Here is a 106,132-nt window from a genome sequence, read left to right as displayed (position 1 = left end):
CCGGCCTGCGCCGCGCGGGCCGGCGGCGCTGCGGCTGTCCTACCTGGCGGGCAACTGGCCGCCGCGCGAATAAGGACGCCGTGCCGGCTGTATGCACATACAGTATAATTCTGGCATGACGCATCCCGCACAAACCGGCTTCATCCTGACTCGCCACTGGCGCGACACGCCCAGTGGCACGGAGATCGATTTCTGGCTGGCCACCGACGACGGTCCGCGCAAGGTGCGGCTGACCGGACAGACCTCGGTGGCCTTCGCCGAGGCGGCGGTGCAGGACGCCATCAGCGCCCAGATCGGCCCGCAGGCCGGCATCGCGCTGCGCGAACTGCCGCTGAAGACCTTCCAGCAGCAGCCGGTAGTGGGCGTCTACGCGGCGCGCTACAAGCAGCTGACCGCGCTGGAGCGCACGCTGCGCGAGCATGGCATCAAACTGTACGAAGCCGACATCCGCCCGCCCGAGCGCTACCTGATGGAACGCTTCATCACCGCCGGCGTGCAGACCGAGGGCGGCCACGCCAGCGGCAGCGTGATCCACAATTGCAAACTGAAGCCGGCGCCCGACTACCGGCCGGCGCTCAAGATGGTGTCGCTGGACATCGAAACCAGCGCCTATGAAGACCTGTACTCGATCGCGCTGGAAGGCTGCGGCCAGCGCCAGGTGTACATGCTGGGCGAGCCGGCGGCCGCCGATGCCAATGCCGACGACGCTGCCGCCACGCCCACCATCGACTTCGACCTCGAATACTGCGCCACGCCGCGCCAGCTGATCGAACGCCTGAACGGCTGGATGGCGCTGCACGACCCCGACGTCATCATCGGCTGGAACGTGGTGCAGTTCGACCTGCGCGTGCTGCAAAAAAACGCCGACAAGTACAAGGTGGCGCTGGCGCTGGGGCGCGAAGGCAAGGGCATCGAATGGCGCGAGCATCCGGGCAAGCAGGGCTACCTGTTCGCGCCGCTGCCGGGCCGCATCATCCTCGACGGCATCGACGCGCTGAAGGCCGCCTCCTGGATGTTCCCCTCGTACAGCCTGCAAAACGTCTCGCAATCGATGCTGGGCGAAGGCAAGGACATCGGCGACGACTACGACAAGATGGCGGAAATCGAGCGCCGTTTCCACAACGACAAGCCGGCGCTGGCGCTGTACAACCTCAAGGACTGCGAGCTGGTCACGCGCATCTTCGCCAAGGCCAACCTGCTGGCCTTCATGATCGAGCGCGCCACCGTCACCGGGCTGCCGGCCGACCACCTGGGCGGCTCGATCGCCGCCTTCAACCACCACTACCTGCCGCGCATGCACCGCGAAGGCTATGTGGCGCCGAACGTGGGCGACGTCAGCGGTGGCGCCTCGCCGGGCGGCTTCGTGCTGGACTCCAAGCCGGGGCTATACGACTCGGTGGTGGTGCTGGACTACAAAAGCCTGTACCCGTCGATCATCCGCACCTTTCTGGTCGACCCAGTCGGCCTCGTTGAAGGCGAAATCGCGGCCGATCCGGCCAGCGTGGTGGAGGGCGTCAACGGCACCGTGTTCTCGCGCGACAAGCACTGCCTGCCGGCCATCACCACCGATATCTGGAAACAGCGCGACGCCGCCAAGCGCGCCAGGAACGAACCGCTGTCGACCGCGCTGAAGCTGCTGATGAATTCCTTCTGCGGCGTGCTGGGCGCCACCGAATGCCGCTTCTTCAATCCGCGCCTGGTGTCGTCGGTGACGCTGCGCGGCCACCAGATGCTGAAGCAGACCCGCAAGCTGGTTGAAGCCGAAGGCTACGACGTCATCTACGGCGACACCGACTCGATCTTCATCTGGCTGAAAAAAGAACACCCGAACGCCGAAGCGCTGGCCATCGGCCAGCGGCTGGCCGACCAGATCAACCTGTGGTGGCGCACCATGCTGAAGGAACAGCACGGCCTCGACTGCCACCTCGAAATCGAGTTCGACACCCACTACCAGAAATTCTTCATGCCGACGATTCGCGGCACCGAGCTCGGCAGCAAGAAGCGCTACGCCGGGCTGGCCGTCAACGCCAAGGGCGAAGAAGAAGTCATCTACCGCGGCCTGGAAGTGGCGCGCAGCGACTGGACGCCGCTGGCGCAGCAATTCCAGCAAGGGCTGTTCACCCGCATCTTCAAGGACCAGCCCTACCAGGACTACGTGCGCGACTACACCGAGCGGACGCTGGCCGGCGACCACGACGACCTGCTGGTGTACCGCAAGCGCTTGCGCCAGCCGCTCGACGAATATAAAGTCAACGTGCCGCCGCAAGTGCGCGCCGCGCGCCTGGCTGACGAATACAACCAGTCGCAGCGCCGCCCGCTGCGTTACCAGAACGGCGGATGGATCAGCTACGTGATGACCACCGGCGGCCCCGAGCCGCTGGAAGCGATGCGCTCGCACATCGACTACGAGCATTACCTGACCAAGCAACTGCAACCGATTGCCGACGCCATCCTGCAGCCAATGCACGACAGCTTCACCAGTCTGACCACGGCGCAAGCCAGCCTTTTCTAACGGAGACTTTATGAGCGTATTCAAGCAACTGCACGACGGCCGCCAACTGCTACACCTGCCCAACGCCTGGGACGCCGGCAGCGCGCGCCTGTTTGAAAGCCTGGGCGCGGCCGCCATCGCCACCACCAGCGCCGGCGTGGCGTGGGCGCAAGGCTATGCCGACAACGACCACCTGCCGGTCGACAGCGCCATCGCGGTGGCCGCCAACATCGCCCGCGTGATCACGGTGCCGCTGTCTGTGGATTTTGAAAATGGTTATGCGGCCGACCCGGAGCAGGTGGCGCGCAATGTGCTGCGGCTGATCCATGTCGGCGTGGCCGGCATCAACCTGGAAGACGGCAACGACGCGCCGGCGCTGCTGGCCGACAAGATCCGCGCCATCAAGGCGCTGGCCGCGCAGGCGGAGATCTTCATCAACGTCCGCACCGATGTGTATCTGAAAGGGCTGGCGCCGGAAGGCCAGCGCGTGGCCGAAGTGCTAAAGCGCGCCGCGCTGTACAAGGCCGCCGGCGCCGACGGCCTGTTCGTGCCCGGCATCTGCCTGCCGGACGAAATCAAGGCTGTCGTCGCCGATGCCGGCTTGCCGCTCAACGTGATGGACTGGCCGGGCCTGCCGCCCGCCGCCGAATTGCTGCAACTGGGGGCAGTGCGCCTGAGCGCCGGTTCCGGCATTCCCCAGGCGCTGTGGTCGGTCGCGGCCGGCATGGCCAAAGGCTTCCTGGACACCGGCAGCGCCGGCCCGCTGATCGCCAAGGCCATGCCGTACGGCGACCTGCAGGCATTGTTCCTTAAGCCTTGACCTTGTTGCCGTAAAACGCCACGATCTGCAACAAGCCGCCGGCCATGGCGAAGTTCTTCAGCAGATTGATCAGCTGATTCTGGTCGGCCAGATTGTTGTGGAAGGCCAGCGCGGTGACGATCGAGAACGCAGCCAGAATGGCGGCCACGATGCGGGTCTGGAAGCCGAACACCAGCGCCAGGCCGCCGCCCAGTTCCACCGCCACCGCGATGGCAAAGCCCAGCGTCGCAAACGGCAGTCCGGACGAGGCGATGTAGCCGATGGTGGCGGCCGGCGCCATGATCTTGCCGATGCCGCTGAAGACGAAAATGGTGGCCAGCAGCACGCGGCCGATGATCGAAATGGTATTGCTGTTCATGATAGTGATTCCTGTCTGATTAAATTAAGTTTGCTGCGCGCAGCTGTTTGCCGATGCGCTGGATTTCCTGCTCGCCCTGCGCCAGCGCTGCCGCATTGGTATGCACCGAGTAATAGCCGGTCACCAGATCGTGCGGATGCTTGACCGCCGAGCCGAGCACGAACTCGGTCGCGCCTTCCGCCACAAACTCCAGCGCCGCTTCGCCTTCCTCGAACACCGCCAGCTCGCGGCCGATGGTGGTGCGGCCACTGCGCAGCGCTCCATTCGCGACCGCTACCCAGGCCACCGTATGGCCGGCCGGCGGTGTGTAAGTCCAGCGTTCGCCGTCGGCCAGCTTGACGTGCAGATAGCTGAGCGACGCGCGCGGCTGGATCGGGCTGGCCGCATCGCCATGGCGACCGAGGATTATGCGGGCTGGCCCCACGCTTGGCACCTGATCAGAAGACAGGTAGCGGCTGTCGCAAGGACCGTTTTCATCTTCCGGCGGCAGCGCCAGCCACAGCTGGAAACCCAGCGCGCTTTCGCCCTCGGCCGGACCGCCGTCATGCCAGACGCCGTTGCCGGCGCTCATCCACTCGACGCCGCCGGTGTGCAGCACGCCTTCCGCGCCGGTGGTCTCGCGGTACTCGATGGCGCCGTCCAACAGCACCGTGATGGTGGCGATGCCCGAATGCGGGTGCATGCCCATCTTGCCGCCGTCGCCGGCCGGCAGGTGGAAGCGGTCGAGGAAGACGAAGGGCTTGATCAGCTCACCGGCATCGCCGGGACTGGCCAGGCGCGTGATCGGGCCACGGGTATGGCCGGCGGTGCGGAAAGCGACGTTACGTTGATTCATGATTGGCTCCTGATGTTGCATGATGAGTTGCATCTTAGGTCGGCGGCATCCATCTGAATAGCCTATATAATTCGATGGATTATATCCAAGGAGTAGATAGATGCTGGACGCCATGTCGCTTGACCAATTGCGCACCTTTATCGCCGCCGCCGACGAAGGCAGTTTTTCCGCCGCCGGGCGCAAGCTGCGGCGCGCGCAATCGGTGGTCAGCACCACGCTGGCCAACCTGGAGGCGCAGGTCGGCTTCGCGCTGTTCGAACGCACCGGCCGCTATCCGCGCCTGACCGAAGCCGGCGCCGCGCTGCTGGAACAGGCGCGCGCGGCGGTCGACGGCATGAACGCCTTCAAGGCCAAGGCGCGCACGCTGGCCGAAGGGCTGGAGCCGGAACTGGCGGTGGCGGTGGACGTCATGTTTCCGATCGCCGGGCTGACGGCGGCGGTGCAGGCGTTCCAGCAGCAGTTTCCCGCCACGCCGCTGCGGCTGTATGTGGAAGCGCTGGGCGCGGTGGTGCAGCCGCTGCTGGACAGCCACTGCCGGGTCGCCATCATCGGTTCGCTGCCGGAGATTCCGGCCGGCTGTGCCTCGGAATTTTTGCTCAGCGTGGCGGCGGTGGCGGTGGTGGCGCCGACCCATCCGCTGGCCGCGCTCCAGGGGCCGATCCCGCACGAGGAAGCCGGCAAGCATGTGCAGCTGGTGCTGACCGATCGCTCGACGCTGACGGCCGGGCGCAACTTCGGCGTCATGTCGACCCAGACCTGGCGCCTGGCCGACCTCGGCGCCAAGCACGCCTTCCTCAAGGCTGGCTTAGGCTGGGGCTATATGCCGCTGCACATGGTCGAGGACGACCTGCGCAGCGGCAAGCTGGTGCGCATCAACATCGAGCTGCACGCGCGGCTGGGGCCGGGCTTCTCGATGCACGCGATTCATATGAAGGATCACCCGCCGGGACCGGCGGGGCGGTGGTTCGTCAACCACCTGAAGCAGAACTAGCGCAGCAGGCCGGTCAGGCCGTCGAGATGGGACTGCGCCGCTTGCTGCGCCGCCGTCTCCATCTGTCGGAACTGCGCCAGCACGGCGAGGCCGGTCTCGGTCAGCTGGGCGCCGCCGCCGTGCGAACCGCCGGCCGCGCTCAGCACCAGCGGTTCGCGGAAGCAGCGGTTCATCACATCGACCAGCAGCCAGGCGCGCCGGTAGGACATCTTCATGCACCGCGCCGCGCCGCTGATCGAGCCGGTGTCGGCAATCGCCGCCAGCAGATCGGCCTTGCCGGGGCCGAAGGCCACCTCATCGTTGTGGAGTACGCGGAGTTTCAGATTCAGTTCGACAGCCATGACAGACGAGCGCAGTAGGGATGCGCCAGTATGCCTTAAAAATTCCGCCGGCAGGGCGCGTGCTCGCGCCGCACTAACGGCACGATCATCGGCTTGCAGCGGCAGCCGGACAGCGTGGCGATCCAGCCGGCCAAAAATTGCGTGGCGGCCGTCTGCGCCTGCTGCCCGTGTAGGGCCGTGTCGGCGCGCAGTTGTTGCAGCGTTACGTCCGGCGTCGAGGCGATCTCCAGCGCATGGCCGATCAGCCACTGCTCCAGCCGGTGCGGCTCGAATTCAGGATGGAATTGCAGCGCCAGGCAATGCGCGCCCCAGGCAAAGGCCTGGTTCTCGTACAGCGCGCTGGAGGCCAGATGACGCGCGCCGGACGGCAGGGCGTAAGTGTCGCCGTGCCAGTGCAGCACGGCCGGCGTTTGCGCCAGATAGTCGGCCATGCCGGCGAAATCGTCGCCCTCGCGGCCCAGCGTCAGCGGCGCCCAGCCGATTTCCTTGCGCTCGCCGGCCACCACCTTGGCGTTCAGCGCCGCCGCCATCAGCTGCGCGCCGAGGCAGATGCCGAGGGTAGGGCGGTCTTCCAGCAGGCGCTGGCGCAGCCAGTTGATTTCTTCCAGCAGCCACGGATAGTCGGCGCTGTCGTAGACCGAAATCGGCCCGCCCAGCACCACCACCAGATCGGCCGCCAGCGGTGGGTGCCCGGCCAGCGCATCGACGCCCGCCTCCAGGTAGCGGATGGCGTAGCCGGCGCGCTCCAGCACCGGCTTTAGCAGGCCCAGGTCTTCAAACGCCAGATGGCGCAGTATCAGCGCGGTCTTCATTCGACGATCTGCCGCACTTCCACCGTTTGCAGCCACTTCACATGGCGCGGGCCGGTGCGGATATCCTTGCCCGAAATCAGCGCCAGCGGTCCCTCGGCCGGCGCCAGCGGCTTGCCGTCGCGCTCGAACAGCACCAGCACCGAGTCGCCCAGCTCGCTGTTAAACAGTTCGCTCCACGAAAACACCACCTTGTAGCCGTCGCTGGCGCTGGCGATCACGGCCAGCTTCTTGACCGTGTTGTGGTCGGCCGTTTTGACTTGCGCGCGCTCCAGCACCGCCCGCAGCCGCACGCCGCGCAGCACGCTGGGCGGCGCACCGGCGTCGCGACCGGGCAGGCGCAATTCGACGATCTGATCGGCAGGAAACTGGCGCAGCGCCGCTACGTCCAGCGTCAGCGGCTGCGTCACCGTTCCGCCGATAGCCAATTGGCCAGCCGGCGCGGCCGGTGACGGCGCATCGTGGGCCCAGGCCGGCAAGGCGGCCGCCAGACAGGCAGCCAAAACCAGCCGCCGCGACAAATCGGACATCGGTGCTCCTTCAAAAAGCGTTATATAGGAAATTATACAGCGCTTATGGTGTGCAGCTCGCTAATGCGCTATATTCCAATGTATACAGCGTTTTCCACGGTCCTCCCATGCCCTTCCTGCCCGCCCAACCTGCGCCGCCGAACTTCATCCACCGCCTGCTGAACGTGCCGGCCGATGCCTGCTGCGCGCCAGAAACCACGCCGTTCCTGGCCGCCCCGGCGCCGGCGCCCCGCCGCGCCAAGCTGGCCGAGCTGGACTCCAACCTGCATTGCTCGGTCATAGGCACCTGTCTGACTACCGGCGAACTGCGCAAGCTGGTGCCGCGCTACGCAACGCAGATCGACCGCAAGACCTCCAGCGACCTCGACATCCACCACACGGCGGTCGAACTGTCGATGCAGGGCGAAGCCGCCGCCAAGGAATTGCACAAGGCGCTGGACACTCGCCACGCGCTGGCCATCAAACGCTTCAAGTCGGCCGACCACGAAGGGCTGGCGCAATTGTGGGCCGATGCCCTGGCGCAAGGCGATGTGCCGGGTGCCTACTGGGCATTGCTGACCCATCCGCTGTGCAGCTACGAGCTGCGGCGTCAGGCCTTCGGCGACGTCCACATGCTGTCGCACCTGGTGGGCGCCTCCAACCGCGCCGACCTGCGCCGCCTGAGCGCGCTGGAAGAGGAGTGCGCGCGCTTGCGCGAACAGAACGCCGCACTGCAAACCCGTGCGCAGGAACAGGCGGCGCAGCACCAGCAGGCGGTCGAAGTGGTGTCGCAGCAGGCGATGGAGCTGACGCGGCTGCGCGAACGCCACGCCGGCCTGGCCAACTCGTCTGCCGCCGATCAGCTGGCGCAACTGCGCGACCTGATCGCCGCGCGCGACGAGCAATTGGCGCAGCAAACCGCCCGCTGCGCCGAACTGGAAGCGCGGCTGGCGTCCAGCGATGCCGCCGCCGAACTGACCCGCAACGCCGCGCGCCAGCTGGGCGCCGACGCCGAGCAGGCGCGCGTCGAAGTGCAGGCGCTGGAACAGGCGTTGCTGCAAACACTGGACAACGAAGACGATAGCGCCACGCTGCCGTCGCTGCACGGCCGGCGCGTGATGTACGTCGGCGGCCGGCCGCAATCGAACCAGCTGCTGGCGCGGCTGGTGGCCGCCGCCGGCGGCGAATTGTTGACGCACGACGGCGGCATCGAAGACCGCAAGGGCATGCTGGCCTCGCTGCTGCCGCGCGCCGACATGGTGGTGTTCCCGGTCGACTGCATCAGCCACAACGCCATGCACGTCACCCGCCAGCTGGCCGCGCGCGCCGGCATCCCGTGCCACCCGGTGCGCAACGCCGGCATCGCCAGCTTTGTCGAACTGATGCAGCGGCACGCCGTTCAGTGAGACAGCGAACGTACTAAACCGCGTCCGGCGCGCATGATGGAGCGACATCCCACGTCAAGGAGCCCAGCATGCCACGAGGAGCCAGTCCCAAGCGCGAGCACGAGTATCAGAAGCTGGAACGCCAGTTCAAGAAGGACGGCCGCTATAAAGGCCGTGAGGAAGAAGTCGCCGCGCGCATCGTCAACAAGCAGCGCGCCGAAAGCGGCGAGACGGAAAAGTACCATCACAAGCCGGTGCGCCGTTCGGCCTCGCGCCGCAAGCATCGTGCTGCACGCCGCAGCTAGCACCTATACCTTGGTATGACAGATTTGCGGCTGGTCCGGCTATATACTCAGGAATATAGCGATCACAAGGACTCCGTATGAAAGCAAATCTGACTCGGCGCGCCATACTGGCTGCGCTGCTGGCCGCCGGCGCAATGAATGTGTACGCAGCCGAGCCGCTGCGCATTACCTACGCCGGCTCGATGGGCGTGGTGATGGACAAATTCCTCGGCCCGGCCTTCGCCGCGCGCGAACAGGTCGAGTACCAAGGCCAAGGGCAGGGCGCCTACGGCATGGCGCGCTTGCTGGCATCCAGGAAAATCGTCGCCGACGTATTCGTCTCGGTCAATCCGGGGCCGATGGACATCCTCAAGCAGGCCGGCCTGGTCGACACGGCGGTGCCGGTGGCCAGCACCCGCATGGTGATCGCCTACAACCCACGCAGCGCCTTTGCCGCCCAACTGAAAAGCGGCGACTGGTGGAAGGTGCTGCAAACGCCGGGCCTGCGCTTCGGCCGCACCGACCCGGCGGTCGATCCGCAGGGGCAGAACATCATCTTCACGCTGATGCTGGCAGAGAAGTATTACCAGCAGCCGGGCCTGGCCAACGCCGTGCTGGGGCCGGTGGAAAATCCGCAGCAGGTGTTTGCCGAGGGCAGCTTGCTGACGCGCTTGCAGGCCGGCCAGCTGGACGCCGCGTCCGGCTACGAAAGCGCCACCATCTCCGCCAAGCTGCCGTATGTGGCGCTGCCGGACCAGATCAATCTGAGCAACCCGACCTATGCGCATGACTGGTACGACAGCGTCAGCTTCGCCATCCGCAATCGCGCCGGCGGCAGCGAAACGCTGCATCCGCAAGCGCTGGTGTTTTATGCGGCGGTGCTGAAGAACGCCCAGTCGCTGGCCGTGGCGCAGCGCTTCGTCGACTTCCTGCAAAGCGCCGACGGCCAAGCCCTGCTGCGCCAGAACGGCTACGGCCAGCCCAAAGGTGAAGCGCTGTACCGCTAGGCGCGCGCCGCCGTGACGCGCCATTCCTTCCGCCCGTTCCGGCGCAGCGCCTCGGCGGCCCTGAGCTGCCTTCGCCTCCGCTTGCGCTGGCTCAGCGCCCCGGCGTGTCTGCTGCTGGCCGCGCCTTTCCTGGCGCTGTTGCAGCAAACCCCGTGGCGCAGCTTTAGCATCGCGCCGGCCGACCTGTCCTCGGTGCGGGTCTCGCTTGGCCTTGGGCTGGCGGCGCTGTTGCTGATCGCCGCATTGGGCACGCCCCTGGCCCTGTGGCTGGCGCGCAGCCGCAGCCGCTTGCGCGGCCTGGTGCAGACGCTGGTGCTGGCCTCGCTGATGACGCCACCGCTGGCGATGGGCATCCTGCTGGTCTCCGCCTACGGCCCCTACAGCACGCTGGGCGGACCGCTGGCCGCCGCCGGCTACCTGATCTCCAACAATGTCGGCGCCTTCCTGCTGGCGCAGCTGTATGGCGGGCTGGCCTACTTCGTCATCAGCGCCCGCAGCGCGTTTGAAGGCGTGCCGCGCAGCGCCGAGGAAGCAGCCGATACCCTCGGCGCCACCAGCTGGCAAGTATTCCGCCTGGTGACGCTGCCACTGGCCGCGCGCGGCGTGCTGGCCGGGCTGGCGCTGGCCTGGGTGCGCGTGATCGGCGAGTTCGGCATCGTCATGACCTTCGCCTACTTCCCGCAGGGCATGCCGGTGCAGCTCTACATCAACCTGCAGAACGACGGCCTCGACAGTGTCTACTCGCTGGTGTGGCTGCTGCTGGCCGCCAGCCTGCCGCTACCGCTATGGATACTGGCACGCCGCGCATCGCCATCGCCAGCCCCCTGACGCCGGAATCGATTGCGCTAGCCGGCAAAGTACGCGATGATCTTCTGAAAACGGTTTCAAAATAACAGAGGAGACATATGCGACAGATCATCACCTTGCTGGCGCTGGCCGGCGCTGGCATCACCGCCACGGCAGCCGACGGCATCAAACTCAACCAGCTCGGCTTCCTGCCGGGCGCGGACAAGGTCGCGGTGGTGCCCGATGGCGCCGCGCGCGACTTCAGCATTGTGCGAGCCGGCAGCGACACCGTGGTGCAATCCGGTACGCTGGGCCCGGCCACCAACGCCCCCGAGTCCGGCGACACGGTACGACTGGCGCACTTCGCCAGCCTGCAAACGCCGGGCCGTTACCAATTGCGCGTGGCCGGCTTGCCCGACTCGCCGCCATTCGAGATCAGCGCCAGCGCCTATCAAGCCGTCAACGCCGCCGCCCTCAAAGCCTACTACTTCAACCGCGCGGGCGTCGCGCTGGACGCCGCCCACGCCGGCATCTACGCCCGCGCCGCCGGCCACCCGGACACGCAAGTGCTGATCCACGCCTCGGCCGCTTCGCCGGCGCGGCCGGCCGGCAGCGTCATCTCCAGCCCGAAAGGCTGGTATGACGCCGGCGACTACAACAAATACATCGTCAACTCCGGTATCTCCACCTACACGCTGCTGGCCGCGTACGAAGACTTCCCGGCCTACTTCCAGGCCCAGCGCCTCAACATCCCGGAAAGCGGCAACGGCGTGCCGGACATCCTCAACGAAGCGCGCTGGAACATCGACTGGATGCTGACCATGCAAGACCCGGCCGACGGCGGCGTCTACCACAAGCTGACCAACCTGCGCTTCGACGGCATGGTGATGCCGGCGCAAGCCACCGCGCCGCGCTACGTGGTGCAGAAGACCACCGCCGCCGCGCTCGACTTCGCCGCCGTCATGGCCACCGCCAGCCGCGTCTACGCGCCGTACGACGCCGCGCTGGCAACGCGCATGCGCACGGCCGCGCAGCAGGCATGGCGCTGGGCGCAAGCCCATCCGCGCGACTACTACCGCCAGCCAGCCGACGTCGCCACCGGCGAATACGCCGATAACGACGTCAGCGACGAACAGGCCTGGGCCGCCGCCGAGCTGTACATCACCACCGGCGACAACGCTTACTACCAGGCGCTGCACGCGCCCGAGCAGGCCATGACCGTGGCCGCGTGGAGCGATGTGCGCGGCCTGGCCTGGCTGTCGCTGGCGCGCCACCGCAAGACGCTGGGCGCCGCCGCCGACCAGGCGTTGATCGCCAGCCGCGTCGACGGCCTGGCGCAGCAGCTGGCCGCCGCGTGGCAGCAATCGCCATACGGCATCACGCTGCAAAAAAAGGATTATGTGTGGGGCAGTAACGCCGTGGTGCTGAACCAGGCCATGGTGCTGCTGCACGCCTACCGCCTGAACGGCAAGCGCGCCTACCTGGACGCTGCCCAGTCCGGGCTGGATTATGTGCTGGGCCGGAATGCCGTCGAGCTGTCCTTCGTCACCGGTTACGGCACGCGTTCGGCGCTGCATCCGCACCATCGGCCGTCGGTCGCCGACGGCATCGACGCGCCGGTGCCGGGCTGGCTGGTGGGCGGTCCGCAGCCGGGCCAGCAGGACAAGCAGGGCTGTCCGCAGCCGTATCCGTCGGCGCTGCCGGCGCGCTCGTACCTGGACCATGCCTGCTCCTACGCCAGCAACGAAATCGCCATCAACTGGAACGCGCCGCTGGTGTACGTGTCGGCCGGTTTGCAGGCGCTGACGCCGGCCGCACCGTAATGTCCGCGCCAGCGCCAGGTTCCTGTTGGCGGAGTTCTGATGACTTTTTGGCAAAACTCAGTATGATGAAGGCTGCATCGGCATTCGAACCTGGGAAAAGGACATCGCATGGATTGGACTTCTGGCTACGTTTCGGACATTGAATACACCTCGGGCTTTTACCGCGAACAAAGCCCCGCCTGGCTCAACTTTGTATGCCTGCTGAACGGCATCGAGCCGGTCGATTTGCAGCAGCCATTCACCTATTTTGAACTGGGCTTCGGCCGCGGCCTGACCGCCCAGCTGGTGGCCGCCAGCCATCCCAACGGCCAGTTCTACGCCGCCGACTTCAACCCGGCCCACGTGGCCGGCGCCAGCGCGCTGGCAAAACAGGCGCAGCTGACCAACCTGACGCTGCTGGAAAACAGCTTCGAAGAACTGGCCCACGGCCAGGCCAAGGCCGAACTGCCGCAGTTCGACTTCATCACGCTGCATGGCATCTACAGCTGGGTGACGGCGGAGAACCGCCAGCACATCGTCGACTTCATCGGCCGCTACCTGAAGCCGGGCGGCGTGGTCTACCTCAGTTACAACGCCATGCCGGGCTGGGCGCCGGCCTTGCCCTTGCAGCGGCTGCTGGTGGAATATGCCGACGCCTTCCCCAACCGCAGCGATGTGCAGATCAAGGGCGCGACCGAATTCATGGGCCAACTGGAGGCGGTCAAGGCCGGCTATCTGACCGTCAATCCCGGCCTCAAGGTACGGTTGGACAGCCTGAAAACCGCCAGCCCGCACTATCTGGTGCACGAGTATCTGCACAAGCACTGGCAGCCGCTGTTCCACGCCGACGTCGCACGCGACCTGGCGGCCGCCAAGATGACGTTTGCCGGCCCGGCCGACCTGGCCTACGCCTATCCGCTGGTGTTTCTCAACAACGAGCAGCGGCAACTGATCGAGCGCCTGCCGCATCCGGAAATGCGCGAAACGCTGAAGGACTATCTGCTTAACACCAGCTTCCGCAAGGACGTCTTTGTGCGCGGCGCCCAGCACATCGGCGCGCGCCGGCAAAGCGAACTGCTGGAGCAGGTCGGGCTGGCGCTGACTGTCCCGCGCGCGGCCCTATCGGCCAAGATGAAATTGACGCTCGGCGAAGTGAATGGCCACGATGAGCTGTACAGCGTGGTATTCGACACGCTGGCGCAACGCCCGCACACGCTGGCCGAGCTCCAGCAACTGCCGGCGCTGGCGGGGCAGAATCTGCACGCGCTGGTGCAGGTGGCGGCCTTGCTGGCGGCCTCCGGCCAGGCGGCGTTTTACTTCCCCGCACCGGACGGCGCCGACCACACCGCCGCCGCGCGGCTGAACGCCACGCTGGCGGCGCAGACCCGCTATGGCGACGAACACCAGGCGCTGTGCGCGCCGCTGCTGAGCAATGGCATCGCGGCCAATTTCCTGGAGCGGCTGTTCCTGGCGGCGATCCATCAGCAGGCCGAGCTGACGCCGGAAGGCCTGGCGCGCGTGGCCTGGCAGATCATGGGGCCAAGCGGGCGGCGTTTGCAAAGAGACGGTGTTGCACTGCAATCGGCGGAGGAAAATCTGGCGCTGCTGGAGATCCACGCCAAGGGCTTCCTCACGATCGGCCTGCCGTTGTGGCGCACGCTGCAAGTGCTATGAAGCGGGGCCGCGGCACTGCTTTACTCGCCCTGTGCGTAGCCTTTGTAGCGTTGCCTGTCCGTGCCGGCGAGCCGACCGCACCGCTGAAAATCAGCGGCGGCGCCATCGCCGGCAGCCGCGCCGATGGGCTGCAAACCTATCTTGGCATACCCTACGCGGCGCCACCGGTCGGTGCGCTGCGCTGGCGCGCGCCGCAGCCGGTCGCACCGTGGCAGGGCGTGAAGGACGCCAGCCACTACGCGGCGGCCTGCGCACAAACCGCCGAATGGATCACCAATCCCAAGAGCGAAGACTGCCTGTATCTGAACGTCTGGGCGCCGGCAAAGATGGCCAGGGCGGCCAGGCTGCCGGTCATCGTCTGGATACATGGCGGCGGTTATTACGGCGGCACGGCGGCGCAGCCGCTCTACAACGGCAGCCGTCTGGCGAGGCATGGCGCGGTCGTGGTGACGGTGAACTATCGGCTTGGCATCTTCGGCTTCTTCGCCCATCCGGAACTGAGCGCGGAATCGCCGGACCACGCTTCCGGCAACCAGGGCATCCTCGACCAGATCGCCGCGCTGCGCTGGGTCAAGGCCAACATCGCCCGCTTCGGTGGCGACCCGCAACGCGTGACCATCGTCGGCGAATCGGCCGGCGGCGAATCGGTCGCGCTGCTGGTGGCCTCGCCGCTGGCCAAAGGCCTGTTCCAGCGCGCCATCGCCGAAAGCGGCAACGATGCGCTGCCGCTGGATGCCAGTGAAAGCCAGCGCTTCACCCGCAAGGCCGCCGAGGCCGAAGGCGCCGCCGTCGGCAAGCTGGCAGACCTGCGCGCGCAAGACACCGCCGCCTTGCAGAAGCAGGCCTGGATGCCGCGCACCTTCGTCGACGGCCACCTGCTGCGCGAAGACCTGACCACCCTGTACCGCAATCACCGCCAGAACGACGTGCCGCTGCTGGTCGGCTGGAACGCGGAAGAGGGCAAGGACCTGGCGCCGGAAATCCTCGGCACCGGCGACTTCACCGCCGCCAATCACAACGGGCTGGTGGCCAAGCTGCTTGGCCGCACGCCATCCCCCGCCGTGCTGGCGGCCTATCCCGGCGCCACCGATGTGCAGGCCAAGGCCTCGCTCAACCAGCTGACCAACGACTGGTGGGGCTGGCGCATGGCGCATTGGGCGGGATTGCAAGCGCAGCATGGACGCGCGCCTGCCTACGTCTACTTCTTTGCGCATCGCCCCGCGCCGCCGGCCAGTCCTTGCGGCTACGGTTGCGGCGCCGGCCATGGCGCCGAGATCCAGTACGTGTTCGATAACCTCGCCCTGGACCAGCGCGCGTGGAGTCCGGCCGACCGCCAACTGGCCGAGCGCATGGCGGCCACCTGGGTCAATTTTGCCCGCAGCGGTAATCCGAACGGCAGCGGCCTGCCGCAGTGGCCAGCCTACGACGGCACCAACGCCACTGTGCTACGCATCGGCGACGAGAACGATGCGCTGCCGGACTTCTCGCTATTCCGTTGACGGTCGCGCGCCACGCGTCCACGCGAAGGCATACAGTGCCAGGGTCAGCGACACCATGCCGACGCCCAGCAATTCCAGCCCGTCCTCGGCCGCTTGGCAGCTGGCGCAGACCTTGGACATCAACAGCTGCACGCCGCTGACGGTGCACAGCACGATAATCGGCCAGCCGATGCGGCGGCGGAATTGCTGCATCGCCTGCTGGCCCGCAGTGACCGAGATGCGCGCGGTGGCGTAACCATCCAGCGCATCGGTGAACGCCATCCCCAGCACAAACGCGCCGGCCACCTGCAATGCGCTCCAGCTGCTGCCGCCCAGCCGGGTGGCGGCGTAACCCCAGGCCAGCGACTGCAAGATACTCTCCACGCCCAGCGCAAACAGCATGCCGATGCCGAATGCGGTCAGCGGCCGCACCGCCGTCAGTGGCGCCAGCAAGCGCGCGCCGATGGAGTTGACGCTGCGCGCCTGCATGGGCCGCAGCAGGGTGCGCGCATTCAGCGCCGCCAGGGCCAATAATAAAATCCCCGGCAGCCATTCCAGCCAGTCCATCGCGTGCAGAAAACTGGAATCCGGTTGCAGCCAGGCCGACGCCATATCGGCCAGCGCCACAATCAGCAGCACGGTCAGACCGTGGCCCAGCGCGAACAGACCGCCCATCCACGGCGCGCTGGCCGGCTGCGCGCGCATGGTCAAGCCGTCGATGGCGGCCAGGTGATCGGGCGCCAGGCCATGGCGCAAACCAAGCAGCAAGGCCAGTTCGATTGTCGGAAGTGCTTCGTTCATATACAATCCTTAATGCAAGTTAGTTGCGTTAATTATAGAGCTGATCCGGTCCTGGTGCTTGGATGCCATGACAACGGTAGGGGCATTCGGGTAGAATTCGGCTTCATACGTGAATGGTGCCCTGCATGCTTGTCAGCTGCGGGGTGAAACGGGAAGCCGGTGACGCGCGCGATTTACATCGCGCGCCAGTCCGGCGCAGCCCCCGCTGCTGTAAGCCTGACGACGTTGACCGAACGCCACTGCGCATTGCGCGGGAAGGCAAGGACAGCGAAGGATGAAGGCCAGCCAGAAGACCGGCCAGTCACGATTAATGCGCAAGGCCCGGGGTGTGGCTTTGCCTGTTAGATGTTCGTCGCTCTCCGTATGCATCACTGTCATCGCACGCTTTGCCGCGTGTGTGTTTGTGCGCGCCTGCGTCTGCGCGACGGATTCCGCCAACCATTCATCATAGAGATGTTGTCATGACCGATTCCAAGCACTCCCGTAGCATTGCCGTTATTGTTTCCCTGCTGTGCGCCTCCGGCGCTTTTGCCCAACAGGCCGACGATATGCAGACCGTCACCGTGCAGGGCACGTCCACCAATCCCGGACTGGGGCTGACCCGCCAGAGCGGCACCGCCAGCCGCCTCAATCTGACGGCGCAGGAACTGCCGGCCAGCGTGGACATCCTCAGCGCCGACACCATGCAGGCGCGCGGCGACTTGCTGGTGAAAGATGCGGTCACTCGCAGCACCGGTCTGACCGACATCAGCTCACCCGGCAACGGCGTGGCCTATTCGGCGCGCGGCTTCACCGGCAACGGCTCGATCGCCTTGCTGGAAAACGGCCAGCGCCCACAAGTCGGTTCCGGTACCGCCACCTATCCGGCCGACCCATGGGGCTATGACTACATCGAAGTGCTGCGCGGTCCGGGCTCGGTGGTGTATGGCAGCGGCACTACCGGCGCCACCATCAACGCGGTGCGCAAGGCGCCGAGCCGTACCAGTTCGTTTGAAGCGATGGCCGGCATCGGCGGCGGCGAAGCGGTACGCGCTGGCGTCGGCGGCACCGGCGCGCTGGGCGAACATGGCGCCTTCCGCATCGACGCGTATGCGGACCACAGCGACGGCTTTATCGACCGTGGCGACTCGCGTCACGGCAAGGTGCTGACCAGCGTGCATTACGCGCTGACGCCCGATCTGGACCTGGATATGCAGCTCGACCATCTGGAACAAAAGCCGCAACGCTACTTCGGCACGCCGCTGGTGAATGGCGGCCTGTCGCGCGCGCTGCGAAACCAGAACTACGATGTCAGCGACGCCGATATCCACTTTGTCGACGACAAGGCCCTGGCGCGTCTGAACTGGCGCTATTCGCCGGCGCTCATCATCAGCAACGAGCTGGCGTACATGAAGGCGCGCCGCAACTGGCGCAACGCCGAGTATTACCACTACGACGCCACCGCCAATGTGGTCGAGCGCAGCGACTACATCGCCATCCATCACGATCAGGAGCAGACCGGCAACCGCCTGGAAGCGCGCTGGAACGACGGCGCCAATCGCGTGGCGGCCGGCTGGGAAGCGGCTGTGATCAACTTCCTGCACACGAATAACTCGCCGTATGGCGGTTCGTCCACCGTGGCGCCGACCGGCTTCGATCCCGGCGTATTCGATAGCCCGGACCCGATGCTGCCGAACTTCTCGACCCACACCGTCACCAACGCCTTCTATGTGGAAGACGCTTACAGCATCAACGACAGCCTGCTGTTGCTGGCCGGCCTGCGCCACGACCGTTACAAGGTCGATCGTGTCAGCCTGCTCGGCGCGGCGGGTTTCAGTTCGACGCTGCAATCAAACGCTGCGCGCCTCGGCCTGACGTGGAAGCTGGCGGCTGACACCTCGCTGTATGGCCAGGTGAGCACCGGCAGTGATCCGGTTACCAGCCTGCTGTCGCTGAATCTGGCCAATAGCCGCTACAAGCTGACTTCCGCGCGCCAGGTGGAGGCGGGCGTCAAGCAGTCGCTGGCTGGCGGCAAGGCCGAATGGACGGCGGCGCTGTACCACATCAGCAAGGACGACATCATCACGCGCGATCCATCCAACCCGGCGCTGTCGGTGCAGGGCGGTTCGCAAACCTCGCGCGGCGCGGAAGTGACGGCCAGCGTGGCGCTGGCGCAGGCTTGGCGCCTGGAAGCGAATGCGGCTTACACCGATGCGCAGTTCGACCAGTTGATTGAAAGCGGCAACCAGTCGCGCGCCGGCAATCGTCCGTCCGATGTGCCGAAGGTGTCGGCTAACTTGTGGCTTAACTATCGCGACACCGGATGGCGCGCATCGGCCGGCGCGCGGTATGTCGGCGAACGTTTCATTGACAACGCCAACAGCCAGACGATACCTGCCTACACGACGTTCGATGCGTCGCTGGGCTGGAACTACAGCCGCAATGTGCTGGTGCAGCTTAACTTGCGCAACCTGACCGACAAGCTGTATGCCAGCACGTCGTACAGCGACAGCCAGTATCTGCTGGGAGATCGTCGCCATGCCGAGTTGACCGTGCAGTGGCGCTACTGATCGTGGGTTCCTGGAAGCGTCAGCTGCACCTTTGGCATCGCTGGCTGGGCATCGTGCTTGGCTTGCTGGTGCTGCTGTGGTTCGGTTCCGGCATCGTCATGATGTATGTGCCGTATCCGTCGCTGACGGAGCAGGAGCGCATGGCGTGGCTGGCGACTATCGACGCGCGCCAGGTGCGGTTGAACGCGTGGGATGCGTGGCAGGCCGCCCCGCATCCCAATCGCGCCGATCCCGCCGCGCTGCCGGTTGAAGTGCGCATGACCACTGTCGCTGGCCGCCCGGCCTACCACTTCAAGGCCGACGGCTATTGGCTGTCCGTCTGGGCCGACACTGGCCAGCCGGTGCAGGTAACGCCGGAACTGGCGATGGCCAGCGCCCGCAGCGCCGCAGCAGGCGCGCAAGCACTGTCGGCGGAGCTGATGGACATCGACCAATGGAGTTTCGGCCGCCTGCAAAATCACCGCCCGCTGTACCGCGTGCAAGCCGACGACGCGGCGGGCAGCCTGCTGTACATCTCCAGCCGCACCGGCGAACTGGTACGCGACACTACCCGTAGCGAGCGTGCCTGGAACTGGGCCGGATCGGTGATCCACTGGATCTACTTCACGCCCTTGCGCACGCACGGCCAGCCTTGGCGACAGGTGGTGATGTGGACCTCTGGTGCGGCCCTGCTGCTGGTGATGCTCGGCATGGTGCTGGGTATCCAGCGCCTGCGCCTACGCCGCCGTTACGCCGGCGGCCGACGCTCGCCATATCGCGGCTGGCAAGCGTGGCACCACTGGCTGGGACTAAGCGTGGGCACGTTGATGATGACATGGCTGTTCAGCGGCTGGCTGTCGGTGACGCCGTTCGACTGGCTGTCATCGCCGGGCATCACGGCGCAAGACCGGCTGGCATTCGCCGGCGGCCCCCTGAACCGCGACGATTTGTTGATTGCAGTAGCAGACATCGTGCAGAAGCATCCCGGCTTACTGGAACTGGAATGGCGGCGCATCGACGGTCAGCTATATCTGAGCGCGATGGATCGCACGCACCGCCAAGTGCTGGATGCACACACCGGCGCACCAGCCGGCCCGCTGCCAGAAGCAGGCCTGCTGCACGCCATCCAGGCCATGCGTCCCGACGCGCAACTGAAAGCGGTGCAAACGCTGACCAGCGAAGACAGCTACCACTACAGCCATCACAACACCGCCGTGCTGCCCGTACTGCGCGCGCAATTCGCGCTGGCCGACGACACCACGTTCTACATCGACCCCGCCCAAGGCCAACTGGTTGGCTACGCCGACCGCAACAGCCAATGGAACCGCTGGCTGTTCAACGGCCTGCACCAACTGGACTTTGCCGCCGTCATCCGCGCGCGGCCGTTGTGGGACGTGCTGGTCATCGTACTCTGTCTGCTGGGTGGGACGGCCACGCTGGCCGGCGTGGTGCTCGGTTGGAGGCGCCTGAGAAAACGCTAGATTAATTCGGCCCTCAGATGATTAATGCAATATAATTGCATTAAATATTGACGCCGAATACCTGATCTGGCATGCCACTACATCTTGCAAAACCTAGCACCAACCTGGTCCGCCTGCCGGCGGTCCGGGTAGTGCTTTGGCTGTTGATGTTGCTGCTGTCGTGGCAACTGGTCGCCAGCACGCGGCACCACCACGACCTCGCGCAGCAGGCCGACGATTGCGCCAGCTGCGTCATCGTCAGCGATCTGCCGTCCGACTTGCCGCAGTTGGCCGTGGCGTTGCAGCCGGCGACTGCGGGTCACTATATCTACCATCTCACCAGCACTGCCGCCGACGCACCGCAAGCGCCGCGCCGCTTCCTGATTCCCTACGCCCAAGCGCCGCCCGCAATACCTCTCTTCGCCTGATACCGCGCCCATGGCGGGCCTTCGCTCGCCTGCACATCTGAGAGAGGATTACCGTGCTAGAGATTTCTCAACTGACCTACGCCTATGACGGCGGGGCCGCACTTGAGGTGGACCAGTTCCGCCTGTCGCCGGGACAACACGCGATCTTGCTGGGCCATTCCGGCTCCGGCAAATCCACCTTGCTGAATCTGATCGCCGGCATCTTGCGCATGCAGTCGGGCACATTGAAGGTGGCAGGCACCGACCTGTCCACACTGAGCCCGCGCGAGACCGATGCCTGGCGCGGCGCCACCATCGGCTTTGTGCCGCAGCAACTGGCGCTGATTCCGAGCATGACGGCGCGCGAAAACATCCTGCTATCCGCCTATGCCAGCGGCGCCAAGCCACACATCGAGCGCGCCGATGCATTACTCAGCATTCTCGGCATCGCCGCCCACGTCCACCGCAAGCCGGCGGAACTGAGCCAGGGCCAGCGGCAGCGGGTGGCGCTGGCCAGGGCCGCCTACAGCAGTCCGCGCCTGCTGCTGGCCGATGAACCGACCGCCAACCTCGATGATCACGCCTGCTCAATAGCGATCTCCTTGCTGACCACACTGGCGCTGACCGAACGCTCGTCGCTGATCATCGCCACTCACGACGCGCGCGTGGTCGCGGCCCTGCCGGCTGCACAGGTGTTGCGCCTCGAAGCGCTGATGGCGGCCGCATGAACCAGATCAACGCCGTCACACTGGCGCTCAAGGCCTTGCGCCACAAGCCGCTGTCTACCATGCTCAATCTGCTGCTGATGGCGATCGGCATCGGCATGATGACCTTTGTGCTGTCGGCCGCCAGCCAGCTGGAGGACACCGCCACCCGCGACGCCGACGGCATCGATCTGGTGGTCGGCGCCAAAGGCTCGCCACTGCAGCTGATCATGTCGTCGATCTTCCATATCGATATCCCGACCGGGAATATTCCGCTCAGCGCGCAAGCCGAGTTGCAGGCCAATCCCATGGTGCTGCAAGTGATCCCGCTGGCACTGGGCGACAGTTTCCAGGGCTTTCGCATCGTCGGCACCAGCCATGACTACATCGACCATTACGGCGGCCAACTGGCGCAAGGGCAGTTGTACGCGCAGCCGATGGAAGCCGTGTTCGGCGCGCAGGCGGCCAGCGCTGCCGGCGCCGTGGTCGGCGCGTCGTTCGCCGGTTCGCACGGTCTGGCCATGGGCGGCGAGGAACACAAGCATGCGCCGTACAAGGTGGTCGGCATCCTCAAGCCGACCGGCACGGTGCTGGACCGGCTGGTGCTGACATCGGTGGCGTCGGTGTGGCGCGTGCATGAAACCGATCCGGACGAAGCGCCGGCTGTGCACAACGACGCCGACCGCGAATTGACCGCGCTGCTGGTGAGCTACGCGTCGCCGCTGGCCGTGGTCAGCCTGCCGCGCTGGGTCAATCAGCAGGCGCGCTTGCAGGCGGCGCAGCCGGCGCTGGAGGCGGCCAAGCTGTTCCGCATCGTCGGCGCTGGGGCCGAGGTGCTGCGCGCGATTGCTGCCGGCGTATTGCTGGTGGCGGCGCTGTCGATGTTTGTCGCGCTGTACAACGCGCTGGAGGAACGCCGCACCGACCTGGCGATCCTGCGCACGCTGGGTGCGCCGCCGGGCAAGCTATTCCGGCAGATGCTGGCGCAGGGGCTGCTGCTGGCGATGGGCGGCGCGGCGCTCGGCTGGGTGCTGGGTCACGTCGGCATCGCCATCCTGAGCCGCATGCTGGCGGCCGACCAGAATCTGTCGCTGGCGCCGTGGACCATCGATCCCTCCGAAGTATGGCTGTTGCTGGTGACCTTGGCCGTGGGCCTGTTGGCCTCGGTGATTCCGGCGGTGCGCGCCTACCGCACCGATATTGCGCAAACCCTTGCGCGCTGATTTTGAAAGGACACACCATGCGTATCGTTGCATTCCTGACCGCAGCCAGCCTGTATGCGGGCAGCGCGTTGGCCGCCGTGCCGGCCATGCATCCACCATCGATGTCGCCGCCGTTGGCGGACATTCCCGGCGTCACGCCGTGGAGCGCGTTGTCCAAGGTAACGTCGGTGAAAGCCAAGGGCGGCCGCCTGCTGCCCAAGTATCCCGACGCCGTGCTGGCGCTCGATAGCACCCAGTCCGGCTGCAAGGCTTCATGATGCCCCTGGAGCCGGGTGAAAAGCAAAAGCACTTCCTGCTGACGATCACCACGCCAAGCTGCGCCTACTGCCTGCCGGCCGGTCCGGAAGGCGTGGTGGAGATCAAGGCGGCGGCGCCGGTCAAGTTCACCTATCAGCCGATCGTCATCACCGGCACCATGAATGTGCTGAAGGACGATCCGATGGGGCTGTACTACCGGCTGGACGCCGCCAATGTAGTGACGCCGTAGCGTTGAACAGGAGCTTTTGATGGGTATCACAAGCATGCTGGTACTGCTGGCCATGGGCACCGCCGATCTGGAGGTGAATTTCAGCATCCGCGAGCGGCAACAGACCGCGGCGCCGCGTTGTGCTTCGCTGCGCAAGACCGCCGCACCGCGCCAGCCGGCTGACCAGTACGGTAAAGGAATCTGCCTGCTGTATGGCTTGCATGGCAAGGCGAATGAGCAGGCCGGTCAGGCGTGGCTGCAACGCGCGGCCGGTGCAAATTACGCCGACGCGTCGCTGGCCTTGGCCGACTACTTGCAAACCCAATCGCCGGATGCGCAGCGCGAGGCGTTGCAGTGGTACAAAGTAGCGGAAGTGGCGGGCGACGCCCGCGCACCGGTGCGCTACCAGCATCTGCAAGCCCGGCTGGAACCCGAGCCGCCACAACTGCCGGACGGCGCCATCCTCGATCCAACGCCGCAGGAAATGAGGACGCTATACGGCGCCGGCTACCACTGTCATCGCATGGCGATGGGCCATCGCTGGTGTCACGACGTCACCGATGGCTTGTGAGGTGCGCTGCTGAAGCGCGTGACGCCGGCCGCTAATCCGCACCGTGCGGCAAACCGGAAACCTGCGCGCGCCGTGCCGATAGCGCCAGAAAGGCCGCTGCAAGCAGCAACAGGCCGAGCGAACCGAGCAGGTTGGCGTGGTAGCCATAGCGCGCATACAGCAGGCCGGCCAGTGCCGAACCGAAGGCGATGCCGGCAAACACAAACGACGCCGTCACCGCCAGTGCTACGCCGCGCAGCTCGGCCGACAATTCGACGATGCGTCGCTGCTGCGACGGCCAGACGATGTCGGTGGCGAAGGCCCACAACAGCAGCACGCCGAACAACAGGGCCAGCGTCGGCGGCGCCAGCAACAGCAGCACCAGGTCCAGCGCCAGCAGGCCCATGCCGGCCAACAGCATGGCGTCGGCGCTGTAGCGGCGGGCCGCCCGCACCACGAACAGATTGCCCAGCACACCGGCCACGCCCAGCACCGCCATGCCGGCCGAGACCGTATGAGCGCTGCCGTGGAACACATCGCGGATGATCGGCGCGATAAACGCATAGGTGGTATAGGCGCCGGCGGCGATGAAGAACACCACCAGGTAGGCCGGCAACAGCACCGGATCGGTCAGCACCCGCATCAGCGTGGTCAGCGAAATCGCCTGGCCGCCGGCCTGTGCCGGCACCGCCACGCGGATCAGCACGGCGGTCAGCAGACCGGCGACGGCGACCGCCACGAACAGCGGCCGCGCGCCCCAGGCTTGCGCCATCCAGGCCGACAGCGGCATGCCCACCAGCCCGGCCATGCTCAGGCCCAGCAGCAGCATGGCGATCGCGCTGCCCTGTTGTTTGGGTTCGACCAGACCGGCCGCCAACGCGCCCAGCACCGGGCCGATCAGCGCCGCCCCCAGCCCCATCACCACCCGCGCCGCCAGCAGCGCGCGGTAGTCCGGTGCCAGCGCGAAAGCCAGCGCCGCGCTGCTGAACACCGCCAGCCCGATCAGCACCTGGCGGCGCCGCGGCAGATGGCCGAACGCCACCTGCAACAGCGGCGCCGCCAGCGCGAAGGTGACGCCGAACACGGTGATCAGCAGCGCGGTCTGAGCGTCGCTGAGTCCCCATTCGGCGGCAATCGCCGCCAGGCTGCCGACCACCGACAGCGCGCCGGTGGCCTGCACGAAGTAAGCCAGGCTCAGCGAGCGCAGTGCCAGTGTGGCAGGGCGGGCAATGGCGTCCATGGCTTAGTGGCCCACCGGGATCGGGTTGTCCTTCATCTCCTGGTTGAAGCCCTGCACAAAGCCGTGCTCGCCGGAGCCGGGGTTGTCGCGCAGCGCCTGGATGCCGTCGATATAGACTTCATCGCGGCCTTGCGCCAGACCCTGCATGGTATCGGCCACGAACGCCGGCAGCGGCATGGCGCGCGGGTCGCCGCCTTTATAGATCAGGTCGGTATCGACCCATGGCGGGGCGATTTCCACCACGCGCACGCCGCTACCCTGCAAGGCGAAGCGTTGCGACAGCGCGTATGAGTGAATCGCCGCCTTGGTGGCCGAATACACGGCGGTGCTGGCCAGCGGCACGAAGGCCAGTACCGACGAATTGTGGATCACCACTGCGTCCTGCTGCTGTTTCAGGTGCGGCAGCAGCGCCGACGTCATGCGTACCGGCCCCAGCAGGTTGGTGGTGATGGTGGCGACGGCGGTGTCGTCGTCGATGGCGCCGGCGGCGTCGTCAAACGGCATGATGCCGGCGTTGTTGAACAGCACGTTCAGTTTCGGGAAGTCCTTGACCAGCTGTGCCGCCACGGTTTTGATCTGCTGCGGATTCTGGATGTCCAGCTCGACGCTGTGCATGCCGGGATTGGCCTTGGTGACCTCGTCCAGCAGTGCCTTGCGGCGGCCGCTGATGATGACCTGGTTGCCCAGTTTGTGGAATGCTTCGGCGATGCCGCGACCGATGCCAGAGCCGCCGCCGGTGATGAAGATCGTATTGCCGCTGGTTTTCATGATATTGCCTTTCAAGTGAGTTGATGAGAGCCATTCTGCGCCGTCATTCAACGTCTGCTGGGACATTAAACACGCAATTCAGGCCATCTTCAAATTGCGCGAAATGCTGGAAAAAGGCATAAAATACGTTTTTCGATAAAAAAAGGACGCGACCATGAGCAAGCGCATCGGCCTGGTGATCTTTCCCCAATTTCAGGCGTTGGACATGGCGGCGCTGACGGTCTTCGAGTTCGCCAACACCTTGCTGCCGCAGCCGCTGTATGAACTGTCCACCTTGTCGCTGGCAGGCGGGCCGGTGAAAAGCTCCAGCGGCGTGGCGCTGGACAGCCTGCCGCTTGGCTGGGGCGGCTACGACACGCTGCTGGTCGCCGGCGCCATCGGCACGCCGGGGCCGCAGCCGGAACTGGAAGCGGCATTGATGGCCAGCGCCGGCGTCACGCGCCGCATCGCCAGCATCTGCACCGGCGCCTTCGTCCTCGCACGCACCGGCCTGATGGACGGCAAGCGGGTCACCACCCACTGGGCGTTCGGCCGCAAGCTGCAAGAGCTGCATCCGGCGCTGACGGTCGACGAAGACAAGATCTTCGTCCGCGAAGGATCGATCTGGTCGTCGGCCGGCGTCACCGCTTGCATTGACATGGCGCTGGCCATGGTGGAAGAAGACCTGGGCGTTGAGATTTCCCGCAAGGTGGCGCGGGCGATGGTGGTATATCACCGGCGCAGCGGCGGCCAGTCGCAATTTTCCGCGCTGGCCGAGATCGAGCCGAGTTCGGACCGCGTCAAGGAAGCGCTGCTGTACGCGCGCGACAACCTGCACCGCGACTTGAGCGTGGAAGACCTGGCTTCGCAGGTGCACTGGAGTCCGCGCCACTTCAGCCGCGTATTCCAGTCGCAGACCGGTATGGCGCCGGCCAAGGCGATCGAGAAGCTGCGGGTGGAAGCGGCGCAGGCGCTGATCGACCAGGGCCATTCGTCAATCGGCCGCATCGCCGACATGACCGGCTTTGGCGACGAGGAACGCCTGCGCCGCGCCTTCCTGCGCGCCTTCGGCCAGCCGCCGAAAGTATTCGTGCAGCAGGCGCGCTCACGCAACGATCATATCTACCTGTCGTAAGCCGGGCCGCCCGCCGATGCATCAGAACGAGTGGCGTATGCCCAGGTCGAAAGCGGCGTTGCCGCTGCCGGGATCACCGTTGCTGCCGACCGTGTAGCCGGCGCCGTTCTTGTTGTTGATTTTGGCGTAGGCGACATAGGTGCTGGTGCGTTTGGTCCAGGCGTAGGAATAGCCGATGCCGAACTGGCTGGCGTCCTGGTCCCATTGCTTGTCGTTCTTGTGCAGGTAGGAGGTCATGATGGTGCCGCGCGCGCCGATCGGCACGGTGGCGCCGATCAGCAGATCTGTACTGTCGGTGCTGGCCTTGGGCGCGGTGCCGTAGGCGTTGGCTGACGGCAGCACGGCGCTGTTGTAGCCCTTGTCCTGGCTGTAGGAAAAGAACGCTTTCAGCACATGGAAGTTGTAGTTCGCCACGAACAGCAGGTTGTGTCCCAGGTCATGCGATACCAGCGGCGCATCCGGTGTCACGCTATCGCTGTTGCGGCTGTTGTAGACCAGCCGCGTATTCAGGTTGCCGTTGCTATAGGCCAGCGCTGCGGCGTACTGGCGTCCGGCGGACTGGCTGCCGGCCTGTTCGCCCATGCTGTAGGTGACTTCGCCTGACAAGCCTTCATAGGACGGTGTCGCATACGCCACGGTATTGCTGGTGCGCGTGTTGGGGCCGACCAGTGGGAACAGGTTTTTGGAGGTGCCGGCGTAGCCCAGGCCAAACGGATCGCCGACTTCACCCAGGGCCTTGTACAGCGGATTCTTCTGCCGGCCAAACGTTAGCATGCCCAGCGACCGGCTGTTCAGGCCCACCAGTGCCTGGCGGTTGCCGAAGGCGTTGGCGACGTCCGATTCGCCGGTATCGACTTTAAAGCCGGATTCCAGAATGAACAGTGCTTGCAGACCGCCGCCCAGATCTTCGACGCCACGAAATCCCAGGCGCGAGACGGAGCCGACCCCGCTGGTGACTTTGCTGACATTGCCGGCCGCGCCGCCGCGTTCGGCCACCAGGCCGGCATCCACAATGCCGTAGATGGTGACATTTGACTGCGCGCTGGCGTTGAAGACGACGCCGCACAGGACGGCCGTAGCCAACCAGGTTTTATTCATGGTATTGCCTTTTGGGAGGTGTCACGGCGCGAATGCGCCGCAGGACTGATCAGGCTCCGGGAGATCGGGGGGCGATGACACCCGGAGCCGCAGGGCGGTGATTAACCGCGGTAGAGCGGGTTGGAAGCGACGTAGACGCGGACGTTGCCGAACTGGACGCCGGCTGGACTGATCTTGCTCAGGTCGAAGGAGGTCGTGCCTGGGAAGGTGCTGAAGTTCCACGTAAAGCTCTGGCCGCCAACGCTGAACTGCACGGTCTCACCGTTTTCGACATTGACCCACTTGGTGTCGCCATTGATGACGATGGTGCGGGCCGCTGCGTTGGCCGGCGCCAGCGTGCCGTAGTCGGCGGCGGTGCCGCTCGGACCGGCAGCCTGGGCGCTGGCCATCATGGCGGTGGAAGTCAGGCCAATCAGGGCCAGGGCGATTACGTTGCTCTTAAAGTTAGACATGCTATTACTCCGATTTGCTCATTTTTTGGTTTATGTTTGTATCGGCATGGTGTGTCGATGTTGAACGACATCGACAGAGTGATTTGCGATGTCGTCTGAGTGAAATTATAGACAGGCAATTTATGGATAGTATGACTTATTGATCAACATGGAAGTCGAAAAATTCATGATTGGTGAAGAGCTAGTTCATTCAATGCGACTGCTTGAATCTATTTAAATAATAAAATAATGAAATTAACCGTAAAATATTGAGATAACTTCATAATGTTGGATTTTACGTTTGCAACGCCATCTGAGCTCTGCAAGGAAATCGCAAAGCGTATCAAAGCGCAGCGCATGCGCCTGGAACTATCTCAGCCTGAGCTTGCGCAGCGCGCGGGCGTTGCATTGGGCACCGTGTCTGGTTTTGAAAAGACCGGCAAAGCCACACTCGAAACCTTGTTTCGCCTCGTCGTTGCCTTGGATCTGACCAAAGAACTCGAACCGCTCTTTTTGCAAAAGCCGACTTCAATTAAAGAACTCGAACAGGCCAGCAAGCCAGTCCGCCAACGTGTGAGTCGAAAAAGAATGCCGTGAAAAAGCTCAACATCAATTTTTGCGGGTGGGGGCAAAACTGGCATCTCGGCACCCTTGCCCATGAAGGCCGCACTCTCACCGTTGGACCGCCTGGCGTTTATCAGTGACCGCGCGATGGGGGCCCTGGTTTTTACTCCGCCCGATGCGCTGAGCCATGATCCCGAATATCAAGAGTTGCGCGTGTTGGCGGAAGGCGCACAGGCGGTGCTGGCCGGTCGCGATACCGACACCCTTCAGCAACTGGCGCTGAGCGGTGGTTCGCCGCACGGCGCGCGGCCCAAGGTCCTGGTTCAGTACAAGCCCGACACAGGCGAGGTCAGTACCGAGCCCGCAGCGCCGGGCGCGGCATGGCTGATCAAATTCCAGGCTCAGGGTGAGGCGAAGGAAGTCTGTGCCATCGAGACACTTTACGCGGCGATGGCCGAGCGCTGCGGACTGGATATGCCCGCCACACGATACTTCGACTTGAGTCCAAAGCTGGCCGGGTTCGGCATCGAGCGCTTTGATCGTCAACGCGGCATGCGGGTGCCAACCTTGAGCCTGGCCGCGCTACTCGATGATAATTTCCGCTTGCCGACGCGCGACTATGAGGTGTTCCTGAAAGCGACAAGAACGCTGACCAGGGACGACCGGCAAGTGAAAAAGGCTTTCGAGCGATGCGTGTTCAATGTCGTCTTCAACAACCGCGATGATCACACCAAGAATTTCGGCTACGTGATGAACCAATCCATGCAGTGGGAGCTGGCGCCGTGCTACGACCTGACGTACAACGTCGGCGCTGGCGGTGAACACCAGATGACGATCCGCGGTGAAGGTCGTCACCCGACGCTCCCACACCTGCTGGCACTGGCGACTGCGGTCGATCTGCCTCAGGCATGGGCTCGCCAAACGATTGAGCGTATCACCTCCGTGGCGGGCACGTTCGCTACGCATGTAAAAGGTTACAGCATTAAACCAGCCACGCTGACCATCATCAAAAACGCCATCGAAGCCAACCGGAAGCGAATGGCTTAACTGGCGTACCGCCGATCATCCTTTAGCAGAGGCGCTGCTGTCAGCCTTCTCGGATACCGGCCGCTTTTCAAACACCTCCTTCACTACCGGCATGGCCGAGAAAACGCAGGGCCAGCCGGAATAGAAAGCCAGTTGCGTCAGCATTTCCGACGCCTGGGCTTGGGTCAGACCGTTGTCCATGGCGCGGTTGAGGTGGTAAGTAATCTGTGCGACCTGGCCGTTGGCGATCAGCGCGCTGACGGTTACCAGGCTGCGGTCGCGCGGCGCCAGGCCTGGCCGCAGCCACAGATCGCGGAACAACACTTCGCCGGTGTATTTAACGACGCCGGGCGACACCGCGTCGAAGTTCGCGGCGACCTGCGTGGCGCGGGCGGCTTCCGCTTCTGCGTTGAGCGGCAACAGCTTGTCGCCTGCTTGTGGCAATTGCTCGGCGCTGATGCCGCGCGCTTTAAAGACTTGCTGTGTGATGTTGGCCGCTGCCACCGCATTGCCCCAACCCGCATAAAACGCCAGGTGGGTGATGATCTCCGAAATCTCGCCTGGCTTGACGCCGTTGTCCAATGCCAGACTGACATGCTGCTGCATTTCAGCAGTCTGATTGCGCGCGATCAGCGCCGCCAAGGTCACCACGCTGCGGTCGCGCGGGGACAGGCCGGGGCGGCGCCATACTTCGCCCATCAGGCGTTGATCGGCATATTGTTGCAGGGCAGGTGCTACCGCTTGCAGGCTGGAGGATAATTCCATTGTTGCTCCTTGGTTGGTGGTTGCAGGTGCTGCCTGCGCCGTCGCGGTGGCGATGGCGATGGCGAATGCAGCGCTGATCGCTGTCAATTTCTTCATGTGAGCCTCAGTGTGATGGTGTCAGGAGCACAGCGCACAGCGTGCAGCCGAGGCCGAAGAACGCCATTGAGGCGCCGAGTGGCCACGGCGTGCCGTTCGACAGCATGCCGACCAGGGCCGAACCCAGAATGCCGGTGCCGAACTGGCTGGCGCCGATCAGCGCCGATACGGACCCGGCGACTTCCGGGAACAGGTTCAGCGCGCCGGTGATGGCGTTGGCGGCAATCAGTCCGGTACACGAGATGAACAAAAACAAGGGAATCACCAGTCCCGCCAAGCCGCCCCAGTTGGAGGCCGCAGTGATGGCAACGCTGATGCCGAGGATGCCGGCGGCAATCGCGCCGGCCCGCATCAGGTGGTCGCTGCCCCAACGTGCGACAAAGCGGACGTTGAACAGATTGGCGGCCATGATGCCGACCGAACCCAGTGAAAACAGCAGGCCGTAGTATTGCGGCGGAACGTGGTAATAGCTGATGTAGGCGAAAGGCGTTCCCGCCACGTACGCAAAGATACCGCCATACAGAAAGCCGCCGACGCCGGCGTAGCCGAGCAGACGCGGCTGCCGCAGCAGCGCGCCATAAGTGAGGAACACGCGTGACAGCGGTTCGCGGATGCGGCGTGTCACCGGTAGGGTTTCCGGCAAGGTGTACAACAATCCGAGCGTGACCAGGCCGACCGCGACCAGCAGCCAGAAGATATCGCGCCAGCCGGCAAATTGCAGTATCAGGCCGCCGATGCTGGGGCCAAGCAAAGGTGCGACAGCGGTGACGATCATCAGCGTCGACATCATCTGCGCGGCGCGGCTGCCGGCATACAAATCGCGAACGATGGCGCGCGCCAACGTCACGCTGGCGCAGGCGCCGACCGCTTGCAGCGCGCGCCAGGCAATCATCGCTTCGACGCTGTTCGACAGCGCACAGCCTGCGGAACCCGCGATAAACAGGACCATGCCGATGGCGATCGGCAGCCGGCGGCCCAGGCGGTCGCTGAGCGGTCCCCAGAACAGTTGGCCGAGGCAAAAGCCAACCAGATAACCGGAGATGGTCAGCTCGACACCGCCGGTAGCCGTGTGCAAGGCGGCGCCCATGATGGGCATGGCGGGAAGGTAGATGTCGGTGGAGATGGAGGCGAAGGCCATCAGCAGGCTCAGGATGGTCAGCGTCCACAGGTCATGGCGTTGCGCCGTCGTGGTGGACATCAGGGCTGGTAGCGGTATTCGCTGTCGGCGACTTTTTCCATCCACTCGACGCTCTTGCCACTAGCCGTGCCGGTCAGCGCCAAGTGGGTCATGGAGGAGGTGGCCGAGGCGCCGTGCCAGTGCTTGACGCCAGGCGGACACCAGACGACATCGCCCGCATGCAGCTCGGTGACCTTGCCGCCCCAGACCTGGGTCCAGCCGGTGCCGGCGGTAACGATCAGCCGCTGGCCGGTCGGATGGGTATGCCAGGCGGAGTGGGCGCCGGCAGCGAAGGTGACATAAGCGCCGGAATACGGCGTGACCTCGGTCGGTGCAAACAGCGGATCGACGCGCACCTCGCCGGTAAAGTAGTCGGCCGGGCCTTTGCTTGAGGGTAGGCTGCCAGCGCGCGTGATGCTTTGGGTTTGGGCCATGGCATGGCTGGCGCAGGCCAGCAGCAGCAGGGCTGCCAGGCTTTTGATGTTCATGGAGAGTCCGCTAAAGAGTGAGATCGATAGCCGAACTGTATTAGTAATCCGCCTGCGTATCTAGGCCGTAAAATTGCATGCCCATATGTATGGCATGCATAAATGGCTCGCGATATTAACCCCGATAGCGCAGTGTATCGACCACCAGGTTGAACGCCGGCGACGATTGCCGGCGGCTTGGATAGTACAGATGATAGCCGGGAAACGGTTGGCACCAGTCGTCCAGCACCTGTATCAGCCTACCTTCGGCGATGTCGCGCTGAACCAGATCCTCAGGCACATAGGCCAGTCCGTAGCCGTCCAGCGCGGCCGTCAGCATCTGCGGCGTGCTGTTGAAGATCATCTGGCCTTGCACCTGTACCTGGATGGCCTGGCCGTCTTTTTCAAATTCCCAGGCGTACAGGCCGCCGTGGGTCGGCAGGCGCAGGTTCGCGCAGTTATGGGTGGTGAGGTCTTGCGGCAGCGCCGGCTTTTCGCGCCCGGCAAAATATGCCGGAGCGCCGACCACGACCAAACGGAAATCCGGGCCGATGCGTACCGCGATCATGTCTTTCGCCACCCGGTCGCCGTGGCGCACGCCGGCGTCACAACGCTCCGCGACGATGTCGATCAGGCCGTAGCTGATCGAAATCTCGACCTTCAGGCCCGGATACTCGGGCAGGAGTTGCGATAATTTCGGCCACAGTATGGTGCTGGACGCGTGATCATGCGCACTGATGCGGATGGTGCCGGCCGGCTTGTCGCTCATCTCGCTCAGCGCGTCCAGTTCGGCGTTAATGCCTTCATAGTACGGACCGATGTTGGCCAGCAGGCGTTCGCCGACCTCGGTGGGCGACACGCCGCGCGTGGTGCGCGTCAACAGGCGCATGCCGAGTTTGGCCTCCAGCCCACGGATGGTGTGGCTCAACGACGATTGCGTCAGGCCCAGTTGCGCCGCCGCGCGCGTGAAGCTGCGTTCCCGCGCCACCACCACGAAAGCGGCTAGATTGTTGAGGTCGATACGTGCCATATATGAATCCGCTGCATGTCAGTTAGTGAAGATTACCACCTATTCGCATGAATCAGGCTTCGGTACATTGCAGGCCTGAGTGGTTCTTCTTCTATTTTCTAACAGGTGGCATACATGAAATTCTCTTTTGATCAGCAGGTTGCATTGGTGACCGGCGCGGCGTCCGGCCTCGGACTCGCCGCTGCGAAAGCATTTGCGCAAGCCGGGGCGACGGTGGTGCTGTCGGACTGGCATGAGGGCGCGCTGGCTGCGGCAACCGCAGAAGTCGCGGCGCTGGGCGGCAAGACGCTGGCGATCCGCTGCGACGTGGCCGACGATGCGCAAGTCGAAGCGATGATCGCGCAGACGGTTGCCACTTTTGGCAAGCTCGACTTCGCATACAACAACGCCGGCGTGCAGAACGTGTTGGCCGAGACGGCCGATGCGACACGCGACGACTACGACCGCGTCATGTCCATCAATCTGGGCGGCGTGTGGAGCTGCATGAAGTTTGAATTGCAGCAGATGCGCAAGCAGGGCAGCGGCGCCATCGTCAACTGCTCGTCGCTGGGCGGACTGGTCGGCGGAGCGGAGCGGGGCGTCTATCACGCCGCCAAGCATGGCGTGATCGGACTGACCAAAAGCGCGGCGCTGGAATATGCGGCGCGCGGCATCCGCGTCAATGCCGTGTGCCCCGGCCTGATCCAGACGCCGATGGCGGACCAGATGATTGCCGGCGGCCAAGGCGACGCGCTGGAAGGCATGCTGAAAGCGGTGCCGATGGGCCGCTACGGCCGCGCCGAGGAAGTCGCCGATGTGGTCCTGTTCCTGTGCAGCGACGGCGCCAGCTTTGTCACCGGCCAATCGATCTCGGTCGATGGCGGCTTCATCATGCGTTAAGCAGCAATTCAACAATCGAAAGGACAAACCATGGAACTCAAACGTGTAGGCAGCATGCCATCATCCAAAGGCCCGGAGGCTTATTTCACCGGTCAGGTTCGCATCGAAATGTTAAGCACGCCGCCCGCACCGGCGCGCACCTCGTGCGGGCAGGTGACCTTTGAGCCGGGCGCGCGCTCAGCCTGGCATACCCATCCACTGGGCCAGACCCTGATCGTCACTTCCGGCTGCGGCTGGACGCAATGCGAAGGCGAAGCCAAGGTCGAAATCCGCGCCGGCGACGTGATCTGGTGCCCGCCCGGCCACAAGCACTGGCATGGCGCCACCGCAACCACGGCGATGACCCATATCGCGGTCCAGGAAGCGCTGGATGGCGTGGCGGTGGTGTGGCTGGACAAGGTCAGCGACGAAGACTATCTGAGCCCGGTGTCGGAATGGCACGCCCATCCGCACGGTTGATTGGCCGGAACGAATTAATAAACCTGTTTCATGGGCGATGCGGTCTATTCATGAGCTGAGCTTATAAGCCCATGCAAAATTCGCCCCGTTTTTGCGCCATTTTTGTCGTTATGATGCACGCATCAGTATTTGCGAATCAACGAAAGGATGCATCACATGACAGTCAAAGCATATGGCGCCCACGCCAGCGACCAACCCCTGGTTTCCATGGACATCACCCGCCGCGAACCCGGCGCCCACGACGTCCAGATCGACATCGCCTTCTGCGGCATCTGCCACTCGGACCTGCATACCGTGCGCGCCGAATGGGCCGGCACGTTGTTCCCTTGCGTGCCGGGACATGAGATCGTCGGCCGCGTCGCCGCCATCGGCGACCACGTGACTAGTCACAAGGTGGGCGACCTGGTCGGTGTCGGTTGCATGGTCGACAGCTGCCAGCATTGCGCGGATTGCGAAGAGGGCCTGGAAAACTATTGCGACAACATGGTCGGCACCTACAATGCGCCGACCGCAGACGAGCCGGGCTGGACGATGGGTGGTTACGCCCAGCAGATCGTGGTGCATGAGCGCTACGTGCTGCGCATCCGCCATCCCGAGCAGGATCTGGCCGCCGTGGCGCCGCTGCTGTGCGCCGGCATTACCACCTACTCGCCGCTGCGCCACTGGAAGGTTGGTCCGGGCAGCAAAGTGGGCGTGGTCGGCATCGGCGGTTTGGGCCACATGGGCATCAAGCTGGCGCACGCCATGGGTGCGCACGTGGTGGCGTTCACCACCTCCGAATCCAAGCGTGCCGACGCCAAGGCGCTCGGTGCGGACGAAGTGGTTGTGTCGCGCAATGCTGACGAGATGGCGGCCCATACCAAGAGCTTCGACTTCATCCTCAACACCGTGGCCGCGCCGCACGACCTGGACGCCTTCCTGGTACTGCTGAAACGCGATGGCACCATGACGCTGGTCGGCGCGCCGGCCACCTCGCACCCGTCGCCGAATGTCTTCAACCTGATCATGAAGCGCCGCGCGATTGCCGGTTCGATGATCGGCGGCATTCCGGAAACCCAGGAAATGCTGGACTTCTGCGCCGAACACGGCATCGTCGCTGACATCGAACTGATACGCGCCGACGAAATCAACGCCGCCTACGAGCGCATGCTCAAGGGCGACATCAAGTATCGCTTCGTGATCGACAACGCCACCATGGCGGCCTGATCCCTCTCCGCGACGCTGGCGCTTGCCGCCATGTTTGGGCGCGCCAACGTCGAATAGTCGCTGTGGCGCCCCGCCTCCACCCAGCTAATCGAAAGGGCGCATCTCCATGCAAGACTCTACCCACATCAATCAAACCCGGCGCGGGCTGCTGATCAGCGGCGCGCTGACCGCTACCGCCACGGCCATTCCGCCGCTGGCCCAGGCATTGTCCCCGGCGACGGCGCAAACGCCGGCACCGGTCACGGCCAAGGTGCAACTGACCATCAACGGCCAGCTGCATACGCTGGAACTGGATACCCGCACCACCTTGCTGGATGCGTTGCGCGAAAATCTGCACCTGACCGGCACCAAGAAGGGCTGCGACCAGGGCCAATGCGGCGCCTGTACCGTGCTGGTGGACGGCCGCCGCATCAACTCCTGCCTGAGCCTGGCGGTAATGCATGAAGGCGCGACCGTGACCACCATTGAGGGATTGGGCACGCCGGACAAACTGCATCCGATGCAAGCCGCCTTCATCAAGCACGACGGCTTCCAGTGCGGCTACTGTACGCCGGGGCAGATCTGCTCGGCGGTGGCGGCGCTGGACGAGATCAAGCGCGGCATACCGAGCCACGTCAGCGACGACCTCACGGCGCAGCCGCTGCTGTCGGCGACCGAACTGCGCGAACGTATGAGCGGCAACATCTGCCGATGTGGCGCGTATTCCAACATCATCGATGCCATCACCGAGGTTGCTGGGAGCAAAGCATGAGAGCCTTCACCTACCAACGCGCCGCCACGGTAGCCGAAGCCGCCGCTGCCGCCACCAAGGACGGCGCGCGGTTCATCGCCGGCGGCACCAATCTGCTGGACCTGATGAAGCTGGAGATCGAGACGCCGACGCATCTGATCGACGTCAACGGCCTGGGCTTGAACCAGATCGACGCCACGCCGGAAGGCGGCCTGCGTATCGGCGCACTGGTGCGCAACACCGACCTGGCGGCCGACCAGCGCGTGCGCCGCGACTACGGCGTGCTGTCGCGCGCGCTGCTGGCCGGCGCTTCGATGCAATTGCGGAACAAGGCCACCACGGCGGGCAATCTGTTGCAGCGCACGCGCTGCCCGTATTTCTACGACACCAATCAAGCCTGCAACAAGCGCGTGCCGGGCAGCGGCTGTTCGGCCATCGGTGGCTTTACGCGCAGCCATGCGATTATCGGCGCCAGCGATGCCTGCATCGCCACCCACCCGAGCGACATGGCGGTCGCCATGCAACTGCTGGACGCCAGCATTGAAACCGTGCGCGCCGATGGCGCCACGCGCGTGATCCCGATTGCCGATTTCTACCGCCTGCCGGGCGCGACGCCGCATCTGGAGAACACCTTGCAGGCGGGCGAACTGATCACCGCCGTGACGCTGCCCAAGCCGCAGGGTGGCAAGCACTATTACCGCAAGGTGCGTGACCGTGCTTCGTATGCGTTTGCGCTGGTTTCGGTGGCGGCCATCGTCCACCCGGACGGCAGTGGCCGCGTCGCTGTTGGCGGCGTGGCCCCGCGCCCATGGCGCGTGCCGGCGGCGGAGCAGGCGCTGCCACGTGGCGGCAAGGCCGTCGCCGAGGTGCTGCTGGCCGGCGCCCGCACCACCGACGAAAACGCGTTCAAGGTGACGCTGGTCGAACGCACGCTGGACGCCATCCTGGCTGAAGCACGCAGCAATGGAAAGGCATGAGCATATGAAATTTACGACACCAGCCACCACCAATCCCATCGACCAGTTGAAAGTTGTTGGGCAGCCGGTCGACCGTATTGACGGACGCCTGAAAACCACCGGCTCGGCGACTTATGCCTATGAACAGAATCAAGCCGCACCGCACGCCGCCTATGGCTATGTGGTCGGCGCCGCCATCGCCAAGGGCCGCATCAACGCCATCGACACCACCGCTGCGCGCCGCGCGGCGGGCGTGCTGGCCGTGGTCACCTACGAAAATGCTGGACCGATAGGAAAGGGCAACTTCAATACGGCGATGCTGCTGGGCGGCCCGGAGGTCCAGCATTATCACCAGGCGATTGCCGTGGTGGTGGCCGAGACCTTCGAGCAGGCGCGCGCCGCCGCCGCGCTGGTCAAGGTGGACTACGCCAGGCAACCGGGCGCCTTCGATCTGCGCGACGCCATGGCTAGCGCCGTGCCGCCCAAGTCGGAAGCCAAGCCGGAAGACCGCGTCGGCGACTTCGAAGGCGGCTATGCCAGCGCGCCGGTCAAGCTGGACGCCAGCTACACCACGCCCGACCAGTCGCACGCCATGATGGAGCCGCATGCGTCCATCGCCGCCTGGAATGGCGACCAGCTGACCCTGTGGACCTCGAACCAGATGATTAACTGGGGCAAGGCCGACCTGGCCAAGACGCTGGGTATCCCGGCCGACAAGGTGCGGCTGATTTCGCCGTACATCGGCGGCGGCTTCGGCGGCAAGCTGTTCCTGCGCGCCGAGGCGGTAATGGCGGCGCTGGGCGCGAAAGCCGCCGGACGTCCGGTCAAGGTCACCTTGCAGCGCGCCTTGACGATCAATAACACCACGCATCGTCCGGCGACGGTACAGCGCATCCGCATCGGCGCCACGCGCGAAGGGCGGATCTCGGCCATCGCCCACGAAAGCTGGTCCGGCAATTTGCCTGGCGGGTCGCCGGAAACGGCGGTCAGCCAGACCCGCCTGATGTATGCGGCGCCGAACCGGCTGACGCGCATGCGGCTGGCCACGCTCGATCTGCCGGAAGGTAACGCGATGCGCGCACCCGGCGAGGCGCCCGGCCTGATGGCGCTGGAAGTAGCCATGGATGAAATGGCGGAAAAGCTGAAGATCGATCCGGTCACGTTCCGCATCATCAACGACACCACGGTCGATCCGGAACACCGCGAACGCAAGTTTTCGCAACGCCGGCTGGTGCAGTGTTTGCGCCAGGGCGCTGAACGTTTCGGCTGGCAGCACCGCCAGGTCGAGCCGGGCAAGACGCGCGATGGCCGCTGGCTGGTCGGCATGGGCGTGGCGGTGGCCTTCCGCAACAACATCGTCATGAAATCCGGCGCCCGCGTGCGGCTGGAGCGCGATGGCACGGTCACGGTGGAAACCGACATGACCGATATCGGCACCGGCAGCTACACCATCATCGCGCAGACTGCGGCTGAGATGCTGGGCTTGCCGCTGGAGCGCATCACGGTGCGGCTGGGGGATTCGGCTTATCCAGCGTCGTCGGGTTCCGGTGGGCAGTGGGGCGCCAACAGTTCCACCGCCGGCGTGTATGCGGCCTGCGTCAAGCTGCGTGAACAGATCGCGCGCGCGGCCGGCCTGGATGCTGCCGCCGCCGAGTTTACCGACAGCGCCGTGCGTGCTGGCGGCAAGCCGGTCGACCTGTTGCAGGTCGCGGCCAACGGCGTCATCACGGCCGAGGATACGATGGAGTACGGCGACCTGGATAAACGCTACCAGCAATCCACCTTCGGCGCGCACTTTGTCGAAGTGGGCGTGGACGTCGCCACCGGCGAGGTGCGGGTGCGGCGCATGCTGGCCGTGTGCGCGGCGGGCCGCATCCTCAATCCGAAGACCGCGCGCAGCCAAGTGATCGGCGCCATGACCATGGGCGTTGGCGGGGCGTTGATGGAGGAACTCGCGGTGGATAAGAAACTGGGCTACTTCGTCAACCACGACCTGGCCGGCTACGAGGTGCCGGTGCATGCCGACATCCCGCATCAGGACGTGATTTTCCTGGACGAGACCGATCCAATGTCGTCGCCGATGAAGGCCAAGGGCGTGGGCGAGCTGGGCTTGTGCGGCGTTGGCGCCGCTGTGGCGAATGCGGTTTACAACGCCACCGGCGTGCGCGTGCGCGACTATCCGATCACGCTGGACAAGATGTTGGACAAGCTGCCGGCGGTCGCTTAAGTCTTCAGGCGAATCGCATCCACTACCAGGGCCAGCGCGCGCGACGTGTTGCGCCGGCTCGGGTAGTACGCGTGCAGGCCGGGGAAGGTCGGACACCAGTCCGGCATCACACTCACCAGCCGGCCTGCGCGCACATGCTCTCCCACCATGGTCTCGGATAAAAACGCCAGCCCGCAGCCGGCAAGCGCGGCATCGCACATCGGGTAAATGCTGGTGAACAGCGTTTGCCCGCGCACGCGCGCCTCGATGGGCCGTCCCTGGTCCAGCAACTCCCACGCATACACGCCGCCACTACCGGAGAAGCGCAAGGCGATGCAGTTATGGCGCAGCAGTTCTTGCAGCGACGTCGGTTTGGCGCGCGTGGCGAAATAGGCGGGCGAGCCGACGATCATCATCGGCATATCCTCGGTCAGACGCACGGCGATCATGTCCTTGTCGACCTGGTCGCCGTGGCGCACGCCGATGTCGTAGCGTTCAGCGGCGATATCCACCAGCCGGTAGTCGGAACTGAACTCGACATGCAGGTCGGGATATTCGTGCAGCAGCGGCGCGATGCGCGGCCATAGCACCGTGTCGACCGTGTGATCGATGGCGGTGATGCGGACGGTGCCGGCCGGCTTGTCGCCGAGATCGCTGATGGCCGCAATCTCGGCCTCGATTTCCTCCAGTCGTGGCGCGACATTCAGCAGCAGGCGTTCGCCGGCTTCGGTGGGCGACACGCTGCGGGTGGTGCGGGTCAGCAGGCGCACGCCCATGCGGCTTTCCAGCGAGCGGATGATGTGGCTCAGGGCCGATTGCGTCATGCCCATCTTGGCGGCGGCACGCGTGAAGCTGCGTTCCCTGGCGACGGCCAGGAAGACCAGAATATCGTTGATGTTGTCGCGGGCCATAGCGTTTACTTTCCCTGTGCCGCCGCCAGGCTGTGTGGTTTTTCCATGGCGCATTTTCTCATACCGGCTGCGCGCCGGGGGAAACCTTGGCGCGCGGCGCCGACCATGCAAGCGAGACTACCTGGCACGTTGGCGCACGGCATCCATTTCTTCATCCCGGCCCGCTGCCTGGCGCGCAAAACTCCGCTGTACCAGGATATCGGGCGTGATGCCGGCGTCCGGCGTATCGGCGCTATAACTGGCGGCCAGTAGCGGAATGTCGACCGCGACGCCGGAGTTGGGAAGCGTGACCCAGGCCAGTTGTCCGCCGTTCAGGCCACGCAGGTTGCCGCCGGTCGGCTGGCCGACCAGTGTCGCGGCGCCAGAGCGCTTGGCAAGTTGCGCCAGCGAAAATGTCGCCGAACTGTTTTCCGGTCCGATCAACAGCCAGACCTTGCCGGTGTAGCGGTTGGGGCGGGGCGTGACCGTGTGCGCTTGTTGAGACTTGGCACGAACACGCCATCGGCCGGCCTGCGGTCCCTCGGTAATTTGATCGACCTGCCCGGTGCGGTCGAAAAAGCCGAAGTCCCAGGTATCCAGATAACGCGCTAGCTGGTACGGCACGCGCTCGTACATCGTCACCGACTGGTCCGAGACGTCGGTGATCGGCGACTTGACCAGCCAGGTCAACAGTTCCAGGCCGATGCTGCCGTCTCCGCCCTCGTTGTTGCGGATGTCGATGACCAGCCGGCTGACTTGCCGCTGTCGCAGTTCGGCGAAGCTGTCGGCAAAAAACTGGCGCCAGTCGAAGGTGCTGCGATACAGCGCAAAGGTCGGCAGCGTCATGACGCCGAGGTCGCCGTCAATCCGCAATTGCCACTTTTCATCCGGCGGCTGGATGCCCTGTGCCTGCAGAGCTGCGGCACGCGCGCGCAGCGTGGTGGCAGCGGCGTCGATGGCGCGCGTTGCGCCAGCGCCGGTCCTGACCGTCAGCCGGTAGACGCCGTCCACCGGCGGCGACAGCAGCGGCCAGACGATATCCATCATGCTGTAATCGGGCCGGTCGTGGCTTAGCTGGCGCAAACGCTTGCCGTCGCTGCTGCCATCGGCACGCAGATAGGGCCACATCAGCGCTACCACATCGGCGCTGCTGTGGCCATCAACGGTCAACAGCTCGTCGCCGGCAGCAATGCCCGCGACGGCGCTGCCGATAACCAGCCAGCGACCGTCGACCAGGCGCATGGTCAGCGGTAACTTGTCCGCCGCTTCCTGCAGACGCTGTTGAATGGCGCCTTGCTGGTTGAGGACGTTGGTCCAGGTATGGCCGCAGCGCACCGAGGCCGCCAGTTCGGTCGCCGCCAGATACATGGCGGCGGCGTTGCGCGCGGCGCCGGCACGCGTCTGGAAGCGCGCAAACGATGCGTCGACCTCGGCCTGGCTGCGGTATTTGTCCAGTGCCGGATGCAGCGCCCGCAAGGTGGTGGCGAGGATGGTCGCGTCGCGCCTGGCCTGGTCGGCAGACAGCGTATCGGCGGCGCTGGCGCACAGGCTTATCAGCAGCAGCATCAAGCCGAGCAAACTTTGGAAATACGGAGTGGACATAGGTGACTTTGTGAAGTGAACAGAGTGTCCTACTCTAGCCATGCGCTACGTCCGACGCGTCGCAAAATCGCCTGCGGTCGATGAAATATGGGATCTGAGACTACCCGGAAGTTGAGACCTGCGTCTCCAGCGAGCCTTGGCGGCGGTATTCGGTCGGCGTGCTGCCCGTGTAGAGTTTAAATGCGCGGTTAAAGCTCGCTTTGGAATTGAAGCCTTCCGCCATCGCGAGGTCGAGTACCGGTTGGTCTTGGTGCTGGCTTAGCGCGACGATTACCGCCTCCACCCGCATGCGGTTGATGAGCTCGGTGAAGCTGATGCCCAGGCCGTCGTTGAGCGCGCGTGACAGGGTGGTGGTGTTGGTGCCCAGGCGGCGCGCCAGGGTCGCCAGCGTCAGCTCGGGATCACGCCACCAGCGTTCGGCGGTGATGGTGGCGCGCCAGCGCGCACCCAATTCAGCCAGGTTGCCGGTTTCAGTGGCGGTCGGGACTGGCGTGGCGGGAACAATCGCGGCCGGCGCCGGGACAGGAAAAGCAACCGCGCCGTGCCGATACCCCTCGGTGCCGAGGTAAGAGATGAGTATTGCCAGCCATAGGTAAAACGGGAAGCGCTGGAAATAGCTGAGGCCCGACCACGCCCATTCGGCCGCCGTCAGGGCGAGCCAGAACGTCACCGTCAGCCCCACGGCGACCAGCATGTTACGTGCCCACTCTTTGGGCATGGCGTCGGATTGACGATACTGCCGCCAGGCCAGTATCGAATAGGCCACTAATGAAGCCATCAGCCCCAGCGTTTCAACCGGCTCCACGTAGGGCCGATGCACGTCTGTGTCCCAGTTGTTTTTGAAGGCAAGCGGCTGGACGAACAGGTAGCTGTAGTACAGCAGCTGTAACAGTGCCGGCAGCAAATGGAGAGGCCGGCGGCGCTGGCCTGTTAGGGGGACGCCGGCCATTGCGCTGCAGTATAAATACACCAGCGGACCGACCGCCAGGCTAAGATTGTATGGGGCGAATGACAGCCACGGATAGGCATCGTAGTAGCCGGCGAAACCAATGATGTACGGCGCGGTATATAAAGCCAACACGGCGATGAGCGCCGCCAGCAGGCGATTGGCGAGGTGGTTCGCCGGCGTAAATATCAGCATGGCAGCACGCATGACGCCGTACAAGACGCCACATAGCAGGACAATGCTCATTGGACCGAAGCGTATCATCAGGGCAATCGTGAGCTGGTGGGAATTGCATTGGACGCGTCGACTACCGCGTCAAAGTAGTGGTTGCCGCCCTCGTCGACATAAATATTTTTGAGAAGCATACCAGCACGTCGCAACTGCAGCTGGTATTCCGCCTCGCCCAGCGACAAGGACGGCTGGCCAGTCTGAAGGTCCCGCCAGGCGCATTGGACACGTGGGGCGCTGAACAGGAAGCGGCCACCCGGCCGCAGCGCTTGTCCAACCTTGTCGATCATCGTCCGCTGGTCATCTTCTGACAGCAGAAAGAGGAGTCCGATGGCAATGGCACCGTCAAACTGTTGGCCGAAAAAAGTGGTCGTCTGCACCGTCTCGCAAGCAGCAGGCGCTGCGGGAAACCGGTGGCGGAACATCGATAACAGGGTGGGCGATGCATCAATTCCGAAGACGTTGAAGCCGGCGTTCACCAGTATTTGAGAAATGGGCAGGCCCGAACCGCAGCCAATATCCACGACCTCGCTGTGTGGCCGCAGACCCTGCGTCCATTGGCGTACGACCTGGCTACCAATGGTGGAGCGGGCTGTGGCGAACTCCTCGGCAAGTGCCTCCCACCCTTTAGATGCGTCTTCCATGAATGACTGTCTTTTGCAGGTATGTGCTGGCTGGGCTGTGCCATAACGTTGGGCGGCAGCGCTGGTTTTGCCTGGTTGTGGTCGGGGCGAGAGGATTCGAACCTCCGGTCTCTACGTCCCGAACGTAGCGCTTTACCGGACTAAGCTACGCCCCGACTGTGATGTTAATTACACCAGATTTCCCTTTTCCTATCAACTGTGGCGCGCAGACTCAAGCGGTGTAAAACCGCCAGATTTTTCTTGCCGCTCGGCAATCCTAGTGCTACAGTAAAACCCTCTCCGCCGCTGGTCCCAGTGCCCGTCCTCCGGCCTAGTCGAGCGCCACTACGCGCCCTCGCTCCGGTTCACCATCCGTCGCTGCGCCTCTCGATGCGCGCCGCTACCGGGGCTCAGACCAGGAAACCAACATGACCGATCTTTCCACCGCCGTGGCGCCCGCGCTTGCCATGCAGCGCGCTGTCACCGTGTTCGACGCCATCAACCGCACTCAGGGCGTGGTCGAGTACGATCCCGACGGCCGCGTGCTGGACGCCAACCAGAACTTCCTCGACCTGATGGGCTATACGCGCGATCAGATCAGCGGCCGCGACCATCGCATCTTCTGCTGCCAGCAGTTCATCGCCTCGGAAGCCTATGGCGACCTGTGGCGCAAACTGGCGTTGGGCGAGTCGGATGCCGGCGAATACAAGCGCCTCACCAGCAGTGGCGGCCAAGTGTGGCTGCAAGGTTCGTACAACCCGGTGTTCGGTGACGACGGCAAGGTGGTCAAGGTGGTGCAGCTGGCGCGTGATATCACGGTGCGCAAGACCCGCGCTGCCGACCACGACGGCAAGATGGCGGCGATCCATCGCGTGCATGCGGTGACCGAATTCAGCACCAGCGGTGCGGTGCTGTCGGTGAACGACAATTTCACCACCATCTTTGGCTACGCGCCGGAGGAGGTGCTGGGCAAGCCGCACCGGCTGTTCTGCGACCGCGACGATGCGCAGTCGCCCGAGTACGCGGAGTTCTGGCAGCAACTGGCCGCCGGTGGCTTCCAGGTCGGCAAATTCCGCCGCGTTACCAAGGATGGCCGCCGCATCTGGATCAGCGGTTCCTACAGTGCCGTGCTGGGACCGGATGGCTTGCCGGTCAAGATTGTCGAATACGCGTCGGACATCACCACCATCATCCACGCCAACCTGGAGTTTGAAGGCAAGGTGGCGGCGCTGAACCGCGTGCAGGCAGTGGTGGAGTTCGATCTGGACGGCCGCGTGCTGCACGCCAACCAAAACTTCCTCGATGCCTTCGGCTATGCCGCCGATGAGCTGCTGGGTTGCAGCCACGCGATGCTGTGCGAGCCGGCGTTCAGCCAGTCGACCGAGTACCACGGTTTCTGGCGCCATCTGGCCAGCGGCGGTTATCACGCTGGCGAGTTCAAGCGCCTGACGCGCGACGGCCGCGTGATCTGGGTGCAGGCTTCGTACAACCCGATCTTCGATGACGAAGGCCAGCCGGTCAAGGTGGTCAAGTTCGCCACCGATATCACCGAGGCCAAGACCCGCGCCGCCGATTCCGCCGGCCGCAATGCGGCGGTGGACCGGGTGCAGGCGGTGATCGAGTTCGACTTGCAAGGCCGGGTGCTGACCGCCAATGAAAACTTCCTGGCCGTGATCGGCTATGGGCTGGATGAAATCAAAGGCCAGCACCACCGCATGTTCTGCGATGCGGAGTTTGCCCATTCGCCGGAGTACATGACGTTCTGGGACCGGCTGGGCCGTGGCGAGTTCCATGCCGGCGAATTCCTGCGCCGCACCAAGCAGGGCAAGGATATCTGGATCTTGGCCTCGTACAATCCGATCTTCGACGCCGACGGCAAGCCGTACAAGGTGGTCAAGTTCGCCACCGATGTGACCGAGCAGAAGCGTCTGCATGCCGACATCAAGAGCAAGCTGGACGCCATCGGCCGCTCGCAGGCGGTGATCGAGTTCGACCTGCGCGGCGAAGTGATTTCCGCCAACGAGAATTTCCTGCGCACGCTGGGCTACACGGTTGATGATGTGCTGGGCCAGCATCACAGCATGTTCTGCGAACCGGAGCTGGTGCAGAGCAGCGAGTACCGTCACTTCTGGGCCAATCTGGCGCAGGGGCTGTACCAGTCGGGCCGCTTCCGCCGCCGCGCGCGCCATGGCGCGGAGGTGTGGATTCTGGCGACCTACAATCCTATTCTGGACTTCAACGGCAAGCCGTACAAGGTGGTCAAGTTCGCCATGGACATCACCGATCAGGTGCTGCGCGAACAGGCCATCACGCAGAAGGTACAGGCGATTGCGCAACTTCTGGCGGGGCTGACCAATTCCATCAACGAGATCGCGCGCGGTTCCGAGCGTTCCAGCGGTCTGGCCGGTCAGACGCAGAGCGAGGCGCATGAGGGCGGCCAACTGGTCGATTCGGCGCGTGCTGCGAATCAGGCGATTCAGACCTCGTCCGGCGAAGTACACGAGATTGTCGACGCCATCGGCGACATCGCCGCGCAGACGCATCTGCTGGCGTTCAACGCGGCGATTGAGGCGGCGCGCGCGGGTGAGCATGGTAAGGGCTTTTCGGTGGTGGCCAATGAGGTGCGCAAGCTGGCGGAGAAGTCGGCCGGTGCGGCGCGCGAGATTTCCAAGTTGATCAACCAGACCGTGAGCCGGGTGGACGAGGGCACGCGCTTGTCGGGCGAGGTGGAGGCGGCGTTTGCGCGCATCGTCAAGTCGGTGGCGACCACGCGGGAATCGATCGCCAGCATTCACGAGTCGACTGCCGCGCAGGCCGCCGCCACCAGCGACGTGGCCGGGCTGTTGCAGGATCTCGAACGCATGACGGCCAAGGCCTGATATGGCTACCCACGCCGATGGCGCGCTGGCGCCGCATGTGGTGGTGCAGATAGGCGCGGCGCGCGTTGGCATTCCAGCCGATAGCGTGGTGCGCGCGCTTTCCGCGCCGGAGCAGTACACGCCGCTGCCACGCCGTCAGGGCGCTTTGCTCGGCATGCTGGCGGTGGATGGTTTGCCGGTGCCGGTGATCGATCTGGCTTGCTGGGTGGCGCTGGCTGGCGCTGATGCTGGTGGTTTGGGCGGACGGCCGCGTGTGGTGTTGCTGCGCGCTGGTGAGCGCATGGCGGCTTTGCAGGTCGATGTGCTGGAGCCGATGGCGGCGTTGCCGGCCAGCGCGGTCATGCGCCTGTGCCATGACGATGATCCGCAGCAGCTGTTCCACAGTGCTGCCGTGCTGCCTGACAGCGGCGAGTTGTTGGCCTTGCTGGAGGTCGATCAGTTGTTCGATTTGGCGTATAGCTGGTGCGCGGCCGCCGATGTCAATACTTCCCCGGTGGCGGCGGAGCAGGACTGCGCTGTCGATGATGCGCACACCTGGGCGCTGGTGGAGGCGGGCGGTGAATGTCTGGCACTGCGGGCCGATGATGTGGCCGAAGTCACGGCGATGCCGGAACATGAGGCGTTCCCCGGCGGTAGCGGCGTGGCGCTTTGCCAGTGGCGTGGTGGCCATCTGGCCGTGCTGCCGCTGGCGCGCTTGCTGGGAAGTGGCGCTGCGTCGCCGGCGCCGTTGCTGGCGGTATTGCGGCGTGGCGAACATGCGCTGGGCTTGCCGATCCAGTCGGTGCGCGAGGTGCGTCAGTTGTCGGGTGGCCTGCAAGGCGTTCGCAGCGATACGCCGGGACGTCTGCCGTGTCTGACTGTGACCGGCGACGATGGCACGCCGTTGCGGCTGGTCGATACGGAGGTGCTGTTCGCCATGCATCCCGAAGCTGCGCTGAACCTGGCGACGCCGGCGGCATCCGGCAGCATCGCGCGTCGCAATGAGCAGACTTATGTGGTGATGGATGCGGGCGGCAAGCTGGCGTTGCCGATCGATGCCTGTGAGGAGGTTTTGCACGTGGAGCAGGAGGAGTGCATGCCGTTGCCGGGTGGCGCGGACGTGACGGTGAATTGGCGCGGCGCCACCATCGCAGTACGCGATTTGCGCAGGGGAAGCGCAAGCAAAACGGCAGGGGGCATGGCGACCGCCACAGCGTCGGCGATGGCTACGGCCACTGCTACGACCAGGCGGCGCGGCAAGGTGGCGCTGGTGGTGGTGCGCACGGACGCGGCGCCGGTGGCGTTGGCGGTGGATCAGGTGGTGTCCATGATCACGCCGGGCGGCGCCGAGCTGACGCGCATGCAGCGCGGCGGCGAAGCGGTCGAGCTGTTGATCCTGAATGAGGAAAGCGGCAGCAGCACCTACCGCATCGCCGACGCCGCCACGCTGTTGCAGCGCCGGGCCTGATGCATGGAGGTCGCTTGCATGACGGAATTTAGGTAACATGCTACGTCTCCGCATTCGTTACCGCTCCATGAAGCAGCCCGGCACTTCCCTACAACTCAATCTCGGCATGATCGCCGGCACCGTGCTGTTGCACGGCGCCGTCATGTCGGCCAACGAACTGCTGTTTCGCAACACCGAGTTCATGCAGGGCATCGGCTGGATCTACATCCCGGCCGGCACGCGCTTGCTGTGCACCTTGCTGTTCGGCTGGGCTGGCGCGGTAGGATTGGTGATCGCGGGCTGGATCGCCTGCTTCTGGTACTACTTTCCCGGCGACGCATTGCGCTCGACCACCGGCGCCATCGCCGGCGCCATAGGACCGTATCTGGTGTATTTGGCCGCCCGCCATCAATTCGGCTGGCGCTCCTCGCTGACCAATCTGACGCCGCGCCGATTGCTGTGGTGCGCGCTGGGCTGCTCGATCGCCAGCCCGCTGCTGCATCACCTGTGGTTCGCCCTGCATGGCGACAGCAACTTGCTGCCTGGCTTGTTTGTGATGTTCATTGGCGACCTGATGGGTACGATGATCGTGCTGTACACCGCCAAGTGGCTGTTGTCGCAGATACCTGGCGCAGCAACCGTGCGCTAAGCACGTGTGCTAGAATTTATAACAATAACCTGTTTTCCTCCCCGCCATGTCCAGCCCCAAACGTCCGGCCGATATCTATTTGCGCTTCCTGCAGTTGACGGAAGCCTTGCGCGGATTGCCCTCGCTGCCGGCGCTCGATCCGCTGGAGGAGCGCATCCTGGCCATCGTGGCGCGCGCCATGCAGGACGAGGAGCGCCTGTCCGTGCGCGATATGATGGGCAAGAAGGAGCTGGGTGCGCCAGCCACGCTGCACAGCCGCCTGACGTCGATGCGCGAGAAGGGCTGGATCATGCTGAGCGATACCGAAGACACCCGCCGCAAGCAGATCGAACTGACCCAGGCCGCCTTGCTGCACTTTGATAAATTGTCGAAGTGCCTGCTGCAAGCGGCCAAGCAGAATTAGCGTTCAACCAAGGCACTTATTTCAGAATAGTTGGGCTGTATGAATCTGAACGACATCGATCAGTGGAAGCGGCGGCTCGACGATTTGCGGCCGCTGCCGCCCGAGGTCGCGCGCAACCTGCGCGAGGCGCTGGTGGTGAACTGGACGTACCACTCCAATGCGATCGAAGGCAATACGCTGACGCTGCTCGAAACCAAGGTGGTGCTGGAAGGGATCACCATCGGCGGCAAACTGCTGCGCGAACATTTCGAAGCCATCAATCACCGCGACGCCATCTGCTACATGGAAGACGCGGTGCACAACGAAGAGCCGCTCAGCGAGTGGCAGATTCGCAACCTGCACCGGTTGGTGCTCAAGGAAATCGACAACGCCAACGCCGGCTTGTATCGCCGCACCAACGTCGTCATCGCCGGCGCGCGCCATGTGCCGCCGGATGCGCTGCAAGTGCCTGAGCAAATGCATGCTTTGCTGGACTGGTACACGGAAGCGCAGTTGCATCCGGTACTACGCGCTGTGCAGTTGCATGCGGATTTCGTTAAAATTCATCCTTTCACCGATGGCAACGGCCGCACCGCGCGGCTATTGCTGAATCTAGAACTGCTGAAGGCCGGCTATCCGGCGCTTGTGCTGCCGGTGCAGCGTCGACTGGCATATTACGAAGCGCTGGATGCCGCGCATGTCGACGGCGATCTGGCGCCGTTCGCAGACCTTGTCGCCGACTGCCTGCGCGAGGCGTTTGCGCAGTATTGGCACGCACTGAGATTGGAACCATGATGCACACAGGAGTGATCTACGCCATGCTGGCGGCCTTGTTGTTTGGCGCCAGCACGCCTTTCGCCAAACTGCTGGTGGGGCAGATGTCGCCATTTGCGCTGGCTGGGGTGCTGTATCTGGGCAGCGGCGTCGGGCTATTGGTGTGCTATGTGGCGCGCGCGGCGTTGCAGCGTCATGCGCAGGACCGGCCTGCGACACTGAGCCGCAGCGATTTGCCATGGTATGCCGGCGCCGTGCTGGCGGGCGGCGTGGCGGGACCGGTGCTGCTGATGCTGGGATTGGAAAGCGTCTCGGCGTCGTCCGCCTCGCTGCTGCTCAACATGGAAGGCGTGCTGACGGCGATGCTGGCCTGGTTTGTCTTCAAGGAGAATTTCGACCGCCGCATTTTTATCGGCATGCTGCTGATCGTCGCCGCCGGCGTGCTGCTGTCGTGGGATCACGCGGCATCGCAGGGCGGGCTGTGGGGCATGGTCGCGGTGGTCGGCGCTTGCCTGTGCTGGGGCATCGATAACAACCTGACGCGCAAGGTGTCGGCCAGCGATCCTTTGCAGATCGCCTGCATCAAGGGGCTGGTGGCCGGTTCGCTGAATCTGGCGATCGGCCTGGCGATGGGTAGCCAGTTACCGGCATCGTCTACTGTCCTGCTGACCGGCGTGGTGGGATTCGCCGGCTACGGTTTGAGCCTGGTGCTGTATGTACTGGCGCTGCGTCACCTGGGCACGGCGCGCACCGGCGCCTACTTTTCGATGGCGCCGTTTGCCGGTGCGGCATTGTCGTTGCTGATGCTGGGCGATGCGCCGGATGCGCTGTTCTGGATTGCCGCTGCGCTGATGGGCGGCGGCATCTGGCTGCACCTGACCGAGTCGCACGCGCATGAGCATGAGCATTTGCCGATGGCGCACGCGCATCTGCACCGCCACGACGAGCACCATCAGCATAGCCATGATTTTGAATGGGATGGCGCCGAGCCGCATGCACATCCGCACCAGCATGCGCCGTTACGGCATAGTCACGCGCATTATCCGGATATCCATCACCGCCACGAGCACTAAGGGCAGGCTAGACGATCTGCCGCGCCAGCGCGCCGCCGTCGCCTTGCCAGAATTCGCGATCGGCCTGGCGCACGCGGTTGGCGGCTTGCTGCATGTGTTCGATGGCGGCGGCGCGCGCGTTTTCCGGTGAGCCGTCCGTGATCGCCGCCAGGATCTGGCGATGTTCCTGCAATACCTGCGCCGCCAGCTCGGCGCGTCGCGCTTCGTTGGCGCGGGTGACCTGCACTGCCGAGCGGATCGGCGTGGCAAACATTTCCACCAGCCTGGACCAAGCGCTATTGCCGGTCGCCTGGGCGATCAGCAGGTGGAAGTGAAAATCTTCTGCTACGCCGTCCTGGCCGTTGGCCACCGCGGTTTCAATCCGCTGCAGCGCGCGTTCCAGTTCCAGCAATTGGGCCGGCGTGCGGCGCAATGCCGCCAGTGCTGCGGTTTCTCCCTCCAGTCCTTGCCGTACTTCGATCACATTCAGCAGCGATTCGATGGAGGCGGCCGTCAGCGCGTCGGCCACTGGCGCTGGCAGTCGGCTGACAAACGCGCCGCTGCCTTTGCGGGTGTCGAGTATGCCTTCCTGTTTCAGCAGGGCGATGGCTGCGCGCACGATGTTGCGGCTGACCTGGAAATGGGTGGCCATGGCCTGTTCCGACGGCAGCCGCGTGCCCACCGCCAGACCGTCGGCCTGGATTTTCTTCAGCAACGCGGCCGCCACCCGTTGGCCCAGGGTGCCGGCGGCAAACGCCGCTTCAGGTGAGGAGGAGGACTGCGTTTTATCCATGAAATGTCACTAAACGGTGGGGCAACAGCGCCGCTATTGTAGCGACCGCACAGTCAGAAAGCACGCATTTGAGGAGAATGCCTTTGCTATTCATTAATTCAGTAATGTACAAAAAATCTGAAATACGAGTATCATTCTGCCTCATTAAGAACAACTTAGAACAGATTTAATACAATCTGAAAGGCTAATCATGAAAGTCATTGGCATCTCTCCCCATCGGCGCAACTTCCTGCGCAAGGCGGTTTCGGCGGCGCCGGCGGTGGCATTGCTGGCCGGCGCAGGCGTGGGCGTGGCCGCCAGCGTGGGACCGGCGGAGGCGTATCGTCCGAGCTATTTCAACGAGTCGGAATGGACCACCCTGAAAGCGCTGGTCGAGCGCTTGATTCCGGCCAACGCCGACGGCCCCAGCGCGCTGGAAGCCGGCGTCCATGAATTCATCGATCTGCAAATGAACACGCCTTATGCCTACGGCAAGCTGTGGTTCATGCAGGCGCCGTTTGTGCCGTCCAGCCCGGAGTTCGGTTACCAGTTCCATATGGCGCCGCGCGATATGTACCGCAGCGCGCTGGCTGGTCTGAACCAGGCCACCCAGCACAAGCTGGGCAAGCTGTTCAGCGCGCTGGACGTGGCCCAGCAGGACGCCATCATCGGCGAACTGGAGAAGGGCACGCTGGCCATCGGCGAGGTGCCGCCGGCGACCTTCTTCGGCCAGCTGCTGCAAAACACGCGCGAAGGCTATTTCAGTGACCCGGTCCACGGCGGCAACAAGGACATGGCGGCCTGGAAGATGATCAATTTCCCCGGTGCGCGCGGCGACTACATGGATTGGGTTGAGCAGTACGGCAAGCACTATCCGCTGCCGCCAGCCTCGATCGCTTAAGGAATCACAATGGCAGATATCACACTCAAAAAAGTCGAAGTGGTCATCGTCGGCTTCGGCTGGACCGGCGCCATCATGGCCAAGGAATTGACCGAAGCGGGGATGGAAGTGCTGGCGCTGGAGCGTGGCGAGTACCGCGACACGTATCCGGACGGCGCGTATCCGAAGACGCTGGACGAGCTGACCTATATCCAGCGCTCCAAGCTGTTCCAGGATATGTCGAAGAGCTCTTTCACCTTCCGCCATGCGGTGAGCGGCGTGGCCGTGCCGTATCGCCAGATCGGCGCTTTCAAGCCGGGTACCGGCGTTGGCGGCGCGGGTCTGCACTGGTCGGGCCAGCACTGGCGCGTGCTGCCGGAAGAGCTGCAACTGAAATCGCACTACGAAAAACGCTACGGCAAGAAATTCATCCCGGAAGGCATGACGATCCAGGACTTCGGCGTCAGCTATGAAGAGCTGGAGCCGCACTTCGATTTCGTCGAGAAGGTGTTTGGCACCTCGGGCGTGGCCTACAAGGTCAAGGGCGAGGTAGTCGGCGCCGGCAATTTCTTCGAGCCGAGCCGCTCGGACCATTACGCGCTGCCGCCACAAAAAGTGCCGTACACCGCGCACCTGTTCCAGAAGGCGGCGGCGGAAGTCGGCCTGCATCCATTCGTGGCACCGTCGTCGAACGCGTCCGGCCCGTACACCAATCCGTATGGCTGCCAGATGGGGCCGTGTAATTTCTGTGGCTATTGCTCCGGCTTTGCGTGCTACAACTACTCCAAGGCCTCGCCGCAGGTCAACATCATGCCGGCGCTGCGCCAGGTGAGCAATTTTGAGTTGCGTCCCAACTGCAATGTGCTGCGGATTAATCTGGATGGCAGCGGCAAGAAAGCCACCGGCGTCACCTACGTCAATGCGGACGGCAAGACCGTCGAGCAACCGGCCGACCTGGTGATCGCCAGTACCTTCGCTTACAACAACGCGCATTTGTTCCTGGTGTCCGGCGTCGGCAAGCCGTATGACCCGGTCAGCGGCGAGGGTGTGGTGGGCCGCAACATCGCCTACCAGACCATGTCGACCGTGCAGATGTTCTTCGATCCCGACAAGAACACCAATCCCTTTATCGGCTCCGGCGGCAACGGCGTGGCGGTGGATGACTACAACGGCGACAACTTTGACCACGGTCCGCTGGGCTTCGTCGGCGGTTCGCCGGCCTGGTGTAATCCGGCCGGCGTCAAGCCGATCGCCGGCATCCCGGTGCCGAACGGCACGCCGGCCTGGGGCGCGGGCTGGAAGAAGGCGGTCAAGGACAACTACGCCAATACGGTGTCGTTCGACGTCCACGGCGCCAACATGGTCTACCGCGACTGTTATGTCGATCTCGACCCGACCTACACCGACCAGTTTGGCCAGAAGCTGCTGCGTTTTACTTTCGACTGGAAGGACAACGATATCAAGATGAGCCGCTATGTGACCGACAAGATGCTGGCCGTGGCCAAGGCGATGAATCCGAAATCGATCCACGTGTCGGTGAAAAACTTTGGCGATCATCTGGACCTGCGCAACTACCAGACCACGCACTGGGCGGGCGGCACGGCGATGGGCACTGACCCCAAAACCAGCGTGCTGAATCGCTATCTGCAAAGCTGGGATGTGCACAACGTGTTTGCGGTGGGATCGAGCGTGTTCCCGGTTGGTATCGGCTACAACCCGACCGGCCTGGCGGCAGCGCTGACTTACTGGTCCGCCAAGGCGATCCGTGAGCAGTACCTGAAAGATCCCCGTCCACTTGTTGCCGCGTGAGCCATCCATGACTAAACATATTTCCATAAGCAAGGGCATCGCTGCCGTGGTGCTGGCGCTGGCTGGCGCAAGCAGCTGGGCCGCCGATCAGCAGTTGATCAAGCAGGGCGAATATCTGGCGCGCGCCGGGGATTGCTTCGCCTGCCACAGTGTGACCGGCGGCAAGCCATTCGCCGGTGGGCTGGGCATGGCGACGCCAATCGGCAAGGTCTATTCGTCCAACATCACGCCCGACAAAAAGGCCGGGATCGGCGACTGGAGTTTCGCCGACTTCGACAAGCTGATGCGCACTGGTGTGACCAAAGCCGGCTACACGGTGTATCCGGCCATGCCATATCCATCGTATTCGCGCCTGAGCGACGCCGATATGAAAGCCTTGTATGCCTACTTCATGCAAGGCGTGCAGGCCGACCCGACGCCGAACCGCAAGTCGGATATCGCCTGGCCGCTATCGATGCGCTTCCCGCTGACGATCTGGCGCTGGATGTTTGCGCCGAAGCCGGCGCCGTATCAGGCGCCGGCCAGCACGGTGGTTAACGCGCAGCTGTTGCGCGGCGCGTATCTGGTCGAAGGATTGGGCCATTGCGGTGCATGCCACACGGCGCGCGGCATCGGCATGCAGGAGAAGGCGTTGACCAGTCTGGATAGCACCGAGTATCTGGCGGGCGGCGCCGTCATCGATGGCTGGGCAGTGCCGTCGCTGCGCAACGAGCATGGCGGCGGTCTGGCGGCATGGAGCCAGGCAGACATCGTCGCGTTCCTGAAGACCGGCCGCAATGGTCACACCGCATCGTTCGGCGCGATGAACGATGTGGTGGCGCATTCGACGCAGTATCTGACCGAGGCGGATCTGACCAGCATCGCCGGTTACCTGAAGTCGCTGCCGGCGCGGAATGACGCCAAGCCGTTTGTCAGCGATCCATCGGTGGCGCAGGCGCTGTACAACGGCAAGCCGGCTACCGCTGGCGCACTGACTTACCTGAACAAGTGCGCGGGTTGCCACCGCTCTGATGGCATGGGCTATGGCAAAGCCTTCCCGGCGCTGGCGGGCAATGCGGTGTTGCAGACTGCCGATGCCACGTCGGCCATCAACATCATCCTGTCCGGTGGCGCGGTGCCGGCCACGCATACGGCGCCGTCGGCGTTGACCATGGCGCCATATGCCAAGGAGTTGAATGATGAGCAGGTTGCCGAGGTGGTGAACTTCATCCAGACCAGCTGGGGCAACAAGGGCGGCACCACCACGGCCAAGCAGGTGGCCAAGGTGCGCAAGACAGCGGTGCCGGTTCAGCCGCTGACCGCTGCTGCCTTTGCCGCTGGCCGCAGTGGCACGCTGCCACGGCCGATCGTGGAGGCTGGCCCGATCGACAAGCGCGATACGAAGTAGCGCTTATGCGATCTGCATGATGCGCAGCAGGTTGGTGGCGCCCGGCGTGCCGAAGGGGATGCCGGCGGAGATGACGATGCTGTCGCCGGCATGGGCGATACCTTCGCGCTGCGCGGTGCGGCCGGCCCATTCGCTCATCTCCATCACGTCCACCACGTCGTGGCAGAGCACCGGGTAGACGCCCCAGGCCAGCGCCAGGCGGCGGGCGATGGCGATCCGTGGCGTCATTCCGACGATGGGGGCGTAGGGCCGTTCGCGCGCCATGCGCAGCGCGGAATAGCCGGAGCTGGTGTAGGCCACCACCGCCGCCACCTTCAGCGCTGATGCCACGCTGCGCACGGCCACGCCGATACCATCCGAGGCCAGTGTGCCACCGCCGTCGCTGACGCCGGCGGCCACCGTGTCGCGGTAGTGTGGATCGGCCTCGGTTTGCGCGATGATGGAGTCCATGATGCGCACCGCGTCCAGCGGATACTGGCCGGACGCCGATTCGGCCGACAGCATCACCGCATCGGCGCCGTCGTAGATGGCGGTGGCGACGTCGGAGGCTTCGGCGCGCGTTGGCACCGGCGCGCTGACCATCGATTCCAGCATCTGCGTGGCGACGATGACCGGTTTGCCGGCCTTGCGGCAGGCGCGCACGATGCGCTTCTGGATAGCAGGCACCTGCTCCGGCGGCATTTCCACGCCCAAGTCGCCGCGCGCCACCATCACCGCATCACTGGCGGCGACGATGGCTTCCAGGCTGTGGATGGCGGCCGGCTTTTCCAGCTTGGCCACCACGCCGGCGCGGCCAGCGACGATGCGCTTGATCTCTTCAATGTCCTCCGGCCGCTGTACGAACGACAGCGCCACCCAGTCCACGCCCAGATTCAGGCCGTAGTCGAGGTCTGCATGGTCCTTGTCGGTCATGGCGGACAGCGGCAGCACCACGCCCGGCACATTGACGCCTTTGCGGTCCGACACGCGGCCGCCGATGACCACCCGCGTTTCTGCATGTTCGGGGCCGAAGGATTCCACGCGCAGCCGCACGCGCCCATCGTCGATCAGCAGTTCGGCGCCGACTTCCAGCGCGGCGTAGATTTCCACGTGCGGCAGCGGAGCGCGGCGCTGGTCGCCCAGCAGTTCGTGGTCCATGTCGAGGCGGAAGGCGTCGCCGGCGCGCAGCGTGACCGGGCCATCGGTGAAGGCGCCCAGGCGTAGCTTGGGGCCTTGCAGGTCGAGCAGCACGCCGATCGGGCGGCCGCTATCGCGTTCGATGGCGCGGATGATATCCAGCCGCTGTTTGTGGTCGGCGTGAATGCCGTGGCTGAAGTTCAGGCGAAACACGTCGGCGCCGGCGTTGAACAGCGCTTCGATGGTGGCGCGGTCGCTGCTGGCCGGACCGAGCGTTGCGACGATTTTGGCGTTGCGGTGGCGGTGCATATCAATTCCCCGTGATGAGTAAGGCGCGGAAGTCGTTGACGTTGGTGAGTGTGGGGCCGGTGACGACGCTGTCGTCCAGCGCCTGGAAGAAGCCGTGGCCGTCGTTGTTATCCAGGCTGTCGGCCGGGCGAAGGGCGGCGGCGAAGGCGCGCTGCAAGGTGTCCGGCGTGATGATGGCGCCGGCGATTTCTTCCTGGCCGTCGACGCCGTCGGTGTCGCCGGCCAGTCCGTGGACGTTGGCCTGGCCTTGCAGGGCGATGGCGCAGGACAGCAGGAATTCGACATTGCGGCCGCCGCGTCCTGTGCCGCGCACGGTGACGGTGGTTTCGCCGCCGGACAGCAGCACGCAGGGTAGGGCGAACGGTTGTCCACGGCGCGCGGTTTGCAGGGCGATGCCGGCCATGACCTTGCCGACGTCGCGTGCTTCGCCTTCGATGCTGTCACCGAGGATGTGGGCGGTGACGCCGTGTTCTGCTGCCACGCGGGCGGCGGCTTCCAGCGCCATTTGTGGTGTGCCGATGATGTGGATTTCGTTGTTGGCCAGGCGCGGGTCGTCGGGTTTGATGGATTCGCCACGGCCGCTACGCAGCACGTCCAGCACGCGCTCGGGCAGGTCGATGGCGTAGCGCTGGATGATGGCGAGGGCGTCGGCGCAGGTGCTGGCATCCGGCACGGTGGGGCCGGATGCGATGTCGCGCGGGTCGTCGCCGGGGACGTCGGAGATCAGCAGGGTGACGACTTTGGCCGGGTGGCAGGCTGCCGCCAGCCGGCCGCCCTTGATGGCGGACAGGTGGCGGCGCACGCAGTTCATTTCGCTGATGGTGGCGCCGGAGGTCAGCAAGGCCTGGTTGACCTGTTGTTTGTCTTCCAGCGTGATGCCGTCCAGTGGCAGCGGCAGCAGGGACGAGCCTCCGCCGGAGATCAGGCACAGGACGGTGTCGTCGGCGCTCAGGCCTTGCACGCGGTCGAGGATGCGACGGGCGGCTTGCAGGCCGGCGGCGTCCGGGACTGGATGCGCAGCTTCGACGATTTCGATGCGCTCGCAGGGAACTGCGTAGCCGTAGCGGGTGACTACCAGGCCGGTGAGCGGACCTAGCCAGTTGCGCTCCACGGCGCGCGCCATTTCGGCTGAAGCCTTGCCGGCGCCGATCACGATCAGGCGTCCTTTCGGCGCGGCCGGCAGCGCAGGCGGCACGCACAGCGCCGGCTGCGCTGCGGCGATGGCGGCGTCGAACATCCGGCGCAGCAGGTCGCGCGCTTCGGCGTCATTCAGCGGGTTCATGCTGACGCCTTGTGGATGACGGCGATTTCGGCGGCTGGACGTTCCGGCGCATCGTCCACCTCATACAGTGAGCGCATTTCCTCTTCGGTCGCTTCGCCATTCAGCACGCGATGCATGCGTTCCTCGTCCACCGCGCCGACCCACTTGGCGATTGCCATGGTGGCGACGGCGTTGCCGATGGTGTTGGTAATTGCCCGCGCTTCGGACATGAAGCGGTCCACACCCAACAGCAGCACCATGCCCGCCACCGGAATCTTGCCCATCGAAGCCAGCGTCGCCGCCAGCGTGATGAAGCCGGAACCGGTCACGCCGGCCGAACCTTTGGACGTCACCATCAACACCCCCAGCACGATGAACTGGTCCATCATCGTCAACGGCGTATTGGTCGCCTGCGCGATGAAGATCGCCGCCATGGTGTAGTAGATGCACTGGCCATCCGGATTAAACGTTACGCCGGCTGGAATCACCAGGCCAACCACCGGCTTGGATACGCCCAGATGCTCCAGCTTGCGCATCATCTGCGGCACCACCGATTCCGACGACGAGGTGCCCAGTACCGTAAAGATCTCGTCCTTGATATAGCGAAGGAACTTCCACAGGCTGAAGCCCGACACCCTGGCCACCACACCCAGTACGCCAAACACAAACGCCACGCAAGTCAGGTACATGCAGCCCATCAGCTGGCCCAGCGACAGCATCGAACCGGCGCCGTATTTGCCGACTGTGAAAGCGATCGCGCCAAATGCCGCCAGCGGCGCCACGCGCATGATCATGCCCACCACGACGAACATGCTGTTGCTGAACGCCTCCAGGAAATCCACCACCGGTTTGGCGCGGCGGCCCATGTGCGACAGGGCGATACCGAACAAGGTGGCAAACACCAGGATTTGCAGGATGTCGTTCTTGGCCAGCGCATCGACCACGCTGCTGGGAATCATATGCAGCAGGAAGTCGACAAAGCCGCCGGTGTGCGTGGCGGCGGCGGTGTAGCTGGCGATGCTGTGCGTATCCAGCGTGGCCGGATTGACGTTCATGCCGGCGCCGGGCTGGAAGATGTTCACCACGATCAGGCCGAGCCCCAGCGCAAAGGTGGACATCACTTCAAAGTAGATCAGCGCGCGCGTGCCGACGCGCCCCAGTTCCTTCATGCTTTCCATCTTGGCGATGCCCAGCACCACCATGGCAAAGATCACCGGCGCGAACACCATCTTGATCAACTTGATGAACGCATCGCCTAGCGGCTTGAAGTCGGTGCCGAGGGCGGGATAGAAATGGCCGAGCAGGCCGCCGGCGATAACGCCGATCAGCACCTGCACGTATAGCTTGCCGAAAAATCGCTTATACATGATGTCTCCTTTATCTGTTGCCAAGGCTTGCCTCCCCAGCTCTTGTTGGCTGGTGGAGGCGGGGTTGAGATCAAGCGGCTTTGCGCTCCTTGTCGGCGGCCAGGTGGGCGCAGACGGCGTTGGTGACTTCGACGGTGGTGGCTTTGCCGCCCAGGTCACCGGTATGCAGCGACGGCGTGGCGGTGACGGCTTCGATGGCCTGCATCACGCGCTGCGCTGCTTCGTGCTCGCCCAGGTGCTCCAGCAGCATCACCACCGACCAGAAGGTGCCGACCGGGTTGGCCAGGCCTTTGCCCATGATGTCGAAGGCGGAACCGTGAATCGGCTCAAACATCGACGGGTAGCGGCGCTCCGGATCGATATTGCCGGTAGGGGCGATGCCCAGGCTGCCCGCCAGCGCTGCCGCCAGGTCGCTCAGGATATCCGCGTGCAGGTTGGTGGCGACGATGGTGTCCAGCGTTGCCGGCTTGTTGACCATGCGCGCGGTGGCGGCGTCCACCAGTTCCTTGTCCCACTTCACGTCCGGGAAATCGCGCGAGACTTGCAGCGCGATTTCGTCCCACATCACCATGGCGTGGCGCTGGGCGTTGGACTTGGTGATCACGGTCAGCAGCTTGCGTGGACGCGATTGCGCCAGCTTGAAGGCGTAGCGCAGGATGCGTTCGACGCCGACGCGGGTCATCATGCTGACGTCCGTTGCCGCTTCGATCGGGTGGCCCTGGTGTACGCGGCCGCCGACGCCGGAGTATTCGCCTTCCGAGTTTTCACGGACGATGACCCAGTTCAGGTCTTCCGGCTTGCAGCGCTTGAGCGGGCCGTCGATCCCGGGCAGGATGCGGGTTGGACGCACGTTGGCGTACTGGTCGAAACCCTGGCAGATTTTCAGGCGCAGGCCCCACAGCGTGATGTGGTCCGGGATGTCCGGATCGCCGGCGGAGCCGAACAGGATGGCGTCCTTGTTGCGCAGCGCATCCAGGCCGTTCTTCGGCATCATCTCGCCGTGCTTGCGGTAGTAGTCGCCGCCCCAGTCGAAATCTTCAAACGTGAACTGGAAGCTGTTGCTGGCGGCGGCCAGTGCGGCCAGTACCTGCTGGCCTGCGGGCACGACTTCCTTGCCGATGCCGTCGCCTGGAATGGTTGCGATGTGGTAGGTCTTCATTGCTGTCTCCTTAAAAGTGAATGGGCCTACTTTAAGGAATGGACGGCGCGCGTTAAGGTGGCTAAACTCAATCCATTATCAACCTTGGACTCCACAATCGATGAGCGCAGGTTTTCAGCCAGCAGAGTTGAGTTTTATCGTCGCGCTGTCCAATGCGGGCAGCTTGAGCGGGGCGGCACGCGAGTTGGGCATCACCACCTCGGCAGTCAGCAAGCGGCTGGCGTTTATCGAATCGCGCGTCGGCGTGCCGCTGGTGAACCGCACTACGCGCCGCATGAGTCTCACGCCGGAGGGCGAGGTGCTGCTGGAGCATGCGCGCCGCATCCTCGGCGAGATCGCCGACCTGGATCAGCTGCTGACCAATTCCAAGGGCGTGCCGAAAGGGCAGTTGCGGGTCAACGCGACGCTGGGCTTTGGGCGGCTGCACATCGCGCCGGCGATTTCGCAGTATGTGTTGAAGTATCCGCAAGTGGATGTACAGTTGCAGTTGTCGGTCGATCCGCCGCCGCTGACCGACGACCAGTTCGACGTCTGCATCCGCTTCGGCGCGCCAGCCGATACGCGCGTGATCGCCAGGCGGCTGGCGGCCAACCGGCGCTTGCTGTGCGCCTCGCCGAAATATCTGGAGCAGCATGGCGAGCCGAAATCGCCGGCGGAGCTGGCGCGGCATAACTGCATCTGCATCCGCCAGGGAGACGAGGCGTATGGCGTGTGGCGGCTGTTCGCCGGTCGCGAAGCGGGGCGCACGGCGGATGCGGTGCGGGTGCGTGGCAATCTGACCACCAACGATGGCGAGATTGCGGTCAACTGGGCACTGGACGGTCACGGCATCCTGATGCGGGCCGAGTGGGACGTCGAGCGCTATCTGCAAAGCGGGCGGCTGGTGCAGGTGCTGCCCAACTTTAAGACGCCGGATGCGGATATCTATGCGGTGTATCCGCAGCGGCACCAGTTATCGGCGCGGATCCGTACTTTTGTCGATTTTCTGTCCGAGAGCTTCAAGCGTTTCAAATAACCGACATCTTGGCAAGTTTTTTGCTTTGTAAAAATACCAATGTGGTAAATATAAGCATATGCCCTAATTTGGGGCGCCAAGGAGAAGATCGGACATGGATATTCGACGCAAATTCATCGCATCCGCCGTGCTGGCGGCTTTCAGTGCCCCGGTTTGGGCACAACAGTCGGACGAAATTGAAGTCGTCAAAGTGACCGCGCAAAAGCGTAAGGAAGATCCGGCCAAGGTGGCGATGAGTATCAGCGCCGTCACCGGCGCCCAGCTTCAGGCCGAGCATGTGCGCGACATCACCGACCTGACGCGGGTGGTGCCGAATATCTCCTTCACCGCCGCCAGCGGCAATGGCGGCGCGGGGCCGGGCACCTCCAACGTCGAGATCCGCGGCATCAGCTCGACCGCCGGCGCCGCCACGGTGGGCATCTACCTGGGCGACACGCCGGTCACAGTCGGTAACGTCTACACCATGGGGAATATCGAGCCGCGCTTCTTCGATATCGACCGCGTGGAAGTGCTGCGCGGACCGCAGGCCACCTTGTACGGCGCCAGCTCCATGGGCGGCACCATCAAGTTCGTGCCAAACGAACCGGATCTGAAAGAGCGCGAATTCACCACCTACACCGAGGGCTCCAACACCAAGGGCGGCAGCGCCAACTACGCCGCCAATGTGGTGGCGAACTTCCCGCTGATACCCGACGAACTGGCGCTGCGCATCGGCGTGCAGGCGCAGCACACCGGCGGCTTTATCAACCAGGTGGACGGCGACGGCAAGGTGCTGGCCAATGACATCAACAAGATCAACGACCAGGAATTCCGCGCCTCGCTCAAATGGAAACCGACGCGCAGCCTGACGATTACGCCGTCGGTCTACTACCAGCGCATCGATGCCAAGGACATCGCCGCCTTCAATCTGGATCTGCCGCTGTACCAGGCGCAGAAGCAGGTGCGCGAGCCGTCGATCGACAAACTGCTGGCGCCCAGCGTCACCGTTAACTGGGATCTGGGCGAGTTTGACCTGACCTCGGCCACCAGCTATTTCGAGCGCAAGTTCGACCGCACGCAGAACGGTTCGGCCTACAACAGCTATTCGCTGTCGACCTTCCTGACCTCGACGGCGGATGGCGGCAAAGCGCCGCCGGAGCTGATCGACGCGGTGGCCGGTTTGCCATCGGCCGTGTATCTGAATAACCAGGTACGGCAGGTATCGCAAGAGTTCCGCCTGGCGTCGCGTGCCTACGATGAGAAGGTATCGCCGTGGACCTGGCTGGCGGGCACCTACTTCTCGCGCCAGCACACCAACATCATCGAGAACGATCCGATCTTCGGCGTGACCGACGTCTTCAAGCAGTATGGCTTTGATATCGCCGATCCTGACCTGCTGCCGGATGCGCGTCCCGGCCAGTTCCCGAACGATAACTCGTTCGCCGGCGCGTTCCACTATCGCGAGAAGCAGGCGTCGATCTTCGGCGAATTGAATTACTACTTCACGCCGACCGTGCACGCCACCGTCGGTGCGCGCTACCTGAAGGCGAATACCACGCTGGAGCAGCGCAACGGTAACTACCTGGCCGGCGCAGGCAACAATAGCGGCGCCGAGACGGATTCCAAAGCCTTCACGCCGAAGTATGCGCTGACGTGGGAAGTCAATCCCACCAACACCGTCTACACCAGCATGGCCAAGGGCTTCCGCCTGGGCGGCGCCAACATCTACGTGCCGACCACCACTTGCGGACCTGACCTGGAAGCGAACGGCATCACAGCCGGGCCGCCAGCATATTCGCCCGACAGCTTGTGGAGCTATGAAGTGGGCAGCAAGTCGCGCTTCCTCAACAACCGCGTGACGCTGAATGCCGACGTGTTTTACGTGAAGTGGAAGAATATCCAGCAGGGCGTGTACCTGCCGACGTGTGCTTACACCTACAACGCCAATGCGGGCGACGCCACCACCAAGGGCTTTGAGTTCGACATCAAGGCCAAGCCGTTGCCTGGGCTGACCTTGAGCGCATCGGGCGGCTATGTGAAAGCGGAGTTGTCGAATGACGTGGGCAGCCAGAATGGCGTGGTCGGCGCAATTGCCGGCGCGCGGATCCAGGGCGTGCCGAAATATAACGCTGCGGTGAATGCGACCTACAACTTCTCCGCGTGGGAGCGGCCGGCGTTTGTGATGGCGGGCATGCAGTGGGTTGGCTCCAGCCGCGGTTCGCTCGATCCGGAGCAGACCGACTACGAACGGCCGGCGTATCACACCACGGATTTCAGCGGCGGCATGACGTTTGGTTCGTATGCCTTCACGGTGTTTGTGAAGAATGCGTTCGATACCGACACCATCATCCAGCACCCGCAGGTGGCGTCGATCGTGCAGGGTTATCGTCTGACGCCACGCGCGATCGGCGTCAGTCTGGCCACCAAGTTTTAAGCCATAATGCTGCCTTTGTTATTCAGCACAAGGGCAGCATCATGAGCGTCACCATCTATCACAACCCGGTCTGCGGCACCTCGCGCAAAACGCTGGAAGCGATTCGCGCTACCGGCGTCGAGCCGCAGATTATCGAATACGTCAAACAGCCGCCATCGCGCGCGCAGCTGCAAGAGCTGATCGCCAAAGCCGGCATCAGCGTGCGCCAGGCCATGCGCAACAAGGGCGACCTGTATGCGGAACTGGGACTGGCCGACGCCTCGCTGTCGGACGACGCGCTGCTGGATGCGATGATGGCGCATCCAGTGCTGATCGAGCGCCCATTCGTGGTGACGCCCCAAGGCGTGCGCCTGTGCCGTCCGTCGGAGCTGGTGCAGGAAATCCTTTAAAGCACGTAGGCAGCGATTTCCTTCATCGTTTCCGGCAGCGGGCGCTGGTTGCGGCGCAGGTGCAGGCCAATGTGATCGACGCCGGCGTCTTTCATCGCTTGCAGTTCGGCGATCAGGCCATTGCGGCCGAACGACGCGCCGAAGCGGTGGCGGCGCAGCGGCGCGTCGGGATCTTCCAGCAGGTCGAGGTGGATGAAGCTGATATAAGGCTTGTCGCCGGCGACCTCGCGCCATAGCGCCACGCGGCGGATGTGGTCTTCCGGCGCGCCGGGATAGGCCAGCCAGCCGTCCATATTGGCGCCTACCCATTGCGGCGTTTGCTGCGCCAGGCCGGCCACCAGCAGCGGGATCGGTTGCGTCACGCGTGGCAGCAACTGGATGCCGGGTGGCCAGGCGGCATCGTGGCCGGCGCGCAGCAGTGCGACCTGCTTGCGGAACTCGGCGCCACGGCCTTCAAAATCCTTGTCGAAGATCGGATACTCCACCGGGCGGTCGCCGCTGGCGGCGCCCAGCAGCAGGCGGCCGTTGCTCAGTTGCTGCACGGTGGCGGCGGACTTCATCGTCAATACCGGTTCGCGCAGCGGCAGCACCACGGCGGCGGTGCCGAGCAGGATGTTTTTGGTGACGCCGGCCAGGTAGCCGAGATAGCTGAAGGTCTCGAACACCTGCGCGGCATCGCCGAAGGAGGGATCGTATAGCGGCACATCACGCACCCACAGTGCGCGGAAGCCCAGTTGGTCGGCCAGCACGGCCAGTTCGGCGTGGTGCTGCATATCCGGCTCGCCCGGCAGGCGGTTGTTCTCGCGGCGGGCGCGGTCGCCGGCCGGCGACCAGTCGTTATCCAGTGGTAGTTCCAGGCCGACCGAAAAGCCGCCTTGCGTCAGTTTATCCAGCATGATGAGTCCTTGCGAAATCGAAGGCCCCAGTCTAGGCCTGTCGAGCGCAAAGAAAAATCCGTGCCGGCACAAATGATCCTTGCGCCGGCCGCAATGAAAAACGGCGCCTGAGGCGCCGTCGGTTTTTAGTGATTGCGGTTGACCGAGAAATGGGCCAGTTGCAGCAGCGATTCTTTGTAGAGGCTGTCGGGCAGGTCGGCGATGGCTTCGGACGCGCGCTGGGCGGCGATCACCGCTTGTTCGCGCGTGTAGTCCAGCGCGCCGCTGGTGGTGATGGCGGCCAGGATGGTGTCGAAATGCTGCTCGTCGCCATTCTCGATGCATGAACGCACCAGCTCGCGCTGTTCCGGCGTGCCGTTTTCCATCAGGTAGATCAGCGGCAGCGTCGGTTTGCCTTCGCGCAGGTCGTCGCCGACGTTCTTGCCGATTTCGCTGGCGTCGCCGGCGTAGTCCAGCACGTCGTCGATCAGCTGGAACGCGGTGCCCAGCGAACGGCCGTATTCGCCTGCCGCAGCGATCTGCGCGTCGTTGGCGCCGGCCACCAGGGCGCCCAGCTCGGCCGCCGCTTCAAACAGCTTGGCGGTCTTGGAGCGGATCACTTGCAGGTAGCGCTCTTGCGTCACGTCCGGATCGTGCATGTTCAGCAGCTGCAGCACTTCGCCTTCGGCGATGATGTTGGTGGCGTCGGACAGGATCTGCATCACGCGCATATTGTTCAGACCGACCATCATCTGGAACGAACGCGAGTACAGGAAGTCGCCCACCAGCACCGAGGCGGCATTGCCGAACAGGGCGTTGGCGGTGGCGCGGCCACGGCGCAGCGACGATTCGTCGACTACGTCATCGTGCAGCAGGGTAGCGGTGTGGATGAACTCCACCACCGCCGCCAGTTCATGGTGCGCTGTTCCTTTATAGGAATAGGCGTTGGCCACCAGCAGCACCAGCACCGGACGGATGCGTTTACCGCCGGCACTGATGATGTACTCAGCAATTTGATTGACGAGCGGCACCTCGGAGTGCAGGCGTTGACGGATCACCGCGTTGACCGCGTCCATATCGGCGGCAATGGTGTGGGTGATGGTGTTTTGGGTGGCGTTTTGGGTAGCGGCAGACAAGGCGAACCTGTGCAGTTAGACTAATGGTGGCGAGATTATACGTCATGCCCCCGGCTACAGGGGCGTCAGCCCCACGTTAGAGGCAATTACATTGCTGTAATGTTAAGCACCGCGCCGAAAAAATTGTTTGACATACCATGTCGTCCGTCATTTGTGAATAGTTTTTGACGCAAATTTGGTTCCTGTGTATAATCTGCGGTTCTTCGGTTTATCCGGGGATTTTTATAAACATTTGAGAGGTTTCAAATCATGTACGCGGTCATAAAAACCGGTGGCAAACAATACAAAGTTGTCGCTGGCGAAAAACTTAAAGTAGAACAGATACCGGCAGACATTGGTTCCGAAATCACCATTGACCAAGTCCTCGCCGTTGGCGCGGGCGACAGCATCAAATTTGGTGCTCCCCTGGTCGAAGGTGCGAAGGTTCTGGTTACTGTTGTTTCCCACGGCCGTCACGAAAAAGTGACGATCTTCAAGATGCGTCGTCGTAAGCACTACCAAAAGCATCAGGGTCACCGTCAGAACTACACCGAAATCCAAATCGTTTCGATCAACGCGTAAGCGTATCGACACTTTTTTTAGTATCCAAGGAGCTTTAGCATGGCACACAAAAAAGGCGGCGGCACAACGCGAAATGGTCGTGACTCAGAATCAAAACGCCTGGGCGTTAAGGTTTACGGCGGTCAAACGATCAATGCAGGCGGCATCATCATTCGTCAACGCGGCACCCCAGTGCGCGCCGGCGAAGGTGTAGGCACCGGCAAAGACCACACCCTGTTCGCTCTGGTGAACGGCGTGGTCAAGTTCGTTAAAAAAGGTGAAGGCTCGAAACAGTTCGTCACCGTAGTAGCAGCAGCGTAATTTACGCTCCGGCCTCTTCAGGGGGCCGTTTGTAAGGCGCAAGCCTTCAATCGAAAGGCTCTGCCCATAGGTAGAGCCTTTTAGTTTTATGGCGGTACATCATGAAGTTTATCGACGAAGCAAAAATTGAAGTAATCGGTGGTGACGGCGGCAATGGCTGCTCGTCGTTTTGCCGTGAAAAATTCCGCCCGTTTGGCGGCCCTGACGGCGGCGACGGCGGCAAGGGTGGCTCGATCTGGGCCATAGCGGACCGTAACATCAACACCTTGGTCGATTTCCGCTTCTCCAAAGTGCACCGCGCCGGCAACGGCGAACCTGGCCGTGGCGCCGATTGTTACGGCCGTGGCGCCGATGACATGATGCTGCGCATGCCGCTGGGCACCCTGATCATCGATGATGTCAGCGGCGAGATTCTGGCCGACCTGAGCGAGCATGGTCAGCAGGAGCTGCTGGCCAAAGGCGGCGAGGGCGGCTGGGGCAACATCCACTTCAAGACCTCGACCAACCGCGCACCGCGTCAAAAGACGCCGGGCAAGGAAGGCGAAATCCGCACGCTGCGCCTGGAACTGAAGGTGCTCGCGGACGTCGGTCTGCTGGGTATGCCAAACGCCGGCAAATCGACTTTCATCACCGCCGTGTCGAACGCGCGTCCGAAGATCGCCGATTACCCGTTCACCACCTTGCACCCGAATCTGGGCGTGGTCCGCGTGTCGCACGAGAAGAGCTTTGTGATCGCCGACATTCCTGGTCTGATCGAAGGCGCCGCCGAAGGTGCGGGCCTGGGTCACCAGTTCCTGCGCCACCTGTCGCGCACCGGTCTGCTGTTGCACATCGTCGACCTGGCGCCGTTCGAGGCGACCGTCGATCCGGTCAAGGAAGCCAAGGCGCTGGTCAATGAACTGAAAAAGTACGACGAAGATCTGGTCGACAAGCCACGCTGGCTGGTGCTGAACAAGCTGGACATGGTGCCGGAAGCGGAGCGCGTCAAGAAGGTCAAGGACTTCATCAAGAAGTTCGGCTTCAAGGGTCCGGTGTTCGAGATCTCCGCGCTGAGCCGCGACGGCACGCAGGAACTGGTCAACGCGATCCAGAAGCACCTGGAGCAAACCCGTCACACCGAGCAGCGCGCGGAAGAAACGCAGATGACCGAAGAAGCACGCGGCATTTCGTCGATCGATCCAGACGATCCGCGCTTTAAAATCCTCGACTAATCCTCTGCATCACCGGCATAATCAGCTATCAGCTGATTATGTCTTTCCATCTCGGCGCCCGTCCTGCTCACCGCAGGGCCGGCGACTGTTAGCGGCAAAGCAGGGCAACCAGCCCGCCAAATCACAGCAGATTTTCCTACGCTTGTTTTGAGATTGTCGCCGCCATGAATTCCGTCATACAAAAAGCTACCCGTATCATCATCAAGGTTGGATCGTCGTTGGTCACCAATGATGGACGCGGACTCGATCACGCCGCCATTGCGCGCTGGGCTTCGCAGATCGCCGGTCTGCGCGCGCTGGGTAAAGAGGTGGTGCTGGTGTCGTCCGGCGCGATTGCCGAGGGCATGCTGCGCCTGGGCTTTGAGCAGCGTCCGACCGATATCCACGAACTGCAAGCCTGCGCCGCCGTCGGCCAGATGGGCCTCGCGCAGATTTACGAAACCAGCTTCCGCGCGCACCAACTGGGCACGGCGCAAGTGCTGTTGACGCACGCCGATTTGGCGGATCGCGAGCGCTATTTGAATGCGCGTTCGACGCTGACCACATTGCTGCGCCTGGGCGTAGTCCCGATCATCAACGAGAACGATACGGTGGTCACCGACGAAATCAAGTTCGGCGATAACGATACGCTGGGCGCCTTGGTCGCCAATCTTATCGAAGCCGATGCGCTGATTATTCTCACCGACCAGCAAGGTTTGTTCAGCGCCGATCCACGCAAGGATGCGTCGGCGGTACTGATCCAGCATGGCCGCGCGGGCGATGCTGCGCTGGAGGCGATGGCGGGTGGCGCCGGCAGCAGCCTGGGTCGCGGCGGCATGCTGACCAAGATCCTGGCGGCCAAGCGCGCAGCCAAGTCGGGCGCGCATACCGTGATCGCCTATGGCCGCGAGAATGAGGTGCTAGCGCGGCTGGCGGGTGGCGAGGCTATCGGCACTGAGCTGGCAGCGCAGACCGGCCATCTGACGGCGCGCAAGCAGTGGATGGCGGATCATTTGCACACCGCAGGCCAGGTGGTGCTGGATGCCGGCGCGGTGCAGAAGCTGACCGGCGAAGGCAAGTCACTGCTACCGATCGGCGTGGTGGAGGTGAAGGGCGAGTTTGGACGCGGCGCGGTGATTACCTGCGTGTCTGCGGACGGCGTGCCCGTGGCGCGTGGTTTGTCGAACTACACCAGCGCCGAAACCCGCCGCATCATGCGCAAGCCGTCCAGCGAAATTGAATCCATCCTTGGCTTCGTCGAAGGCCAGGAACTGATCCACCGCGATAACCTGGTGCTGGTTTAAGCGCTAGCCGGCGCTGGCGTCTTGCTGCGATAGTCGCACAAATCGATCTGGATGCAATTCCAGCATTCCGGTTTGCGCGCTTTGCAGGTGTAGCGACCGTGCAGGATCAGCCAGTGGTGCGCATCCTGCAAAAACTCCTTCGGCACAAACTTCAGCAGCTTCTGTTCGACGATGTCGACATTCTTGCCCGGCGCCAGGCCGGTGCGGTTGGAGACGCGGAAGATATGGGTGTCCACCGCCATCGTCGGCTGGCCGAATGCGGTATTCAGCACCACGTTGGCCGTCTTGCGGCCGACGCCCGGCAGTTCTTCCAGCGACTCGCGGTCCTGCGGCACCACGCTGCCATGCTTCTCCACCAGGATCTTGCAGGTAGCGATGACGTTCTTGGCCTTGGTCTTGTACAAGCCGATGGTCTGGATGTAGGTGCGTAATTCCTCTTCACCCATATCCAGTATGGCCTGCGGCGTGTTCGCCACCGGGTACAGTTTGCGCGTGGCCTTGTTGACGCCGACGTCGGTGGCCTGCGCCGACAGCAGTACGGCGATCAGCAGTTCAAACGGTGTGGTGTACTCAAGTTCGGTTACAGGATGGGGATTGGCGGCGCGGAAGCGCACAAACATTTCGTAGCGTTTGGCTGCGTTCATTCTTTCTCTTGTTCTTTCTTGAGGCGCGTACGCTCCATGGCGGCGGCGATGATGGCGCGCTTGCGTTCCAGCGCGGCGGCCGATGCGGCATCGGCAGGTTCAATAGTGTTGACTTTATCCAGCTTGGCGACGGCTTTGGCGGCCAGGCGGGCGTCATTTTCTTCCTTGTCGCGCTTGAGGCGGAAGCTGCGGAAGTCGTGGCGTTCGCGCGCGGCGTCGGCGTCGGCCTGCGTCCACGCGGCCCAGCCGGTGGTCTCGGTGACCGGGTACATGACGATGCAATCGACCGGGCACGGTTCCACGCACAAGTCGCAGCCGGTGCACAGCGATGGCACCACGGTGTGCATCAATTTGCCGGCGCCGATGATGGCGTCGACCGGGCAGGCCTGGATGCACAAGGTGCAGCCGATGCACAGCGCTTCGTCGATGTAGGCCACGGCGCGCGACCGTTCCAGGCCATTCACGGGATTCAGTGGAATGACCTTGCGGCCGGTGACCGACGACAGCCGGGCGATGCCCTCGGCGCCGCCCGGCGGGCACTGGTTGATGTCGGCCGCGCCGGCCGCTATCGCTTCCGCATACGGACGGCAGCCGTCATAGCCGCACTTGGTGCATTGCGTCTGCGGCAGGACATCTTCAATACGGTCGGCGAGGGTGGGTTCGGTGGACACGGCGGACTAACATCGGGCAAAAACGACATTATCCGATATCTGCGCCCGGCTTACCGAAAAACCGCACGCGGCGCACGGTTTGCCGTTCCAGTTCCTCGCCGTGCAGGCCGAGCGCGGGCTTCATCAAGTCGCTGGTGCTGACGATGCCGATCAGGCGGCGCGACTGCATGTCGGCCACCACCGGCAGCCGGCCGACGCCATGCACGGCCAGGCGCGAGGCCAGCGCGCGGCAGGTTTCATCGGCCATAGCGACGATCGGCACGTTCACACCGAACAGCTCACCGACGCGTAGCGCACCCGGTTTGCTGTCCAGCCCTGCGCGCTCCAGCATGCCGACCAGCGCGCCATCGCGCACCACCGGATAGGCGCGGTGGCGCGGATGGGCGTGGAAGTGAGTGTGCACTACGTCGTTGATCAGCGCCTCGGCATCGATGCTGTCGACGGTGCTGGTCATCACCTCGGCTACGCTGTGGCGCTCCATCGGGTCGATGCCGTATTCGCGGTAGATGTGGTGGCCGCGGCGCGCGATCTTCTCGGTCAGGATCGAGCGGTTCATGGTGGCCACGGTGAAGGCATAAGCGACGGTGGCGGTGGCCAGCACCGGCAGCAGGGCGTTGGCGTCGTGCGTCAGCTCGAACGCGAACACCACCGCCATCACCGGCGCGCGCATCATGCCGCCCAGCGTGGCGGCCATGAACACCAGCGGCCACACGGCCGGTTCACCGCCCGGCAGCCAGGGACCGAGCACGGCGCCGAGGCCGGCGCCGATCATCAGCAACGGCGCCAGCACGCCGCCCGAGGTGCCGGAACCGAGCGCCAGCAGCCAGATCACGGCCTTGACCACCAGCAGGCTGACAATCGCCGCTGCCGCCATGTGGTTGTTCAGCAGGTCGGCGATGACGTCGTAGCCGACGCCCAGCGCGCGCGGCTGCAAGTAGCCGCCGATGCCGACCGCCAAGCCGCCGATCGCGGGCCACCACATCCAGTGCACCGGCAGTTTGTGGAAGGCGTCTTCGACCCGGTACAGGGAGGTCGACAGCAGCCACGCCAGCATGCCGCACAGCACGCCGGCGATCAGGCAGGACAGCAGCGCCGACGGCGGCAGCGCCTCGGTATGCAGCGGGAACAGCGGCCCGCTTTCGATCAGCAGCGGGCGCAGGAAGCCCGCCACGGCGCAGGCAATCGCCACCGGCGCCAGGCTGCGCGGACGCAGCTCAAACAGCAGCAGCTCCACCGCCAGCAGCACGGCTGCAATCGGCGTACCGAACACGGCGGTCATGCCGGCGGTGGCGCCGGCTACCAGCAGCGCCTTGCGTTCGGCCGCGCTCAGGTGGAAGTGCTGGGCGATCAGCGAGCCGACCGCGCCGCCGGTCATGATGATCGGGCCTTCGGCGCCGAACGGGCCGCCGCTGCCGATGGCGATGCCGGAGGCCAGTGGCTTGAGCAGCGCGACCTTGGGCGACATGGTGGATTTCTTGAACAGGATGGCTTCGATGGCTTCCGGGATACCGTGGCCGCGCACCGCTTCGGCGCCGTAGCGGGCGATCAGGCCGACGATCACGCCGCCGACTACCGGCACGGCGATCACCCACGCGCCCAGCGTGTGCGTGGCGGGCGAGGTCAACACGGTGGAGAATTTCTGGAAGAAGAACAGGTTGGTGAAGAAGCGGATGGCGTGCAGCAGCAGGTCGGCGGTGACGGTGCTGAAGGCGCCGACCACGGCGGCGATGCTGGTGATCAGCAGCAGGCGCGCCTGGCCGTCGAAGTCGCGGCGGCTATCGTATTTATTCATGGCGGATTTGCGGAATGGTGAAGATGCCTTGCAGCGACAGCAGTTCGACACGGTGTTGTTCGGCCAGTTGGGCCAGGATGGTTTCGCCTTGTTTCAGCAGGTGGATTTCGACCCGGCGGCGGTCGATGGCGCTATGGCGGCGCTCCACCAGGCCCATGGCTTCGCAGCGGGTGATCAGGGCGACCACGCCGTGGTGCTTGGCTTGCAGGCGTTCGGCCAGCTCGCCGACCGTGGCCCAGTCGCGCTCGGGGTAGCCTTTGATGTGTAGCAGCAGCAGGTACTGTAATGGCGTGATGCCCTGGGCTTGCACCACGTCTTCGGAAAAGCGTTCGAAGCGGCGCATCTGGTAGCGGAATTCGGACAGGGCGTTGAAGTCCGATTTGCTGAGTTTGGAAGAGGTCATGCCGAAATATATCACGACGTGATGTATTTGGATGAAAAAAAACGCCTCGGAAGCGAAGCGTTTTATCCAGCCGTAGCGGCTTAAGCGTGTTTCTTGATGAACGCGGTGATTTCCGGGCACACCATCTCGCGCCAGCGGCGGCCGGAGAAGATGCCGTAATGGCCGGCGCCTTTGACCACCAGATCCTGCTGCATCTCGGCCGGGATGTTGCTGCACAAGTCATGCGCGGCCTGGGTCTGGCCGGCGCCGGAGATGTCGTCCAGCTCGCCTTCGACGGTGAACAGCGCCACCGTTTTGATGTCGGCAGGCTGCACCAGCTTGCCGCCCACCAGCCAGTCGCCCTTCGGAAGCGAGAACTCCTGGAACACGGTCTTGATGGTGTCCAGATAGTATTCGGCCGGCATGTCCAGCACGGCGTTGTACTCGTCGTAGAACTTGCGGTGCGATTCGGCGGTTTCCTCGTCGCCCTTGACCAAGTGCTCGTAGAAATCGCGATGGCTCTCGGCGTGACGGCCTGGATTCATGGCGATAAAGCCGGCATGCTGCAGGAAGCCCGGATACACCTTGCGGCCAAAGCCTGGATAGTTCGGCGGCACCGGATAGATCACGGTGTTTTCAAACCACGAGTACTTCTTCTCGGTGGCCAGGTTGTTGACGGCGGTCGGCGATTTGCGCGGATCGATCGGGCCGCCCATCATGGTCATGGTCTTCGGCAGTTTCGGATCGTTTTCCGACGCCATCAGCGAGATCGCGGCCAGTACCGGCACGGTCGGCTGGCAGACGGAAATGACGTGCACGTCCGGGCCCAGCTGGCGGATGAAATCCTGCACGTAGTAAATGTAGTCGTCCAGATGGAAGGCGCCTTCCGACACCGGCACCATGCGCGCATCGGTCCAGTCGGTGATGAAGACATCATGGCTGACCAGCAGGCCGCGCACGGTGTCGCGCAGCAGCGTCGAATGGTGGCCGGACAGCGGTGCGACCAGCAGCACGGTCGGCTGTTTCAGTGCCTTGAACTTTTTGTCGTCCAGGTCTTTTTTGAAGTGAATCAGGCGGCAGAACGGTTTGTTGACCGCCACGTGTTCGATGATGCCGACCTTTTCGCCCTTGATCTCGGTAGTGTCGATCTCGAATGCCGGTTTCTCGTAGTCCTTGCCCAATCGGTACATCAGTTCGTAGCCAGCGGCGATGCGCTGGGAGAACGGCGTGTGCGCCAGTGGCGACACCGGATTGGTGAACAATTTCGCCGAGGCGTCCGCCCACTGCATCAGTGGCGTAAGGAACGAACGCTGCATTTCATGGAGTTGGTAGAGCATGACACATCCCGATTCTTATAAGTTTGGTGCGGTGCACCAATATGACATCATAAGCCAAATTATAGGCGCTGTGTTTTTGGCGTAAAGCATTTCCACGTACCTTGAAGCAAGGCTACGTACTATCCACAGACAATCTTATAAGAAAGAATAATACTGCGACGGGCATAAAAAAAGCAGCGTTTCCGCTGCTTTCTTGTAGGACAGTTGCCCGAGTTCGGTGCTTAGTCGAACACTGGGGTTTCCACGCCCAGCACCTTGTGCAGTTTCGGCGAGGTGGTGGTGTACTGCATGTGGATCTTCTTGTCCGGGAAGATGTACGGCGCGGCGCCGAAAGCGGCCAGCGCGGCTTCGTGGAAGCCCGACAGGATCAGCTTTTTCTTGCCTGGGTAGGTGTTGATGTCACCCACGGCGAAGATGCCCGGCACGTTGGTTTCGAACTTCTCGGTGTTTTGCACTTTCAGCTGGCGGCGCTCGATGTCCAGGCCCCATTCCGCGATCGGGCCCAGTTTTGGCGACAGGCCGTAGAACACCAGCAGCATGTCCAGCGGCACGCGGCGGGTCACGCCGTCGGCGGCGGTCACTTTCAGGTGCTCCAGCTTGCCGTCGGCCGAGGTTTCGAAGCCGGTGGCGGTGCCGATCAGCAGCTGCATTTCGTAGTCGTCGCACAGGGCTTTCATCTTGGCGACCGAGGCTGGCGCGGCGCGGAAGTCGTCGCGACGGTGCAGCAGCACCACCGATTCGGCCTTGCCGACGAAGTTCAGGGCCCAGTCCAGCGCGGAGTCGCCGCCGCCGCAGATGACCAGGTTCTTGCCTTCGAATTGCGCCGGGTCTTTGACCTTGTAGTGCAGCTGGCTGCCTTCGAACACGTCGATGCCGTCCACCTTCAGCGTGCGGGCCTGGAACGAGCCGACGCCGGCGGCGATGAAGATGGTTTTGGCGATGAACTGGGTGCCGGCCGTGGTTTCCACGTCAAAGCGGCCGTCGTCGCGGCGCTCGACCTTGGTCACTTCCTGACCCAGGTGGAAGGTTGGCTCGAACGGTTCGATCTGCTTGAGCAGGTTGTCGGTCAGTTCCTGGCCGGTGCACGATGGCACGGCCGGGATGTCGTAGATCGGCTTGTCCGGATACAGTTCCACGCACTGCCCGCCCACGGCGCCCAGCGAGTCGATGACATGGGCCTTGATTTCCAGCAGACCCAGTTCGAAGACCTGGAACAGGCCGACCGGGCCGGCGCCAATGATGACGGCATCGGCTTCGATGACGCCAGTAGGTGTAACGGTGCTATTCATACGTGTTTTCCTGTGTTTTCAATAGTGCAGCGTCAATGCCGGCAGCGTCTTAGCGTGCCAGCAGCTGCAGTTTTTCTTTGACGTCCTTGAACTGTTCCGCATCCGGCAGCGCAGGAATAGTCTTGGTGATCGAAGGCCATTTGCGTGCCAGATCGACGTTGATCTTGATGAATTGTTGCTGGTCGCCTGGGACATCCTCTTCGGCGTAGATGGCGTTGACCGGGCATTCGGCCACGCAGACGGCGCAGTCGATGCACTCGTCCGGGTCAATGGCGAGGAAGTTGGGGCCTTGGCGGAAACAATCTACCGGGCAAACATCGACGCAGTCCGTGTAACGGCAAGCGATGCAAGATTCGGTGACAACGTGGGTCATAACAGTCCTATCAATGTTGGTGTGCAGTAGCGTCGGCGGCGGGGCAGTTGCCTGGCTAACCTTGGCAAAGCACTGTATTTTAAGGTAATTCGCTATTTCTCACAAATTGGGCTTATATACAATACATATAAGCAAATTCATTCGGGGATGGCGAAACACTTCGCCCCTGCCGTTGTGGACTGGCGCGGGCGGGGCGCAACTGGCATCATGGCGGCTTTGTCATTCAGAGCAGGAGAGCCGCATGGCGGACATCAACATCGTCCAGGAACACCACCTGGCGCCGGAGCAGGCACGCGCGGCCGCCCAACAAGTGGCCGACAAACTGGCCGAACAATTCGAACTGGCCTGCCGCTGGGAGGGCGATGTGCTGCGCTTCGAGCGCAGCGGCGTCAGCGGTTCGCTGAGCCTGCTGCCGCATCAGGCGCGGCTGCAACTGGAGCTGGGCTTCCCGATCAGCATGATGGCGGCGCAGATCGAGGCCAAGGTGGCCGAGAAGATGCGGAAAGTGTTTGTTGTCTAAAAAATAAAAGGCCCGAACGGGCCTTTTTTTATGTGTCAGTATTACTTCAGTTCTTCGATCAGGTCGATGTACAGCTGTTTCGCTTCGTCCTGGGTTTTGCCTTTCAGCTCGGCCCATGCGTCGAACTTGGCGCGGCCGACGAAGTCGGTCATGCCGGGACGCTCGCCGGAGGCGTCGCCGCTCGATGCCTGCTTGAACAGCGCATAGATTTTCAGCAGCGTGAGATTGTCCGGACGCTCCGACAGATTCTTCGAGTCCGCCTGTGCTTGTTCAAACTGTTCTTGCAAACTCATACCTAACTCCTGGCTGTGAATGGGATGCACCATCATAACCGCAGCCATGGCAAAAGCCGCTAGAGTGCGCGCTCCAAAACAGAACGGCGGCCATGCCGGGAATGATCCCGCATGAACCGCCGTTTCCGGTGCCCTTGCGGGCACGCGTAAAACTCCGGAAGAATTACTTCTTCTTCGTCGGGTTGACAGCCGATTTCAGCGTGGCGCCAGCCGAGAATTTCGGGGTTTTCGACGCAGCGATCTTGATCGCTTCGCCGGTTGCGGGATTGCGGCCTTTGCGTGCAGCGCGTTTGGCTACGGAGAAGGTGCCGAAGCCGGTGATGCCTACCGTGTCGCCTTTTTTCAGACGCTCGGTGATGATGGCGATCAGGGTGTTCACTGCGCCGTTGGCGGCAGCAGCGGACAGCTCGGTGCGTTTCGCAAATTCTGCAATCAGTTCGCCTTTTTTCATTACTACCTCCTTGGTTATTGGAGCGCGCAGATTAGCATAAATATTGTTAAAAGTAATGGTTTCTGTACGAACTCTTGATGAAGCAAGCCTTGTAGTCGCTGCCTCGCTGCGCTGCAGCGCGAACAAGGCCTTGTATTTAAAGGGTTTCTGCGCTTTCTGTAAAACCGCATTCCAAGCAAAAAAGGTTTATGATTGAACGCATAAAGGACAGCGAAGATGAGCTTTTCAGACGAGACACTGATGGCGTATGCCGATGGCGAACTGGACGAGGAGACCCGCCAGCAGGTCGAACTCGCCATGCGCCATGACAGCAGCCTGGTGCGCCGGGTGGCGCGGCTGCGCGCGGCGCGCGACGAAGGGGTCTACGCCGATCAGCGCAATCCGTCTGGAGGGCGCGCGCGCCAGGGCGCCAATGTGGTGCAGCTGGCGGCGGTGCGGGCGCAGCGTCTGGCCGCGCAGCAGGCGGTGCGCAAGGCCACGCGGCGGCGCTGGAGCTGGCTGGAATGGAGTGCGCTGGGACTGGTGATGGTGCTGGGTCTGGCGGCTGGCAAGTTTGGTCTGGCCAAGTGGCAGCCGAACTGGTTCAGCGGCGAGCCGGCGCCGGTGCCGACCGAAGTGGTCAGCCGCAATGGCTGGCTGGTGGCGCAGGGTAAGCTGGCGGCGGTCTTGAGCCAGCAACTGGGCGGCGCTGCGGCGCAGTCCGAAGGCGAGGTGCGCGTGGGTCTGAGTTTCCTGTCGAACGAGGGGACGTACTGCCGCAGCTTTACGCTGGTGGGGATGACGCAGGATCTGGTGGGGATTGCTTGTCGCGCCAGCGAGGAGTGGCGGATACCGGTGCTGGTGCAGAATGCGCGGCCGATGCCGTCGACCGGCGGCTACCGCATGGCGGGAACCGAGATGCCGACGGCGCTGCTGGAAGCGATCGACCAGCGCATCGTCGGCGGCATGCTCGACACGCGAGCAGAGCTTGAAGCGCTGCGCAGGAACTGGCAGCGCTAAAGCTGTGGCTTGCTAAGCTGGCTTAAACGCCCAGCAGTTCAACGTCAAAAATCAGCGTTGCGTTTGGTGGGATGACGCCGCCGGCGCCGCGCGAGCCGTAGCCCAGTTCGGCTGGAATGATCAGCTGGCGAGCGCCGCCAATCTTCATGCCTTGCACGCCTTCGTCCCAACCGCGGATGACCATGCCGGCGCCCAGGGCGAACTCGAATGGATCGTTGCGGTCTTTGCTCGAATCAAATTTCGAACCCTTGCTGCCGTCGTCGTTTTGCAGCCAGCCGGTGTAATGCACGGTGACGTTGTTGCCGGCTTTGGCTTCTTCGCCTTCGCCTACGGTCAGTTCGATGTATTGCAGGCCGGAGTCGGTAGTAATAGTGGACATGATCTTCCTTTCATTAGAAACAGGGCAGAATTGTAGCAGGGCCACAGTTCCCATGAAGATTTGTCGGCTTTCGTCTCGCCTGTGTCTGGTTTGCACGTAAAATAAGACTTTGTTCATATCGGCGATTTTCTCCATGCTCCGCAGTTTTGTTTTCTCCAGCATCCTGATGGCCTTCGGCGCCGCCCAGGCCAATGTCGTCGTAGTCCTTAATTCCCGCGACGCTACCGTGCAGTTGCTGGACCAGGCGACCTACAAGGATCTGAACACCATCCCGGTCGGCAAGGAGCCGCACCACCTGATGGCGACGCCGGACAATAAATCGCTGATCGTCGCCAGTTCGGTCGGCAACGAGCTGATTTTCCTCGATCCGAAAACCGGCCAGCCACAGCGCACCATCAAGAATATCCTCGACCCGTACCAGATCGGCTTTTCGCCGGACCAGAAGTGGTTCGTGTCGAACTCGCTGCGGCTGGACCGCGTCGACCTGTATAAATACGACGGCGCCAATATGACGCTGGCCAAGCGCCTGCCGCTGGCCAAGCTGCCGAGCCACATGGCGTTCAACGCCGCCAGCAATATGGTGTTCATCACCCAGCAGGGCAGCGACCAGGTCAGCGCCATCGACCTGACCACACAGACCGTCAAGTGGACGCTGCCGGTCGGCAAGCTGCCAGCCGGTATCGCCATGACGCCGGACGATAATTATCTGCTGGTCGGCATCATGGGCAGCGACTACGTGGAAGTGATCGACTGGAAAGCGCAGAAAACCGTCAAGCGCATCAAGACCGGCATGGGCGCGCACAATTTCCGTTCGGCTGGCGATGGCCGTTATACCTACGTCTCCAACCGTGTTTCCAATTCGATCAACATCATTGATCAGAAGACATTGGAAAACGTCGGCCAGATCAACGTGCCCGGCGGCCCGGACTGCATGGAAATCACCGACGACGGCAAGACCATGTGGGTGACGCTGCGCTGGATTAAAAAAGTGGCGGTGATCGACCTGCAAAGCCGCAAAGTGATCAAGACGATTCCGGTCGGCCGTTCGCCGCATGGCGTGTTCTTCTTTAACTCCGCACAACGCTGATGAAGCGCGCCGCGGCCCTGATCATGTTGATGCTGGCGGCGCCGTTGCAGGCGGCGCCAGCGTGCAAAGGCACGGTCTACCTGACCTTCGACACCGGCAGCCAGTCGCAGGCCGAACTGATTGCCGATACGCTGAACCGCCACAAGATCAAAGCCACTTTCTTCCTCGCCAACGAGAAAACCGTGCGCGGCGATTATTCGCTCGATCCGTCCTGGTCTGCGTACTGGAAGGCGCGGGTGACGGAGGGCCATGCGGTCGGCACGCACACCTGGGACCACGCGGTGTTCGCGCGCGACGGCGCCGACGGCGCGGTGATGGTCAAGCCCGGCTTCGGCCCGCAGGCCGGCAAGCTGGTCAGCTGGACGCCGCAGCAGTATTGCGAGCAGCTCAAGCGCGTCGACCAACGCTTTGTCGAATTGACCGGCGCGCATCTCGATCCGCTGTGGCGCGCGCCGGCCGGCCGCACCTCGCCACGCCTGCTGGACATCGGCAAGACCTGCGGCTACGCGCATGTGGGCTGGTCGCCGGCCGGCTTCTCGGGCGATGAACTGTCGAGCGAAAAGTATCCGAATGCGGTACTTTTGCAGAAGTCGTTGCGCGACCTGCGCGGCGGCGATATTGTGCTGATCCATATGGGCATCTGGTCGCGCAAGGATGCGTGGGCGCCGGCCAATCTTGAACCTCTGATTAGCGGGCTTGAGCAGAAGGGCATGTGCTTTGCCACGCTGCGCGAGCATCCGGATTATAAAAAATGATAGAAGCAATCTCTGACTGGCTGGGCGTGGCGCAGGGCTGGTTGTTTGAAACGGCGATCCAGCCGCTGGTGTTCCAGCTCGGCTTCGGCGCATTCGTCGAAGACGCGTTCGAGGGCACCGAGTGGCTGTTGATCGGCTTGCTGGAACTGGCGCTGCTGTTCCTGGTGCTGCGGCCGCTGGAGTCGCTGATTCCGGCGCAGCAGATCACCGATCCGCGCGCGCGCTGGAACGATTTCCTGTACACCGTGCTGCACCGGATCGGCGTGTTCTCGGTGCTGATCTTCTTTACGCTCGATCCGCTGATGGACGGGCTGGCCGGCTGGCTGCGCTTTGACGGCTTCCATCCATTTAACCTGGAATCGCTGTGGCCGGGCATCAGCCCGCTGGCTGCCTTCGCCGTCTATTTCGTGGTGCTGGATTTCTTCGATTACTGGTATCACCGCGCCTCGCACCACTTCAACTGGTGGTGGGGCCTGCACGGCCTGCACCACAGCCAGCAGAACATGAACCTGTGGAGCGACGACCGCAACCACATTCTCGACGACCTGCTGCGCGACGTTTATATGGGCGTGATCTCGCTGGGCATCGGCGTGGAGCCGGCGCAGTATGTGATGCTGGTGTCGGTGTCGCGCATTTTGCAGAGCCTGCAACACGCCAACGTCCGCATCCATTTCGGCTGGCTGGGCGAGCGGCTGCTGGTGTCGCCGCGCTATCACCGCATGCACCATGCCATCGGCGCCGGCCACGAAAACGAGGATGGCAAGCTGGGCGGCTGCAATTTTGCCGTGCTGCTGCCGGTCTGGGACATCATTTTCCGCACCGCCAATTTCACGCCGCAGTTTGTCGCCACCGGCATCCGCGACCAGCTGGAAGGCCGCGACTACGGCCGTGGCTTCTGGTCGCAGCAGGCGTTGGGCCTGCGCCGCATGATTGAATACGCACGTAAGGATGTCGTCTGATGAGTAACGTTTTCCGCGCATGGGGCCGCGCTTTCCTGTCCCAATGGCACGGCAAGATGCTGATGATGAGCATCGTTCCCTTCCTGTTGGCGCTGGGCGTCTGGGCGGTGGCGCTGTATTTCTACCTGCAGCCTCTGGTCGATTACCTGCATGCGCAGTTTGCCGACCATAATCTGTTCGCCACCAGCACCAGCTGGCTACGCAGCCTGGGGCTGGACACGCTGACCTCGGTGGTGGTGCCGCTGATCGCCATGCTGGCGCTGCTACCGTTGATGATACTGACCGCACTGATTTTCATCGGCGTGGTGGCGATGCCGCTGATCGGCCGCCATGTCGGCCTGCGTCACTATCCGCAGCTGGAGCAGCGCAAGGGCGGTTCGATTGTGGGCAGCGTCGGCGTGGCGCTGGGCGGCATGGCGATTTTCATCGGCCTGTGGATACTGACCTTGCCGCTGTACGCCTTCCCGCCGCTGGCGGTGCTGGTGCAGGCGCTGCTGTGGGGCTGGCTGACCTGCCGCGTGATGGTGTACGACACGCTGGCCGATTACGCCAGCACCGAGGAACGCCAGCAGATCCTGCGCGAACACCGCTGGCGCCTGCTGGTGATCGGCGTGGTATCGGGCGCGGCCGGCGCATTGCCGGGCGCGATCTGGCTGGGCGGCGTGATGGCGGTGGTGATGTTCCCGTTCCTCGCGGCCGTCTCGATCTGGCTGTATGTACTGATTTTTATCTTTACCGGCTTGTGGTTCGCGTACTATTGCCTGGATGCGCTGGCGCGGTTGCGAGCTCAGGAAGTCATAGAAAAGGAATAGACGATGGCAATCGGACTCATCATCATTGGCGACGAAATCCTGTCGGGCAGGCGCGTCGACCAGCATTTCCCCAAAGTCGTGCAGATGCTGGCGGCGCGCGGCCTGCAGCTGACCTGGGCCGAGGTTCTGCCGGACGATCCGGCCCGCATCACGGCCACGCTGCAACGCACTTTTGCTACTGACGACATCGTGTTCTGCTGCGGCGGCATCGGCGCCACGCCGGACGATCACACGCGCCAGGCTGCTGCCGACGCGCTGGGCCTGCCGCTGGTGATGCATGAGCAAGGCAAGCTCAACATTCAGCAACGCATCGTACAAATGGCGCAGGATGCCGGCCAGATCGCCGACCTCAATTCCGACGAAAACCTGCACCGCCTCAAGATGGCCGAGTTTGCCGAAGGCGCGGCGCTGATCCCCAACCCATACAACAACATCGCCGGCTTCGCGCTGAGCAAGCACTACTTCGTGCCGGGCTTTCCGGTGATGGCGTGGCCGATGCTGGAATGGGTGCTGGACAACCACTACGCCGACCTGTTCAACCGCGAACCGCACCTGGAACAATCGGTCTTGGTGTACGAAGCGGCCGAGTCGGCGCTGACGCCGCTGATGGTGGCGATCGAGCAGCAGTTTCCGCGCGTGAAAGTGTTCAGCTTGCCGAGCGTGGGCGACGCCAACACGCGCCGCCACATCGAGCTCGGCGTCAAAGGCGAGCCGGTGCAGACGGCCACTGCCTTCATCCAACTGTGCGACGAGTTGCGCAAGCTTCAGGTAGAGTTCAAACCGACTTAGTCCGCTTTGTGACAGTCGAATGACACGGCGTTCCTTCTTCGGAGAGAGCGCCGTTGTTTTTTTGCGAAAAACAAACGGTGCTTTGCATTTATTGTGCGTCTGCTCCCATCGGCGTCGCGCCGATGTGGTGCAATGGAAGCTAGCAAGATTGACTTGAAACACGCGATGCTCCCTCCAAATACACCTGAATCATCCGAGGCCCATCTGGCGCAAGCACAGATGGACCCACCACTACCGCCGGACGAAGGCGCACCCAAGAAAAGCAAACGCACCCGCAATGCCTTCCTGCTGGTGCTGCTGGTCGGCGTGTCCTTTACGATTTACTGGGGCTACCGCGAAACGCTGACCTCGTCGATGCAGGCGCGCATCTTTACCGACCTCGCCAGCAAGATGACGTACAAGGTCGAGAAGGGCCCGAGCAAATCGATCCGCTTCCCGCACGACAGTCCGTACGACGAGCGGCTCGGCTATGCCGGCCTGCCGGACTACATCGGCAAGCTCAGCCAGCGTGACTACAAGGTCGCGGCGCAGGCGCGCATCTCGCCCAAGATGGCCGAGCTGGCCGACATGGGCGTGTTCGCCACCTACCGCGAAAAGACCAAGACCGGCCTGACGATTTACGATTGCCGCGCGCAGGAACTGTTTGCCGCCAGCTATCCGGAGCGCATCTACAACAAGTTCGACGCCGCGCCGAAAGTGCTGGTGAGCAGCCTGCTGTTCATCGAAAACCGCGAGCTGCTGGACAACACCTATCCGAAGCGCAATCCGGCGGTGGAGTGGGACCGGCTCGGCAAGGCGGTGCTGGAGAAGACCGCCAGCGCAGTCGGCGGCGGCCACCGCGCGGCCGGCGGCAGCACGCTGGCCACGCAGATCGAAAAGTATCGCCACTCGCCGGAAGGTCGCACCGGCTCGATGAAGGACAAGCTGCAACAGATGGTGTCGGCCAGCCTGCGGTCGTACCAGGACGGGCCGGAGACGCTGAAGGCGCGGCGCCGCATTGTGCTTGAATACCTGAACACGGTGCCGCTGTCGGCCAAGCCCGGTTATGGCGAAGTGAACGGTATCGGCGACGGCATGTGGGTGTGGTACGGCCGCTCGTTTGACGACGTCAACAAACGCCTGAATGGCAAGCTGGACAATCCAGATGCGGATACCGCGCTGGTGTTCAAGGAAGCGCTGAGCCTGATGATTGCGCAGCGCCGCCCGAGCTACTATCTGGGCGACGGCGCGGCCGACCTGGAAGTGCTGGCCAACAGCCACTTGCGGATTCTGGCCAACGACGGCGCCATCACGCCGGCCATGCGCGACGTGGCGCTGAAGCAGGTGCTGCATCCTGCCACCGGCAATGGTTTGCAATCGGCACCGGCGCAGACCTTCGTCAGCCGCAAGGCCTCGAACGCGATCCGCAACCACCTGGCCAATCTGCTGGGCGACAACCGCATGTACAACCTCGACCGGCTGGACCTGACCGTGGTCAGCACGCTGGATGCGCAGGCGCAGACCGCCGTCACGCAGGTGCTGCGTGACTTGCGCGATCCGGAGAAGGCCAAGGCGGCCGGCCTGACCGGCAAAGGCATGCTGGGCAACGGCGATCCGGCCAATGTGGTGTACAGCTTCACCTTGCTGGAAAAAGGCGAGCAGAACAATCTGCTGCGCTTGCAGACCGATAACTTCGACCAGCCGCTGGATATCAACGAAGGCGCCAAGCTGGACCTGGGCTCGACCGCCAAGCTGCGCACGCTGATCACCTATCTGGACATCATGGACCAGTTGCTGAAGAAATACGGCGGCATGGACAACGCGGCGCTGAGCCAGGTGAAAGTCGATCCGCAGGACAAGCTGTCGCAATGGGCGCTGGATTACTTCAAGACCTTGCCGGTCGGCCAGCGCGAGTTGACGCCGATGCTGAACGCGGCCATGGAGCGCAAGTATTCCGGCAATCCGGGCGAGGGCTTCTTCACCGGCGGCGGCCTGCATCACTTCGGCAACTTCTCCAAGGAAGACAACAACAAGATCCTGACCGTGACCGAAGCGCTGCGCCACTCCACCAACCTGGTGTTCGTGCGCCTGATGCGGGACGTGGCCAAGTTCTATATGTTCTCCAATCCGGGCTCGTCGGCGTCGTTGCTGGCGGATGCGGACGATCCGCGCCGCGCTGGCTACCTCGCGCGCTTCGCCGACAAGGAAGGCAAGGAATTCCTGGGCCGCTTCTACGCCAAGTACAAGGGCAAGCCGGAAGGCGAGATCGACAAGATCCTGCTGGCCAATATCCGCAGCACGCCGGTGCGGCTGGCGGTGATCCATCGCACCATGTATCCGTTGGCGACGCAGGAGCAGTTTGCTGCCTTCCTGAAAGAGAACCTGCCGTCGCAGAACGAGGTGCCGGAAGAGCGCGTGGCCAAGCTGTACGACCAGTATGCAATCGGCAACTGGTCGCTGGCCGACCGTGGTTATCTGGCCAGCGTGCATCCGCTGGAATTGTGGATGGCGGCCTATCTCCGCCTGCATCCGGGCGCGACCTTGAGCGAGATGACCAAGGCCAGCGAGCAGGAGCGGCAGGATGTCTACCAGTGGCTGTTCAAGACGCACCGCAAGCATGCGCAGGACAAGCGCATCGCCGGCCTGATCGAGGTGGAAGGCTTCATGGAAATCCACAAGCAGTGGAAGAAAATGGGCTATCCGTTTGAATCGCTGGTGCCGTCGTATGCGACCACGCTGGGCGCCTCGGCCGACCGGCCGGCCTCGCTGGCGGAGCTGATGGGGATTATCGTCAACGGTGGCGTGCGCAAGAGTTCGCAGCGCATCACCTCACTGCACTTTGCCAAGGACACGCCGTACGACACGCTGGTGACCAAGGCGCCGCCGACCACCAACGAGCAGGTGATTGCGCCGCAAGTGGCGCGGGTGGCGGCGGATGCGATCCGTGGTGTGGTGTCGGACGGTACCGCCAAGCGCGTGAAGTCGGCGTTTGTGTCGGCCGATGGTTCGATCATTCCGGTGGGCGGCAAGACCGGAACCGGCGACCAGCGCTTTGATGTGTATGGCGGTGGCGGACGACTGATCGAGTCGCGCTATGTGAACCGGTCGGCGACGTTTGTGTTCAATATCGGCGAGCGCTTCTTTGGCTCGATGACGGCGTATGTGCATGGGCCGGAGTCGAAGAACTATGACTTCACCAGCGCCTTGCCGGTGCAGCTGCTGGTGGTGCTGGCGCCGAATCTGATGCCGTTGATTGAACCGCATGCGGCGCCTAAACCCGGCACAACCCCGTCGATCGTGAAAGTCGGGGGAATGGCGCCGGAAGTCGCGAAAGCGCCATTGCAGGCTTGCGGCGGGTAATTTCTACCCCGCACGCCGCATACCAGGGTCAGACCCCGTACGGGGTCTGACCCTTTTTTATCTTGCGGGTTTCCCTTGCATAGTTGCTGATTTATTGGCAAGGTGTGAGCCCATGAAACCTATGCGCCACCACATGTCCAAGATCCTCAAGTTTACCCAGTTCTCCTTCCGGGATCTGATCGTCGCGGCCGCGCCGACGGTGCTGACCATCGTCGGCATCTGCCTGCTGGCCTACTGGCTGGTCGACCCGGCGCCGCCGCGCACGGTGCGGCTGGGGACTGGGCAGGAAAACTCGGCCTACGAGGACTTCGGCAAGAAATACGCTACCGCGCTGGCCAAGCATGGTGTCAAGGTGACGCTGGTGCCATCGGCCGGTTCCAGCGAAAACCTGCGCAATCTGAAAGAAGGCAAGGTCGATATCGCCTTTGTGCAAAGCGGTTCCACCAATGAGGAGGCGGCCGAGCGCGAAGGTCTGTCGTCGCTGGGCAGTCTGTTCGTTGAGCCGCTGTGGCTGTTCCTGCGCGAAGAGAAGGGCAAACCGCCGATCACTCAGCTGACCCAGCTGCGCGGCAAGAAGATCAACTATGGCGCCAAGGGCGCCGGTTCGCCGCGCCTGTTCCGCCAGGTGCTGGAACTGAATGGCGTCGAAAAGGACGAAGTGCAGCGCTTCTCGCTGTCCAACACGCCGGCCACGGTGGAATTGCTGGAAGGCCGCATCGACGGCCTGGTGTTCACCTCGGCGCCGGAAGCGCCACTGATCCAGATGCTGCTGCAAACGCCGGGCATCCGGCTGTTCGATTTTAACCAGGCCGAGGCTTACTCGCGCAAGCTGCCATTTTTGACGCATGTGGTGCTGCCGCAGGGCATTGTTGATTTGGGCCGCAACATTCCGTCCGAGGACTACAACCTGATCGCGCCGACCGCCACGCTGGTGGCGCGCGATGATCTGCATTCGGCGCTGGTGGATTTGTTCGTGCAGGCGGCGTCGACGATTCACAGCGGCGCCGGCTGGTTCCAGCAGCAGGGCCAGTTCCCTTCCGCCAAGTACACCGAGATTCCGGTCGATCCGGAGGCGGCCAAGTTCTACAAGAGCGGGCCGCCGTTGTTGCAGCGGTATATGACTTTCTGGCTGGCGAATTTCTTCGACCGCATGTGGGTGCTGGTGGTGGCGCTGGGCGCGCTGATCCTGCCGCTGTCGAAGGTGATCCCGCCGCTGTACGTGTGGCGCATCCGCTCGCGCGTTTACAAATGGTACGGCCAGCTGCGGGCGGTGGAGCAGAAGGTGGAGGAAGCCCAGGAAGCCACCCGCATGCAGGTCTACGAAGAGCAGTTGAAGCGGCTGGATGAGATCGAGGAGCTGGTCAACCAGGTCTCGATCCCGCTGTCGTTTGCCGATGGCCTGTATGGCTTGCGCAGTCACATCCAGTTCGTGCGCAAGCGCATTCTGTTCCTGATGGGCGAGGCCAGCCCGGCCGCGCCCGCGACGGTGCCGGTCTAGGCGCCGATCCAGGGCAGGCCGGCGTGGCACCAGCCGCTGACGTTCTTGCGGTGGCCGTGTTCGTCCTTGTCGCCCTCAAAGCCTTCCAGGATGTCGTAGCAGTGCTGGTAGCCGTGTTCGGTCGCCAGCTTGGCTGCACCACGCGAGCGCACGCCGGAACGGCACAGGAATAAAATCACCTGATCCTTGCGCGCGATGCCATTCAATTGCTCGATAAATTCGTGGTTGGCGTTGCCACCTGGATAAGTCGCCCACTGGACCGCACCATGTTGGGCGTCCGGAATCGCCACCCGGCCCACCCAGTCACGCTCGGCATTGGTGCGCACGTCGATCAGCTTGATGGCGTTTTCCGCGCTGATCAATTCATAGGCTTCCTGCGGCGTCACCGCACCGGCATAGGGCCAATCCTTGCTGCGGCTACGGGCAAGGGCGAGGATCTCATCTATTTTGCTCATAAGGTGTTCCGGTAATAAGTTTAAGTTTATTATAGGCGTCCGTGCCCGGCCCGCGACTGCGACGCACCAAAACCATGCGCTTTTCAGTAAATATCCTAAAATGCACTTACAAGGTGCAAAATGTGAGAAACGCACTAAATCGGTGCGTGATTGTTCTGCTGTAAATTCAGGCACTTGAACACGCCCGCCAATTTTAGAATGATTTTGGCCGCGAGTTCAAAGACGCTACCAACATATCGATAGTCGTTCTGTGGCTGGCATGGATACTGCTTAGTAAGGCCTCACGAGTTCCACACATTCCCTTTAGGAGATACGCATGGCAATGACAGCCGCAGAAGTTCTGAAAATGGTCCAGGAAAACGAAGTCAAATTCGTTGATTTCCGTTTCGCGGATACCCGTGGTAAAGAACAGCACGTTACCGTGCCTGTGTCGGCTTTCGACATCGACAAGTTTGAATCGGGTCACGCATTTGACGGTTCCTCGATCGCCGGCTGGAAGGGTATTGAAGCATCCGACATGATTCTGATGCCTGATCCAAACACCGCGAACATCGACCCGTTCATGGAAGAGACCACGCTGTTCATGCAATGCGACGTCATCGAACCAGCTGACGGCAAGGGCTACGACCGCGATCCACGCTCCATCGCCAAACGCGCTGAAGCGTACCTGAAATCGTCCGGCATCGGCGACACCGCCTACTTCGGCCCGGAACCAGAATTCTTCATCTTCGACAGCGTCCGTTGGAAAATCGACATGTCGGGTTGCTTCGTCAAGATCGATTCCGACGAAGCGTCGTGGTCGACCGGCGAAAAAATCGAAGGCGGCAACAGCGGCCATCGTCCAACCGTCAAGGGCGGCTACTTCCCAGTGCCACCAGTGGACAGCTTCCAGGACATGCGTTCGGAAATGTGCCTGATCCTGGAATCGCTGGGCATCCCGGTTGAAGTGCACCACCACGAAGTGGCTGGCGCTGGCCAGAACGAAATCGGCACCAAGTTCTCGACCCTGGTTGAGCGCGCGGACTGGACCCAGAACCTGAAATACGTGGTCTGGAACGTCGCCCACAGCTACGGCAAAACCGCGACCTTCATGCCAAAACCTATCGTTGGCGACAACGGTTCGGGCATGCACGTGCACCAGTCGATCTGGAAAGACGGCAAAAACCTGTTCGCTGGCGACGGCTATGCCGGCCTGTCGGATACCGCCCTGTACTACATCGGCGGCATCATCAAGCACGCCAAAGCACTGAACGCGATCACCAACCCAGGCACCAACTCGTACAAACGTCTGGTGCCAGGCTTTGAGGCTCCAGTGAAACTGGCGTACTCGGCGAAAAACCGTTCGGCTTCGATCCGTATTCCACACGTGGCCAATCCAAAAGGCCGCCGTATCGAAACCCGCTTCCCGGATCCACTGGCCAACGTCTACCTGTGCTTCTCGGCACTGATGATGGCGGGTCTGGACGGTATCCAGAACAAGATCCATCCAGGCGAAGCAGCGTCGAAAGACCTGTACCACCTGCCGCCAGAAGAAGACGCACTGATTCCAACCGTGTGCGCCTCGCTGGAAGAAGCGCTGGACGCCCTGAACAAAGACCGCGAGTTCCTGACCCGTGGCGGCGTGTTCAGCGATTCGATGATCGATGCTTACATCGAACTGAAAATGCAGGACGTGCAGCGCATGCGCATGACCACTCACCCTGCTGAGTTCGACATGTACTACTCGCTGTAATCACCGGGCGCTACGGCGCTGGTGAGGCGGTATCCAACGCGGGGCGAGCTGATGCTTTCCCCGCGTTTTTATTTGGATGCTGTATATTCGGGTGGACTGTTCCACCCACGGATTTACGAATGACAATGAGTTTGAAACTGAGTGTGTTGCTGGCTTTGTTTGCATCGGCGGCGGCGCATGGACAGATCTATAAATGCCAGCCGCCCGGCGGCAGTGTCGAGTTCACCGACATCAACCGGGGCAGCTATTGCAAGCTGATGGATCTGCCCGGCATGACGGTGCCGGCGCCGGCGCGGCGCAGCGGTCCGTCGGCGCCGCGCGCCGCGCAACCAGTCGCCACGCCGGGCGAATTCCCGCGCGTCGACAGCGCCGAGCAGAAGGCGCGCGATGCCGACCGCCGTGGCATCCTCGAAGACGAGCTGAAGACCGAGCAGCAAAAGCTGGCCGAGCTGCGGCGCGAATTCAACGGCGGCGAGCCGGAACGGCGCGGCGATGAACGCAACTACGCCAAGTACCAGGAACGGGTGGCCGCGCTGCGCGACAGCATCAGCCGCTCGGAAAAGAATGTCGATGCCTTGAAACGTGAGATCGCGAATATCCGATGAGCATAGTGAATAAGATCGCGGCCCGCGCGGCCGCCGCCATCCACCGTCCGCCGTCGCTGGCGGGGCTGGAACTGCTGGCTTCGGCCGTGGTGCTGCTCGATGCGCAAGGCCATATCGCCTACGCCAACGCGGCCGCCGAGAACCTGCTGGAAAGCTCGCTGAAGGCGCTGTCGCGGCAGACGCTGAGCGCGCAGTTCCTCAATCCGGACGAGCTGGAACATACCTGCGCGCAAGCGCGCGAACACAAATTCTCCGACCTGCGCCAGGACCTGACGCTGGAACGTCCCGGCCGCGAGCCGCTGCATGTGCACAGCATCGTCTCTGCGGTGGAAGATCCGGTAGGCGGCGTGCTGATCGAGCTGCGCGAGAACCAGCAGCATCTCAAGCTGGACCGCGAAGAGCGCATTCTCGACCAGAGCCAGGTCAACAAGGAGTTGATCCGCAACCTGGCGCACGAGATCAAGAATCCGCTGGGTGGCATCCGTGGCGCCGCGCAGCTGCTGGAGATGGAACTGCCGGGCGCGCATGCGGTGCAGCTGCGCGAGTACACGCAGGTCATCATCAAGGAAGCCGACCGCCTGCAAACGCTGGTGGACCGCCTGCTGGCGCCGCACCGCCGGCCGCACATCGTCGGCGACGTCAACATCCACGAAGTGCTGGAGCGGGTGCGCAGCCTGATGCTGGCGGAGTTCCCGTCCGGCCTGACGATTCTGCGCGATTATGATGCGTCGATTCCCGAATTCCGCGGCGATAAGGAGCAACTGATCCAGACCGTGCTGAACATCGCGCACAACGCCGCGCAAGCGCTGGCGGTGCAGATCGACGGCGGTGAAGCGCAGATCGTTTTCAAGACGCGGGTGGCGCGCCAGGTGACGTTGGCCAAGGTCCGCTACGGGCTGGCATTAGACTTGCATATCATTGACAATGGACCGGGTATCGCACCCCAGATCCGCGACCGCATCTTCTACCCATTGGTATCAGGCAGGGAGGGCGGCAGCGGGCTGGGACTGACCTTGGCACAGACCTTCGTGCAACAGCACATGGGCGTGATCGAGTGCGAGAGCCGGCCTGGATGTACGGATTTCCGTATTTTGCTGCCGTTGCCATAAGCCGCGGCGGGCATTGCGGACCGTGTCCCTTGATTGACGATCATCGCGGAAAAAATACAACACATGAAGCCAATCTGGATAGTAGACGACGACGAATCGATCCGCTGGGTACTGGAAAAAGCACTGGCCAGGGAAAACCTGGCGACCAAGAGTTTTGCCAATGCGCGCGACGCCATTGCCGCGCTGGAGTACGAGACGCCGCAGGTGCTGGTGTCCGACATCCGCATGCCGGGCGACTCCGGCCTGGACTTGCTGCAGCTGGTGAAGTCACGCTTCCCAGGCCTGCCGGTCATCATCATCACCGCCTTCTCCGACCTGGATTCCGCCGTGGCGGCGTTCCAGGGCGGCGCGTTTGAGTATCTGGCCAAGCCGTTCGATATCGACAAGGCAGTCGAGCTGATCCGGCGCGCGCTGGACGAAAGCCTGCGTGAAACCAGCGTCGAGTCGGGGCCGGCGGAAACGCCGGAAATCCTCGGCCAGGCGCCGGCCATGCAGGAGGTCTTTCGCGCGATCGGTCGCCTCTCTCAATCGAATGTGACGGTGCTGATCACCGGCGAATCCGGCTCCGGCAAGGAGCTGGTGGCGCGCGCGCTGCACAAACACTCGCCGCGCGCGGCGCAGCCGTTTATCGCGCTGAACACGGCGGCGATACCCAAGGATTTGCTGGAGTCCGAATTGTTCGGCCACGAGCGCGGCGCCTTTACCGGCGCCCAGACCACGCGTCGGGGCCGCTTCGAGCAGGCCGAGAACGGCACGCTGTTCCTCGATGAGATCGGCGACATGCCGTTCGACTTGCAGACGCGTTTGCTGCGGGTGCTGTCAGATGGCCATTTCTATCGCGTCGGCGGCCACCAGCCGCTGAAGGCGAACGTGCGCGTGATTACCGCTACCCACCAGAATCTCGAACAGCGCGTGCGCGAAGGACTGTTCCGCGAAGACTTGTATCACCGCCTGAACGTGATCCGTTTGCGCTTGCCCAGTTTGAGGGAGCGGCGCGAAGACATCCCTATTTTGGTGCGTCACTTCCTGGTGCAGAGCGCGAAACAATTGGGCGTGGAAGCCAAGCGCATGAGCGATGCGGCTTTGCAGTTCCTGTGCAGCCTGGAGTTGCCGGGCAATGTGCGGCAACTGGAAAACCTGTGCAACTGGATCACGGTGATGGCGCCGGGGCAGACGGTGGAGATCAAGGATCTGCCGCTGGAACTGTCGCAGGAGCAGGCGGGCAGCACGCCGGCGTTGACGGCGACGCCGGCCGAAAGCTACGGCGCGCCGCAGCACCATGGCACGGTCACAGCGGCGCCGGTGGCGGAGTCGGGCGCTAGCGCGAATGCGTCGCCGGATGCGTGGCTGGGATTGCTGGAGATGCAGGCGGCCAGCATGCTCAGTGGTGGTCAGCAGGAGGTGATGGCGGTGCTGGGACGGCAGTTTGAGTCGGCCCTGATCCGCACCGCGCTCAAGCACACGCACGGCCGCAAGAACGATGCAGCGGTACGCTTGGGCATCGGCCGCAACACCATCACCCGCAAGATCGCCGAGCTCGGCATCGACGGCGCCAAGGACGACTAAACGTCCTCGGTCATCGAACGAAACGGCGCCTTGTTGTATAAGGCGCCGTTTTTTTACATCAACGCCACGGCATCGGCGCCGGCGGCAATACGCATCGGCGCGTCGGAGCTGGTGGCGGCTTGCCACACAGCCTGCGCCACATCGATGGCTTGCGTCACTTCTTCGGTGGACTGCGCCCATTCGGCAAACACATTCTGCGCCATGGCCGCATAGGCTTCCGGAATCGCTCCCTGCATGCGCGGCTGCGCGTTGGCGCCGAAGCTGGTGGTCGGCGCGCGTCCCGGCAACACCAGATTGACGCGCACATTGAACTGCGCCAGTTCCAGCGCCAGCGATTCCGTGAACGCGTTCACCGCCGCCTTGCTCCCCGTGTACACCGACAGCAGCGGCAGCGATTTCACGGTCACGCTGGAGGTTACGTTGATGATCACACCGGCCTTGCGCCCGCGCATCTGCGGTAGCACCGCCTGCGTGACGGCGATGGTGCCGAAGGTGTTGGTCTCGAATATCTCGCGTACCTTGTCCATGCTGATGCCTTCCAGCGCGCCCAGCAAGCCGATGCCGGCATTGTTGACCAGCACGTCGACCGGAGCGGCGGTTTCGATCAGCTTTTGGATGCTGTCCGGATCGGTCACGTCCAGCGGCAGCACGCGCAGATGCGGCGATGCGGGCAGCAGCTCGGCGTTGGGCGTGCGCATGGTGGCGATGACTTGCCAGTCGCGTTCCAGGAAGTAGCGGGCGGTTTCCAGGCCGAAGCCGGACGAGCAGCCAGTGATGAGGATGGTTTTCATGGGAACTCCTGTTGGGTGGGTATGACAGCACTGTAGCTACCCATCGCCGGACTTGCTACAATCGATAGTCCATTTTTCGTTAGCAAACGTCCAGATATGACCGATCCCCTCGACGAAGTAGTCAGCTTGCTTCAGCCACGTATCCGCTACTCGAAAGTCGTCAGCGCCGCCGGCCCCTGGCGCGTGCAGCGCTCGCATGAAGGGCAGCCGTTCTACTGCGCGGTGCTGGAAGGGGCCAGCCTGCTGACGGTTGGCGGCCGGGAGCCGCTGCCGCTGCGTCAGGGCGATTTCGTGCTGATCCCGGAGTCGCATGCGTTTTCGATGAGCAGCTTGCAGCCGCCGCCAGCAGACGTGGAGAATGCCGCGCCGCTGGCCTTGCCCAACGGCGAGTTTCGTTTCGGCCCGCCGGATCGTCCGGCCGAGTCGGTGCTATTGATCGGCCATTGCGCCTTTGATTCGCCGGACGCGGCGCTACTGGTGTCGCTGCTGCCGCGCCTGATTCATGTACGCGATGAGCCACGCTTGGCGACGCTGGTGCAATTGGTCGGTGACGAATCGCGCGCGCGGCGGCCGGGGCGGGAAGTGGTGCTGGCGCATCTGCTGGAAGTGCTATTGATCGAAGCCCTGCGCGCCAGTGCCATCAGCGCAGCGCCGGGCCTGCTGCGCGGCCTGGCCGATGAGCGTCTGGCGCTGGCGCTGCGGCGCATGCACGAGGAGATGACCGCACCGTGGACAGTGGCGGAGCTGGCCAGGGAAGCCGCGCTGTCGCGCTCGGCATTCTTTGAACGCTTCAGCCGTGCCGTGGGCGTGGCGCCGATGGAGTATCTGCTGCGCTGGCGCATGGCCAAGGCCAAGAACCTGCTGCGCCGGCAACAAGGCAACGTGGCCGATGTGGCCGGGCAGGTCGGTTATGGTTCGGCCAGCGCGTTCAGCGTGGCGTTCACGCGGCACGTCGGCATGTCGCCGACCCGCTATGCGCTTACGCCGCCGCCCGCGCCGCCCGCTTGACCGCCTGCGGCGGCACGCCGTAGGCGCGGATGAAGGCGCGGCGCATGCGCTCCGGATCGTCAAAACCCACTTCGCGCGCGACCACATCGATGGCGTGGTTGCCTTCCTCGATCATGTTGCGCGCCGCTTCCACGCGCAGCGTTTCCACCGCCTTGGCCGGCGACTGGCCGGTCTCCAGCCGGAACGCACGGCTGAACTGGCGGCGGCTCAGGTTGGCCGCCTCGGCCAGTTCGTCCACCGACAAGGCCTTGCGCAGATGGCGCTTGGCATAGGTCAGCGCGGTCTGGATGCGGTCCGATTTCGGCTCCAGTTCCAGCAGGGCCGAGAACTGCGACTGGCCACCGGTACGGCGGTGATACACCACCATCTTGCGCGCCACCGCGCGCGCCAGTTCCGCGCCGTAATCGGCTTCCACCAGCGCCAGGGCCAGATCGATGCAGGCGGTCATGCCGGCCGAACTCCACACGTGGTCGTGCTGGATGAAGATGCGGTCCTCGTCCACCTTGGCCTTGGGATGCAGGCGTTGCAGCTCGCGCGCCTGGGCCCAGTGCGTAGTCACGCGCCGGCCTTCCAGCAGGCCCGCTTCGCCGAGGAAGAAGGCGCCGGTACAGATGCTGGCGGTGCGCCGCGACGCCTGGCTGGCCTCGCGCAGGAAGGCGATGAAACCGGGCGTCGAACGGATGGCTTCCATGCTGCCGGCCACCATCACGGTATCGAAACCCGGCGCGCCGAAGGGCAGCGTCGCCACCGTCACGCCGGCGGAACTGGCCACGGGGCCGCCGTGCTCGGAGAGCATGCTGAGCTCGTAATACGGCCCACCCGGCATGGCGTTGGCGACCTCAAACACCGTCACCGCCGCCAGATCGACGATCTGGAAACCGGGGAATAGCAGCAAACCGATGGCTTTTTTCATGATGGCCTAAAAAGAGGTATCTACATCACATGGGCCTTAGTTTGCGCCGCTACACTGCGTCTGTCAACTTAACGAACAGGAGCAAAATCATGAAAACCGCACTTATTACCGGCGCATCCTCGGGCATCGGCGCCGTCTATGCAGACCGTCTGGCCCGTCGCGGCTACGACCTGATCCTGGTGGCGCGCGACGCCGCCAAGCTGTCGGTTCTGGCGCAGCAGCTGCACACCGCCACCGGCCGCAAGGTCGAGACCATCGCCGCCGACCTGGGTGTGAGCGCCGACCTGCGCCGCGTCGAGCAGCGCCTGGCCGAGGACGCCAGCATCGCCATGCTGGTGAATAACGCCGGGCTGGGATCGGTGAAACCGCTGATCGATTCGACGCCGGAAGAGCTGGATACGCTGATCAACGTGAACGTCACCGCGTTGACGCGCCTGACGCGCGCCGTGGCGCCGGGCCTGGTGGCGCGCGGCGAAGGTGCGATCATCAATATCTCGTCGATCGCGGCGCTGAAGCCGGAGCTGCTGAACGGCGTCTACGGTGGCGGCAAGGCCTTCGTGCTGGCGCTGACCCAGTCGCTGCACCACGAGCTGGGCGGCAAGGGCGTGCAGGTGCAGGCAGTGCTGCCGGGCGCGATCGCCACGCCGTTCTGGGACCGCGCCGGCCACGCCGTGGAAAACCTGCCGGCCGAGTTGGTGATGACGCCGGAAGACCTGGTGGACGCGGCACTGGCCGGCTTCGACCAGCGCGAGCTGGCGACTGTGCCGTCGCTGCCCGACCTGGTCGACTTCAACCGAATGGAAGAGGCGCGCCATGCGCTGGCCGGCGATCTGTCGCGTAACAAGCCGGGCGCACGCTATTTCAAAGCAGCTTAAGCCGTCCCTGCGCGCTTGAGGTAAGCTCTTGGCTGTGAAGCCAAGGGCTTTTTCTTTTTCATGGAATGCGTATGCTGATTAATTGTGTGGCCTATCAGGATGGTAAAAAACTGGCCGACATTGCGGTGGAAGACATCAGCGAATATGTCGAAAAACCGGAGACGTTTGTCTGGGTCGCCCTGCACGATGCGGAGCCGGAAGAGCTGGCGGTGATGCAGCACGAATTCGGCCTGCACGAACTGGCGGTGGAGGATGCCAGCCGCGGCCACCAGCGGCCCAAGATCGAGGAGTATGGCGATTCGCTGTTTGTGGTGGTCAAGACCATCGAGTGCCACGAGGGCGAAGTCTCGGTGGGCGAGGTCGATATCTTCGTCGGCCAGAACTATATTCTGTCGTCGCGCGACGGCAGCAGCCAGCAGGGTTTCAAGAGCGTGCGCGCGCGCGCCGAGAAGGAGCCGCACATGCTGCGGCTGGGGCCGGCCTTCGTGCTGTATGCGCTGATGGATACGGTGGTCGACCGTTACTTCCCGGTGCTGGATATGCTGGAAACCGAGCTGGAAAAGATCGAGGAGCTGATCTTCACCCAGGGCCGGCAGCGCGACAACATCCAGCGCCTGTACGAGCTGAAGGGCAAGGTCACCACGGTGCGCCATGTGGTGGCGCCGCTGATGGAGGCGGTGGGCCGGCTGCACGGCGGCCGCGTGCCGGCGATGTGCCAGGATACGCAGGAATACTTCCGCGACGTGCACGATCATCTGCACCGCATCAGCAGTTCACTGGACGGCATCCGCGACACGATTGCGACGGCGATCCAGGTCAACCTGTCGATGGTCGCGATCGATGAGAGTGAAGTGAACAAGCGGCTGGCGGCGTGGGCGGCGATCTTTGCGATCGTCACGGCGTTTGCCGGGCTGTGGGGCATGAATTTCAAGTACATGCCGGAGCTGGAGTGGAAGTTCGGCTATCCGATGGCGATTGCCGTCATGATCAGCGTGTGTCTCTATCTGCACCGGCGTTTCAAGAAAGCCGGTTGGTTATAAAAAAGCCCGCGCGGCTTGCACCGCGCGGGCCTCATTCAAACGCTAGCTATTAGAACTTGTAGCCAGCGGTCACGTAGACGAAGCGGCCACGTGGATCGTACTGGTTGATGTCGTAGCCGGCCTGGAACTGGTTGGTGACTGCGGTACCAATCGGTTGTGGCTGCTTGTCGAACAGGTTCTTCACGCCCAGTGCCAGGGTCAGGTTTTTGATGCCTTTCCAGGTCACGTTGGCGTCGTAGATCGCTTCGGCGCCGATGAACACGCGGTTGTCGTTCAGGTCGTGGCCAACTTCGTAGCCAGTGCGGAAGCGCTGGATCAGGGTGGTAGCCCATGGACCATTGCTCCAGGTGCCGGCCAGGTTGTGTTTCCAACGCAGGATCACGCCGCCGTTTTGCGCGCCGATGACCGGGTTGCCAGCGTAGTCAACAATGGTGCCGACCTTGTGCGAGATGTCGCCGCCTGGGCTGGTCTGGTTGAAGTCGTCCATGTAGGTACCGTTCAGATCAACGCTCAGCTTACCGAAGCTGAAGTTGTCTTTCCAGTTAGCCGACAGGTCGATACCTTGCACGTTGGCGTTACCGGTGTTGGCCAGCGTCGAGCGGATGCTGACGATGTCGTTGTCACGCAGGGTCACCAGGCCAGCGTAGGCGGAGTCGCCGGCGCGGAAGCGCGAAACGATTTCCTGTGCCGACGGGGTCGCCAGAATGTCGCGGATGTTGATGTTGAAGAAGTCAACCACGATGCTGGTCGAGGCCACTGGCTGCCATACCAGGCCAACCGAGTACTGCTTCGATTTCTCTGGCTTCAGGTTAGGATTGCCGCCGCTCAGCGCGTTCACTTGCAGGCCGTTCTGGTGGGTTGCCGGATCGTTGAACTGTTCCGACGTACCCAGGGTTTGCGGGGTCCACAGGTCGACCAGCGACGGTGCGCGGAAGCCGGTGCCGTAGGAACCGCGCAGGGCGATTTCCTTGGTGGCGCGCCACATGAAGTTACCCTTCCAGTTGGCGGTATTGCCGACGTCGTTGTACTTGTCGTCACGGGCCGACAGGTTGACGTCCAGGTTTTTCAGCACTGGCACGTTCAGCTCGCCGAACACCGAGTTGACGGTACGGCTGCGGTCGATAGGCACCACCGAGCCACCCAGGCCGGAGATGTCGCCCGACTCGTAGGCGGCGCTCGGATTGGTGATGTATTTCTCTTTGCGCGACTGCAGGCCCAGCGCGTATTGCGGGGTGATGCCGGCCACGTTGAAGAAATCGCCGGTCAGCTTGGCGTCGAAGGCGTCGCTGGTCGATTTGGCGTTCAGGAAGGTGCCGCTGAAGGCCGAGCCTTTCAGCTGGTCAGCCAGGGCGCCGGTTTGCACGCCGCCTGCTGCCCATGGGTTCCAGTTGCTGTTGTTGATGATTTTGGCGTAAGCAACTTGCGAGAAGTAGCCGCTGGTCACAGCGCTTTCCAGCTTGGACTCGTTGTGGCTCAGGCCGACTTCGTAGTCGCCGAAGCTCAGCGAACCCTTGGCGCCAACCACGATACGGGCTTGCTTGGCGGTGTCGACGTTCTGGCGGGGGCCGAAGTCAAACACGCGCGAGGTGATCGACAGCGGCTTGCCGATCAGCGAGGTGTAACCCTGGCTGGTCAGGTAAGGCACGGCGATCGACTGGTAGACCGGGTTCGACGGGAACAGCAGCAGGGCGGCGTCGACACCTTGGGCCGCGAACTGGCCGTCGGTTTCGAAGAACGAGGCGCGCGCTGGCGATGCCTGGTAGGTCTGGGTTACTTTGCTTTGCGAGTACAGCAAGTCTGCGAACAGCTCGTGGTTCTCGTTCAGTTTGTAGCTCAGGTTGCTGGTGAAGTTGTACAGTTCACGATCCGGGGTCAGGCCGACGTCCGGGCCGCTGTCGTAGGCGCAATATGGGCTGCCTTTGGCGCCGCCTTGCAGCGTGGCCATTTTGATGGTCGAGCACTTGTCGCCGATCGCCAGCGGATTGCCGTAGCCGGAACCGCCGCTGCTGAAGCCGGCGTCAGGACCGACGCCCGGGGTGAACGAACCCTGGATGTTGCCCAGACCGGTAGCGGTCGAGTTGTAGTACGGCAGGCGGGTGGCCGAAGCAGCGTACGAACGGTCGCGGCCGAACAGCGCTTTTTCCTTCTCGTAGGAGCCGGATGCCACGATGCTCAGCTTGTCGTTGTTGAAGCCGCCGGTAATCGAGGCACGGCCGTTCTGGCCGCCGCCGCTTTCGCTTGGCGAACCGTAGGTGCCGGTGACTTCGATGCCTTCGACGCGTTTCGACAGGATGAAGTTGACCACGCCGGCCACGGCATCACTACCGTACACGCCTGACGCGCCGTCTTTCAGCACTTCGACGCGCTCGATGGCGGCCAGCGGGATGGCGTTGACGTTGACCGACGAACCATCGCTACCGGCGAAGGCAGCCAGGCGGCGGCCATTGACCAGCACCAGCGTGCGGGTCGAGCCGAGGCCGCGCAGCGAGATCGACGACAGGCCGCCGGTCGAGGTGCCGGCGCCGGTAGCGTTGCTGACGCCGCCAGCCGACGAGAAGGCCGAGATCGACTGCAGCAGTTCTTCGGTGCTGGAGGCGCCGGTTTTGGCGATGTCGGCTTTGGTGACGACTTGCACAGGCAGGGACGTTTCAGCGTCCACACGCTTGATCGACGAACCGGTGATTTCCACGCGTTGGATCACAGGGGTATCCTGTGCAAATACAGGCTGGGCCAGCAGGCTGGCGCCGATCAGCGCCGCGCTGCCCGAAAACATCAGGCGCACTGCACGCGAGATTGCGGTTTCCATCATCATTGGTTTGAGCTCCTAGGATTGTTGTACAACGTCACATTGAAAGACGTGCCAGGAATAATTTTTCTTAGTAAATTATCCAAGATAAGCATGAAACCACCGGAAGTCCTTGGCGGTCAATTGTCAATGTGTAATGACAACGTAATAAACAACACTTTCGGTCATTTTTTACCCAAAATAGGGATCAGTTTTACACAAAAATACAAAGTCTTTCGTCGATAAACAACTAATTGTGATAGTCACCCGTTTTTTGTTCACCCAGGTTCATGGCTGATAACGTTACAATGGGGCACTTAGCGACTCCGGAGCCAGGCCATGAGCGATAAAAACAGGCTGTTCAATGCCGAGGACGGCCGCCTGCTGGCCGAGGCGGCGCTGCGTTCGATTACCGACTCGACGGCGCGGGCGCGCGGCGACGATTTCCTGCGCATCCTGGTGCGCGACCTGGCGCGGGCGCTGGACGTGCACTACGTGATCGCCGGCCGCGTGGCGCCGCTGGCCGATGGCGAAGGCATCCGCACGCTGGCGGTGTGGGGTGGCGCCGACTACCTGCCCAACATGGAATACAGCCTGCGCCACACGCCGTGCCAGGACGTCACCGAGCAGTGCATGTGCTTCCACGCCAGCGGCATCCAGGCCGACTATCCGCAGGACACGCTGCTGGTCGAGATGCAGGCCGAAAGCTATATCGGCATGCCGATGATCGATACCGAAGGGCAGACGCTGGGCATCCTGTCGGCCATCGACACCAAACCGATGGACGAGGACAAGCGCCTGCTGGCGCTGTCGCTGCTGTCGATCTTTGCCGCGCGCGGCGCCGCCGAGCTGCAGCACCAGGACCGCGAACAGCAGCTGGAAGCGACCGTGCAGCGCCGCACCGAGGCCTTGCTGGCGGCGCAGGCGACGCTGGTCGAGCAGGAAAAAATGGTGGCGCTGGGGACCTTGGTGGCCGGCGTGGCGCACGAGGTCAACACGCCGATCGGCGTTGCGGTGACGGCGGCCTCGACCATGGCCAGCTATGCCGACGACTTGCTCAAATGCGTCAGCGGCGAACGCGTCAGCCGTTCGGAGTTATTGACCACGGCGCAGCGGCTGCGCGAGGGCGCCCAGCTGATCGAGCGCAACCTGGCGCGCGCGGCCGATTTGATCGGCAACTTCAAGCAACTGGCGGTGGACCAGGGCAGCGCCCATGTATCGGAAGTGGGGGTGCGCGAGCATGCGCTGAGCGTGGTGTCGGCGCACGGGCCGGAACTGCGCAAGGTGGGCATCAGCGTCGAGGTCGACATCGCGCCGGAGTTGCGCACGCGGCTGGATGCGGGACGCTGGTCGCAGGTGCTGTCCAACCTGCTGATGAACGCCGCCAAGCACGCCTATCCCAATGGCGGGCCGGGCCAGGTGACGCTGGCGGCGCGGCTGGCGCTGGAAGGCGGCGTGCGCTGGCTGCTGCTGGAATTTGCCGACGACGGTGTCGGCCTGAGCGGCGAGGTGCGCGAACGGCTGTTCGAGCCGTTCTTTACCACCAAGCGCGGGCAGGGCGGTTCCGGGCTCGGCATGCATATCGTTTATACGATTGTGCACCAGATGGGCGGCCACGTGGCGGTGGCGCCCGCCGCGCCGGACAGCGCCGGCTGCCGCATCAAGCTGCGGCTGCCGGTGCGCGACTAACGTCAGGCTTGCTGCGCGGCCAGCGACAGCGCCACCGCTTCCGCCACTTTGATGCCGTCGACGCCGGCCGACAGGATGCCGCCCGCATAGCCGGCGCCTTCGCCGGCCGGGAACAGGCCCTTGGTGTTCAGGCTTTGCAGCGTGTCGTCGCGGCGCTTGATGCGGATCGGCGACGAGGTGCGCGTTTCCAGTCCGGTCAGCACGGCGTCATGCTTGAAGTAGCCCTTGAGCTGCTTGTCGAACGCCGGGAAGGCTTCGCGCAGCGCCGTCACGGCAAACTCCGGCAGGATCTGCGCCAGGTCGGTCAGCGTGATGCCCGGTTTGTACGACGGCACCACCGCGCCGAAGTCGGTCGAAGCGCGGCCGGCGACGAAATCGCCCATCAGCTGGCCCGGCGCATTGTAAGTGCCGCCGCCCAGGTGGAAGGCCTTTTCTTCGAGGTCGCGCTGGAAGGCGATGCCGGCCAGCGGGTGGCCCGGATAGTCGACTTCCGGCGAAATGCTGACCACGATGGCGCTGTTGGCGTTGCGCTCGTTGCGCGAATACTGGCTCATGCCGTTGGTGACCACGCGGCCCGGCTCGGACGCCGCCGCCACCACCGTGCCGCCCGGGCACATGCAGAAGCTGTACACCGCGCGCCCATTCGATGCGTGGTGCACCAGCTTGTAGTCGGCGGCGCCAAGGATGGGATGGCCGGCGTTGGGGCCGAAGCGGCAGGTGTCGATCAGCGATTGCGGATGCTCGACGCGGAAACCGATCGAGAACGGTTTTGCTTCGATGTAGACGCCGCGCTCGTACAGCATTTCAAAGGTGTCGCGCGCGCTGTGGCCGATCGCCAGCACCACGTGGCTGGTGGCGATTTTCTCGCCGCTTTCCAGCGTCAGGCCGCGCACCTGGCGGCCGTCGGCGGTTTCCTCGATCTCGATGTCGGTGACCTTGCTGTTAAAGCGGTATTCGCCGCCCAGCGCCTCGATGTTTTCGCGCATCGATTCGACCATTTTCACCAGCCGGAACGTGCCGATGTGCGGCTTGCTGACGTAGATGATTTCTTCCGGCGCGCCGGCCTTGACGAACTCGTTCAGCACCTTGCGGCCGTAATGCTTCGGGTCCTTGATCTGGCTGTACAGCTTGCCGTCGGAGAAGGTGCCGGCGCCGCCTTCGCCGAACTGCACGTTGGACTCCGGATTGAGCTTGCGCTGACGCCAGAAGCCGAAGGTGTCGACCGTGCGTTCACGCACGATCTTGCCGCGTTCGAGGATGATGGGACGCAGGCCCATCTGGGCCAGGATCAGCGCCGCCAGCAGGCCGCACGGACCGATGCCGATCACCACCGGACGCTGGAAATCCGGGTGGGCGGCCAGCGCCTGGCCGTCGGCGACGTATTTATAGCCGGTGTCCGGTGACGGCATCAGGTGCACATCGTGGTGCAGGCGCTGCAAGACTTCGGCTTCATTGGCGACATCCACATCCAGCGAGTAGATCAGGACGATCGCGGATTTCTTGCGCGCGTCGTAGCTGCGCTTGTAGATGGTGAAGCCGCGCAGGTCGGCGGCCGGGATGGCCAGGCGCGCCAGGATGGCGGCCGGCAGTTGCTCCTCGCTGTGGTCGAGCGGGAGTTTGACTTCATTTAAACGCAGCATGATGGGGGTTCCAGAAATTGCAGGGCTCCGTAGCTAGCGGAGATTCAGGCGATATTTTACCCTGACTGGCGACCCCGGCGTCAGGTCAGCCGCTCAGGCCAGGCCGCCCCAGGCCGCGCTCAGCACCGACACCGCCGCCAGCGCCGCCGTTTCGGTGCGCAGGATGCGCGGCCCCATGGCCAGCGGCAGCGCGCCGTGGCGCAGCGCCAGGTCTTCCTCTTGTTCGCTGAGACCGCCTTCGGGGCCGACCACCAGCGTCACCGCTTGCGGCGGCTGGTGGCGCGCCCAGTCGGCCAGCGACTGTTCGGCGCGCGGCGTCAGGATGATGCGGCGGTGCATGTCCTGTTGGGTGATCCACTGTTTATAGTCCTGCGGCGGCGCCAGCCGGGCCAGCCGGTTGCGGCCGCTTTGCTCGGAGGCCGAGACGATGATGCCGCGCCAGTGCTCCAGTTTCTTTTCCGCGCGCTCGGCCGACAGCCGCACCACGCAGCGCTGCGCCGCCAGCGGCTGGAAGCCGGACACGCCCAGTTCGATGGCTTTTTCGATAATCCATTCCATTTTGCTGCCTTCGGGCAGGGCCTGTGCCAGCGTGACGGCAAACGGCAGTTCGGCCTCGCGCGCGCTGTGGGCCTTGATCTCGGCGCTGGCGCTGCGGCGGCCCAGTTCGCTGAGGCTGGCGGTGTACTCGCCGCCGTCGCCGTTAAACAGCGTAATCAGATCGCCTTCGGCCAGGCGCAGCACCTGCACATGGTGGGCGACCGCCTCGGGCAGGGTAACTAACTGGCCGATGGCCAGCGGCTGGGAAACATAAAAGCGGGGCATGGAAATCCGATCAAATGGTAAGTCGCCATTTTAATCGTTGCCGGCACCGGGAAGAAGCCGAGCAACCGGCAGTAAATAACGCTCCAGCTTGGTGCGTATTAATTCCATTCTGGTGCAA

General features: G+C 63.5%; 101 protein-coding genes, 1 tRNA gene and 1 riboswitch. Of the genes, 60 read left to right on the top strand and 42 right to left on the bottom strand.

What is annotated here, in order from left to right:
• The first annotated feature begins 115 nt into the window (after positions 1-115).
• Positions 116-2,512, top strand: coding sequence for a DNA polymerase II (locus GTP69_RS06645; RefSeq protein ID WP_161054135.1), 2,397 nt, complete (start codon positions 116-118; stop codon positions 2,510-2,512).
• Between the two features lie 10 nt (positions 2,513-2,522).
• Positions 2,523-3,311: an isocitrate lyase/PEP mutase family protein gene (locus GTP69_RS06640; RefSeq protein WP_161054134.1), complete on the top strand. Its 789-nt coding sequence runs from the start codon at positions 2,523-2,525 to the stop codon at positions 3,309-3,311.
• Here the strand turns inward: GTP69_RS06640 and GTP69_RS06635 are convergent.
• Together GTP69_RS06635 and GTP69_RS06630 are read right to left on the bottom strand one after the other, a co-directional pair.
• On the bottom strand, positions 3,301-3,669 hold the full coding sequence (locus tag GTP69_RS06635; protein WP_110847156.1) for a DoxX family protein: 369 nt from the start codon (positions 3,667-3,669) through the stop codon (positions 3,301-3,303). The two genes, GTP69_RS06640 and GTP69_RS06635, sit on opposite strands and share 11 nt — an antisense overlap.
• A gap of 19 nt (positions 3,670-3,688) precedes the next feature.
• Positions 3,689-4,504: a pirin family protein gene (locus GTP69_RS06630; RefSeq protein ID WP_161054133.1), complete on the bottom strand. Its 816-nt coding sequence runs from the start codon at positions 4,502-4,504 to the stop codon at positions 3,689-3,691.
• Positions 4,505-4,604: 100 nt separating this feature from the next.
• Between GTP69_RS06630 and GTP69_RS06625 the strand changes: the two genes are divergently transcribed.
• A complete protein-coding gene (locus GTP69_RS06625; RefSeq protein WP_161054132.1) occupies positions 4,605-5,495 on the top strand; it encodes a LysR family transcriptional regulator in 891 nt (296 codons plus the stop codon).
• Here GTP69_RS06625 and GTP69_RS06620 read toward each other — a convergent pair.
• From GTP69_RS06620 to GTP69_RS06610, 3 genes are read right to left on the bottom strand one after another with little or no spacing between them, the layout of a single operon-like run.
• Entirely contained in the window at positions 5,492-5,836 is a 345-nt protein-coding gene (locus tag GTP69_RS06620; RefSeq protein WP_161054131.1) for a winged helix-turn-helix domain-containing protein, read from the bottom strand. The genes GTP69_RS06625 and GTP69_RS06620 overlap by 4 nt on opposite strands.
• 35 nt (positions 5,837-5,871) lie before the next feature.
• Positions 5,872-6,648 carry a glutamine amidotransferase gene (locus GTP69_RS06615; protein WP_161054130.1) on the bottom strand — a complete coding sequence of 259 codons (777 nt, stop codon included), beginning with the start codon at positions 6,646-6,648 and terminating at the stop codon, positions 5,872-5,874.
• A complete protein-coding gene (locus GTP69_RS06610) occupies positions 6,645-7,175 on the bottom strand; it encodes a molybdopterin-dependent oxidoreductase (protein ID WP_229260833.1) in 531 nt (176 codons plus the stop codon). Before GTP69_RS06610 ends, GTP69_RS06615 begins: the two co-directional genes overlap by 4 nt.
• Before the next feature lie 107 nt (positions 7,176-7,282).
• Between GTP69_RS06610 and GTP69_RS06605 the strand changes: the two genes are divergently transcribed.
• The 7 genes from GTP69_RS06605 (at position 7,283) to GTP69_RS06580 (ending at position 15,591) form a co-directional block, all read left to right on the top strand.
• Positions 7,283-8,560, top strand: a complete 1,278-nt coding sequence (locus GTP69_RS06605) for a DUF2325 domain-containing protein (protein ID WP_161054129.1) — start codon at positions 7,283-7,285, stop codon at positions 8,558-8,560.
• Between the two features lie 68 nt (positions 8,561-8,628).
• Positions 8,629-8,844, top strand: coding sequence for a hypothetical protein (locus tag GTP69_RS31045; RefSeq protein ID WP_202424321.1), 216 nt, complete (start codon positions 8,629-8,631; stop codon positions 8,842-8,844).
• Positions 8,845-8,921: 77 nt separating this feature from the next.
• Complete coding sequence (locus tag GTP69_RS06600; protein ID WP_161054128.1) at positions 8,922-9,830, top strand: extracellular solute-binding protein; 909 nt, start codon at positions 8,922-8,924, stop codon at positions 9,828-9,830.
• 12 nt (positions 9,831-9,842) lie between these two features.
• Positions 9,843-10,658, top strand: a complete 816-nt coding sequence (locus tag GTP69_RS06595) for a molybdate ABC transporter permease subunit (RefSeq protein WP_202424315.1) — start codon at positions 9,843-9,845, stop codon at positions 10,656-10,658.
• 77 nt (positions 10,659-10,735) lie between these two features.
• Positions 10,736-12,439 carry a glycoside hydrolase family 9 protein gene (locus GTP69_RS06590; RefSeq protein ID WP_161054127.1) on the top strand — a complete coding sequence of 568 codons (1,704 nt, stop codon included), beginning with the start codon at positions 10,736-10,738 and terminating at the stop codon, positions 12,437-12,439.
• Between the two features lie 108 nt (positions 12,440-12,547).
• The gene (locus tag GTP69_RS31570; protein ID WP_161054126.1) at positions 12,548-14,092 is read left to right on the top strand and encodes a class I SAM-dependent methyltransferase; all 1,545 of its coding nucleotides are present in this window, start codon (positions 12,548-12,550) and stop codon (positions 14,090-14,092) included.
• Positions 14,089-15,591, top strand: a complete 1,503-nt coding sequence (locus tag GTP69_RS06580; RefSeq protein WP_161054125.1) for a carboxylesterase/lipase family protein — start codon at positions 14,089-14,091, stop codon at positions 15,589-15,591. The genes GTP69_RS31570 and GTP69_RS06580 overlap by 4 nt, the downstream gene beginning before the upstream one ends.
• Here GTP69_RS06580 and GTP69_RS06575 read toward each other — a convergent pair.
• The gene (locus GTP69_RS06575) at positions 15,580-16,371 is read right to left on the bottom strand and encodes a HoxN/HupN/NixA family nickel/cobalt transporter (RefSeq protein ID WP_161054124.1); all 792 of its coding nucleotides are present in this window, start codon (positions 16,369-16,371) and stop codon (positions 15,580-15,582) included. The genes GTP69_RS06580 and GTP69_RS06575 overlap by 12 nt on opposite strands.
• 97 nt (positions 16,372-16,468) lie before the next feature.
• A riboswitch (cobalamin riboswitch) is annotated at positions 16,469-16,687 on the top strand.
• A 145-nt stretch (positions 16,688-16,832) separates the two neighbouring features.
• Here GTP69_RS06575 and GTP69_RS06570 point away from each other — a divergent pair.
• The 8 genes from GTP69_RS06570 (at position 16,833) to GTP69_RS06535 (ending at position 23,730) form a co-directional block, all read left to right on the top strand.
• Positions 16,833-18,920 carry a TonB-dependent receptor gene (locus GTP69_RS06570; RefSeq protein WP_161054123.1) on the top strand — a complete coding sequence of 696 codons (2,088 nt, stop codon included), beginning with the start codon at positions 16,833-16,835 and terminating at the stop codon, positions 18,918-18,920.
• Positions 18,908-20,380 carry a PepSY domain-containing protein gene (locus GTP69_RS06565; protein ID WP_161054122.1) on the top strand — a complete coding sequence of 491 codons (1,473 nt, stop codon included), beginning with the start codon at positions 18,908-18,910 and terminating at the stop codon, positions 20,378-20,380. Before GTP69_RS06570 ends, GTP69_RS06565 begins: the two co-directional genes overlap by 13 nt.
• 71 nt (positions 20,381-20,451) lie before the next feature.
• Positions 20,452-20,787 carry a hypothetical protein gene (locus GTP69_RS06560; protein WP_161054121.1) on the top strand — a complete coding sequence of 112 codons (336 nt, stop codon included), beginning with the start codon at positions 20,452-20,454 and terminating at the stop codon, positions 20,785-20,787.
• A gap of 53 nt (positions 20,788-20,840) precedes the next feature.
• Complete coding sequence (locus GTP69_RS06555) at positions 20,841-21,494, top strand: ABC transporter ATP-binding protein (protein WP_161054120.1); 654 nt, start codon at positions 20,841-20,843, stop codon at positions 21,492-21,494.
• Entirely contained in the window at positions 21,491-22,693 is a 1,203-nt protein-coding gene (locus GTP69_RS06550; RefSeq protein WP_161054119.1) for an ABC transporter permease, read from the top strand. The genes GTP69_RS06555 and GTP69_RS06550 overlap by 4 nt, the downstream gene beginning before the upstream one ends.
• 17 nt (positions 22,694-22,710) lie before the next feature.
• Positions 22,711-22,950, top strand: coding sequence for a hypothetical protein (locus tag GTP69_RS06545; protein ID WP_161054118.1), 240 nt, complete (start codon positions 22,711-22,713; stop codon positions 22,948-22,950).
• Positions 22,947-23,180: a hypothetical protein gene (locus GTP69_RS06540; protein ID WP_161054117.1), complete on the top strand. Its 234-nt coding sequence runs from the start codon at positions 22,947-22,949 to the stop codon at positions 23,178-23,180. The genes GTP69_RS06545 and GTP69_RS06540 overlap by 4 nt, the downstream gene beginning before the upstream one ends.
• A 19-nt stretch (positions 23,181-23,199) precedes the next feature.
• Positions 23,200-23,730 carry an SEL1-like repeat protein gene (locus GTP69_RS06535; RefSeq protein ID WP_161054116.1) on the top strand — a complete coding sequence of 177 codons (531 nt, stop codon included), beginning with the start codon at positions 23,200-23,202 and terminating at the stop codon, positions 23,728-23,730.
• A 31-nt stretch (positions 23,731-23,761) separates the two neighbouring features.
• Here the strand turns inward: GTP69_RS06535 and GTP69_RS06530 are convergent, their stop codons facing one another.
• A complete protein-coding gene (locus GTP69_RS06530) occupies positions 23,762-24,949 on the bottom strand; it encodes an MFS transporter (RefSeq protein WP_161054115.1) in 1,188 nt (395 codons plus the stop codon).
• Between the two features lie 3 nt (positions 24,950-24,952).
• A complete protein-coding gene (locus GTP69_RS06525) occupies positions 24,953-25,717 on the bottom strand; it encodes an SDR family oxidoreductase (protein WP_161054114.1) in 765 nt (254 codons plus the stop codon).
• A gap of 154 nt (positions 25,718-25,871) precedes the next feature.
• Between GTP69_RS06525 and GTP69_RS06520 the strand changes: the two genes are divergently transcribed.
• Entirely contained in the window at positions 25,872-26,831 is a 960-nt protein-coding gene (locus tag GTP69_RS06520) for a GlxA family transcriptional regulator (RefSeq protein WP_161054113.1), read from the top strand.
• Positions 26,832-26,852: 21 nt separating this feature from the next.
• Here the strand turns inward: GTP69_RS06520 and GTP69_RS06515 are convergent, their stop codons facing one another.
• Together GTP69_RS06515 and GTP69_RS06510 are read right to left on the bottom strand one after the other, a co-directional pair.
• On the bottom strand, positions 26,853-27,929 hold the full coding sequence (locus tag GTP69_RS06515; RefSeq protein WP_161054112.1) for a porin: 1,077 nt from the start codon (positions 27,927-27,929) through the stop codon (positions 26,853-26,855).
• Positions 27,930-28,030: 101 nt separating this feature from the next.
• Complete coding sequence (locus GTP69_RS06510) at positions 28,031-28,381, bottom strand: CzcE family metal-binding protein (protein WP_161054111.1); 351 nt, start codon at positions 28,379-28,381, stop codon at positions 28,031-28,033.
• A 264-nt stretch (positions 28,382-28,645) separates the two neighbouring features.
• Between GTP69_RS06510 and GTP69_RS06505 the strand changes: the two genes are divergently transcribed.
• Together GTP69_RS06505 and GTP69_RS06500 are read left to right on the top strand one after the other, a co-directional pair.
• Positions 28,646-28,957, top strand: a complete 312-nt coding sequence (locus GTP69_RS06505) for a helix-turn-helix domain-containing protein (protein ID WP_161054110.1) — start codon at positions 28,646-28,648, stop codon at positions 28,955-28,957.
• A 60-nt stretch (positions 28,958-29,017) separates the two neighbouring features.
• Positions 29,018-29,971, top strand: coding sequence for a type II toxin-antitoxin system HipA family toxin (locus GTP69_RS06500; RefSeq protein WP_161054109.1), 954 nt, complete (start codon positions 29,018-29,020; stop codon positions 29,969-29,971).
• A gap of 15 nt (positions 29,972-29,986) precedes the next feature.
• Here GTP69_RS06500 and GTP69_RS06495 read toward each other — a convergent pair whose 3' ends face one another.
• From GTP69_RS06495 to GTP69_RS06480, 4 genes are all read right to left on the bottom strand, one after another.
• Positions 29,987-30,811: a carboxymuconolactone decarboxylase family protein gene (locus GTP69_RS06495; protein WP_161054108.1), complete on the bottom strand. Its 825-nt coding sequence runs from the start codon at positions 30,809-30,811 to the stop codon at positions 29,987-29,989.
• Positions 30,812-30,818: 7 nt separating this feature from the next.
• Entirely contained in the window at positions 30,819-32,009 is a 1,191-nt protein-coding gene (locus tag GTP69_RS06490) for a multidrug effflux MFS transporter (RefSeq protein ID WP_161054107.1), read from the bottom strand.
• Positions 32,009-32,476 (bottom strand): (R)-mandelonitrile lyase, encoded by a 468-nt coding sequence (locus GTP69_RS06485; RefSeq protein ID WP_202424314.1) that lies wholly within the window; start codon positions 32,474-32,476, stop codon positions 32,009-32,011. Before GTP69_RS06485 ends, GTP69_RS06490 begins: the two co-directional genes overlap by 1 nt.
• Positions 32,477-32,591: 115 nt before the next feature.
• On the bottom strand, positions 32,592-33,485 hold the full coding sequence (locus GTP69_RS06480; RefSeq protein WP_161054106.1) for a LysR family transcriptional regulator: 894 nt from the start codon (positions 33,483-33,485) through the stop codon (positions 32,592-32,594).
• A gap of 114 nt (positions 33,486-33,599) precedes the next feature.
• Between GTP69_RS06480 and GTP69_RS06475 the strand changes: the two genes are divergently transcribed.
• From GTP69_RS06475 to paoC, 6 genes are all read left to right on the top strand, one after another.
• The gene (locus tag GTP69_RS06475; RefSeq protein ID WP_161054105.1) at positions 33,600-34,364 is read left to right on the top strand and encodes an SDR family oxidoreductase; all 765 of its coding nucleotides are present in this window, start codon (positions 33,600-33,602) and stop codon (positions 34,362-34,364) included.
• 30 nt (positions 34,365-34,394) lie between these two features.
• A complete protein-coding gene (locus tag GTP69_RS06470; protein ID WP_161054104.1) occupies positions 34,395-34,823 on the top strand; it encodes a (R)-mandelonitrile lyase in 429 nt (142 codons plus the stop codon).
• 156 nt (positions 34,824-34,979) lie between these two features.
• Positions 34,980-36,029: an NAD(P)-dependent alcohol dehydrogenase gene (locus tag GTP69_RS06465; protein ID WP_161054103.1), complete on the top strand. Its 1,050-nt coding sequence runs from the start codon at positions 34,980-34,982 to the stop codon at positions 36,027-36,029.
• 106 nt (positions 36,030-36,135) lie between these two features.
• Positions 36,136-36,780 (top strand): aldehyde dehydrogenase iron-sulfur subunit PaoA, encoded by a 645-nt coding sequence (gene paoA / locus GTP69_RS06460; RefSeq protein ID WP_161054102.1) that lies wholly within the window; start codon positions 36,136-36,138, stop codon positions 36,778-36,780.
• A complete protein-coding gene (locus GTP69_RS06455) occupies positions 36,777-37,736 on the top strand; it encodes an FAD binding domain-containing protein (protein ID WP_161054101.1) in 960 nt (319 codons plus the stop codon). Before paoA ends, GTP69_RS06455 begins: the two co-directional genes overlap by 4 nt.
• A gap of 4 nt (positions 37,737-37,740) precedes the next feature.
• Positions 37,741-39,942: an aldehyde oxidoreductase molybdenum-binding subunit PaoC gene (gene paoC, locus GTP69_RS06450; protein WP_161054100.1), complete on the top strand. Its 2,202-nt coding sequence runs from the start codon at positions 37,741-37,743 to the stop codon at positions 39,940-39,942.
• Here the strand turns inward: paoC and GTP69_RS06445 are convergent.
• The 5 genes from GTP69_RS06445 to GTP69_RS06425 all read right to left on the bottom strand — a co-directional run bounded on the left by GTP69_RS06445 (position 39,939) and on the right by GTP69_RS06425 (position 44,386).
• A complete protein-coding gene (locus tag GTP69_RS06445; RefSeq protein WP_161054099.1) occupies positions 39,939-40,832 on the bottom strand; it encodes a LysR family transcriptional regulator in 894 nt (297 codons plus the stop codon). The two genes, paoC and GTP69_RS06445, sit on opposite strands and share 4 nt — an antisense overlap.
• A 117-nt stretch (positions 40,833-40,949) precedes the next feature.
• A complete protein-coding gene (locus tag GTP69_RS06440; protein ID WP_161054098.1) occupies positions 40,950-42,377 on the bottom strand; it encodes a S41 family peptidase in 1,428 nt (475 codons plus the stop codon).
• Between the two features lie 136 nt (positions 42,378-42,513).
• Positions 42,514-43,605, bottom strand: a complete 1,092-nt coding sequence (locus tag GTP69_RS06435) for an AraC family transcriptional regulator (protein WP_161054097.1) — start codon at positions 43,603-43,605, stop codon at positions 42,514-42,516.
• A 17-nt stretch (positions 43,606-43,622) separates the two neighbouring features.
• Entirely contained in the window at positions 43,623-44,231 is a 609-nt protein-coding gene (locus GTP69_RS06430) for a class I SAM-dependent methyltransferase (RefSeq protein ID WP_161054096.1), read from the bottom strand.
• Positions 44,232-44,309: 78 nt separating this feature from the next.
• Positions 44,310-44,386 (bottom strand) — tRNA-Pro (locus tag GTP69_RS06425).
• Between the two features lie 252 nt (positions 44,387-44,638).
• Between GTP69_RS06425 and GTP69_RS06420 the strand changes: the two genes are divergently transcribed.
• From GTP69_RS06420 to GTP69_RS06395, 6 genes are read left to right on the top strand one after another with little or no spacing between them, the layout of a single operon-like run.
• Positions 44,639-47,089: a methyl-accepting chemotaxis protein gene (locus GTP69_RS06420; RefSeq protein WP_161054095.1), complete on the top strand. Its 2,451-nt coding sequence runs from the start codon at positions 44,639-44,641 to the stop codon at positions 47,087-47,089.
• 1 nt (position 47,090) lies between these two features.
• A complete protein-coding gene (locus GTP69_RS06415; protein ID WP_161054094.1) occupies positions 47,091-48,536 on the top strand; it encodes a chemotaxis protein CheW in 1,446 nt (481 codons plus the stop codon).
• 37 nt (positions 48,537-48,573) lie between these two features.
• The gene (locus tag GTP69_RS06410) at positions 48,574-49,164 is read left to right on the top strand and encodes a hypothetical protein (protein WP_229260832.1); all 591 of its coding nucleotides are present in this window, start codon (positions 48,574-48,576) and stop codon (positions 49,162-49,164) included.
• Positions 49,165-49,210: 46 nt separating this feature from the next.
• The gene (locus GTP69_RS06405; protein ID WP_161054093.1) at positions 49,211-49,567 is read left to right on the top strand and encodes a winged helix-turn-helix domain-containing protein; all 357 of its coding nucleotides are present in this window, start codon (positions 49,211-49,213) and stop codon (positions 49,565-49,567) included.
• A 39-nt stretch (positions 49,568-49,606) separates the two neighbouring features.
• Positions 49,607-50,341 carry a Fic family protein gene (locus tag GTP69_RS06400; RefSeq protein WP_161054092.1) on the top strand — a complete coding sequence of 245 codons (735 nt, stop codon included), beginning with the start codon at positions 49,607-49,609 and terminating at the stop codon, positions 50,339-50,341.
• Entirely contained in the window at positions 50,341-51,393 is a 1,053-nt protein-coding gene (locus GTP69_RS06395; RefSeq protein ID WP_161054149.1) for a DMT family transporter, read from the top strand. The genes GTP69_RS06400 and GTP69_RS06395 overlap by 1 nt, the downstream gene beginning before the upstream one ends.
• Positions 51,394-51,400: 7 nt before the next feature.
• Here the strand turns inward: GTP69_RS06395 and GTP69_RS06390 are convergent, their stop codons facing one another.
• Complete coding sequence (locus GTP69_RS06390; protein WP_161054091.1) at positions 51,401-52,165, bottom strand: FadR/GntR family transcriptional regulator; 765 nt, start codon at positions 52,163-52,165, stop codon at positions 51,401-51,403.
• 190 nt (positions 52,166-52,355) lie between these two features.
• Between GTP69_RS06390 and GTP69_RS06385 the strand changes: the two genes are divergently transcribed.
• Genes GTP69_RS06385 through GTP69_RS06375 form a run of 3 tightly spaced genes read left to right on the top strand, consistent with a single transcriptional unit; the run spans position 52,356 to position 56,220 of the window.
• Positions 52,356-53,045 carry a gluconate 2-dehydrogenase subunit 3 family protein gene (locus tag GTP69_RS06385; protein WP_161054090.1) on the top strand — a complete coding sequence of 230 codons (690 nt, stop codon included), beginning with the start codon at positions 52,356-52,358 and terminating at the stop codon, positions 53,043-53,045.
• A 9-nt stretch (positions 53,046-53,054) separates the two neighbouring features.
• A complete protein-coding gene (locus tag GTP69_RS06380; protein WP_161054089.1) occupies positions 53,055-54,833 on the top strand; it encodes a GMC family oxidoreductase in 1,779 nt (592 codons plus the stop codon).
• Between the two features lie 7 nt (positions 54,834-54,840).
• Positions 54,841-56,220: a cytochrome c gene (locus GTP69_RS06375; RefSeq protein WP_161054088.1), complete on the top strand. Its 1,380-nt coding sequence runs from the start codon at positions 54,841-54,843 to the stop codon at positions 56,218-56,220.
• A 3-nt stretch (positions 56,221-56,223) separates the two neighbouring features.
• On the opposite strand, the gene pyk is transcribed toward GTP69_RS06375, so the two are convergent.
• The 4 genes from pyk to GTP69_RS06355 all read right to left on the bottom strand — a co-directional run bounded on the left by pyk (position 56,224) and on the right by GTP69_RS06355 (position 61,432).
• Positions 56,224-57,645, bottom strand: a complete 1,422-nt coding sequence (gene pyk / locus GTP69_RS06370) for a pyruvate kinase (protein WP_161054087.1) — start codon at positions 57,643-57,645, stop codon at positions 56,224-56,226.
• A 1-nt stretch (position 57,646) separates the two neighbouring features.
• Positions 57,647-58,927, bottom strand: a complete 1,281-nt coding sequence (locus GTP69_RS06365) for a glycerate kinase type-2 family protein (protein ID WP_161054086.1) — start codon at positions 58,925-58,927, stop codon at positions 57,647-57,649.
• Entirely contained in the window at positions 58,924-60,273 is a 1,350-nt protein-coding gene (locus GTP69_RS06360) for a dicarboxylate/amino acid:cation symporter (RefSeq protein ID WP_161054085.1), read from the bottom strand. Before GTP69_RS06360 ends, GTP69_RS06365 begins: the two co-directional genes overlap by 4 nt.
• Before the next feature lie 70 nt (positions 60,274-60,343).
• Positions 60,344-61,432, bottom strand: a complete 1,089-nt coding sequence (locus GTP69_RS06355; RefSeq protein ID WP_161054084.1) for a tartrate dehydrogenase — start codon at positions 61,430-61,432, stop codon at positions 60,344-60,346.
• Positions 61,433-61,532: 100 nt separating this feature from the next.
• On the opposite strand from GTP69_RS06355, the gene GTP69_RS06350 reads away from it, so the two are divergent.
• The 3 genes from GTP69_RS06350 to arsC all read left to right on the top strand — a co-directional run bounded on the left by GTP69_RS06350 (position 61,533) and on the right by arsC (position 65,249).
• The gene (locus GTP69_RS06350) at positions 61,533-62,447 is read left to right on the top strand and encodes a LysR family transcriptional regulator (RefSeq protein WP_161054083.1); all 915 of its coding nucleotides are present in this window, start codon (positions 61,533-61,535) and stop codon (positions 62,445-62,447) included.
• 94 nt (positions 62,448-62,541) lie between these two features.
• On the top strand, positions 62,542-64,860 hold the full coding sequence (locus GTP69_RS06345; protein WP_161054082.1) for a TonB-dependent receptor: 2,319 nt from the start codon (positions 62,542-62,544) through the stop codon (positions 64,858-64,860).
• A gap of 41 nt (positions 64,861-64,901) precedes the next feature.
• Entirely contained in the window at positions 64,902-65,249 is a 348-nt protein-coding gene (gene arsC / locus GTP69_RS06340; RefSeq protein WP_161054081.1) for an arsenate reductase (glutaredoxin), read from the top strand.
• On the opposite strand, the gene GTP69_RS06335 is transcribed toward arsC, so the two are convergent.
• Entirely contained in the window at positions 65,246-66,145 is a 900-nt protein-coding gene (locus GTP69_RS06335) for a TIGR03571 family LLM class oxidoreductase (RefSeq protein WP_161054080.1), read from the bottom strand. The two genes, arsC and GTP69_RS06335, sit on opposite strands and share 4 nt — an antisense overlap.
• Positions 66,146-66,270: 125 nt before the next feature.
• Entirely contained in the window at positions 66,271-67,260 is a 990-nt protein-coding gene (ispB, locus tag GTP69_RS06330) for an octaprenyl diphosphate synthase (RefSeq protein ID WP_161054079.1), read from the bottom strand.
• A gap of 249 nt (positions 67,261-67,509) precedes the next feature.
• Here ispB and rplU point away from each other — a divergent pair, with 249 nt between their 5' ends.
• From rplU to proB, 4 genes are all read left to right on the top strand, one after another.
• Positions 67,510-67,821 (top strand): 50S ribosomal protein L21, encoded by a 312-nt coding sequence (rplU, locus tag GTP69_RS06325; protein WP_110847108.1) that lies wholly within the window; start codon positions 67,510-67,512, stop codon positions 67,819-67,821.
• Between the two features lie 39 nt (positions 67,822-67,860).
• Positions 67,861-68,121 carry a 50S ribosomal protein L27 gene (rpmA, locus tag GTP69_RS06320; protein WP_110847107.1) on the top strand — a complete coding sequence of 87 codons (261 nt, stop codon included), beginning with the start codon at positions 67,861-67,863 and terminating at the stop codon, positions 68,119-68,121.
• A gap of 101 nt (positions 68,122-68,222) precedes the next feature.
• Positions 68,223-69,332, top strand: coding sequence for a GTPase ObgE (gene obgE / locus GTP69_RS06315; protein WP_161054078.1), 1,110 nt, complete (start codon positions 68,223-68,225; stop codon positions 69,330-69,332).
• Between the two features lie 164 nt (positions 69,333-69,496).
• Entirely contained in the window at positions 69,497-70,615 is a 1,119-nt protein-coding gene (gene proB, locus GTP69_RS06310; protein ID WP_161054077.1) for a glutamate 5-kinase, read from the top strand.
• On the opposite strand, the gene nth is transcribed toward proB, so the two are convergent.
• The 7 genes from nth to fdxA all read right to left on the bottom strand — a co-directional run bounded on the left by nth (position 70,612) and on the right by fdxA (position 77,103).
• Positions 70,612-71,259 carry an endonuclease III gene (gene nth / locus GTP69_RS06305; RefSeq protein WP_161054076.1) on the bottom strand — a complete coding sequence of 216 codons (648 nt, stop codon included), beginning with the start codon at positions 71,257-71,259 and terminating at the stop codon, positions 70,612-70,614. The two genes, proB and nth, sit on opposite strands and share 4 nt — an antisense overlap.
• Positions 71,256-71,930 carry an electron transport complex subunit RsxB gene (gene rsxB, locus GTP69_RS06300; RefSeq protein WP_161054075.1) on the bottom strand — a complete coding sequence of 225 codons (675 nt, stop codon included), beginning with the start codon at positions 71,928-71,930 and terminating at the stop codon, positions 71,256-71,258. The genes nth and rsxB overlap by 4 nt, the downstream gene beginning before the upstream one ends.
• A gap of 28 nt (positions 71,931-71,958) precedes the next feature.
• Positions 71,959-73,722 (bottom strand): chloride channel protein, encoded by a 1,764-nt coding sequence (locus GTP69_RS06295; protein WP_161054074.1) that lies wholly within the window; start codon positions 73,720-73,722, stop codon positions 71,959-71,961.
• Positions 73,715-74,125 (bottom strand): MarR family winged helix-turn-helix transcriptional regulator, encoded by a 411-nt coding sequence (locus tag GTP69_RS06290; RefSeq protein ID WP_161054073.1) that lies wholly within the window; start codon positions 74,123-74,125, stop codon positions 73,715-73,717. The genes GTP69_RS06295 and GTP69_RS06290 overlap by 8 nt, the downstream gene beginning before the upstream one ends.
• 80 nt (positions 74,126-74,205) lie before the next feature.
• Entirely contained in the window at positions 74,206-75,441 is a 1,236-nt protein-coding gene (locus tag GTP69_RS06285; RefSeq protein WP_161054072.1) for a polyhydroxyalkanoate depolymerase, read from the bottom strand.
• Between the two features lie 221 nt (positions 75,442-75,662).
• Positions 75,663-76,730: an NAD(P)/FAD-dependent oxidoreductase gene (locus GTP69_RS06280; protein ID WP_161054071.1), complete on the bottom strand. Its 1,068-nt coding sequence runs from the start codon at positions 76,728-76,730 to the stop codon at positions 75,663-75,665.
• 49 nt (positions 76,731-76,779) lie between these two features.
• A complete protein-coding gene (gene fdxA / locus GTP69_RS06275; RefSeq protein ID WP_110847100.1) occupies positions 76,780-77,103 on the bottom strand; it encodes a ferredoxin FdxA in 324 nt (107 codons plus the stop codon).
• A gap of 241 nt (positions 77,104-77,344) precedes the next feature.
• On the opposite strand from fdxA, the gene GTP69_RS06270 reads away from it, so the two are divergent.
• Positions 77,345-77,623 carry a polyhydroxyalkanoic acid system family protein gene (locus GTP69_RS06270; RefSeq protein ID WP_161054070.1) on the top strand — a complete coding sequence of 93 codons (279 nt, stop codon included), beginning with the start codon at positions 77,345-77,347 and terminating at the stop codon, positions 77,621-77,623.
• Between the two features lie 41 nt (positions 77,624-77,664).
• Here the strand turns inward: GTP69_RS06270 and GTP69_RS06265 are convergent, their stop codons facing one another.
• Both GTP69_RS06265 and GTP69_RS06260 read right to left on the bottom strand, forming a co-directional pair.
• A complete protein-coding gene (locus GTP69_RS06265; RefSeq protein WP_161054069.1) occupies positions 77,665-77,916 on the bottom strand; it encodes an acyl-CoA-binding protein in 252 nt (83 codons plus the stop codon).
• 163 nt (positions 77,917-78,079) lie between these two features.
• Positions 78,080-78,367, bottom strand: a complete 288-nt coding sequence (locus GTP69_RS06260; RefSeq protein WP_110847097.1) for an HU family DNA-binding protein — start codon at positions 78,365-78,367, stop codon at positions 78,080-78,082.
• A gap of 216 nt (positions 78,368-78,583) precedes the next feature.
• On the opposite strand from GTP69_RS06260, the gene GTP69_RS06255 reads away from it, so the two are divergent.
• Positions 78,584-79,366, top strand: coding sequence for a zf-HC2 domain-containing protein (locus tag GTP69_RS06255; protein ID WP_161054068.1), 783 nt, complete (start codon positions 78,584-78,586; stop codon positions 79,364-79,366).
• A 22-nt stretch (positions 79,367-79,388) separates the two neighbouring features.
• Here GTP69_RS06255 and GTP69_RS06250 read toward each other — a convergent pair whose 3' ends face one another.
• Positions 79,389-79,745 carry an FKBP-type peptidyl-prolyl cis-trans isomerase gene (locus GTP69_RS06250; protein WP_161043715.1) on the bottom strand — a complete coding sequence of 119 codons (357 nt, stop codon included), beginning with the start codon at positions 79,743-79,745 and terminating at the stop codon, positions 79,389-79,391.
• Positions 79,746-79,878: 133 nt separating this feature from the next.
• Here GTP69_RS06250 and GTP69_RS06245 point away from each other — a divergent pair, with 133 nt between their 5' ends.
• The 7 genes from GTP69_RS06245 to GTP69_RS06215 all read left to right on the top strand — a co-directional run bounded on the left by GTP69_RS06245 (position 79,879) and on the right by GTP69_RS06215 (position 88,984).
• Positions 79,879-80,832 (top strand): YVTN family beta-propeller repeat protein, encoded by a 954-nt coding sequence (locus tag GTP69_RS06245; protein WP_161054067.1) that lies wholly within the window; start codon positions 79,879-79,881, stop codon positions 80,830-80,832.
• On the top strand, positions 80,832-81,587 hold the full coding sequence (locus GTP69_RS06240) for a polysaccharide deacetylase family protein (RefSeq protein WP_161054066.1): 756 nt from the start codon (positions 80,832-80,834) through the stop codon (positions 81,585-81,587). Before GTP69_RS06245 ends, GTP69_RS06240 begins: the two co-directional genes overlap by 1 nt.
• Positions 81,584-82,546 (top strand): sterol desaturase family protein, encoded by a 963-nt coding sequence (locus GTP69_RS06235; RefSeq protein WP_161054065.1) that lies wholly within the window; start codon positions 81,584-81,586, stop codon positions 82,544-82,546. The genes GTP69_RS06240 and GTP69_RS06235 overlap by 4 nt, the downstream gene beginning before the upstream one ends.
• Complete coding sequence (locus tag GTP69_RS06230; protein ID WP_161054064.1) at positions 82,546-83,358, top strand: EI24 domain-containing protein; 813 nt, start codon at positions 82,546-82,548, stop codon at positions 83,356-83,358. Before GTP69_RS06235 ends, GTP69_RS06230 begins: the two co-directional genes overlap by 1 nt.
• 3 nt (positions 83,359-83,361) lie before the next feature.
• Entirely contained in the window at positions 83,362-84,147 is a 786-nt protein-coding gene (locus GTP69_RS06225) for a competence/damage-inducible protein A (RefSeq protein WP_161054063.1), read from the top strand.
• Positions 84,148-84,366: 219 nt separating this feature from the next.
• Positions 84,367-87,486 (top strand): transglycosylase domain-containing protein, encoded by a 3,120-nt coding sequence (locus GTP69_RS06220; RefSeq protein ID WP_161054062.1) that lies wholly within the window; start codon positions 84,367-84,369, stop codon positions 87,484-87,486.
• A gap of 133 nt (positions 87,487-87,619) precedes the next feature.
• Positions 87,620-88,984: a TAXI family TRAP transporter solute-binding subunit gene (locus tag GTP69_RS06215; protein ID WP_161054148.1), complete on the top strand. Its 1,365-nt coding sequence runs from the start codon at positions 87,620-87,622 to the stop codon at positions 88,982-88,984.
• Here the strand turns inward: GTP69_RS06215 and GTP69_RS06210 are convergent.
• A complete protein-coding gene (locus GTP69_RS06210; protein WP_161043723.1) occupies positions 88,981-89,439 on the bottom strand; it encodes a rhodanese-like domain-containing protein in 459 nt (152 codons plus the stop codon). The genes GTP69_RS06215 and GTP69_RS06210 overlap by 4 nt on opposite strands.
• Positions 89,440-89,755: 316 nt before the next feature.
• Here GTP69_RS06210 and glnA point away from each other — a divergent pair, with 316 nt between their 5' ends.
• From glnA to ntrC, 4 genes are all read left to right on the top strand, one after another.
• Entirely contained in the window at positions 89,756-91,171 is a 1,416-nt protein-coding gene (gene glnA, locus GTP69_RS06205; protein ID WP_110847087.1) for a type I glutamate--ammonia ligase, read from the top strand.
• 119 nt (positions 91,172-91,290) lie between these two features.
• A complete protein-coding gene (locus GTP69_RS06200) occupies positions 91,291-91,776 on the top strand; it encodes a DUF4124 domain-containing protein (protein WP_371867823.1) in 486 nt (161 codons plus the stop codon).
• A complete protein-coding gene (glnL, locus tag GTP69_RS06195; protein ID WP_161054060.1) occupies positions 91,773-92,885 on the top strand; it encodes a nitrogen regulation protein NR(II) in 1,113 nt (370 codons plus the stop codon). The genes GTP69_RS06200 and glnL overlap by 4 nt, the downstream gene beginning before the upstream one ends.
• A gap of 63 nt (positions 92,886-92,948) precedes the next feature.
• Positions 92,949-94,451, top strand: coding sequence for a nitrogen regulation protein NR(I) (gene ntrC, locus GTP69_RS06190; protein WP_161054059.1), 1,503 nt, complete (start codon positions 92,949-92,951; stop codon positions 94,449-94,451).
• 53 nt (positions 94,452-94,504) lie between these two features.
• On the opposite strand, the gene GTP69_RS06185 is transcribed toward ntrC, so the two are convergent.
• Complete coding sequence (locus GTP69_RS06185; RefSeq protein WP_161054058.1) at positions 94,505-95,242, bottom strand: SDR family oxidoreductase; 738 nt, start codon at positions 95,240-95,242, stop codon at positions 94,505-94,507.
• A 96-nt stretch (positions 95,243-95,338) separates the two neighbouring features.
• Between GTP69_RS06185 and GTP69_RS06180 the strand changes: the two genes are divergently transcribed.
• Positions 95,339-96,250 carry an AraC family transcriptional regulator gene (locus tag GTP69_RS06180; RefSeq protein ID WP_161054057.1) on the top strand — a complete coding sequence of 304 codons (912 nt, stop codon included), beginning with the start codon at positions 95,339-95,341 and terminating at the stop codon, positions 96,248-96,250.
• Here the strand turns inward: GTP69_RS06180 and GTP69_RS06175 are convergent.
• Positions 96,222-97,163, bottom strand: coding sequence for a GlxA family transcriptional regulator (locus GTP69_RS06175; RefSeq protein ID WP_161054056.1), 942 nt, complete (start codon positions 97,161-97,163; stop codon positions 96,222-96,224). The genes GTP69_RS06180 and GTP69_RS06175 overlap by 29 nt on opposite strands.
• 89 nt (positions 97,164-97,252) lie before the next feature.
• Between GTP69_RS06175 and GTP69_RS06170 the strand changes: the two genes are divergently transcribed.
• Positions 97,253-98,038 (top strand): SDR family NAD(P)-dependent oxidoreductase, encoded by a 786-nt coding sequence (locus tag GTP69_RS06170; protein ID WP_161054055.1) that lies wholly within the window; start codon positions 97,253-97,255, stop codon positions 98,036-98,038.
• Between the two features lie 71 nt (positions 98,039-98,109).
• Positions 98,110-99,078 (top strand): magnesium/cobalt transporter CorA, encoded by a 969-nt coding sequence (corA, locus tag GTP69_RS06165; protein WP_161054054.1) that lies wholly within the window; start codon positions 98,110-98,112, stop codon positions 99,076-99,078.
• 49 nt (positions 99,079-99,127) lie between these two features.
• On the opposite strand, the gene GTP69_RS06160 is transcribed toward corA, so the two are convergent.
• Complete coding sequence (locus tag GTP69_RS06160; RefSeq protein WP_161054053.1) at positions 99,128-101,890, bottom strand: TonB-dependent receptor; 2,763 nt, start codon at positions 101,888-101,890, stop codon at positions 99,128-99,130.
• A gap of 312 nt (positions 101,891-102,202) precedes the next feature.
• On the opposite strand from GTP69_RS06160, the gene GTP69_RS06155 reads away from it, so the two are divergent.
• Positions 102,203-103,552: a sensor histidine kinase gene (locus tag GTP69_RS06155; protein ID WP_161054052.1), complete on the top strand. Its 1,350-nt coding sequence runs from the start codon at positions 102,203-102,205 to the stop codon at positions 103,550-103,552.
• Between the two features lie 2 nt (positions 103,553-103,554).
• Here GTP69_RS06155 and GTP69_RS06150 read toward each other — a convergent pair whose 3' ends face one another.
• Positions 103,555-105,192 carry an NAD(P)/FAD-dependent oxidoreductase gene (locus GTP69_RS06150; RefSeq protein WP_161054051.1) on the bottom strand — a complete coding sequence of 546 codons (1,638 nt, stop codon included), beginning with the start codon at positions 105,190-105,192 and terminating at the stop codon, positions 103,555-103,557.
• A gap of 93 nt (positions 105,193-105,285) precedes the next feature.
• Positions 105,286-106,014 (bottom strand): 16S rRNA (uracil(1498)-N(3))-methyltransferase, encoded by a 729-nt coding sequence (locus GTP69_RS06145; protein WP_161054050.1) that lies wholly within the window; start codon positions 106,012-106,014, stop codon positions 105,286-105,288.
• Between the last annotated feature and the right edge of the window lie 118 nt (positions 106,015-106,132).

The organism is Duganella levis (assembly GCF_009857605.1).
GTDB classification, from domain to species: Bacteria; Pseudomonadota; Gammaproteobacteria; order Burkholderiales; family Burkholderiaceae_D; genus Rugamonas; species Rugamonas levis.
The sequence above is the reverse complement of the archived record's forward strand: the minus strand, read 5'-3'. Positions and strand labels throughout refer to the sequence as shown.

What these genes read in the sequence shown, in the direction of transcription:
- GTP69_RS06560 (WP_161054121.1), top strand. Translation starts at nt 20,452, where the DNA reads ATGCCACTACATCTTGCAAAACCTAGCACCAACCTGGTCCGCCTGCCG.
- glnA (WP_110847087.1), top strand. Translation starts at nt 89,756, where the DNA reads ATGGCAATGACAGCCGCAGAAGTTCTGAAAATGGTCCAGGAAAACGAA.
- GTP69_RS06590 (WP_161054127.1), top strand. Translation starts at nt 10,736, where the DNA reads ATGCGACAGATCATCACCTTGCTGGCGCTGGCCGGCGCTGGCATCACC.
- GTP69_RS06145 (WP_161054050.1), bottom strand. Translation starts at nt 106,014, where the DNA reads ATGCCCCGCTTTTATGTTTCCCAGCCGCTGGCCATCGGCCAGTTAGTT.
- GTP69_RS06335 (WP_161054080.1), bottom strand. Translation starts at nt 66,145, where the DNA reads ATGCTGGATAAACTGACGCAAGGCGGCTTTTCGGTCGGCCTGGAACTA.
- GTP69_RS06510 (WP_161054111.1), bottom strand. Translation starts at nt 28,381, where the DNA reads ATGTCTAACTTTAAGAGCAACGTAATCGCCCTGGCCCTGATTGGCCTG.
- GTP69_RS06580 (WP_161054125.1), top strand. Translation starts at nt 14,089, where the DNA reads ATGAAGCGGGGCCGCGGCACTGCTTTACTCGCCCTGTGCGTAGCCTTT.
- GTP69_RS06170 (WP_161054055.1), top strand. Translation starts at nt 97,253, where the DNA reads ATGAAAACCGCACTTATTACCGGCGCATCCTCGGGCATCGGCGCCGTC.
- GTP69_RS06640 (WP_161054134.1), top strand. Translation starts at nt 2,523, where the DNA reads ATGAGCGTATTCAAGCAACTGCACGACGGCCGCCAACTGCTACACCTG.
- GTP69_RS06505 (WP_161054110.1), top strand. Translation starts at nt 28,646, where the DNA reads ATGTTGGATTTTACGTTTGCAACGCCATCTGAGCTCTGCAAGGAAATC.
- GTP69_RS06600 (WP_161054128.1), top strand. Translation starts at nt 8,922, where the DNA reads ATGAAAGCAAATCTGACTCGGCGCGCCATACTGGCTGCGCTGCTGGCC.
- GTP69_RS06500 (WP_161054109.1), top strand. Translation starts at nt 29,018, where the DNA reads ATGAAGGCCGCACTCTCACCGTTGGACCGCCTGGCGTTTATCAGTGAC.
- GTP69_RS06535 (WP_161054116.1), top strand. Translation starts at nt 23,200, where the DNA reads ATGGGTATCACAAGCATGCTGGTACTGCTGGCCATGGGCACCGCCGAT.
- GTP69_RS06285 (WP_161054072.1), bottom strand. Translation starts at nt 75,441, where the DNA reads ATGCTCTACCAACTCCATGAAATGCAGCGTTCGTTCCTTACGCCACTG.
- GTP69_RS06155 (WP_161054052.1), top strand. Translation starts at nt 102,203, where the DNA reads ATGAGCGATAAAAACAGGCTGTTCAATGCCGAGGACGGCCGCCTGCTG.
- GTP69_RS06410 (WP_229260832.1), top strand. Translation starts at nt 48,574, where the DNA reads ATGCTACGTCTCCGCATTCGTTACCGCTCCATGAAGCAGCCCGGCACT.
- GTP69_RS06485 (WP_202424314.1), bottom strand. Translation starts at nt 32,476, where the DNA reads ATGAACATCAAAAGCCTGGCAGCCCTGCTGCTGCTGGCCTGCGCCAGC.
- ntrC (WP_161054059.1), top strand. Translation starts at nt 92,949, where the DNA reads ATGAAGCCAATCTGGATAGTAGACGACGACGAATCGATCCGCTGGGTA.
- GTP69_RS06245 (WP_161054067.1), top strand. Translation starts at nt 79,879, where the DNA reads ATGCTCCGCAGTTTTGTTTTCTCCAGCATCCTGATGGCCTTCGGCGCC.
- GTP69_RS06175 (WP_161054056.1), bottom strand. Translation starts at nt 97,163, where the DNA reads ATGAAAAAAGCCATCGGTTTGCTGCTATTCCCCGGTTTCCAGATCGTC.
- GTP69_RS06225 (WP_161054063.1), top strand. Translation starts at nt 83,362, where the DNA reads ATGGCAATCGGACTCATCATCATTGGCGACGAAATCCTGTCGGGCAGG.
- GTP69_RS06360 (WP_161054085.1), bottom strand. Translation starts at nt 60,273, where the DNA reads ATGTATAAGCGATTTTTCGGCAAGCTATACGTGCAGGTGCTGATCGGC.
- GTP69_RS06215 (WP_161054148.1), top strand. Translation starts at nt 87,620, where the DNA reads ATGTCCAAGATCCTCAAGTTTACCCAGTTCTCCTTCCGGGATCTGATC.
- GTP69_RS06385 (WP_161054090.1), top strand. Translation starts at nt 52,356, where the DNA reads ATGAAAGTCATTGGCATCTCTCCCCATCGGCGCAACTTCCTGCGCAAG.
- rplU (WP_110847108.1), top strand. Translation starts at nt 67,510, where the DNA reads ATGTACGCGGTCATAAAAACCGGTGGCAAACAATACAAAGTTGTCGCT.
- GTP69_RS06400 (WP_161054092.1), top strand. Translation starts at nt 49,607, where the DNA reads ATGAATCTGAACGACATCGATCAGTGGAAGCGGCGGCTCGACGATTTG.
- fdxA (WP_110847100.1), bottom strand. Translation starts at nt 77,103, where the DNA reads ATGACCCACGTTGTCACCGAATCTTGCATCGCTTGCCGTTACACGGAC.
- GTP69_RS06630 (WP_161054133.1), bottom strand. Translation starts at nt 4,504, where the DNA reads ATGAATCAACGTAACGTCGCTTTCCGCACCGCCGGCCATACCCGTGGC.
- pyk (WP_161054087.1), bottom strand. Translation starts at nt 57,645, where the DNA reads ATGCACCGCCACCGCAACGCCAAAATCGTCGCAACGCTCGGTCCGGCC.
- GTP69_RS06380 (WP_161054089.1), top strand. Translation starts at nt 53,055, where the DNA reads ATGGCAGATATCACACTCAAAAAAGTCGAAGTGGTCATCGTCGGCTTC.
- GTP69_RS31570 (WP_161054126.1), top strand. Translation starts at nt 12,548, where the DNA reads ATGGATTGGACTTCTGGCTACGTTTCGGACATTGAATACACCTCGGGC.
- GTP69_RS06605 (WP_161054129.1), top strand. Translation starts at nt 7,283, where the DNA reads ATGCCCTTCCTGCCCGCCCAACCTGCGCCGCCGAACTTCATCCACCGC.
- GTP69_RS06480 (WP_161054106.1), bottom strand. Translation starts at nt 33,485, where the DNA reads ATGGCACGTATCGACCTCAACAATCTAGCCGCTTTCGTGGTGGTGGCG.
- GTP69_RS06365 (WP_161054086.1), bottom strand. Translation starts at nt 58,927, where the DNA reads ATGAACCCGCTGAATGACGCCGAAGCGCGCGACCTGCTGCGCCGGATG.
- GTP69_RS06635 (WP_110847156.1), bottom strand. Translation starts at nt 3,669, where the DNA reads ATGAACAGCAATACCATTTCGATCATCGGCCGCGTGCTGCTGGCCACC.
- GTP69_RS06470 (WP_161054104.1), top strand. Translation starts at nt 34,395, where the DNA reads ATGGAACTCAAACGTGTAGGCAGCATGCCATCATCCAAAGGCCCGGAG.
- GTP69_RS06645 (WP_161054135.1), top strand. Translation starts at nt 116, where the DNA reads ATGACGCATCCCGCACAAACCGGCTTCATCCTGACTCGCCACTGGCGC.
- GTP69_RS06445 (WP_161054099.1), bottom strand. Translation starts at nt 40,832, where the DNA reads ATGGCCCGCGACAACATCAACGATATTCTGGTCTTCCTGGCCGTCGCC.
- GTP69_RS06390 (WP_161054091.1), bottom strand. Translation starts at nt 52,165, where the DNA reads ATGGATAAAACGCAGTCCTCCTCCTCACCTGAAGCGGCGTTTGCCGCC.
- GTP69_RS06420 (WP_161054095.1), top strand. Translation starts at nt 44,639, where the DNA reads ATGACCGATCTTTCCACCGCCGTGGCGCCCGCGCTTGCCATGCAGCGC.
- GTP69_RS06180 (WP_161054057.1), top strand. Translation starts at nt 95,339, where the DNA reads ATGACCGATCCCCTCGACGAAGTAGTCAGCTTGCTTCAGCCACGTATC.
- GTP69_RS06575 (WP_161054124.1), bottom strand. Translation starts at nt 16,371, where the DNA reads ATGAACGAAGCACTTCCGACAATCGAACTGGCCTTGCTGCTTGGTTTG.
- GTP69_RS06550 (WP_161054119.1), top strand. Translation starts at nt 21,491, where the DNA reads ATGAACCAGATCAACGCCGTCACACTGGCGCTCAAGGCCTTGCGCCAC.
- GTP69_RS06150 (WP_161054051.1), bottom strand. Translation starts at nt 105,192, where the DNA reads ATGCTGCGTTTAAATGAAGTCAAACTCCCGCTCGACCACAGCGAGGAG.
- GTP69_RS06465 (WP_161054103.1), top strand. Translation starts at nt 34,980, where the DNA reads ATGACAGTCAAAGCATATGGCGCCCACGCCAGCGACCAACCCCTGGTT.
- GTP69_RS06250 (WP_161043715.1), bottom strand. Translation starts at nt 79,745, where the DNA reads ATGTCCACTATTACTACCGACTCCGGCCTGCAATACATCGAACTGACC.
- GTP69_RS06515 (WP_161054112.1), bottom strand. Translation starts at nt 27,929, where the DNA reads ATGAATAAAACCTGGTTGGCTACGGCCGTCCTGTGCGGCGTCGTCTTC.
- GTP69_RS06270 (WP_161054070.1), top strand. Translation starts at nt 77,345, where the DNA reads ATGGCGGACATCAACATCGTCCAGGAACACCACCTGGCGCCGGAGCAG.
- rpmA (WP_110847107.1), top strand. Translation starts at nt 67,861, where the DNA reads ATGGCACACAAAAAAGGCGGCGGCACAACGCGAAATGGTCGTGACTCA.
- GTP69_RS06455 (WP_161054101.1), top strand. Translation starts at nt 36,777, where the DNA reads ATGAGAGCCTTCACCTACCAACGCGCCGCCACGGTAGCCGAAGCCGCC.
- GTP69_RS06350 (WP_161054083.1), top strand. Translation starts at nt 61,533, where the DNA reads ATGAGCGCAGGTTTTCAGCCAGCAGAGTTGAGTTTTATCGTCGCGCTG.
- GTP69_RS06405 (WP_161054093.1), top strand. Translation starts at nt 49,211, where the DNA reads ATGTCCAGCCCCAAACGTCCGGCCGATATCTATTTGCGCTTCCTGCAG.
- GTP69_RS06495 (WP_161054108.1), bottom strand. Translation starts at nt 30,811, where the DNA reads ATGAAGAAATTGACAGCGATCAGCGCTGCATTCGCCATCGCCATCGCC.
- GTP69_RS06570 (WP_161054123.1), top strand. Translation starts at nt 16,833, where the DNA reads ATGACCGATTCCAAGCACTCCCGTAGCATTGCCGTTATTGTTTCCCTG.
- GTP69_RS06200 (WP_371867823.1), top strand. Translation starts at nt 91,291, where the DNA reads ATGACAATGAGTTTGAAACTGAGTGTGTTGCTGGCTTTGTTTGCATCG.
- paoA (WP_161054102.1), top strand. Translation starts at nt 36,136, where the DNA reads ATGCAAGACTCTACCCACATCAATCAAACCCGGCGCGGGCTGCTGATC.
- proB (WP_161054077.1), top strand. Translation starts at nt 69,497, where the DNA reads ATGAATTCCGTCATACAAAAAGCTACCCGTATCATCATCAAGGTTGGA.
- obgE (WP_161054078.1), top strand. Translation starts at nt 68,223, where the DNA reads ATGAAGTTTATCGACGAAGCAAAAATTGAAGTAATCGGTGGTGACGGC.
- GTP69_RS06375 (WP_161054088.1), top strand. Translation starts at nt 54,841, where the DNA reads ATGACTAAACATATTTCCATAAGCAAGGGCATCGCTGCCGTGGTGCTG.
- GTP69_RS06475 (WP_161054105.1), top strand. Translation starts at nt 33,600, where the DNA reads ATGAAATTCTCTTTTGATCAGCAGGTTGCATTGGTGACCGGCGCGGCG.
- GTP69_RS06355 (WP_161054084.1), bottom strand. Translation starts at nt 61,432, where the DNA reads ATGAAGACCTACCACATCGCAACCATTCCAGGCGACGGCATCGGCAAG.
- GTP69_RS06490 (WP_161054107.1), bottom strand. Translation starts at nt 32,009, where the DNA reads ATGTCCACCACGACGGCGCAACGCCATGACCTGTGGACGCTGACCATC.
- GTP69_RS06620 (WP_161054131.1), bottom strand. Translation starts at nt 5,836, where the DNA reads ATGGCTGTCGAACTGAATCTGAAACTCCGCGTACTCCACAACGATGAG.
- corA (WP_161054054.1), top strand. Translation starts at nt 98,110, where the DNA reads ATGCTGATTAATTGTGTGGCCTATCAGGATGGTAAAAAACTGGCCGAC.
- GTP69_RS06220 (WP_161054062.1), top strand. Translation starts at nt 84,367, where the DNA reads ATGGACCCACCACTACCGCCGGACGAAGGCGCACCCAAGAAAAGCAAA.
- GTP69_RS06210 (WP_161043723.1), bottom strand. Translation starts at nt 89,439, where the DNA reads ATGAGCAAAATAGATGAGATCCTCGCCCTTGCCCGTAGCCGCAGCAAG.
- GTP69_RS06395 (WP_161054149.1), top strand. Translation starts at nt 50,341, where the DNA reads ATGCACACAGGAGTGATCTACGCCATGCTGGCGGCCTTGTTGTTTGGC.
- GTP69_RS06345 (WP_161054082.1), top strand. Translation starts at nt 62,542, where the DNA reads ATGGATATTCGACGCAAATTCATCGCATCCGCCGTGCTGGCGGCTTTC.
- GTP69_RS06435 (WP_161054097.1), bottom strand. Translation starts at nt 43,605, where the DNA reads ATGAGCATTGTCCTGCTATGTGGCGTCTTGTACGGCGTCATGCGTGCT.
- nth (WP_161054076.1), bottom strand. Translation starts at nt 71,259, where the DNA reads ATGAACGCAGCCAAACGCTACGAAATGTTTGTGCGCTTCCGCGCCGCC.
- GTP69_RS06545 (WP_161054118.1), top strand. Translation starts at nt 22,711, where the DNA reads ATGCGTATCGTTGCATTCCTGACCGCAGCCAGCCTGTATGCGGGCAGC.
- GTP69_RS06625 (WP_161054132.1), top strand. Translation starts at nt 4,605, where the DNA reads ATGCTGGACGCCATGTCGCTTGACCAATTGCGCACCTTTATCGCCGCC.
- GTP69_RS06520 (WP_161054113.1), top strand. Translation starts at nt 25,872, where the DNA reads ATGAGCAAGCGCATCGGCCTGGTGATCTTTCCCCAATTTCAGGCGTTG.
- GTP69_RS06615 (WP_161054130.1), bottom strand. Translation starts at nt 6,648, where the DNA reads ATGAAGACCGCGCTGATACTGCGCCATCTGGCGTTTGAAGACCTGGGC.
- paoC (WP_161054100.1), top strand. Translation starts at nt 37,741, where the DNA reads ATGAAATTTACGACACCAGCCACCACCAATCCCATCGACCAGTTGAAA.
- GTP69_RS06185 (WP_161054058.1), bottom strand. Translation starts at nt 95,242, where the DNA reads ATGAAAACCATCCTCATCACTGGCTGCTCGTCCGGCTTCGGCCTGGAA.
- GTP69_RS06265 (WP_161054069.1), bottom strand. Translation starts at nt 77,916, where the DNA reads ATGAGTTTGCAAGAACAGTTTGAACAAGCACAGGCGGACTCGAAGAAT.
- GTP69_RS06530 (WP_161054115.1), bottom strand. Translation starts at nt 24,949, where the DNA reads ATGGACGCCATTGCCCGCCCTGCCACACTGGCACTGCGCTCGCTGAGC.
- GTP69_RS06290 (WP_161054073.1), bottom strand. Translation starts at nt 74,125, where the DNA reads ATGACCTCTTCCAAACTCAGCAAATCGGACTTCAACGCCCTGTCCGAA.
- GTP69_RS06230 (WP_161054064.1), top strand. Translation starts at nt 82,546, where the DNA reads ATGAGTAACGTTTTCCGCGCATGGGGCCGCGCTTTCCTGTCCCAATGG.
- GTP69_RS06260 (WP_110847097.1), bottom strand. Translation starts at nt 78,367, where the DNA reads ATGAAAAAAGGCGAACTGATTGCAGAATTTGCGAAACGCACCGAGCTG.
- GTP69_RS06540 (WP_161054117.1), top strand. Translation starts at nt 22,947, where the DNA reads ATGATGCCCCTGGAGCCGGGTGAAAAGCAAAAGCACTTCCTGCTGACG.
- GTP69_RS06440 (WP_161054098.1), bottom strand. Translation starts at nt 42,377, where the DNA reads ATGCTGCTGCTGATAAGCCTGTGCGCCAGCGCCGCCGATACGCTGTCT.
- GTP69_RS06295 (WP_161054074.1), bottom strand. Translation starts at nt 73,722, where the DNA reads ATGAATAAATACGATAGCCGCCGCGACTTCGACGGCCAGGCGCGCCTG.
- GTP69_RS06610 (WP_229260833.1), bottom strand. Translation starts at nt 7,175, where the DNA reads ATGTCCGATTTGTCGCGGCGGCTGGTTTTGGCTGCCTGTCTGGCGGCC.
- GTP69_RS06235 (WP_161054065.1), top strand. Translation starts at nt 81,584, where the DNA reads ATGATAGAAGCAATCTCTGACTGGCTGGGCGTGGCGCAGGGCTGGTTG.
- GTP69_RS06240 (WP_161054066.1), top strand. Translation starts at nt 80,832, where the DNA reads ATGAAGCGCGCCGCGGCCCTGATCATGTTGATGCTGGCGGCGCCGTTG.
- GTP69_RS06160 (WP_161054053.1), bottom strand. Translation starts at nt 101,890, where the DNA reads ATGATGATGGAAACCGCAATCTCGCGTGCAGTGCGCCTGATGTTTTCG.
- GTP69_RS06415 (WP_161054094.1), top strand. Translation starts at nt 47,091, where the DNA reads ATGGCTACCCACGCCGATGGCGCGCTGGCGCCGCATGTGGTGGTGCAG.
- GTP69_RS06430 (WP_161054096.1), bottom strand. Translation starts at nt 44,231, where the DNA reads ATGGAAGACGCATCTAAAGGGTGGGAGGCACTTGCCGAGGAGTTCGCC.
- GTP69_RS06280 (WP_161054071.1), bottom strand. Translation starts at nt 76,730, where the DNA reads ATGAATAGCACCGTTACACCTACTGGCGTCATCGAAGCCGATGCCGTC.
- GTP69_RS06255 (WP_161054068.1), top strand. Translation starts at nt 78,584, where the DNA reads ATGAGCTTTTCAGACGAGACACTGATGGCGTATGCCGATGGCGAACTG.
- glnL (WP_161054060.1), top strand. Translation starts at nt 91,773, where the DNA reads ATGAGCATAGTGAATAAGATCGCGGCCCGCGCGGCCGCCGCCATCCAC.
- GTP69_RS31045 (WP_202424321.1), top strand. Translation starts at nt 8,629, where the DNA reads ATGCCACGAGGAGCCAGTCCCAAGCGCGAGCACGAGTATCAGAAGCTG.
- arsC (WP_161054081.1), top strand. Translation starts at nt 64,902, where the DNA reads ATGAGCGTCACCATCTATCACAACCCGGTCTGCGGCACCTCGCGCAAA.
- GTP69_RS06525 (WP_161054114.1), bottom strand. Translation starts at nt 25,717, where the DNA reads ATGAAAACCAGCGGCAATACGATCTTCATCACCGGCGGCGGCTCTGGC.